Below are 115,343 nucleotides of genomic sequence, written 5' to 3'. Positions count from 1 at the left end.
ATCCTGCGAAGGCGCGGCAAACAGTTCCAGCGTTCGGCGATTGACTCGCAAAATCTTAAGCGCCGCGCTGCATGCGCCCAGCCGCGCCGGGTCGGCAGCCAGGTGTGCGTGCAGGTCGGTCACCCCCTCTGTGCGCCAGCGGTCGAACAGCTGCTTGAGCGCGCTGTAATCTTCAAGCCACAGCGAAACGGGCGCGAGATCGAACATGTGCTCGAAGTCAGCGACTTCACAATAAGAAGACGACACAGCAGGTACCTCCCTCGCCGATTATTGTCGACGCCGCAGGCGCGGCCTTGGGCGCCTTTCGGATGCGGCGCCCATGAAAAAGGGCTGGCACCTTTCGGAGCCAGCCCTTCTTCGAAGCTGTTGTGAACGCAAGGCCAAGCCGGGCAACCAGCCCGGCGGACCCCATGTATCAGCGTGCCGGACGTGCAGGACGCTTGCGAGCGTCGTGCGCAACAAAAGGCTTGCCACCGCCGCCAGCGCCTGCAGGCTTGGCAAATGCGGGCTTGCGCGGTGCGAAGTCGCCGCGAGGAGCGTAGTCGCCACGAGGCGCACCAGCGTCGCCGCGCGGAGCGAAACCACCACGGCCAGCGTCGCCAAAGCCGGGCTTGCGGCCGTAGCTGTCGCCATCACGGCGTGGGGCAGCGAAGCCGCGGTCTTCACGACCACCGCCAAAACCATTGCCTTCTGCACGTGCAGGGGCACCGCGGTGAGCGTCGCGACCAGCAAAGCCGCCGCCGAAACCACCACCGCCACCGAAGCCGCCGCGATCACCGTTGCCACCACGTGCAGGGCCACCGAAACGGCCACGCGATGCGTTGTCACGGTTGTCGTAAGAACGGCCAGGAGCACCGCGGCCACCGCCGAAATCACCACCGCGAGGTGCCTGCGGAGCGCGCTGCGAGGGCTCCATGCCCGGGATCACTTCGGCCTTGAACTGCTGGCGGCTGTACGACTCAATGTCGTAGATCTTGCGGCGGTCGCGGAACTCGGCAAACGTGACAGCCAGGCCGTCGCGGCCAGCACGGCCGGTACGGCCGATGCGGTGGGTGTAGTCCTCGGCCTTCATGGGCAGGCCAAAGTTGAACACGTGGGTGATCGTGGGCACGTCGATACCGCGGGCAGCCACATCGGTGGCCACCAGGATCTGAACCTGGCCAGCGCGCAGCGCCATCAATCGGCGGTTGCGCAGACCCTGGCTCAGGGCGCCATGCAGGGCGACGGCCGAGAAGCCTTCTTGCTGCAGGTCGTTGGCGAGGCCGTCGCACTCAACTTGCGTGCTGGCAAAGACGATAGCCTGGTTGATGGTGGTATCCCGCAGCCAGTGGTCCAGCAACTTGCGCTTGTGCTGAGCGTTGTCGGCCCAGTACAGCATCTGCTTGATGTTGGCGTGCTTTTCCTGCGGCGAATCGATGGTGACCTTTTGCACGGCAGAGCCACCGTCGTGCATCACACGCATGGCCAGTTGCTGGATGCGAGGCGCAAACGTGGCACTGAACATCATGGTCTGCTTGCGCTGGGCGGTCAGCTGGTTCAATTCGGCCAGGTCGTCCGAAAAGCCCAGGTCGAGCATGCGGTCGGCTTCATCCACAACCAGGAACTGCACCTTGTCGAGCTTGATCTGCATCGAGCGCTGCAGGTCCAGGAGGCGGCCAGGGGTAGCCACAACCAGGTCGGCATTTTGCAGCTTGGCGATCTGCAGCTGGTAAGGCATACCACCCACCACGTTGGCCACGCGCAGGCCACGGCAGTGCTTGACGAGGTCGATGGCGTCATGCGCCACCTGCTGCGCCAGTTCACGCGTGGGGCATACGATCAGGGCGCCGGGGGTGGCAGCCTTGAAGTTGCGCGAGCTGGTGGGGTCTTTGCGCTTGGCGCGCTTGGGGGCAGGCTCGCCACGCTCGGCGGCCTCAGCCACGGCGCGCTCGAAAGCGGCGCGCTCTTCAGCCTCGGCGGCCGCTTGTTGGTTGATCAGCGTGTGCAGCACAGGCAGCAGGAAAGCAGCCGTCTTGCCGGAGCCGGTCTGGCTGGACACCATCAGGTCAATGAACTTGGTGGAATCGTTTCCACCGCCCATGGCCAGGGGGATGGCCTTGAGTTGCACGCTGGTGGGCTGGGTGTAGCCAAGGTCGGCCACGGCCTGCACCAGCTCGGGTGCCAGGCCCAGCTCGATGAAGCCGTTGGGCTCAGCCGTGACTTCTTCGGCGGCAACGGCCACGATGGAATCAAGCGGGGACTGCACGGAAACGTCAGCAGCCAGGGAAATGTTTGCAGGCGCGAATTCGCCCTGCACCAAAGAGGTGTCGGTCATGATTTTTCTCTCACGAAGACGATCGCAAGCGCAGCCTGCGAGTGGCTTCGTCAATGGTTAAAAAACATCAACCATCAAACGAAACCTGCGCCGGTGGTCCGGTGCGGGTGGGCGTTCTTGCCAGTCCTGTTCTGTTCAGTGAAGACAGACGGCTGGCGGGCCCGGTGTGTGAGGGGAGATGCACAATCTGCGAGGACGGTTTCCTGCGCAGCCAGCGATTATCGCACGAATCAGGGTTTCCCCGCAAGCCCCTCCCGTTCGGATCATGGGCGCGGCGAGGTGATCCTCCGATGGCGCAGTGCCCATGTCATCGCGCGCCCTCGGGACCACACACTCAAACGGAGAGCAAGTGCGTCCGGTAATGCGCCAGCTCGTCGATGGATTCGTGCACATCGGCCAGCGCGGTGTGCTTTTGCGCCTTTTTGAAGCTGGTGTAGGCCTCGGGCTTCCAGCGCTTGGCCAGCTCCTTGAGGGTGCTCACGTCCACGTTGCGGTAGTGAAAGAAGCGCTCCAGCTTGGGCATGTACCGCACCAGAAACCGCCGGTCTTGGCCGATGCTGTTGCCGCACATCGGGGCAACGCCCTTGGGCACGTACTTCGCGAGGAAAGCGAGGATTTCCTGCTCGGCCTCTGCTTCCGTCACGGTTGATGCCTTGACCTTGTCGATCAGGCCGCTGCGGCCGTGCGTGCCCTTGTTCCAGGCGTCCATGCCATTGAGCAGCACGTCCGACTGGTGGATGACCAGGACGGGGCCCTCGACGCGCGGCTCCAGGGTCGGGCCGGTCACGACAACCGCGATCTCCAGCAGGCGATCCGTGTCGGGCTCCAGACCAGTCATCTCGCAGTCCAGCCACACCAGGTTCTGGTCGGATTTGGCAAGCATGGCGGGGGTAGGGTTGTGGGTTTCTGACATGGCGCGCATTGTCGCTGATGGCCTAAACTCGCCGCACATGTCTGCACCTCCCGTCCCCGAAAACCTATTTTCCCCATCGCTGGCGCTGACGCTGGCCTTTGCCATTGCACTCGCTGCGGGCCTTTTGCTCCGGTTTTGGCTGGCCTCGCGCCAGATCCGGCATGTGGCAACCCACCGCGGGGCCGTGCCTGAAGCGTTTGCGGAGCGCATTTCGCTCGTTGCCCATCAAAAGGCCGCTGACTACACCATCACCAAGACACGTCTTGGGCTGATTGAAATGGCTCTGGGCGCCGCCGTACTCATGGGTTGGACGCTGCTGGGGGGTCTTGATGCACTCAACCAGATCCTGCTGGATGTACTGGGCGGTGGCATGGCCCAACAACTTGCGCTGCTGGCTGCGTTTGCGGTCATCAGCGGCCTGATCGATCTGCCGCTCTCGCTGTACCAGACCTTCGTGATCGAAGAGCGCTTCGGCTTCAACCGCATGACGTGGCGCCTCTGGCTGGCAGACGCCGTCAAGGGACTGCTGGTGGGTGCAGCCATCGGCTTGCCGGTTGCCGCCCTCATCCTGTGGCTCATGGGTGCGACCGGGTCACTCTGGTGGCTTTGGGCCTGGTGCTTCTGGATGGGGTTCAACCTGGTGCTGATGGTGGTGTATCCGACCTTCATCGCGCCGCTGTTCAACAAGTTCCAGCCGCTGGAAGACGAGTCGCTACGCGCACGCGTGACGGCGCTCATGCAGCGTTGCGGCTTCTCGGCCAAAGGCCTCTTCGTGATGGACGGCAGCCGCCGCAGCGCACACGCCAACGCCTACTTCACCGGCTTTGGCGCAGCCAAACGGGTGGTCTTCTACGACACGCTGCTGCGCCAGCTTTCGCCAGGCGAGGTGGAGGCCGTGCTGGCCCACGAGTTGGGTCACTTCAAGCACCGCCACATCGTGCAGCGGGTGATGATGATGTTTGCGATCAGCTTTGCAGGGTTTGCGCTGCTGGGCTGGCTTTCGGGGCAGGTCTGGTTCTACACAGGCCTGGGCGTGAGGCCCAACATTTCGTTCGACCCTGCACTGGCATCAGCGCCCAACGATGCACTGGCGCTGCTGCTCTTCATGCTGGCCACGCCCGTGTTCACGCTGTTCATCTCGCCCTTGTTCTCGCGGCAGTCGCGCAAGCATGAATTCCAGGCCGATGCGTACGCGGCATCGCAGGCCAGCGGTGCAGACCTATCGTCTGCCCTGCTCAAGCTTTACGAAGACAACGCGTCCACACTGACACCGGACCCGATGTACGTGCAGTTCTACTATTCGCATCCGCCGGCAGCCGAACGGCTGGCGCGCATGCAGCCCTTGAAGGTTGTACACCCATGAGTTCCACGATGCTGAAGAAAAAAGACTGGTCAGCGCACGTCCGCCGTGCCCTGACAGCTACAGAAGTTGTAGCAAGTCTTGCCAAGGTAGAGGGCTGGCGTCTCACCGGTGACGGTGCCGACGTAGCCATTGAGAAGACCTACCATTTCGCCAACTACTACGAAACCATCTCGTTTGTGAACGCCGTGGCTTTCATCGCCAACGCGCAAGATCACCACCCCGACCTGTCGGTGCACTACAACCGCTGCGTGGTGCGGCTGAACACCCATGACGTGCAAGGCATCTCGTCCACTGACTTTGACTGCGCGGGCCAGTTTGATGCACTGCTGGCATGAAGCTGCCAGCACGACAGGCGCGCACTGATGGCTGAGCGCAGCGCACTCATGCCCGGTACCGTGGTGGCGAGCCACGGGCGGCACTGCATGGTCGAGACACCGGATGGCGAGCGCCGTATCTGCCACCCCCGCGGAAAGAAGAACCAGGCCGTGGTGGGCGACCGGGTGCTGTGGCAGGCAGCCCCGCCCGGCCAGGGCGACGAAGGCACCATCGAGAAGGTGCAAGAGCGCAAGAACCTTTTCTATCGGCAGGACGAGATCCGGACCAAGTCGTTCGCAGCCAATCTGGACCAGGTCCTGATCCTGATTGCAGCCGAACCCGTGTTTTCAGAGAGCCAGCTCTCGCGCGCGCTGATCGCTGCCGAGGCAGAGGGCATCACACCGATCATTGCCCTCAACAAGAGCGACCTGGTGGAGCCATTTGCCCGCGCGTGGGAGCGGCTGCTGCCCTACCGTCACATGGGCGAAGGTAAGCACTACGGCGTGCTGCCTCTGTCGCTGGCCCTGTCCAGCGATGTCGACCGCGCATTGCTGATGCAGCACCTGCAGGGCAAGACCACGCTGGTGCTCGGGCCCTCGGGCTCGGGCAAGAGCACGCTGATCAACCTGCTGGTTCCAGGGGCCACCGTGCTCACCGGCGAAATATCGCAGGCGCTGAACTCGGGCAAGCACACCACCACCAGCACGCACTGGTACTGGATGGATGCCGCGCGCACTACGGCCCTCATCGATTCGCCCGGCTTTCAGGAGTTTGGCCTGCACCACATTGCGCCCATGCAACTGGCGGCGTGCATGCCCGACATTGCAGCCCACGCTGGCCACTGCAAGTTCTACAACTGCACCCACCTGCATGAGCCAGGTTGCGGTGTGCTGGCCGCGCTGAAAGAAGGGCCGGGCGAGAACGGCATCAGCCCGACACGTCACCGGATCTACAGCGATTTGTTTGAAGAATTGAGCCACACGCGGTACTGACGCAGGAAGGCGAATGCGCCTCTGCCCAAGGGCGGGCTGGCGACGGCAAGAGTGCGTTTGTATTGGCCGCCGTTTGCGCTCCTGCGCTGCTGGTCAATCCGCGCCGGGTCAGCCCAACAGGCGCGCCAGCGTCAACAGCGCCAGCAGCAGCATCCACACCACGACAGACCGCCAGACGAGCCCCACAACGCTGCGCAGGTGGCCCACCTCTGGCTCGCGCCCCGGCGTGGCATCGCTGTCGCCCATATCGGCATCGGCTGCCAGCCCCTGGGGGGTATCTGCGCTGGCGCGGGCCTTGAGGGCTTCGCCACCCAGGCGGACGTTGATGGCACCGGCAGTGGCCGCCAGCACCACACCGTCGTTGTCGTCCGGAAAGTGCTGGGCATGAAAGCGCCACCCTTCGATGGCCTCTTCAAAACTACCCACCACGGCAAAACTCAGGGCGGTCAGCCGCGCCGGCAACCAGTCGATGACCATCCACGCCTGCGCACAGGCGCGCTGAAGCGCCTCGCTGGCCGGCTGGGCGCCCGCGCGCTGGCGCGCATGCCAGTAACGCGACACGAACTCCGCAAGCCGGTACAGCACGGCGCCCGTGGGCCCAAGGCCCAGCGCAGCCAGCACCGAAAACCATGCCAGCACACCAAACACATGCCGATGCGCGGCCAGCACCGAATACTCGATGACATGGCGCACGATCTCGCTGCGCGGCAACACGCCAACATCCACCTGCTGCCAGTGCGCCAGGCGTTCGCGCGCCACATCTTCTTCCCCGCTTTCGAGCGCGTCGCGGATGCTGGTGAAGTGATGGCTGAACTGCCGGAAGCCCAGCGTGACATACAGCACCGCAATGCTCCACAGCACCGCAAAAGGCCAGCCCAGGCCCCACATCAAAAGCCAGTGGATGGCCAGGGTGACAACCGCCGGCACCATCACGGCCAGGCACCAGGCAACCCATCCGTGATGGGGTTTGCCGGCGTCAAAATTGCGCGTGACCGACAGGGCCCAGGCCCGCAGGCCGGCATGAATCGGATTACTTCGCGCCAACGGGCGCGCCTGCTCGATCAGCAGGGCGAACAGGATGGCGAAGAAACTCATGGGGACAATGATAGCGGCGCCAGCCCGGCCTTAGGCGCACGGCGGCCCCGGTCAGGCCGCCGACATGAAACGGTAAAAGTTGCGCAGCATGCCCGCGGTGGCGCCCCAGATAAACCGGCTCTTGTCCCCGTCCTGGTAGGGCATCGAGAACCACTCGCGCCGGATACCGTCCAGATCGAAAACATGGCGCCGATGGTGCGCCGGGTCGAGCAGGAACGAGAGCGGCACCTCAAACAGATCGGCCACTTCGTACGGGTTGGGCTGCAGCACGCAATCGGGCCGCACCAAGGCAACGACCGGCGTGATGATGAAAGACGACCCGGTGACATAGGTGGGCAGGTTGCCCAGCACCTCCACGAACTCCCGCGCAAGGCCCACTTCCTCGTGCGCCTCGCGCAGCGCCGTCTCGGCGGGCGATGCGTCGTCGGCGTCCGCCCTGCCACCCGGGAACGCCACCTGACCTGAATGGGTGGACAGGTGGGCGGTGCGCTCGGTGAGCAGCACCATGGGCTGCTCGCGCTGCACGATGGCGAGCAGCACCGATGCGTGCGCGGGCTCGCGGTTCATGAACTTCTTTTCAAGCACCACTTCCGGCTCCCACAGGGGCGGCGCCGCGAAACGGCTGCGCAGCGCCTGCGCCGTCTGGGCGTGCAGCGGCACCGCCGGCAGGTGGGCATCGACCGCGACCACCGGCACCTGCCGAGGATCGAAGTCAGGAAGCGCCGTGACCGGGGCGATGACCGAGGAAACAGCGGGGATGGACATGGGTTTCACGGGCGGGGAAAGAGGGCCGCAAAAAGCAAAAAGCCGCTACAGGCAGATGCTGTAGCGGCTTGTCAGGTCGAGCCCGCGCCTTATGCGGCGGTGGCTGCAGCCTTGTTGACGCGCGAAGGCAGCTTTTCCTTGATACGTGCCGACTTGCCGCTGCGCTCGCGCAGGTAGTACAGCTTGGCACGGCGCACGTCACCGCGGCGCTTGACTTCGATGCTGGCGATCAGCGGGCTATAGGTCTGGAACGTACGCTCCACACCTTCGCCGCTGGAGATCTTGCGCACGGTGAAGCCGCTGTTCAGGCCGCGATTGCGCTTGGCAATCACAACGCCTTCGTAGGCCTGCACGCGCTTGCGGGTGCCTTCAACCACGTTCACGCTCACGATGACGGTGTCACCAGGGGCGAATTCGGGGATGGTCTTGTTCAAGCGGGCGATTTCTTCCGCTTCCAGGGTCTGGATCAGGTTCATTTGGATTCCCACGATCTTGGCCGCGCCAAAAATGGCTGCGTCGGGATTGACGTTTCAATGTCTTGGAGCTGCTTTGCAGGCAAAGCGGCGTCGCAAAACGGCCGGGCAGAGGATCGAAAAGCCTTTGATTATAGCAATTCAGCCGAGCCTAGCCAAGACTGCTTCGTCTGCAGGACCCAGAAGGCCCGCCTCGCGCGCAATCCCGATCAGGTCCGGACGATGGCGGGCCGTGATCGCGAGCCGCTGGTCGCGCCTCCAGCGTTCGATCTGCAGGTGGTGACCCGACATGAGCGGTGCCGGTACAGCCTTGCCCGCCCACTCTTCGGGTCGCGTGTAGTGCGGACAGTCGAGCAGGCCGTCGAGCGCCGGGTTAAAGCTGTCGAACTGGTGGCTGCCCTCATCATTGAGCACGCCCGGCTGCAATCGCGCCACAGCATCGATCAGCGCCATGGCCGCGATCTCACCGCCAGAAAGCACGAAGTCGCCCAGGCTCATCTGCACGTCCACATGAAGGTCGATGAACCGCTGGTCAATGCCCTCATACCGGCCACAGAGCAACACCGCGCCCGTGCTGGCCGACCAGCGCTCTACCGCCGCGTGATTGAGGGTCTGCCCAATGGGCGAAAAGAGCACCACAGGCGCCCTGGCGTCCACAGACTCGTCCCGCGCGGCCCGAATGGCAGCCAAGCACTGCGCCAGGGGCTCAGCCATCATCACCATGCCCGGGCCGCCGCCAAAAGGTCGGTCGTCCACCCTGCGGTAGTTGCCCTGGGCGTGGTCACGCGGGTTCCACAGCTGCACGTCGACCTGCCCGCTCGCGTATGCGCGGCGCGTCACGCCGCTCGCAAGAAACGGCGCAAACAACTCGGGAAAGAGCGTGATGACGTCAAAGCGCATGGTGCGCAACCGGGCCGGGCAGCGAACGCCGGTCAGTAATGGGGCTGCCAGTCGACCGTGATGCGGCGGGCCGGCAGGTCCACCTTGTCAACAAAGGCCGACACAAAAGGAATCATGCGCTCTTGCGCCTTGCCGCCCTCTTCGTAACCAAGGACCAGAACCGTCTGCGGTCCGGTGGACATCAGCTCGCGCACTTCGCCCAGCGCAATGCCTTCGCGGTTGATCACAGCCAGACCAATCAGGTCCACCCAGTAGTACTCGTCTTCGGTGGTGGACGGGAAACTGGAACGGAGCACAAAAACGCGGGCGCCGCGCAGTGACTCTGCGGCATTGCGGTCGTCAATGCCCTGGGCCCAGGCCACCACGGTATCCGAGTGGTCCTTGGCCTGGCGAATCGACAGGACCACCGTGCCGGAAAAAGTCTTGGCACCGCGTTCGGAAGGCTGCAAGTACCAGGTCTTGGCCGCAAAAAGCGCGTCTGGTGAGCTGCTGTGCGAGATCACCTTGAACCAGCCCTTGACACCCCAGGCATCGGCTATGCGCCCCACCTCCACGGCATCTGCGGGCAGCTCGGCGGGCGGGAGGGACACGGTGGTGGTCATGGCAAAAATCGGTTCCAGAAACGGGAAAGGGGCGGGTTTCGCCAGACAAGCCGACGAATCCCGCCCCTTTCAGGAAGCTTCAGGCTGCCTTCTTGGCGGCTTGCTTGATCAGGCGGTCGACGGTAGGCGACGACTGGGCGCCCACGCTCTGCCAGTAGGTCAGGCGGTCCTGGACGATGCGCAGGCCTTCTTCGGATTCCTTGGCGGTGGGGTTGTAGAACCCGATGCGCTCGATGAAGCGGCCATCGCGGCGCACGCGCTTGTCAGCAACGACGATATTGAAGAAAGGACGGCCCTTGGAGCCGCCGCGGGAGAGTCGAATGACGACCATGATTTATCCTTCGGGTGGTGAACTCCGGCAACATTTGCCTTGAGCCACAGTGTTCGCAACCATTATTCGCAACGCTTGAGACACGCGACATGGCCACCCGGCCAGCGACACGCTGCAAAGCCCGCGATTATATCCATTTCCCAATGAAGCCCACCATCCGCGCCAGCACCGACCAGGATATCCCTGCCATCACCGCCATTTACCGCCACCACGTCCTGCACGGCACCGGCACGTTCGAGATCGACCCGCCCACCGAAACCGACATGCAAGGCCGACGTGCCGATGTGCTGGCCAAAGGCCTGCCTTGGCTCGTGGCCGAAAGCGATGGCAAGGTGCTGGGCTACGCCTATGCCAACTGGTTCAAGCCGCGGCCGGCATACCGTTTTTCGGCCGAAGATTCGATCTACATCGCCGAAGAAGCGCGAGGCATGGGCCTGGGCCGCACGCTGCTGGCCGAACTGATTGCGCAGGCCGAAGCCACCGGCGTTCGCAAGCTGCTGGCAGTGATTGGTGACTCGGCCAACCTGGGCTCGGTCGGCGTGCACAAGGCCTTGGGCTTCACCCACGTGGGGGTCATGCGGTCGGTGGGCTGGAAATTCGGCGCCTGGCGCGACATCGTCCTGATGGAGAAAGTCCTGGGCGAAGGCGACACCACTGCGCCTGAATGACAATCGGCACCATGAAAAACAAAACCGTCGCCGCCTGGCTTGCTTTCGTCGGAGGCCCGCTGGGGCTGCACCGCTTTTACCTGCACGGTGCAGGCGACATGCTGGGCTGGCTGCTGCCCATACCGACAGCGCTCGGGGTGTACGGCATCCAGCGCGTTCAGCAATGGGGACAGGACGACCACTTCAGCTGGATGCTGATTCCCTTCCTGGGTTTCACCATTGCCGGCTGTGCATTGCGCGGCATCCTGTATGCCCTGATGACGCCAGAGAAGTGGAATGCACGCTACAACCCATCGGCCGCCTTGGATGCGGCGCCCGGCCGCACGAACTGGATCACCGTGGGCGCCATCGTCGTGTCGCTGATGATGGGCACAGCCGTCCTGATGGCGAGCATCGCCTTCAGCTTTCAGCGCTACTTTGAATACCAGATCGAAGAGGCACGCAAGATCTCGCAATGATCGGCTGGCCTGCCTGGGCCGTGCGAATACAAAAAAGCCGCCCCTTGCAGTCTGTGTAAATAGTCTGTCGAGGTTGCTCTAGAAAAATGCCCCTGCGCTCGCGGGGCATTTTTTTTGGGCGATGACAAGCAAAGGCCTCAGCCTTGCAGTGCCAGATGCATCCAGGCAGAACCCTTGATGTTGAAGACCCGTTTGAAGTTGTATGCGAGAACGGCCAGGCTCAACTCGCCCTTGGCCCCCGGCAGGCCTCGCATCAGCAACCGCGCATTGCCCAGGATGCGGTGCTTGATGCAGGCAAATGGGTGCTCCACCGTTTGCCGTCGCAAGGCCATCATCTCTGGGCGTGCCTTCAGACCCTGTGACGTCGTGTACAGGGCGTCCTCGAAGAGGTGGCGTGAGAGGAGCCTGCGCGCTGCTTGCGTGCACTGCGGCTTTTGCGCGCAACCCGAGCAATCTTCGATGCGTGCCGCATAGATCACCGCGCAGTCCTTGCGGGTGATCTGTTTGCGCTCAAGCAGTTGACCGGCCGGGCAGACGAAGTGGTCGTGCTCGGGCTTGTAGGTAAAGGCGCTGCGGTCGTAGTGCTGACCATCGCCCTGGTTGTTGACGGAGCGCTTGGCAGGCAGGTAGCACTGCATGCCCTGAGCCTGCAGTGCCGCGATCTGAGTACCGTTGGCATACCCGGCATCAGCTACCACCGTGCATGGCGCCTGCAGCACATTGCTTGCGGCCTCTGCCATGGGCTGCAGTTGGGTCTGGTCGTTGGCATCTGCGCAGACCTCATGAGCCACGATCAGGTGACTGCCAGCATCCACAGCCGTTTGCAGGTTGTAGCCTGGCGCGCTGTTCAAGCTGCGCATGACCTGGGCGTCAGGCTCGGTGCTGACGTGCAGACGTTTGCCACTGGCAGCCAGCGCCTTGGCTTGATCGGCGATACGCTGGCCATCGATCTGCAATCGTGCCAGAGCCTTGCGCACACGAACGCCTTGCCCGCAGGTCGATGCTTCCTGGCGGTCGGCGTCTTCGAGCAAGCTCAGGTAGCGCTCGATGTCCTGGGCATTGCGTTGGGCTTGCTCTGCCAGGCTACGCGGTCCGACGATGGCTTTACGCGAGGCCACCGCCTGTACCTTGCTGCCATCAATGGCGACCGTGGTGGAGGCGATCAGGCGCTGGCTGCGAGCGAACTGGACGAAGGCAGCGCTGGCAGCGACCAAGGCCTGCAGATTGCCCCTGCGGAATTCGGCGATGGTCTTGTGGTCCGGTGCCAGACGGCCCAGCAGCCACATGCACTCGACGTTGCGGTGGCACTCGCGCTCCAGTGCGCGAGATGAACGTACCGCATTGAGGTAACCCCACAGATAGAGCCGCAGCAGGTCGGCGGGGTCATAGGGCGGTGCCCCCAAGCGCTGGGGGATGGACTTGGCAAAGCCCAGATCGGCCAAGGCCAACGTGCCAATCCATGCGTCAATGACGCGGACAAGTGCCTCTGGCGCTTTCCAATCAATATCTGATAGCTATCAATAAAGTAGCTGAACAATCAGAGGCAACAGTTCCCGATCAGAAGATCGTGAGGCTGATCCAGTACGCCACAGCCGCCACAAAGGCACTGGCGGGGATGGTGAGAATCCACGCCCACACGATGTTGCCCGCGACGCCCCAGCGCACGGCACTGGCCCGCTGGGTGGAGCCGACGCCGACGATGGCGCCCGTGATGGTGTGCGTGGTCGACACCGGAATGCCCAAGGTGGTCGCCAGAAACAGCGTCAGCGCGCCCCCGGTTTCGGCACAGAACCCGCCCACGGGCTTGAGCTTGGTGATCTTCTGCCCCATGGTCTTGACGATGCGCCAGCCACCGAACATGGTGCCCAGGCCAATGGCCAGGTAGCAGCTCACGATCGTCCAGGTCGGCGGCGAGGCATCCGATGCAGCTGTGTAACCGGTGGCGATGAGAAGCAGCCAGATGATGCCGATGGTTTTTTGCGCATCGTTACCGCCATGCCCGAGGCTGTAGGCACCGGCTGAGACCAGTTGCAGCCGCCTGAACCACTTGTCCACCCGGCTCGGCCGCGAGCGCCTGAAGATCCAGGCCACTGCCAGCATCATGAGCGAGCCCAGCGCGAACCCGAGCAGCGGCGACACAAAGATGAACGCCACCGTCTTAAGGATGCCCGTCGACACCAGGGCACCAGCGCCCGCCTTCGCGATCACGGCACCGACGATGCCGCCGATCAGCGCATGCGACGAGCTGCTCGGGATGCCGTAGTACCAGGTGATGACGTTCCACGTGATCGCGCCGACCAGTGCGCCGAACACCACATGGGTGTCGACCACGCCCGGCTGCACGATGCCCTTGCCCACCGTGGCAGCCACACTGAGGTGGAACACAAAGATCGCCACGAAGTTGAAAAAAGCGGCAAATAGAACGGCCTGGGCCGGCTTGAGCACGCCCGTGGAGACCACGGTGGCGATCGAATTGGCGGCGTCATGAAACCCGTTCATGAAATCGAACACCAGCGCCAGCGCCACCAGCATCACCACGATCCACAGGGCCGTCTGTACGGTTTCCATGCTTGCTTCGCCCGGAGGATCAGGAGTTCTCGAGGACGATGCCCTCGATGCAGTTGGCGACGTCTTCGCACTTGTCGGTGATCGTCTCCAGCAGCTCGTAGATAGCCTTGAGCTTGATCACCTCGCGCACATCAGGCTCTTCGCGGAACAGCTTGCTCATGGCGCTGCGCATCACGCGGTCAGCGTCGGACTCGAGCTTGTCGATCTCTTCGCAGGTCTTGAGCGCAGCCTCGGCCACAGCCGGGTCGGCGATCTTTTCGAGCAGCTTGACGGCGTCGCGCACGCGTTCGCAGCATTTCACGCTGAGGTCCGTCAGGCGCGTGATTTCTTCCGTCATGTGGCGCACGTCGTACAACGCCATCGTTTCGGCCGAGTCCTGGATCAGGTCGGCCACATCGTCCATGGTGTTGATCAGCGCGTGGATCTGCTCACGATCGATAGGCGTGATGAAGGTCTTGTGGATTGCCTTGTTCACCTCATGCGTCACGCGGTCTGCGGCGCGCTCGGCGTTGTCAACGTCCTGGTTGTACTTGTCACGCAGGTGCGGATCGTTGTAGTTGGCCACCAGCTGCGAGAACGCGCGTGCCGCCTCGACGATGCGGTCGGCATGCTGATTGAACATCTCGAAAAAATTGCCCTCGCGGGGCAACAGCTTTCCAAAAAACATGCGGACTCCTGATCGACGCTGGACGAAATGGCGAGCTGCTTGGCCCCCTCGCCTGCCAAAAACCCGGGATGGGTGAGGCGGCAACCCTGCGGGGCTGACAGCACGGCAGCCCCGCCAAAGACACAGGACTGACATGGAATTGTCATGCAGCTGAAACAAACAACAGGGGGCGAGTTTAACCGTCGCGCAATCGATGTTTGCTCGCAGATCCGCCGCTTGCAAGCAAGGAGAGTCCTACAGAAGCCGGGTGCACACGCCCACAAGGATGTGCCGTGCCGCTGCCTACATTGGCTGGGCGGGTCCGGGCAGCGATCTGTTGCCCGCGTACCTCTGAGCCCCACCACACCACTACCGAGGATGGTTTCCATGACCCCCATGATTCGCGCTTTTTCCTGTGCAGCGCTGGCCGCTGCAGCCTGCAGCCTGGCGAACGCACAGACCCAGCAGGGCACCACCGCTGGCACCAGCGGCACCACCAGCAGCATGTCGGCCAATGGCCAGCGGGATTCGTTTCTGCCGTACACCCAGCAAGGCTACGTAGGCGTGAGCGCTGGCCAGTCCAAGTACGACCTGCGCTCCGGCACGGGCGGATTTCCGACCGACGACTCTGACCAGGCGCTCAAGATCTACACCGGTGGATACTTTCATCCAAACTTCGGGGTGGAACTGGGCTACCTCAACGCCGGCAGGGCCGACCGCATTGGCGGAACATCGCGTGCACAGGGACTGAACCTGAGCCTGGTGGCGCGCGCTCCGCTGACCGAGCAGTTCGACGTGTTCGGCAAGCTGGGCACCACCTACAGCCGCACCCGTACATCGGGCAATTCAGGCTTTGGCGTGGCCACCGGCAGCGACAGTGGCTTTGGCCTGAGCTACGGTGCCGGCGTGCGCTGGGCGTTCAATGAAAACTGGGCCGCCGTGCTGGAGTGGGAACGCCACAAGATGCGCTTTGCCGACGGCAAGTCGGACGTGGACCTGACCACACTGGGCGTGCAGTACCGGTACTGACCAGGGGCGTAGCGCAGCGCGAGGGCAGCGTCGAACGACAGCACCCAGCAAACTGCCAGACCATAAAAAAAGCCGCACGGCATCAATGCTGTGCGGCTTTTTGCTGGGCGCCTGCGGCGCTTGAACGGCGCGAAGTGCACCGCCCGCTGCCAAAAGGCTGGGGGGCTGAACAGCCCGCCCTGCCCCCGTATCCTCACTCGCCCAGATAGGCGGCGCGAACCTTGGGATCGTTGAGCAAGTCGTTGCCCGGACCGGTCATGGTGATCAGGCCAGACTCCATCACGTAGCCACGGTCGGCAATGGCCAGCGCCCGGCTGGCGTTCTGCTCGACGAGCAGCACCGTCACGCCCAGGGCGTACACGTCGCGCACCACTTCGAAGATCTTGTCCACCATGATGGGTGACAGGCCCATGGAAGGCTCATCAAGCAGCAGCACCTTGGGCTGGCTCATCAGCGCGCGGCCCATGGCCAGCATCTGCTGTTCGCCGCCCGACATGGTTCCTGCCAGCTGGTCCTTGCGTTCGCGCAGGCGCGGGAAGATCGTGAACATCTTTTCGATGTCGGCGAGGATACCTGCCTTGTCGCGGCGCGTGTAGGCGCCCATCTGCAGGTTCTCTGTGATGGTCATGCGGGCAAAAACGCCGCGGCCTTCCGGCACCATCACCAGGCCCTGCTTGACCAGGTCCCACGCGCCCTTGCCCTTGATGCTCTGGCCCAGGTACAGGATGTCGCCGTCGTTCAGGCCCAGCGTGCCGGTGATGGCCTTCATGGTGGTGGTCTTGCCGGCGCCATTGGAGCCGATCAGCGAAACCAGTTCACCCTCGCGCACTTCGAAATCGACGCCCTTGACGGCCTGGATACCGCCGTAGGCCACTTTCAGGCCCTTGACCTGCAGCAGTACCTTGTTGGATTTTTCGGCCATTCTCAATGTCCTCCGGTGCCCAGATAGGCCTCAATCACTTTTTCGTTCTTCTGTACGGTGGCAGGCGTGCCTTCAGCGATCTGCTTGCCGTAGTCGAGCACCGTCACACGGTCGCACAGGCCCATCACCAGCTTCACATCGTGCTCAATAAGCAAGATGGTGCGGTTGTCCTTGCGGATACGGTCGATCAGCTCGCGCAGCAGGACCTTTTCGGTGGCGTTCATGCCGGCTGCGGGCTCGTCCAGCGCAATGAGCTGCGGATCGGTAGCGAGGGCGCGGGCGATCTCCAGGCGGCGTTGGTCGCCGTAGCTGAGCGTGCGCGCCTTGTAGTCCGCAAACTTGCCGATGCCGACGTAGTCCAGCAGCTCCTGCGCGCGCTTGGCGATGGCGGCCTCTTCTTCCTTGAAACCCTTGGTGCGCAGGATAGCGCCCAGCAGTCCGGACTTGGTACGGATGTGGCGGCCCACCATCACGTTCTCGAGCGCCGTCATCTCGGCAAACAGCCGGATGTTCTGGAAGGTTCGGGCAATGCCTGCCTTGGCCACTTCGTGCACGGCCGTGGGCTCGTAGGGCTTGCCAGCCAGCTCGAACTTGCCGCTGTCGGGGGTGTACAACCCCGTGATCACGTTGAAAAAGGTCGTCTTGCCGGCGCCATTCGGCCCGATCAGGCCGTAGACCTGGCCACGCTCGATGGTGATGCCCACATCGGACAGGGCCTGCAGGCCCCCAAATCGCTTGGAAATGCCCGATACCCGCAGCACCACGTCGGCCGGATTCTGGATGTTCTCTGCCATGTTCTAACTTTCTGCGGTGTTCAGGTCTTCTGCGTGAGGCTCTTGCCGTGATCGGGCGCGGGCCACAGGCCGCGCGGCCGCATCAGCATGACCACGATCATGGCCAGCGCAATCAGCAGCTGGCGCAGGATGGCCGAGTCAAGGCGTCCGTCCGTCATGGCCTGCAGCGGGCCTGCCACATAGCGCAGCACCTCGGGCAGGGCAGACAGCAGCACCGCGCCCAGAATCACGCCAGGGATGTGGCCGATACCGCCCAGCACCACCATCGCAACAATCATCACCGACTCCATCAGGCTGAAGGACTCGGGCGAGACGAAGCCCTGGAACGCGCCGAACATGGCACCCGATACACCACCGAACGAAGCGCCCATGCCGAAGGCCAGCAGCTTGAGGTTGCGGGTGTTGATGCCCATGGCCTTCGCTGCGATTTCGTCTTCGCGGATGGCCATCCAGGCGCGACCGATGCGCGAATCCTGAAGGCGATAGCAGATGATGACCGACACCACCACCAGCACCAGGAACAGGTAGTAGTACAGCGTGACCGAGCTGATGTCGAAGCCGAACAGCGCCAGTGGCTTGCCCAGGTCCAGCCCGAAAATCGTGACCGAGTCGATCTGGCCCAGGCCCTTGGGGCCGTTGGTCAGGTTGACGGGGTGGTCCAGGTTGTTCAGGAAGATGCGGATGATTTCGCCGAAGCCCAGCGTCACGATGGCCAGGTAGTCACCGCGCAGCTTGAGCGTGGGAGCGCCGAGCAGGGCCCCGAAAAACGCCGCAAGGAGCGCCGCTAACGGTATGACCAGCCACAGCGACGTGTGCAAGCCGTTGGGGAACATGGCGGCAAAGGCCGCAAAGTTGTCCGCCAGGTGTGGCGATGCCATCAGCGCAAACAGATAGGCGCCCACGGCGTAGAAAGCCACGTAGCCCAGGTCCAGCAGACCGGCATAGCCGACCACGATGTTCAGGCCCAGGGCCAGCAGCACGTACAGCAGTGCCAAGTCGGCAATGCGCACCCAGGCGTTGCCGAACGATTGCAGGATCAGCGGCAGCACCAGCAGCGCGACGGCGCCGAGGATCCAGTTGGTTTTGGTGTTCTTCATGTGTGCAATTCCTCAGGCACGGTCTGCTACACGCTCACCCAGCAGGCCCGATGGGCGCAGCGTCAGGATGATGATGAGCACGATGAACGCAAAGATGTCGGTGTAGTGGCTGCCCAGCAGGCCGCCCGTGAGGGTGCCGATGTAGCCCGAACCGATGGCTTCAATGAGGCCCAGCAAAATGCCGCCCACTACCGCGCCAGCCAGGTTGCCGATGCCGCCGAACACGGCTGCCGTGAAGGCCTTGAGGCCGGGCAGGAATCCCATGGTGTGCTGGGCGGTACCGTAGTTGGACGCATACATGATGCCGGCAATGGCCGCCAGGACGGCGCCGATGATGAACGTTGCCGAGATCACCATGTCGGGCTTGACGCCCATGAGCGACGCCACACGGGGGTTCTCTGCGGTGGCGCGCATTGCGCGGCCCAGATTGGTGTGGTTGACCAGGTACATCAGCGAAGCCAGTGCCACCGCCGTCACACCCAGGATCAGGATCTGGGTGGGCGTGATGTAGGCGCCGCCCACCTCGAAAGGTGCGCTGGGCAGCATCGTTGGATAGGGCTTGTAGTTGGGCTTCCAGATGATCATGGCCAGCGTCTGCAGCAGGATCGACATGCCGATGGCAGTGATCAGCGGTGCAAGGCGCGGGCTGTTGCGCAGCGGGCGGTAGGCCACTTTCTCGATCACGAAGTTGAGCGCGGCCGCGACCACGCAGGCGATGATCGTGGCCAGCAGCAGGATGGTCCAGCCCGGCGCTCCGGGCATGGCTGCCTGCATCATCCCGATGCAGCTCCAGCTGGTCAGAGCACCGATCATCAGCACTTCGCCGTGGGCGAAGTTGATCAGTTGAATGATGCCGTACACCATGGTGTAGCCCAAGGCTATCAAGGCATACATGCTGCCCAGTACCAGACCGTTGATGATCTGTTGCAGCAAAATTTCCATAAGAGAAGTCCTTCGTTTGTGACGTACCCACCGCTCAGGCACCGGAATCGGTACAGCCTTGTGGGCCCGACTGCCATCTAGCAAAAAACCCGCCAGAAGTGCAGCTGTGCGGGTTTGTGGTCGGAATTGTAGCGAGTACACCCAAGTGGCCCATTGCAGGCCGGACGGGGTTTTCCCTCGGGTTTTGGGCACATCAGTGCGCAACGCAATTCATAAGCCGTCGTGATGCAAGCAGGATAATTGATGTGCAAACTTATTACCCTCACGATGCCGAATTGGCATAACGTACTTGCCGGCAGGCCGGGAGTTTCAGTCTGATGCGCTATCGGCAGCGTTGCGACCACCATCCGGCACGGGTGCCAAGGTGTCTGCGCGGGCATTGCGCGCTTGCAGCTCACGCAGTTTCTGTGCGATCTTGATTTCCATACCGCGCTCGACGGGCTGGTAGAAACCGGGCGCGGGCATGCCCTCGGGCAGGTAGTTTTCGCCGGCAGCGAAGCCCCCCTCCTCGTCGTGCGCGTAGCGGTAACCCTTGCCGTAGTCGAGCTGCTTCATGAGCTTTGTCGGTGCATTGCGCAGGTGCATGGGCACGGGGCGGGTGCCGTCCTGCTTCACCCGGGCGCGAGCGGCGTTGTAGGCCTTGTACACAGCGTTCGACTTGGGCGCCACGGCCAAGTAGACCACGCACTCGGCCAGCGCCAACTCGCCCTCGGGGCTGCCCAGGCGTTCGTAGACCTCGGTGGCATCCAGTGCCAGGCGCAGGGCGCGCGGGTCGGCCAAGCCGATGTCCTCGCTGGCCATGCGCACCAGCCGCCGGGCCATGTAGCGGGGGTCGGCCCCGCCGTCGAGCATTCGCACCAGCCAGTACAGCGCGGCGTCGGGGTCGGAGCCGCGCACTGCCTTGTGCAGCGCGCTGATGGTGTCGTAGAACTGCTCGCCGCCCTTGTCGTAGCGGCGCATCCGCTCGCCCAGCACCTTGAGGAGCCAGTCGTCGGTGATCTCGGCCAGCTTCTCCTGCGTGGCCGCCATGGCCAGTGTTTCCAGCGTGTTCAGCAGGCGCCGCGCGTCGCCGTCAGCATAGGCTACCAGCCTGTCAATTGCTACACTTTCTATAGCTTGCAAGGCATTTTCTGCCTGGGCCAGCGCCACAATCTGCTTCAAATCGGCTTCGGACAGCGGCTGCAGCACATAGACAGCCGCGCGCGACAGCAGAGCCGAATTGACCTCGAACGACGGGTTTTCGGTGGTGGCGCCGATGAAGGTGAACAAACCGGATTCGACGTGCGGCAGGAAGGCATCCTGCTGGCTCTTGTTGAAGCGGTGAACTTCATCCACGAAGACGATCGTGCGCTGCTGCATCAGGCCATCACGCGCAGCTTCGGCCCGCTCGACGGCCTCGCGGATGTCCTTGACCCCGCCCAGCACGGCGCTGATGCTGATGAACTGCGCGTCGAAGGCATCTGCCATCAGCCGCGCGATAGTCGTCTTGCCCACGCCCGGCGGGCCCCACAGGATGCAGCTGTGCGGGCGGCCCGATTCAAACGCGAGGCGCAGCGGCATGCCTGGTCCCAGCACATGCTGCTGGCCAATCACCTCGCCCAGGGTGCGAGGCCGCAGGCGCTCGGCCAGCGGCTGGTGGGCTGACGGGTGGGCCTGGTGGGCCTGATGCCCTGGCTGTCGCGGATGGGGAGCGGTGGCACCACGTGCTGCCATGGGGGTGTCCTGTCTCTCTAAATCACGCAGTTTGAAGCCAAAACGGGGGCAGGCGCACGTTTCAATTGCCCCTGCTGCTATGCTTTTTGAAGCAAATCACTGGCGAACCACATCCGCGCCTGCCGGCGGCTTGAACTGGAACGTGGTGGCGGGCAGCGCCGCATTGGCCTGCATGGCGTTGAACCGGATCAGCGAGCGCTGGCCGAAGCTGTCCAGGATGTCGAGCGCTGCCAGCCGGTCGCCCGTAAACCCCACCCGCACGCTCTTGAGCTGGCCGTCCTTGCCCTTTGGCGTGGCCTGCACCCACTGCATACCATCCTGGTCGGGCGCTGATTCGAGCGCAAATTCGGCCTTGAGCGCGCTGAGGTCTGGCGCCGAGGCGAGCAGCGCCGCGGGCGTGCTGCCCAGTGCCTGCGCCTGCGCGCGCTGGGTGACCTGGTTCAGGTCGGCGTCATACAGCCACAGCGTCTGGCCGTCGGCCACGATGGTCTGCTCGAACGGCTTCTTGTACACAAATTTGAAGCGGCCGGGCCGCTGGAACTCGAAGCTGCCGGTGGACGTCTTGCTGCGAGCGGCCTGGCCGTCCTTGGGCGGCGAGGTCACCGTCTGGGTGAAGTCTGCGCGGCCGGTCTGCGTGCCCTTCATGAAGGATTCCAGGCTTTTCATGCCGTCAGCGCTTGCTGCGCTTGCCGCGGCAGCTATCAAAATTGCAGTAGCGATCTTTTTCAACGGAAACTCCTGTGAGGGGTGCGGACCGGCCTTGCGGTCCGGTCCGTCATTCGCTGCGGTTGGGCACCAGCACTTCGCGCTGACCACTGGTGGTCAAGCCGCTGACGAGGCCCGCCTTTTCCATGTCTTCCAGCAGGCGGGCCGAGCGGTTGTAGCCAATGCGCAGCTTGCGCTGCACATAGGAGATGCTGGCCTTGCGGTCCTTGAGCACCACTTCGACGGCCTGGTCGTACATGGGGTCCTTTTCGCCTCCTTCACCGCCGCCGTCTCCAGTCAGATCGCTGTCGCCGTCCACGGTTCCGCCCTCCAGCACACCTTCTATGTAGTCCGGCTCCCCTTGCTGCTTGAGGTAACTGACGACACGGTGTACTTCTTCGTCCGACACAAAGGCGCCGTGCACGCGGATCGGCAGGCCGGTGCCGCTGGCCATGTAGAGCATGTCGCCCATGCCCAGCAGTGCCTCGGCGCCCATCTGGTCGAGGATCGTGCGGCTGTCGATCTTGGAGCCCACCGAGAACGCGATGCGGGTCGGAATGTTGGCCTTGATCAGGCCCGTGATCACGTCCACGCTGGGGCGCTGGGTGGCCAGGATCAGGTGGATGCCCGCGGCCCGCGCCTTTTGCGCCAGGCGGGCGATCAGCTCCTCGATCTTCTTGCCCACCACCATCATCAGGTCGGCCAGCTCATCGATGATGACCACGATGTGCGGCAGGCGCTGCAGCGGCTCAGGCTCTTCGGGCGTGAGGCTGAAGGGGTTGTAGATGAATTCCTCGCGCGCCTTGGCCTCGTCGATCTTGACGTTGTAGCCCGCCAGGTTGCGCACGCCCAGCTTGCTCATGAGCTTGTAGCGGCGTTCCATCTCGGCCACGCACCAGTTCAGGCCGTGCGCGGCCTGCTTCATGTCGGTGACCACGGGCGCCAGCAGGTGCGGGATGCCTTCGTAGACCGACATTTCCAGCATCTTGGGGTCGATCATCAAGAGGCGCACATCACGCGCCTCGGCCTTGTACAACAGCGACAGGATCATGGCGTTGATCCCGACCGATTTGCCCGAGCCCGTGGTACCGGCCACCAGCACGTGCGGCATCTTGGCGAGATCAGCCACCACCGGGTTGCCCACGATATCCTTGCCCAGGCCCATGGTGAGCATGCTCTTGGCCTCGTGGTACACCTGCGAGCCCAAAATTTCGGACAGCCGGATCGACTGGCGCTTGGCGTTGGGCAGTTCCAGCGCCATGTAGTTCTTGCCGGGGATGGTCTCGACCACGCGGATCGACACCAGGCTGAGCGAGCGCGCCAGGTCCTTGGCCAGACCCACGATCTGCGAGCCCTTCACGCCCGTGGCGGGCTCGATCTCGTAGCGCGTGATCACCGGGCCGGGCATGGCGGCCACGACACGCACTTCCACGCCAAAGTCCTTGAGCTTTTTCTCGATGAGGCGGCTGGTCATCTCCAGCGTTTCGGGGGCCACGGTTTCCTGGCGCAGCAGGGGGCCGTCAAGCAGGTCAACCAGCGGCAGCTTGCTGTCAGGCATTTCGGTGAACAGCGGCTTCTGGCGCTCTTTCACCACGCGGGTGCTTTGCGGCACGTCGGCCAGTACAGGCTCGATGATCTGCACAGGCTCGGGGTGGTGCTCCTCACTCTCGGTGCGCTCTTCCAGCACCACCACCTCGCGCTCGCGGGCAGCCTTGCGGCCCACGGCCACATCCTTTGCCACCTCGCGCCGCGCCAGGCGCGACTGCACCAGTGCATCGATGCGGCCGCCCAGCAGCTCGGCCACTTGCCCCCACGAAAAGCGGAACACCATCGCTGCGCCCAGCACTGCCAGCACAATGGCCAAGAGGCCCGAACCTGTGAAGCCCAGCCACTTGACGCTGGCAGGACCGGTGAGATACCCCAGAACGCCCCCGGCGTGACCGGGCAAGAACGCCTCGAAACGGTACAGGCGCGACCACTCCAGCGCCGTGCTGGCGCACATCAGGGCTACCAAACCCAGCCAGAACAGCGAACGCCTCTGCAGCGGGCTCAGCGCACCTGGCGGCATCTCGCCGCCGCGCATCCACCGCGCCAGGGACGACAGCCACGCGCAGACCGCTGCAGCCACGCACCACCACACCGAAAACCCGAATGCAAAGTAGCTGGCATCGGCCAGCCAGGCCCCGGAACGGCCCGCCCAGTTGGACACCATGCGCGCATCGCTGGCACCCGAGGTGGACCACGCAGCGTCCTGCGCGGAGTAGCTGACCAGTGCCAGCAGCCAGAAGACGAGCGCCAGAATGCCGACGATCAACGCGATTTCATGCCCGAAGCGCGCAGCGCCCGTGCGCGGCGGCGACTTGGCCGCAGCCGATGCATTCAGGGTATTGAGGGAATAGGTCATAAGCGTGCGCAGCGAGCTTACCGCAAGCCATCCGCGAGCAGATGTAACGCGCGGGCGCATCCGCCAGGCCGCAGGCGCGGGCCGCGCACCATCGCAAGGTTATCGATGGCTTCTTACAATCGGCACGATTGAAAACGGGGCTGTCGATACGGGCCACGGCCGGTTGATACTCGATGGGTGGGGAGCCTCTGCACCAATCAAGCGGTAGTGTGCGCTGCGGATCGGGATGGGCTGCGAGGCGCAAAACGCAGCCATAGCTCAGCTATGGCGAGTATTTGCAACGCCGCAGACCGCCCGAGCCCGCAGATGCACACGGCGCGCTGATTGATGCAGAGGCTCCCAAGACCCCCAGTTTTCCCAACAGCGCCCCGATGGAGGGCGCAAAACACAGGCTTCACCATGTCTACCACCCAACACGCGAAAGTTCTGATCCTCGGCTCCGGCCCTGCCGGCTACACCGCTGCCGTCTACGCCGCCCGCGCCAACCTCAACCCGGTCCTGATCACCGGCATGGCTCAGGGCGGCCAGCTGATGACCACCACCGAAGTGGACAACTGGCCCGCCGACGTGCATGGCGTGCAGGGCCCCGAGCTGATGCAGCGCTTTCTGGAGCATGCCGAGCGCTTCAAGACGCAGGTGGTGTTCGATCACATCAACAAGGTCGACTTCAGCAAGCGCCCGTTCACACTCACCGGCGACAGCGGCACCTACACCTGCGATGCACTGATCCTTGCCACCGGCGCATCGGCCAAATACCTGGGCCTGCCGTCGGAAGAGGCTTTTATGGGCCGTGGCGTGTCGGGCTGCGCGACCTGTGACGGTTTCTTCTACCGCGAGCAGGACGTGTGCGTGATCGGCGGCGGCAACACCGCGGTCGAGGAAGCGCTGTACCTGTCGAACATTGCCCGCAAGGTCACCCTGGTGCACCGCCGCGACAAGTTCAAGGCCGAGCCCATCTTGGTGGACAAGCTCAACGACAAGGTCGCGGCCGGCAAGATCGAGCTCAAGCTGTTCCACACGCTGGACGAGGTGCTGGGCGACAACACCGGCGTGACCGGCATCCGCATCAAGAGCACGCAGGACGGCAGCACGCAGGACATCGCCCTGCAAGGCTGCTTCATTGCCATCGGCCATGCGCCCAATACCGAGATCTTTCAGGGCCAGCTGGCCATGGAAAACGGCTACATCATCACGCAGGGCGGCCTCAAGGGTTTTGCCACGCAAACGAGCGTGCCCGGTGTGTTTGCAGCCGGTGACGTGCAGGACCATGTGTACCGCCAGGCCATCACCAGCGCTGGTACGGGCTGCATGGCCGCGCTGGATGCCCAGCGCTTTCTGGAACAGGAATCCTGAGGTTTCAGGACGGCGGCACACGGCCAAGCGGCAAAGCGCTGTACCTCCGTCGCTTACGCCGCGGCGCTGGCTGGACACAGCGATGTGCCGCAGGCTATAATCCGCGGCTTTGCTGATTTCTGCCCGTCTGCGATGGGCATCCTCGGATCGGCAATCGGGTTACCGCCACCCTTTCTGGCGAGGTGAGGTCGCTAGCGAGCCCTGTGCATCACGCCGGGGCGCCCGCAAATGGCCGTTAAAAAGTATCGGAGTGTCCTCATGGCACGCGTCTGCGACGTAACGGGCAAGAAGCCCATGACTGGGAACAACGTTTCCCACGCCAACAACAAAACCAAGCGCCGGTTCCTGCCGAACCTGCAATACCGCCGTTTCTGGGTCGAGACCGAAAACCGCTGGGTTCGCCTGCGCGTTTCGAGCGCTGCCCTGCGTTTGATCGACAAGAACGGTATCGACTCAGTGCTCGCAGACCTGCGCGCACGTGGTCAGGCTTAAGGAGAAGCACCATGGCAAGCAAAGGCGGACGCGACAAGATCAAGCTGGAATCCACTGCGGGTACCGGTCACTTCTACACGACGACGAAGAACAAGAAGACCATGCCCGAGAAAATGCTGATCATGAAATTTGATCCCAAGGCTCGCAAGCATGTGGAATACAAGGAAATGAAGCTGAAGTAATTCAGCCTCGCTTTCTGCAAAAGCCGCCTGGCAGCAATGCCCGGCGGCTTTTTTCATGGTCGGTCTTTAGATTGAGTTGAGGTTCCGCCGGGCTTCCCCAGATACGCAACATGCGCTTGGCGAGGGATCGGTGGCCCAGCATTACGGCAAGCCCACTCCAGGCCGAACGCAAAGCCGTCCGGCCTTTCGATGAGGGCCTTCCTGCCAACGAGCCGACAAGCCAAACCGTGCCGGGAACGGTTGGGCGGATGAGACAGCAACGACGCCGAGCTGCTCCAGAAACAAAAAAACCGCCACCGGCTTTCGCCCGGCGGCGGTTTGTCCTGCAGCGAGTCGACGGGGAACGGCCGTCAGGCCTTTGCAGCCCGCAGGCCGATCGAAAAATCGCGCAGCGCGGCAATACCGCTTTCCTCGGCGCGGCGGCACCACGCCTGCAGGTCGGCCGTGAGCTGCTCGCGCGACTGCGAGGTATTGAGCCACAGCTGGCGCAGCTCTTCGCGCATGGTCACCATCTTGTCCAGCGTGGGGTAAGCAGCACGGGCTTGCGCCAGCTGGGGCAGCGCCACGGCGGGCACCTTTTCGGTGTCGCGGTGCAGCCAGCGCTTGGCCGCCTGCAGCACCGACACGTCGGCCTGGCGCGCCTTCAGGGCCGCAATTTCTTCCTGGCACGCCTGGCGCACGCCACGGGCGTAACCAGCCATCACCTCGTAGCGATTGGCAATCAAGGCCTCCAGCGTCTTTTCGTCGGCCACGGGCTTGATGTCGCCCCGCTGCAACTTGGGCGGCACCTTCTTGACGGTGGCCCAGCCCACCTTGCGCATCAGGCTGATGTAGACCCAGCCAATGTCGAACTCGTAAGGCTTGACGGAGAACTTGGCAGCGGTGGGATAGGTATGGTGGTTGTTGTGCAGCTCCTCGCCGCCAATGATGATGCCCCAAGGCGACAGGTTGGTACTGGCGTCCTGCGCCTCGAAGTTGCGGTAGCCCCAGTAGTGGCCCACGCCATTGACGACGCCCGCTGCCCAGAAAGGAATCCACAGCATCTGCACGGCCCACACGGCAGCGCCCAGCGCGCCGAACAGTGCCAGGTTCACGATCAGCATCAGGCCAACGCCCTGCCAGCCAAAGCGCGTATACACGTTGCGCTCCATCCAGTCGTCCGGCGTGCCATGGCCGAACTTCTTGATCGTCTCGGCGTTTTTGGATTCGGCACGGTACAGCTCGGCGCCGCGCCACATCACGGTGTCCAGCCCGCGGGTTTGCGGGCTGTGCGGGTCATCCACGGTTTCGCACTTGGCGTGGTGCTTGCGGTGGATGGCCACCCATTCCTTGGTGACCATGCCGGTGCCGATCCACAGCCAGAAACGGAAGAAATGCGACGGAATGGCGTGCAGATCCAGGGCGCGGTGGGCCTGCGCGCGGTGCAGGAAGATCGTGACGGCCGCGATCGTGATGTGGGTGGTGGCCAGCGTGTACAGAACGATCTGCCACCAGGCCAGATTCCAGAGACCGTGGCCCAGCCAGTCAATCGCAGCGTTCAGCACAACCCAGTCGGGTAACAACATATTCAAAAACCTTCACGACAAAACCACCTGCACACTAGCGAGCAGTGGCTCAATTTTAGAGGCCAGGCCCCTTCCACAGTTCAACCGTAACCACAGTTTTACGCGGGCTTAAGCGCTTTGGAGTGGCTTCCCGAATCTCTGGCAAGGCGCCACGGAGGCAAGTCGCTCCAGGGCACACGGTGTAGGTCAATCCTTTTTGATCCAGGCAGCGGCAAAAAAGCCGTCGGTCTGGTGCCGGTGCGGCCACAGGCGCAGGTAGGCACTGCCCGACTCTCCGCCAGCGCACAGTGCCTGGGCATCGTGCACCTTGAGCTGCTCCAGCAGCGCACCAGCGTCCAGCAGTTCAAAATCCGGGTGCGCGGCGCCGAACGCCTCGGCAATGGCTTCGTTTTCCTGCGGCAGGATGCTGCAGGTGGCATACACCAGACGACCACCGGGCTTGAGCAGGCGGGCGGCGCTCGCGAGGATGGCGGTCTGCTTGGCCACCAGCTCCTCGACCGATGAGGCCGACTGGCGCCACTTGAGGTCGGGGTTGCGCCTGAGCGTGCCCAGGCCCGAGCAGGGCGCATCCACCAGCACGCGGTCGATCTTGCCCGCCAGACGCTTGACGCGGTCATCGCGCTCATGGGCAATGGCGGCGGGGTGCACGTTTGACAAACCGCTGCGCGCCAGGCGGGGTTTCAGGGCATCCAGCCGGTGGGCCGACACGTCAAAGGCATACAGCCGCCCGGTGCTGCGCATGCTGGCGCCAATGGCCAGCGTCTTGCCGCCCGCGCCAGCACAGAAGTCCACCACCATCTCGCCGCGCTTGGCGTCGAGCATGAGCGCCAGCAACTGCGAGCCTTCGTCCTGCACCTCGATGGCGCCGCGGGTGAAAGCGTCGAGCTTGGTCAGCGCAGGCTTGTCATCAATGCGCAGGCCCCAGGGCGAATACGGCGTGGGGGTGGCCTTGATGCCAGCTTTGGCCAGCTCTTTTTGCACATCGGCCCGCTTGTCTTTCAGCGCGTTGACGCGCAGGTCCAGGGGCGCGCTGTGGGCCAGGCTTTCCACCAAGGGCCAGAAGTCGTCGCCCAGCTGGTCCTTCAGGGGCTTGACCAGCCACTCGGGCAGGTTGTGCCGGTGGCGCTCCATCAGGTCATCGACAGTGACGGCGTCGCACTGGTCCAGCCAGTTTTTTTCCTGGTCGGTCAGGGCGCTCTTGAGGAAGTCGCGCGGGCCATGGAAACCGAGTATCGCCAGGCGGCGCTCCTTGGGGCCGGAGCCCGAGGGAGCCATGTGGTCAAACAGCAGCTTCTTGCGCAGCACGGTGTAGACCGTTTCGGCCAGCGTGGCGCGCTCGCGGGGCCCCAGGCCCCGGTTGTCACGAAAGAAACGCGACACCACCGCGTCGGCGGGGTGTTCAAACGTAAGGGTGAGCCTGACCAGTTCGGCGCAGGCATCGAGAAGAACTTTGGGATGCATCCCCCGATTGTCCCATCCCCACCGTCTGGGCCGCGCCAGCCCGCCGGCACAAGCCCGCGGCGCGGCACGCAGGACCCAACGAAAATCAGCCACCAGACGGGCCGCGCCCAACGATCTTCAGCGGGTGTACACCGGCTCGAATGCCGAGCGCTCGATATCCTTGAGCGTTGGCGATTCACCTGCCCAGAGGGCCATCGCGGGGCCGGGCAGACTGAGGCTGCGTTCAAGCGATCGGCACAGGTGGTAGCGACTTTCGTCGTCCATATCGGGTAGCTCCAGAAACACGAGATACGCACGGCGCTGTGCGTGCTCCCGCAGGTTCTTGCGCACCAGCCAGCAGCGGCGCACCGGTGCGCAGCGCGACAGCTCAGCCTGAACTTCTGCCAGCTCGAACGGGCTCAGGTCGTTGCGCGTGATCTGGCTGAAGAACGACGCCGCCGAAAGCTCTTCCCACGCGCGCTCTTCGGACTCCTGCGCACGCTCCAGCCGCTTGCGCCATTGCTTGAAGGCCGCAGCGTCGTGATCCAGCCCCAGGCGCGGGGTTTCCAGCTCGGCCAGCGCCGTGCGCGCCGCCCAGTAGCGGTCGTTGCTGCCCGTCTCCCAAAGCCGGTTCAAGAGGGCCAGCTTGGCGTCGCGGTCATCGTCACCGAGACACGTCACCAGGCCACGCAGTGCGGCCGGGTGCTCGGCACTGCGCTCCAACGCCAGCTCGTACAGGTCCTGCACCGCGGCACGCGGATCAAGGTTGCGCTTGAGGCGTGCCAGTTCCACCAGCTCGGTCGCGCTGGCCTGTGGTCTGGCGGCTTCCAGCGCCTGCACACGCTCGCGCACCCGGCCCAGCCGGGCGTGGTGCAGCTTCCATTCGGTGGCGTTGTCGCGGCACCATTGCTTGTCGAAGTACGCCACCCAGCGCCTGGCTTCGGCGCCCAGCAGCCCCAGCGCCGTACCGCGAGACCATTCGGGCAGGGTGGGCGCCGTGTCTAGCGCTTCGACGCGGTCCCGCAGGCCCGGATGCGTGTCATCCAGATTGCTCAGGCGCTTGAGCCCCTGCCGCAGGGTATCTGCGGCAAAGGCGGCATCGGGCGGTACGGCCAGCAGCTTGCGCATGCTGCGGTAGGGGCCCACGGGCAGCGGATTGCCGGCGGCCGCACTCCAGTGGCTGCCCCAGAACTCCGACTGCAGCCAGGCCCCGCGTACTTCGATCTCGATGAGCGCAGCCGCTGCCACCTCGCGCCCGAGCAGGCGTCCTGCAATGCGGTCGGCCTCGTATTCGTCCTGCCGCGCCAGGGCAAAGGTCTTGGCCGAAAAACGCGGAAAGTACCAGCGCATGAACAGCTGCGTGGCCGCGGCCACGGGGCCTTCATCGTCGGCCAGGCTGTGGTTCAGGCGCATCCACGACAGCCGCGTGCGGTAGATCCAGGCGGCAAACCGGCCGTGGTCGCCGCGCAGATGACCGTATTCGTGCGCCAGCACGGCGATGAACCGGGGGCGGTCCAGGGCCAGCAGCAAGGGCAGGCCGATGGTCAGGTGGTTGACCGAACCGCCCAGCAGGCCAAAGCGCGGCAGCTGCTGGATGCTGGCGTTGAACTCGTCATTGAGCGTGACCTTGTGGATGGGCGGGCCCTTGATCTTGCGGCGGATGCGCTCGAGCGCCTCGAACAGGTCGGGCGCTTCCAGCGCTGTCACCTCGACGCCCGATGGCTTTTCGGCACGCACCCACAGCGCACGCACGCTGATCCACAGCAGGCCCGCCGCACCCAGCAGCGCCCACAGCATGAAGAAGCGAAACCGCCCGGACAGCAACTGCGGCAGCACCCAGGCGAAAATGCCGATGGCCAGCCCCAGACAACCCAGCACCCAGGCGTAGCCCAGCGCAGCGAACGCCGCCACCCGCAACCGGTAGCTGCGGCTGTTATCGGCGCTGGCCAGCTCGCTCAAGCGCACCAGGTGCACAAAATCTGCCTGATCCACGGGCACTCCCTCTCTTCATCCGGGTTGATTCTTTTCAGCCGCCATCCTAACCATGAACGACAACGACCTTGCCCCCCTGCCTGCCAGCACCCCGCCAGGGCTGTACCGCCACTACAAGGGCATGCTCTACGAAGTGGTCGGCACAGCGCGCCACAGCGAAACGCTGGAGCCCATGACGGTGTACCGGGCCCTGTACGGCCAGCATGGTCTGTGGGTGCGCCCCGCGGCGATGTTTGCTGAAGACGTGGTGGTGGACGGCGTGCGGCGCCCCCGGTTTGAGCGCTGCGGAACGGTACAGGGCGAAGGCGCGGCGGGTAGCATCAGCACAGACCAAGGCCCGGGCAACGACCCGGCGTGAACGCGGCGGACGCCATTGCCTTGCGGTGCACTGCACCCGGGCAGGCGTCGCCGGTTGCCACGTGCCGTGGCGTGCTGGAACGCGAGCCCTGCAAGCCCTCCACAGCCGGAATTGATGTCAAAACCGGGTGTAGCGCTTGATTTAATTGCCTCTATAGCTATATTTTTTATAGCAAAAGGCTCTCCATGACAAACAGCCACCGGATTACGCAATTACCGGCCGAGCGCTGCGCCATGACGGCGCCCCGCCCCAAGAGAGCGGGCTGCCCGCATCAGAGCGTCTGCAGCAGCGCCCGCACGGCGCGGGGGTAGATGATGTGTTCCTGGGCCAGCACCCTCGCCGCCAGCACGTCGGCCGTGTCGCCGGGCAGCACCGGCACCACGGCCTGGTCGAGGATGGGACCCACGTCCAGCTCGGAGGTCACCTGATGCACCGTGACGCCCGCAAACTTGCAGCCTGCGTCAATGGCCCGCTGGTGGGTGTGCAGCCCTGTGAAAGCGGGCAGCAGCGACGGGTGGATGTTGATCAGCCGCCCGGTGTAGCGCTGCACAAAGGCCGGTGTGAGGATGCGCATGAACCCCGCCAGCACCACCAGGGCCGGCTGGTAGCTCTCAATGCGGGCCGCCAGCGCGGCATCAAACGCGTCTCGGCTGTCAAACGCCTTGTGGTCCAGCGCCTCGGTGGCAATGCCGTGGCCTCTGGCAAACACCAGCCCCTGGGCGTCTGACTTGTTGCTGATCACTGCCGCCACGCGGGCGCCGTAGCGCTGCTCCCAGTGCTCCTGCTGCGCGGTGCGCACGATGGCCGCCATGTTGGAGCCCCCGCCTGAGATCAAAATCACGATGTTCTTGTTCATTTGCCCCGGATTATCCCAGCCATGCCCTTCGACCCCGCCACCCGCCCCCTGACCGCCAACGAGGCCCGCGTGCTGGCCACGCTCATGGAGAAAGCCCGCACCGTGCCCGACAGCTACCCCATGTCGCTCAACGGCCTGCTGACCGGCTGCAACCAGAAAACGAGCCGCGAACCGGTGATGCAGCTCAGCGACGCCGAGGCCCAGGAAGCCCTGGATTCGCTGAAGCTGCTGACCCTGGCGTTTGAAAGCAGCGGCAACCGCACGACCCGCTGGGAGCACAACTTTCAGCGCGGCATCGGCGTGCCCGAGCAATCGGCCGTGCTGCTGGGCCTGCTCATGTTGCGCGGCCCCCAGACGGCGGGCGAGTTGCGCATCAATGCCGAGCGCTGGTACCGCTTTGCCGACATTTCCTCGGTGGAAGCTTTCCTCGACGAACTGCAGGAGCGCAGCGCCGAAAAAGGCGGCCCCCTGGTGGTGCAACTGCCCCGCGCACCGGGCGCACGCGAGCAGCGCTGGGCGCATCTGCTGTGCGGGCCGGTGGACACCACCGCTGCCGCGGGCGGGCAACCCGGCGCCGCCAGCCCGGGGAGCGCAGATGCCCTGCGCATGCGCGTGCAGACTCTCGAATCAGAAGTGGCCAGCCTGCGCGCCACCGTGCAGCGGCTGTGCAACGAGCTGGGCATAACCCCAGAGCCCGCCCCCATGTCACAACCCGGACAGGAATAAAACGAACGACCGTGCTACAACTGCGGGGTCATAAGGAGACGCACCGCATGGATCTCGCATTCACCCCCGAAGAGCAGGCCTTCCGCGAAGAAGTTCGCACCTGGGTTCACGCCAACCTTCCCGCAGAAATTTCGCACAAGGTGCATAACGCACTGCGCCTGACGCGAGACGACATGCAGGGCTGGGCCAAGATTTTGGGCAAAAAAGGCTGGCTGGCCTTTGGCTGGCCCGAAGAGTTTGGCGGCCCCGGCTGGACCGCCGTGCAAAAGCACCTGTTTGAAGAGGAATGCGCCCTGGCGGGCGCGCCGCGCATCATCCCGTTTGGCCCCGTGATGGTGGCGCCGGTGATCATGGCGTTTGGCAACGCCGAGCAGCAAAAGCGCTTTCTGCCCGGTATCGCCAGCGGCGAAGTCTGGTGGAGCCAGGGCTACAGCGAACCCGGATCGGGCTCGGACCTGGCCAGCGTGAAGACCCGCGCAGAGCGCGTGGGCGACAAGTACATCGTCAACGGCCAAAAGACCTGGACCACGCTGGGCCAGCATGGCGACTGGATGTTCAACCTGGTGCGCACCAGCAACGAAGGCAAGCCCCAGACGGGCATCAGCTTCCTGCTGGTGGACATGAAGTCGCCTGGCGTGACCGTGCGCCCCATCAAGCTGCTGGATGGCGAATGCGAAGTCAACGAGGTGTTCTTCGACAACGTCGAAGTACCGGTGGAAAACCTGGTGGGCGAGGAGAACAAGGGCTGGACCTACGCCAAGCACCTGCTCAGCCACGAGCGCACCAACATTGCCGACGTGAACCGCAGCAAGCGCGAGCTGGAGCGCTTGAAGCGCATCGCCAAGACAGAAGGCGTGTGGGACGACAGCCGTTTCCGCGACCAGATTGCCCTGCTGGAGGTAGACATCGTCGCGCTGGAAATGATGGTGCTGCGCGTGCTCTCGGCTGAAAAGAGCGGCAAGAACTCGCTGGATATCGCGGGCCTGCTCAAGATCAAGGGCAGCGAGATCCAGCAGCGCTACGCCGAGCTGATGATGCTGGCCGCCGGCCCCTTTGCCCTGCCCTTCATCGAAGAGGCCATGGAAGCGGGCTGGCAAGGCAACTTCCCCGGCGGTGCCACGGCCAACGCGCCGCTGGCCTCGACGTACTTCAACCTGCGCAAGACCACCATCTATGGCGGCAGCAATGAAGTTCAACGGAACATCGTGGCGCAGACTGTTTTCGGCTGACGCCGACAACAGTCCGCGCCTTGCGCGACAGGACTGCTCCCCCGTGCCCCCTCCGGGAGGGGGTTTCAGCCAGAGCTACGCCGGTTGATGAAGCGCCAAGGCGCCACCAGCCCGCATAAGGAGAGACACATGGATTTTGATTTTTCTGACGACCAGGAACAACTGCGCGACGCCGTCCGCAAGTGGGTGGACAAGGGCTACACGTTCGAGCGCCGCCGCGCTGCCGTGGCCGCCGGTGGCTTTGACCGTGCCGCCTGGAGCGAACTGGCCGAACTGGGCCTGACCGCACTGACCGTGCCTGAGCAGCACGACGGCATGGGCCAGGGCGCCATCGACGCCATGGTGGTGGCCGAGGAACTGGGCCGCGGCATCGTGCTGGAGCCGATTGCGCAATCGTTCATTGCCAGCAGCGTGCTGTCGCACTACGCGCCAGCGGCCGTGCAGTCAGTCTGGCTGCCCCGCGTGGCCAGCGGTGAGGCGCTGGTAGTGCTGGCGCATCAGGAGCGCAAAGCACGCTACCGCCTGGACGTTTGCGAAGCAAAAGCGGCTGTAGCGCAAGCGGCATATGCCGTCACCGCTACCAAAAGCGTAGTGCCCGTGGGTGATCGCGCCGACGCATTCATCGTGCCTGCACAGCTCGACGGCAAGATCGCCCTCTTCCTGGTCGAACGCACTGCCAGCGGCGTCACCACCCAAGGCTACGTCACGCAGGACGGCAGCCGCGCCGCCGAATTGCAGCTGGTCAACGCGCCGGCCACGCTCATCACCACCGACGGCTTGGCCGCGCTGGAACTGGCTGTGGACACCGGCATTGCTGCCACCTGCGCCGAAGCGGTGGGCGTGATGGACAAGGCCGTGTCGACCACGGTCGACTACATGAACCAGCGCAAGCAGTTCGGTGTGGTGATCGCCAGCTTCCAGGCGTTGCGCCACCGCGTGGCCGACATGAAGATGCAGCTGGAACTGGCCCGCTCGATGAGCTACTACGCCAGCCTCAAGCTGGGCGCACCTGCGGCAGAACGCCGCGCCGCCATGGCCCGCGCCAAGGTGCAGCTGGGCCAGTCCATGCGCTTTGTCGGCCAGCAGGCCGTACAACTGCATGGTGGTATCGGCGTGACCGATGAATACATCGTGAGCCACTATTTCAAGAAGCTCACGCAGTTGGAGATGACGTTTGGCGACACCCTGCACCACCTAGGTGAGGTGTCGGCCCGCATGCAGGACACCGCAGGCGTGTTTGCCTGATGTGAACTGACGCAATCGCGTAACACCCGCAAACGATGCTCGTGGATTCCCCGGTCCACGGGCATTTTTTCTTATCGGAGACACCCCTATGAACCATCCATTCCTGTTGCCACGCCGATCCGTTTTGCTGGCAGCCACGGCAGCCACCCTGGCCCTGGCCGGTTGTGCCACCAAAGGGCCTGGCTTGGCCGAAGCGCCGCCCATCGTCTTTGTGCACGGCAATGGCGACACAGCCGCGCTGTGGCAGACCACGCTGTGGCGCTTTGAATCCAACGGCTGGCCGCGCGAGCGCCTGCACGCCATCGACGTGCCCTACCCCCTCTCGCGCGACGACGATGCCAAGCCCCAGCCGGGCCGCACCTCGACGGCAGAACACATGGCCTACCTCAAGGCCGAGGTGGACAAGGTCCTCAAAACCACCGGCGCCAGCCAGGTCGTGCTGGTGGGCAACTCGCGCGGCGGCAACGCCATCCGCAACTACATATACAACGGCGGCGGCGACAAGACCGTGAGCCACGCCATCCTGGGCGGCACGCCTAACCACGGCGTGTGGGCGATCCCGGGCTTTCGCGAGGGCAACGAGTTTTCAGGCACCGGGCCGTTCCTCAAAGCACTGAACGCGCCCAAGAATGCGGCAGGCGATGAAGTGAGCGGCCCCGTGAAATGGATGACCATCCGCTCGGACAACAACGACAAGTTTGCCCAGCCCGACGGCCTCTGGATCGGCCAGAAAGGCACGCCCACCAATGTGACGGCCGCTGGCCCCGAACTCAAGGGAGCCCGCAATGTGGTGATCGCAGGCATTGACCACCGCGAAACGTCGTACTCGACCGTGGCGTTTGATGCCACCTACCGCTTCATCACCGGCAAGGCACCGGCCACCACGGCCATCGTGGCCGAGAAGACGGTCATGCTGGGCGGCAAGGTCACGGGCCTGGGTGTGGACCCGCTGGACCCAAAGACCGGCAACTTCAGCAACAACCTGCCCCTGCCCGGCGCACAGCTGGAGGTGTTTTCCACGAACCCGACGACCGGCGCGCGTGAAGGTGCGGCATTGCTGCGCACCACCGTTGGCAAGGATGGCCAGTGGGGCCCCCTGAACGTCCAGCCTGGCGTGCCGCTGGAGTTCGTGATTTCAGCGCCCGGCTACGCCACCACACACATTTACCGCAGCGGCTTCCCCCGCAGCAGCGACATCATCCACCTGCGCGCCGAGCGCATGGCTGATGCAGACAAGACGGCAGATTCAGTCGTCACGCTCACCCGCCCCCGCGGTTACCTGGACCCCGCCCGCGACAAGATGATGCTGGACGGCGCCCCGCCTGCCGGGGTGCCTGCTGGCGCAGGCGCCGCATCGGCCAAGATCAAGCCGGCGGGCGGCCAGCGCACGATCACGGCGGAGTTCAACGGCGAGCGCGTGGCTGGCCAGACCTGGCCTGCGCGTGAAGGGCGGGTGGTGATGCTGGAGATCAGCCAGTAGCGCAGCGGCTAAGACGTTGCCATCGGCGTACTGGAGCCCGGGGTGCACCTGCACTGCCGGGCTCTGTGCTTTCGGCGCCTGCTCACTCGCAGCCAAAAACGGAGTTCCCAGACGGCGTCGGGATGCGCATCCCTGTCACCGGCGCGGCACCATGTCCGCGCTGTACTCCGGGCGTGCAACGGGCGCTCCTGGCGATCCGGGATAATGCCGACGATCATCCGCTGGCCGCACGGCCTGCCCTACCTTGAGCCTGTTCATGAGCGCCACGACTTTCCCCACCGATCCGATCCGCCAATACCTTGAGACCGCCCGCGCCCAGATTGCCGCAGGCGAACTGAAAGAAGCAGCCCTCACGCTCAACAAGGCCCAGAAGAAGTCGCCCGGCGATGCACGCCTTTTCATGCTGGCCGGATTGATGGCCGAGAAATCCGGCAACATCAAGGGTGCTTTTGACGCCCTGCGCAAATGTGTTGCGCTGGCGCCTGCCTGGGGCCCTGGCATGCTGGAGCTGGCACTGCTGCTGGCCCGGCAAAACCAGTTTCAGGAAGCCGTGGATACGGCTGAAAAGGTAGCTGCACTTGAACCCAAAAACCTGATTGTGCTGGCTGGCGTCATCGACATTGCCCATCGCGCGGGCCACACCGAGATGGCCATGCGCCACCTGCGCCGCGGGCTCGAGCTGGTCCCTGGCGATGTGGCGCTGCGCCGCCTGCTGGCACGTGACCTGAGCGACCACGGCCAGCATGATGAGTCGCTGGCGCTGTGGAGCGAACTGGTGTCTGAAAATCCGACGGATACTCTTTCGCTGACGGGCCGCGTGCAGGCCTTTATCGCGGCCGGACGTGCCACCGAGGCAGCCAGTGATGCGCAAGCCTTGGTCCAGCTGGCTCCGGACGATGCGGTCTACCAGTACTACGCACAGCTGGCCCGGGGGGAAACGCCTGCGCAGTACCCAGCTGAACTCTCAAGGCCGCTGTTCGACAACATGGCCGAGTTCTACGACGTGCACATGGTCCGCAGCCTCAAGTACCAGTTGCCCAAGCAGGTGGCCGACAAGATCCTTGCGCGCCATCCGGACCGGAGGCTCAATGTGCTGGATCTGGGCTGCGGCACGGGGCTGCTGGGCGTATGTCTGGGGAAACTCGAAGGCTTTCTAATCGGCGTGGACCTGTCCACCAAGATGATCGAGCAGGCCATCCGGCACAACGTGTACGACCGCTTCCACACGGTGAACCTGCACGATGCCCTGAGCGAAACCCCCGGGGACCTGTACCAGGTGATCGCAGCACTGGATGTCTTCATCTATGCAGGTGACCTGACGCAGGCCATCCCCAACGCGTACAGGGTCCTCGCAGCGGATGGCATCCTTGTCTTCTCCTGCGAAACGGCCAGCGAAAGCGGTGCTGATCTGGCACTCCTTCCCAGCGGCCGGTACGCACACAAGCGCAGTCATGTGCAAGCTTTGTGCAAGGCCGCCGGCTTTGACACGGTCGAGATCCAAGACGTGGTGCTTCGCGAGGAAAACCGCCAGCCCGTTCAGGGCTTCGTGGTCACGGCGCACAAGCCGGCGGCGTAACCGGCTTGTGCACCCCGGGAGTACGGCGCCCCTACGCCAGTAGGCGCGACGACCTCGGCACGTGCGCCATCAGGAACTCCATCTGGTCCGCCAGGATGCGGCGGTTGCGCAGGATGAAGTCTTCCCACAGGCTGGGAACGTAGGGCGCGTACAGCAAGGGCATGTGGGCCTGCTCGGGAGTGCGCGGGCCCTTGCGGTGGTTACAAGGGCGGCAGGCGGTGACGACGTTCATCCAGTGGTCCTGCCCGTTGCGCGCAAAGGGCACGATGTGCTCGCGCGTGAGGTCTTCCTCATGAAAGTGCCCGCCGCAGTAGGCGCACACGTTGCGGTCACGCGCAAACAGCTTGCTGTTGGTCAGGCTGGGCTTGAGGCCGAAGGGGTTGATCCCGGGCACGCCCTTGGTGCCAATGATGCTGTTGACGGCAATGACCGACTGCTCGCCCGTGATGGCGTTGTACCCGCCGCGAAACCGGGCGATGTGGGCGCCGGATTCCCACCGCACCTCACCGGCGGCATAGTGGATGACCGCCTGTTCGAGCGAGATCCACGACTGGGGCAAGCCCTGGGCTGAGAGTTTCAAGACCTTCAAAACACGCCTCCTGGAACACAAGTACACAAGGATTCGGAACGCTGACGTCTCGCGGGAGCCCTGCGCTGGGCCACCCGTCGGTCACAATATACTCTGATTCGATGACAGACTGGCGTCCTGCGCTTATTGGGAGCGCGCGAGCTGCTATCAAAAAGATAACAAACCGATGAAGATCTTTCGCGGCTTCCACCATCCGGGCATTGCGCGGGCCTGCGCCCTGACCATCGGTAATTTCGACGGGGTGCACCGGGGTCACCAGGCCATGCTGGCGCTGCTGAACAGCGAAGCCGCACACCGGGGCGTGGAAAGCTGCGTGCTGACCTTCGAGCCCCATCCGCGCGACTACTTTGCCGGAGCGCTCAACAAACCCGAGCTGGCCCCGGCCCGCATCGGCACCTTGCGCGACAAGCTGACCGAGCTGGCCCGCTGCGGCGTGCAGCAGACGGTAGTGCTGCCTTTCGACGCACGGCTGGCCGCCCAGTCGCCCGAGGCGTTCATTCAAAAGGTGCTGCTGGAGGGCCTGGGCGCCCGCTACGTGCTGGTGGGCGACGATTTCCGCTTCGGACGCCAGCGCGCGGGCGACTACGCCATGCTGGACGCCGCCGGGCAGCGCCAGGGGTTTGACGTGGCGCGGATGAACTCGTACGTGGTGCACGGGCTGCGCGTCTCCAGCTCGGCCGTCCGGCAGGCCCTGGCCGCGGGTGACATGGAGGCCGCCGCCCGGCTGCTGGGGCGCCCGTACACGATCAGCGGGCATGTGGTGCATGGCCGCAAGCTGGGGCGCGAACTGGGGGCCACTGCGGCCGGCGCGGGCGACGGGTTTCGCACGCTCAACCTGCGCTTTGCCCACTGGAAGCCCGCCGCCAGCGGCATCTTTGCCGTGCTGGTGCATGGGCTGGGCGCAGCCCCGCTGCCGGGTGTGGCCAACCTGGGCGTGCGCCCTTCGCTCGACCCGAACGACGTGAACGGCGGACGCGTCTTGCTGGAGACCCACTGCCTGGACTGGCCCGCCGAGCTGGGCCCCGAGGGGGCGTACGGTAAAATCGTGCGTGTGGAACTGCTGCACAAACTGCACGACGAGCTGAAATACGACGGTCTGGACGCCCTCACAGCGGGTATCGCCAAGGACTGCGACAACGCGCGTGCGTACTTTGCATCGGCCCGTGCGCCACAGCACAGCACGCCGCTGCACACCGAGACCCGGCGCCAGACCACGCGCGACCGAATTTGAGGCGGCTGCGCCCCGCAGCGCCCGCCACGGCGGGCCCACCCGACCCACTGCCTCGCTCCAATCCCGTTCTTGCTCCGGGCACGCCCCGGAACGCCCCGTTTTAAGGCTCCCTCATGTCCGACGACAACGCCAGCACATCCTCTGCAGCCACCCCGGCCACGGACTACCGCAGCACGCTGAACCTGCCCGACACCACATTCCCCATGCGCGGCGATCTGCCCAAACGCGAGCCGGGCTGGGTCAAGGAATGGGAAGACCAGGGCATCTACAAACGCCTGCGCGACGCCCGCCGCGGCGCGCCCAAGTTCATCCTGCACGACGGCCCGCCCTACGCCAACGGCCAGATCCACATGGGCCACGCGGTCAACAAGATCCTGAAGGACATGATCACCAAGGCGCGCCAGCTGGAAGGCTTTGACGCGCTGTACGTGCCGGGCTGGGACTGCCACGGACTGCCGATCGAGAACGCCATCGAAAAGAAGCACGGCCGCAACCTCAGCCGCGACGACATGCAGGCCAAGAGCCGCGCGTTCGCCACCGAGCAGATCGCGCAGCAGATGGTGGACTTCAAGCGCCTGGGCGTGCTGGGCGAATGGGACAACCCCTACAAGACCATGAACCCCGCCAACGAGGCGGGCGAAATCCGCGCGTTCAAGCGCGTGATGGAGCGCGGCTTTGTGTACCGCGGCCTCAAGCCCGTGTACTGGTGTTTTGACTGCGGCTCGTCGCTGGCCGAGTTCGAGATCGAATACCAGGACAAGAAGAGCACCACGCTCGACGTGGCCTTCAAATCGCACGACCCTGCCAAGCTGGCCGCCGCCTTTGGCCTGCCCGCACTCGCCAAGGACGCGTTTGTGGTCATCTGGACCACCACCGCCTGGACCATCCCTGCCAACCAGGCGCTGAACCTGAACCCCGAGATCAGCTACGCGCTGGTGGACGCGGGCGAGCGCATCCTGCTCGTGGCAGAGCCGCTGGTGACTTCGTGCTTGGAGCGCTACGGCCTCACGGGCAGCGTGCTGGCCACTACCCCGGGCAAGAACCTGGGCGGCCTCGAATTTGAACACCCGCTGTACGACGTGGCCAGCGAAGACGGCAGCTTTGGCTACCGCCGCCTGTCGCCCGTGTACCTGGCCGACTACGCCACGGCAGACGACGGCACTGGTATCGTGCACTCCTCGCCCGCCTATGGCCTGGAGGATTTCAACTCATGCCGTGCGCATGGCATGGCGCTCGACGAGATCCTGAACCCCGTGCAGGGCAACGGCACCTACGCGCCTGACTTCCCGTTGTTCGGCGGCCAGCACATCTGGAAGGCCGTGCCGGTGATCATCGAAGCCCTGCGCAACGCGGGCCGCCTGATGACAACCAAGGACATCACACACAGCTACCCGCACTGCTGGCGCCACAAGACGCCGGTGATCTACCGTGCGGCGGCCCAGTGGTTCATCCGCATGGACGAAGGCGAAGGAGTGTTTACCAAGCCCGACATGAAGCCCGCCAAGACGCTGCGCCAGATCGCGCTCGACGCCATCGAGCACACCAGCTTCTACCCCGAGAACGGCAAGGTCCGCCTGCACGACATGATCGCCGGGCGACCCGACTGGTGCATCTCGCGCCAGCGCAGCTGGGGCGTTCCCATCCCGTTCTTCCTGCACAAGGATTCGGGCGAGCTGCATCCGCGCACCATGGAAATCATGGACCAGGCCGCAGACATCGTGGAAAAAGGCGGCATCGAGGCCTGGAGCCGCGTGACGGTGGAAGAGATCCTGGGTGCCGAGGATTCTCCGCACTACACGAAGAGCACCGACATCCTGGAAGTGTGGTTCGACTCTGGCTCCACTTTCAGCCATGTGCTGCGCGGCACGCACGCACCCCAGTTCCACGACCAGGGCCCCGAGGCCGACCTGTACCTGGAAGGCCACGACCAGCACCGCGGCTGGTTCCACAGCTCGCTGCTGCTGGCATCCGCACTGGAAGGCCGTGCGCCCTATCGCGGCCTGCTGACCCACGGCTTCACCGTGGACAGCCAGGGCCGCAAGATGAGCAAGTCGCTGGGCAACGGCATCGACCCGCAAGAGATCAACAAGAAGCTGGGCGCCGAAATCATCCGCCTGTGGGTGGCCGCGAGCGACTACTCGGGTGACATCGCGGGTGACGAAAAGATCCTGGCGCGCGTGGTGGACGCCTACCGCCGCATCCGCAACACGCTGCGCTTCTTACTGGCCAACGTGAGCGATTTTGACCCGGCCACAGACGCCGTGCCGTTCGACCAGATGCTGGAGATCGACCGCTATGCTCTCACCCGCGCCACCGAATTCCAGGCCGAGGTGCTGGCGCACTACAAGGTGTATGAATTCCACCCCGTGGTGGCCAAGCTGCAGCTGTACTGCTCGGAAGACCTGGGCGGCTTCTACCTGGATGTGCTGAAAGACCGCTTGTACACCACGGCGCCCAAGAGCCTGGCCCGCCGCAGTGCACAGACCGCGCTGTACCACATCACCCACGCCATGCTGCGCTGGATGGCGCCGTTCCTGTCGTTCACGGCCGAAGAGGCGTGGAAGGTGTTTGGCAGCTCCGAGTCCATCTTCGTGGAAACCTACGGCAACGTCGCAGGGGCTGGCGCAGGTGCCGAAGAAGGGCTGCTGGCCAAGTGGTCGCGCATCCGCGAGATCCGCGATGCCGTGAACAAGGAAATCGAAAACCTGCGCGCCGCTGGCCAGGTGGGCTCGTCGCTGCAAGCTACCGTCACCCTCACGGCGGCCCCCGAAGACCACGCACTGCTGGCCAGTCTGGGCGACGACCTGCGGTTCGTGTTCATCACATCCGCTATTGAATTGGTAGCTGGAAGTGCAATAAGTATCAGCGCCAGGGCCAGTTCTGATGCCAAATGCGAGCGTTGCTGGCATTACCGCAGCGATGTCGGCCACGATGCGGCCCACCCCACTATCTGCGGCCGCTGCACCAGCAACCTGCTGGGCGCTGGCGAAACCCGGGTGCACGCGTGATGGCCCGCGCATCGGGCTCCTCATCGTTTGGCGGGCGCAGCGGCCCCACCATGTGGCCGTGGCTTGCGTGGGCGGTGGTCCTTCTGGTGGCCGACCAGGTCACCAAGACCCTGATCCTGGACCACTACCGACTGGGCGATTCGACCTACATCACCAGCTTTTTCAATATCGTGCGTGCGCACAACACCGGCGCGGCGTTCTCGTTCCTGGCCGATGCAGGTGGCTGGCAGCGCTGGCTGTTCACGGGCATCGGCGCGGCGGCCACGGTGTTCATCGTGTGGCAGCTCAGGGCGCACCCCGGGCAAAAGCTGTTCAGCTTCTCGCTGGCCAGCATCCTCGGCGGGGCCGTGGGCAACGTGGTGGACCGGCTCATGCACGGCTACGTGGTCGACTTCTTGCAGTTCCACTATGCAGGCTGGTACTTCCCGTCGTTCAACGTGGCGGACTCGGCCATCACCGTGGGGGCGGCCTGCCTGATCTTGGACGAGCTGCTGAGGGTGCGCGGCAAGGCCTGAAGGCCCACACCTGCACACCAGACCAGACCGGACGGCCCGCTTCAAGCGGGCCGTTTGCATTGGTGCCCCGCCCACAACGCACCCAAAGGCGACAGGGGCATGCCCCCGTGCTATCGAATCAGGAGTATGCTTGTGTGTCAGTTTGATGACAGTCTGCTCCAGCGAGTCATTTGACGGCACAAGTGTTGCCGCTTACCGACAATGACGTCTCCACCGGCGCAGCAGCCATCTGTCTGCTCCCGCCTACGGACAGGCGACGACGCGGGCTGTAGGCTCGGTGGCCTTCCGGTGCTGGGCGTGGCACGGCGTGTGCATGGCACGTCACAAGAACAAGAAGCAACAGTTATTCATGAAGCATCTCCTCAATTTGCTGGCGGCCGTGGCGCTGCTGATCTGGGGCACCCACCTGGTGCGCACCGGCATCCTCCGCGTGTTCGGCGCCAATTTGCGGCAGCTGATTGCGCGCAGCGTCAGCAACCGCTTCACAGCCGTGATATCGGGCATTGGGGTGACGGCCGTGGTGCAGTCGAGCACCGCCACCGCGCTCATCGTCTCGTCCTTTGTCGGTCAGGGCCTGGTGGGCCTGCCGGCCGCACTGGCCGTGATGCTGGGCGCCGACGTCGGCACCAGCGTGATGGCGGTGGTGTTCTCGATGGACCTGTCGTGGCTGTCGCCGCTGTTCATCTTTGTGGGCGTGGTGCTGTTCATTTCGCGCAAGGACACCGCTGTCGGCCGCGTGGGCCGCGTTCTTATCGGCCTCGGGCTGATGCTGCTGGCCCTGCGGCTGATCACCGAATCGACCACGGTGCTGACCCAGTCGCCTACCGTACGCACCCTGCTGGGTGCGCTGACCAGCGACCTGCTGCTGGAGATCTTCACCGGCGCTGTGCTGGCCCTCTTGGCTTACTCCAGCCTGGCCACGGTGCTGCTCACGGCCGCGCTGGCCGGGTCGGGCGGCATCCCGCTGGATGTGGCGCTGGGTCTGGTCGTAGGGGCCAACCTGGGCAGCGGCGTGCTGGCCGTGCTCACCACACTCAAGTCCGACATCCAGACGCGGCAGGTGCCGCTGGGTAATCTGCTGTTCAAGATCATCGGGGTGCTGATCATGACGCCGCTGATCGGACTGTGGCTCAAGCACGCGCGCGCCTACGTGCCCGACACCGCCACGCAGGTGGTGCTATTCCACCTGGCGTTCAACATGGTGGTGGGCCTGGTCTGCATCGGCCTGACAGGCACCGTGGCCCGCATGGTGCAGCGGCTCATGCCTGCGCAGGACCGCCAGGGCGCCGCCGGCATGCGCCCGCGCCATCTCGATCCCTCGGCCCTGGCCACGCCGTCGCTGGCCATCTCGTGCGCGGCGCGCGAAGCGCTGCACCAGGCCGATGTGGTCGAGTCCATGCTGATCGGGCTGCACAAGGTCATCCGCACCGACGACCTGCGGCTGGCGGGCGAGTTGCGCAAGCTCGATGACGAGGTGGACGGCCTGTACTCGGCCATCAAGTACTACATGACCAAGATCTCGCGCGAGGCCCTGGACGAACGCGAGGGCCGCCGCTGGGCCGACATCATCAGCTTCACCATCAACATGGAACAGATCGGCGACATCATCGAGCGCGTGCTGATCGACATCGAGGACAAGAAGATCAAGAAGGGTCGCCAGTTCTCGGAAGCCGGCATGGAAGAAATCAACGAACTGCACGCGCGCCTGCTCGACAACCTGCGCCTGGCCATGAGCGTGTTTTTGAACGGCAGCGTGCGCGATGCGCAAAAGCTGCTGGAAGAAAAGGCCCGCTTTCGCGATCTGGAGCATGCCTACTCGGCCACCCACCTGGCGCGCCTGTCGGACAACACGGTGCAGAGCATCGAGACGAGCTCACTGCACATCGACCTGATCAGCGACCTCAAGCGCATCAACTCACTGCTGTGCTCGGTGGCCTACCCGATTCTGGAATCGGCCGGGGCGCTGGCACCCAGCCGGCTTCGGCCCATGGCTGACCAGCCCTGAGGCGGGCCCCAGCAGCCGGGCCCACTCAGGCGCCAAAGAACTCTGCAAGCACCAGACCGGCCTCCAGCGTAAACGCGCCTTGCGCAACGCGCTCGCGCACGTCGTCAGGGTGCAGCAACGCAAAGCACTCCACCTCGCCATCCTGGTTGTCGGGCTCCATGCCCGCGGGCACCACGGCATGAAACCAGTCGATGCGCTCGACCATGAAGCCCGCGCCGCCGCCTTCGCGGCTGGGGCGACTGAAGGCCACATGGCCGCCATGGGTGAGGTGGCGCAGCTCGTCCACGCGCAGGCCGGCTTCTTCCCACGTCTCGCGCGCCAGGGCCTGCTCCAGCGTGTCTGCGGCCGATACCATGCCGCCCATCAGCGTGTCCCACTGGCCCGGGTTGTTGGGCTTGGTCATCGCGCGCTTTTGCACCCAGATGCGGCCATCAGGCGCCTGGCCCACCAGGTGCACGGCGCGGGTGGTGATGCCCAGCACGCGCACTGCACCGCGCTCGACCGTGCCCACCACGTCGCCCGCCGCGTTGCACACCGCCAGCTGCTCCCCGCGCCACGGGCCGCACAGGCCCTGGTCGCGCAGGGCGGATGCCAGCGCATTGAGTGCAGGAGTGATCTCGTCAGCGGCCCCATCAAGGTGCCAGGTCGCCCCACCCGAATGCTCCTCTTTTAATAGCAATGAGTGCTTATGAAACGTGCACTGGAGGCCAATTTGGTCCAAAAATCCCTCCACAACCGACCCGACGACATGCCCGGCAGCCACCAAGGCGAGCCGCTGCGATGGCGCGGGTTGCAGGGCCTGCTGGCGCGCCGTGGCCACCCACTGCGCAAATCCAGGCCCAACGGGCTGGCTGCTCACAGCGTGAGGATGGTGCAGCCGGTGGTCTTGCGGGCTTCCAGGTCGCGGTGCGCCTGCTGCACGTCGGCCAGCGGGTAGCGCTGATCGATGTGGATCTTGACCTGGTCACTGGCGACCACCGCAAACAGATCATCGGCCATGGCCTGCGTGCTCTCGCGCGTGGCAATGTGGCTGAACAGCGTCTGGCGCGTGACGTAGATCGAGCCTTTGGCGCCCAGCGAGCCGGGCGCAAACGGTGCCACCGGGCCGGATGCGTTGCCAAAGCTGGCCATCAGGCCGAAGGGGCGCAGGCAATCGAGCGACTTGTCCCAGGTGTCTTTGCCGACCGAGTCGTACACCACCTTCACGCCCTTGCCGCCGGTGATTTCCTTGACGCGTGCGGCAAAGTCTTCAGTGCTGTAGTTGATGGCGTGGGCAGCGCCGTTGGTCAGCGCCAGCTGGCACTTGGCATCGCTGCCGGCCGTGCCGATGAGCTGCAGGCCCAGTGCCTTGGCCCACTGGCAGGCAATCAGACCCACGCCCCCAGCAGCGGCGTGAAAGAGCACGTGGTCGCCGGGTTGCAGGCCCTCCACCGGCAGCGTCTTCTTGAGCAGGTACTGCGCTGTCAGCCCCTTGAGCATCATGGCGGCACCGGTCTCGAAACTGATGGCGTCCGGCAGCTTGCACACGCACTTGGCGGGCATCACGCGCACTTCGCAGTAGGCACCGGGCGGCTGGCTGGCATAGGCTGCGCGGTCGCCCACGCGCAAGTGGGTCACGCCCTCGCCCACGGCCTCGACAATGCCGGCGCCTTCCATGCCGATGCCTGCGGGCATGGTCAGCGGATAGAGACCTGTGCGGTGGTACACATCAATGAAGTTCAGGCCCACCGCATGGTGGCGAATGCGGATCTCGCCCGGGCCGGGCTCGCCCACGGTGACGTCAGCCAGAAAAAGTTCTTCGGGTCCGCCATGCTGGCGGATCTGTACGGCAAGGCTCATGGGAAAAGACTCCTGTGCGGGTGGGTTGCCCGGCTCAAGGCAGAGCGGGCTCGGGAAACAGACGGCGGTGATCGTGCCATGAATCTGCAAGGCTTGCAGGGCCGCGCACCGTTAAAGTGCGCGCATGACGCAAAGACTCACGCCCGGCACGGCGGCGATGCTGGTGATACCGCCGCTGCTGTGGGCCGGTAACGCGGTGGTAGGCCGCCTGGTGCACGACCTGATCCCGCCCATCACCCTCAATCTCATCCGCTGGATTTTGGCCTTTGTACTGCTGCTGCCGCTGGCCCATGGGGTGCTGCGCCCTGACAGCGGGCTGTGGCCGCACTGGCGCCGCTATGCGGCACTGGGACTGCTGGGCATTGGTCTGTACAACGCGCTGCAGTACATGGCGCTGCAGACGTCCACGCCGATCAACGTGACACTGGTCGGCTCCAGCATGCCCGTGTTCATGCTGGTGGTGGGAGCCCTGTTCTTCGGTGCGCCGGTCTCACGGCGGCAGTTGCTGGGCGCGCTGCTGTCGGTGTGCGGCGTGCTGCTGGTACTGAGCCGCGGCGAATGGGCGCAGCTGCTCGCGTTCAGACTGGTGCCCGGCGACATCTTCATGTTGCTGGCCACGCTGTCGTGGGCGTTCTACAGCTGGCTGCTGTCGCGCACCACCGAGCCAGCCGGCATCCGCGGCGACTGGGCTGCCTTCCTCATGGCGCAGATGGTGTTCGGCCTGGCGTGGTCTGGCAGCTTTGCAGGCGCCGAATGGGCTGCGGGCCGAACCCACATCGAATGGGGCTGGCCGCTGGTGGCCGCGCTCGCATTCATCGCCGTGGGCCCGGCCTTGCTGGCCTACCGGTGCTGGGGCGTGGGCGTGCAGCGTGCGGGCCCGGCTGTGGCGGGATTTTTCGTCAACCTCACCCCGCTGTTCGCGGGCGTGCTGTCTGCGGCGTTCCTGGGCGAGACGCCGCGGCTTTTCCACGGCGTGGCGTTTGCGCTCATTGTGGGCGGCATCGTGGTGTCGTCACGCCGCTGATTGGCGTGCACAACCAGGCTGCAAGCCCGTTGCGCCACGCTGTACCGGCGCGGTGTCAGCCCTGCGCGGAAGCCGAAGGCATCGGCGAAGGCCCGGGTATGACAGCCGGCGCAGGCACAGGCGCAAAGGCAGCGGTCTGCAGCATCACTTCCAGCTCCGAAGCGGGCTGCGGTCGGCCCATCAGGTAGCCCTGGAACAGCTGGCATCCGTAGTCGGCCAGCGTGTCTTTTTGCACCTGCGTTTCCACGCCTTCGGCGATCACGTCCAGCTCCAGGTTGCGGGCCATGCCGATGATGGTCTGCACGATGACATCGTCGGTATGGCGCACGCCCAGGTTGCGCACGAAAGACTGGTCGATCTTGAGCTGGTCGAGCGGCAGGCGCGTGAGGTACGCAAGCGATGAATAGCCGGTGCCGAAATCATCCAGCGAAAACCGCACCCCCTTGGTTTTGAGCAGCCCCATCTTGTTGACCGTGTCGTCCACGTTGTCGAGCACCACCGACTCGGTCAGCTCCAGCTTGAGCAGGTGGGCCCGGGCCCCGGTTTCGCGCAGCACCTCCACCACGCGTGCGACGAAGTCGCGCTGGCGGAACTGCCTCGCGCTCACGTTCACCGACACCTGGACATGGCGGTAGCGCGGGTCGCTGGTCCAGGCGGCAAGCTGCTCGCATGCAGTGCGCAGCACCCAGTGGCCAATGGGGACGATCAGCTCGCTTTCTTCGGCCACGCCGATAAAGCCGCCGGGCGTCAACAAGCCACGCTCCGGATGGCGCCAGCGGATCAGGGCCTCGGCACCGACGATACGGCCGGCCAGGTTGAACTGCGGCTGGAAGTGCAGCTCGAACTGCCGACCCGTGAGGGCGGTCTGCAGGTCGGATTCGAGCCGCGCGCGGGCGCTGATGGCCACCTGCATCTCGGGGTCGAAAAAGCACATGCCATTGCGGCCCTGCGATTTGACCTGGTACATGGCAATGTCGGCCTCCTTGAGGAGATCCACCGACTGCTGCTGCGAGCCCCCCATGAGCGTGATGCCGATGCTGGGCGTGCTGTGGTGCATGTGAGTGCCCAGGGAGTACGGCAGGTTGAGCCGGCGCAGGATTTTTTCAGCCACCTTCCGGGCATGCGCGGCCGCCTCGTCGCGGTGCGACGAAACCTCGTTCAACATGACCACGAACTCGTCCCCGCCCAGGCGTGCCACAGTGTCTTCGCGGCGCACGCAGGCTTTGAGGCGATCGGCCACCTGCCGCAGCAGGGCATCGCCCACCTCGTGGCCCAGGGTGTCGTTCAGGGTCTTGAAATGGTCAAGGTCAAGGAACAGCAGCGCCCCGTACTGCCCGCTGCGCACGCTGGCGGCAACGGCATGCTGCATGCGGTCCATCAGCAGGCGCCGGTTGGGCAGGTTGGTCAGGGGGTCGTAGAAAGCCAGGCTTTCGATCTCGGCATTGGCCTGCCGCAACGCGGTGACGTCGTGGTACGTGATGACCAGCCCGCCATCGGGCGTGGAGCGCTCGGTGATCTGGATGGTGCGGCCGCTGGGCTGCACCTGCTCGTGCGAATCGCTGTGATGCATCTGCTGTTTCAGACGCTCCTGTACCCAGTGTGCGCGTGTTTCAGGGCTGGCTCCGGGCAGTTGCTGCACGGCATCGGCCTCCAGCAGCTGCCGGAAAGGCAGGCCCCGCGTCATCAGGTCGCGCAGCCACGGGAAGATTTCGTCGAACTGGTGATTCCACTGCACCACTTCGTGTCGACTGTCGAGCACTAGGAACCCGCTGACCATGGACTGCAGCGCCTGATCCAGCGTCGCCTTCGACCGGGCAATGTCCAGGCGCGCCTGCGACAGCCGCTCCAGATATTGCAGCGCCAGAACGCCCGCCAGCACGATCATGGCTACGAACACGAATGCAGTCAGCGCGATGGTGTTGCGCTGGCCGTGCCACGTCTGCAGCGCATCGTCCAGCGGGATGCTGGCGGCAATGCGCAGGTCCTGATAGAGGATGGGGCGATACACCACCAGCGCGGGTTCGCGCGTCAGGCGGGCCGGGGAATCCCACTGCAGCCTCTGGGCGGCCAGTTCATCCAGCGTGGGTGAGAGCGTCGTGGCCGCAGTGTCGTCACGGTTGGGCGCACTGAGCAGGAGCTGGCCACCGGCGCGCTCCAGCGTCACCTGCAGGCCCCGGATCTCGACCCCCTGGATCAGTACGTTGGTGATGGCCACCACGGGCACCTCGGCGATCGCCACCGCCACCGACTGGTCTGCCAGGCGCAGCTGGCGCGCCAGGTACAGCACCCGTTCAGAGCTGGCAAAGCTGACCACCGGTGCACTGATCATCAGCGTGGAAATGGGTTGCGAAGCCACTGCTTCCAGGAATCCCGCCGGCAGCCTTGAAGCCAGCCGGGCGCTCGCGGCATCTGAGGACACCAGCACCCTGCCCTGCACATCCAGCAGCGCTGCATAGCGCACCATGAGGTTCTGCAGCGCCGCACTGCGCAGGCGGGCACCCGCTGCGCGCGCATCGATCTCGCCGGGCTGCTTGTCCGACAGGCCCAGCAGGTCTTCCATGCCGGCCAGCAGTACATCCACCCCCAGCAACGAGCGATTGAGCGCGGCTTCGGCCCCCGCCACAAACCGCGCGGCCTGGGCCTCGCTGTCGGCAAGGGCCACCTGGCGGGCGTTCCATGCCAGCAGCGCCGACACCACGATCACCGCCCCCACAAACGCCGCGACGCCGGACCAGACAAAGGCCCTGATGCGAAGGGGCGAGGCCAGCCTGTTCATTTGGGCGGGGGCAGGGGGAGCCCGCGCACCGGGCCGATCGTCTGGTTCCACACCTGGGCGCACAGGGCGCCGCACCGCTCGACCCAGCGCGACAGCACGGATGACAGCAGGATCTCCTGTCGCCTGCGCTCGTCCTGCGGTGACACCGGCACCACCACCATGCTGCCCTTGCGCCCAGCCACGCAGCTGGCCGCACCGCGGTTGCAGGCCATGCCGTCCATGGTCTCGCGTTCGGACTCTTCCCAGATGGCAGACTCCAGCCGCGGAAGCTCCTTGCGCAGCAGCGCACGCAGGTCAGGAGGCAGCCCCTCCCACGCGGCCCGGTTGGCGCCAAATACCGCCAGGCCCCAGGTCACGGGCATCGCATGCACGTGCGTGGTAAGCGTGTGCAGCCCCAGGGTGTTGCCCGACATGGTGCCGGTGATCGCGCATTCGGTATTGCCTGCAGTCAGACTCGGGATGATCTGGGCGAAGCCCGTCAGCACGGGCACGCCACCCAGTGCGCCGACGAAATCCGCCTGGGTGGACGAGGACACACGCGTACGCCGCCCCGACAGCTCGGACAGCGTGCGCAGCGGCTTCTTGCAGAACACCACCTGCGCCGGGTACACATAGATGGCCAGCGCCTCCACCCCGTGCTGGTCGCGCAGCGCTTTTTCCAGGAAGGGCCGAAAAGCCGCCAGCGTGGTCTTCAAGGTGGCGATGTCAGGGTTGAGCCCCGCCAGATCGGGCGCGGTGTATTCAGGATGCTGTGCGGTGAAGGAACTCATCAGGGCTGTGCCGAAAGGCACCACGCCTAGCTGCAGCAGCCGCAGCATTTCCGGGCCGGGCACACCGGCACGGTCAAACGGAACAATCTCTGCGTCGTACCGGCCGCCGCTCAGGCGCTCCAGCTCCCGGGTCCAGAACGGCTCTTCCTGGCGGGTGTACTGGCTCAATGAAGCCAGCCCGCCGACAATGCGCAGCTTGAGGGGTGCGGGTGTGCTGGCCGCCGCCGGCGTGCCTGCAGATGGGGCCGCGGCAAATCCCGATCCAGGCAGGCAGGACAACCACAGCAACCCAGCCACAAGCCATGCTGCGTGACGGGATGGACGCGATGCAACGGTAGGAAGGTACATGGAATGGGGCCTGCTCAAAAGGGGCTGGAGCGCATCACGCACCGCAGCGCCGCCCATTGTCATCAACTGTACGGGCATCCACGCCAATTGTCGGAAAAACACCACTGACTGCACACCAACGCATCGGCAGCGGCCGGCAGCCCTTGCCGAGCCAGAAATGTCAGCCGTCCCGGTGCAGCCGCCCCCACTTTCCGCCAGGCGCGCCGCAGCCAGCCTTCAGAAAGTACCGGGGTAGGCGCCGCCGTCCGCCAGGATGTTCTGGCCCGTCATGTAGGCCGCATGCGTGCTGCACAGGAACGCGCAGATGGCACCGAACTCCTGCGCCGTGCCATAGCGCCCGGCCGGGATCTGCGCCTGCTGTGCGCGCCGCACGTCCTCGATCTCCTTGCCCGCCTTGCTGGCAGCCGCAGAGACGGTAGCCGCGAGCCGGTCGGTATCGAACTTGCCAGGAAGCAGGTTGTTGATGGTGACGCCCCTGCCCGCAATGGCGCTGCGGGACGCACCGGCCACGAAACCGGTCAGCCCGCTGCGAGCGCCGTTGGACAGGCCCAGGATGTCGATGGGCGCCTTCACGGCGCTGGAGGTGATGTTCACGATGCGCCCGAATCCCCGCGCCGCCATGCCGTCGACCGTCGCCTTGATCAGCTCGATGGGCGTCAGCATGTTGGCGTCCACGGCCTTGATCCAGGCATCGCGATCCCAGTCTCGGAAGTCCCCGGTGGGCGGGCCGCCGGCATTGGTCACCACGATGTCGAAGTCGCGCCCGGGGCCGCCCGCAGCGGCAAACACGGCATCGCGCCCGGCCGTCGTGGTGATGTCGGCTGCCACCGCAATCACCTTCGCACCCGACGCCTGGGCCTCAGCGGCCAGGCGCGCTGCCGCCTCCGTCAGCGACTGCGCATTGCGCGCGTTGATGACCACGTTGACGCCTTCGCGCACCAGCGCCAGAGCGCATCCGTAACCCAGCCCTTTGCTCGCGCCACACACCAGCGCCCATTTGCCTGCAATACCCAAATCCATGTCCATCTCCGGTTGTGTTGCTGCCGGTGGCAGCGTGCCGAAATCATAAGGGCGGGGTCGGCCATGGCGGTGGACGGCACGCAGCGGCACTGCCGCGAGCATGGTTCCATTGGGCAGCACCCCGGCTTGCTCAGCCAGCCGGGCGCCGCGCCATGCGGGTGAATACAAAAATGCCGGTGATGACCAGCGCAGTGCCTGCCGCAACCCACACGGTAAAGGGCTCGCCCAGGATCCAGATGCCCATGAGGATGGTGGACAACGGCCCCACCATGCCGGTCTGCGCTGCCATGCCCGCACCAATGCGCTCGATGGCCATCATCACCATCAGCACCGGCGCGGCCGTGCACAGCGTGGCGTTCAGCACCGACAGCCACAGGACCTCGGGCGCAACCACCGCTGCACTCAGGGGCCGCAGCACCACGAACTGCAGCAGGCACAGCAGGCAGGCGACGGTGGTGGCCAGCCCCACCAGCCGCAGCGAGCCCAGCCGCTGCACCATCTCGCCGCTGTAGACGAGGTAGATCGCGTAGCTGACCGCACTCAGGAACACCAGCAGCGTGCCCAGCGCGGCGTTCGTACCCTGCAGGTTAGCCTCGTGCCCGAACACCAGCAGTACGCCGCAGTAGCTCACCAGCATTCCCACCGCCTGCCCCCAGCGGATGCCGCGCCCGTACAGGGCCCAGCCCAGCAGCACGACCAGCGTCGGGTTGAGGTACAGGATCAGCCGCTCCAGGCTGGCGCTGATGTAGGCCAGCCCGGCAAAGTCCAGAAAGCTGGCCAGGTAGTAGCCCGTGAGCCCCAGCCCGAGCACCCCCAGCCAGTCCTTGCGCGACAGTGGTGGCTTGCCCCGGCTGGCCCACCAGGCCATGACGGCAAAGATGGGCAGCGCAAACAGCATGCGGTACATGATGAGCGTGACCGCATCCACGCCATAGCGGTAGGCCAGCTTGACGATGATGGCCTTGCCGCTGAAGGCGATCGAGCCGAACAGCGCCAGCAACAACCCGGTTGCTACACTTTTTCTAGCTATCTGGGCAGTATTTAATTGGGCTTGGGGCAATTTTGATGTTCCTGGGAGCCGTACACAGCCTGCGGATGGCTGATCCGCACAACAGCGACCGCACACCGGTCGCTGCGTCTGCCACCAGCCGGACACCAGACCCGGCTCACGGGCAGACACACCCGGAGCAGATTTCAGGGCGGAAGCAGCACACGCATGACCAAGCCCCTAGTGTGTCACCCCAGCCATCCGCCCGCCGTAGAGGCTGTGCTGGGGAGGCACCGCCATCCGCGAAGGCCAGGTAACAAGGCGGCTCATGAAACGGCAGGCCCCTCGGCGCGGCATGGCATCACTCCGGATGCTTGCGGAACACCCGATGGTGCAGCCGACGCAACGACCACCACACGCCCCCCGCCACCAGAGGGATAGCGACGGCCGCCGTTGTCTCCGGCGAAAAGGGCCACCCCAGTGGCTTGGCACCCTTGGCCAGATAGCTGACCAGGCCGACGATGTAGTACGTGATGGCTGCTACCGACAGCCCTTCCACCGTGGACTGCATCTTCAGCTGCAGGTCCTGCCGGTGGTTCATGGTGGTCAGCAGGGCCTGGCTGCTTTGCTGCTGCTCGATCTCCACCCGCGTGCGCAACAGGTTGCTCATGCGAGAAACGCGCTGCGACAGCGCATCCTGCCGCCGCGTTGCCCACTCGCAGGTGCTGCGCGCCGGCGTCAGGCGGCGGTCCATGAACTCGCGGATCGTCTGCATGCCTGCAAGGCGTGACTCGGCGATGTCCTCGATGCGCTTGTCGAGCAACTCGAAGTAGGCGCTGCTGGCCGAAAAACGTGAATGCGTGGCCGCGTACTGGCTTTCCACCTGCCCGGCCAGCCGCGTGAGGCGGTCGAGCAAGGCGGGTTCGGCATCGCGGTTGGCCGTGCGGATGGCGTTGGCCAGCTCGGCCAGTTCGCGCTCGGCAAAGGCCAGCACGCTGGCCGCCTCGCGGGCCGCGGGCAGGCCCAGCAGGGCCGCCATGCGGTAGGTTTCAATTTCCAGTAGCCGTTGCACCAGCCGGCCCAGACGGCGGGGTGCCATGCCCCCCGCGAGCAGCACCATGCGCGAAAAGCCATCGGGGTGGATGGCAAAGTCGGTGTAGACCTCGCCATGGCCATCGGCCACAGTGGATGCCACCAGAGTGTCCTCGTGCAGCACATGTTTCACCAGGGAACCCGAACCAAACGACTGGGTGGGCAGCACCCACAGGTTCAGGCTGCACAGGCACTGCCCCGGCAGTCCCGAAAGCCAGTCGTGCGGCACGGCCTCGCTCGCGCTGACCGGCTCACGCTCACCAAAGGCCTCCACCGTGGCGGGCACCATGAAGGTCCACGATACAAACTCGGTATGCATTTCCCAGCGCAAGCGATACGCCCCGAGGTCCATCCGCAGATGGGTGGTCTGGGCATCCGGCAGTGCCAGGTGGTGGTTACGCAGCAGATCGGCCACATGGGCGCGACTGGCCTCACGCCCGGCAGCATCGGCCAGCATCACGATGTGGGCGATGGCCAGGGGGGCCGTCATCGCCTCGGGCGGACGTGCGTGGATTTCGTTGTGCAGCAGAGCCCGGTGGGGATGCTGCGCGGGATGGAATGGAGTGGACATGCGGACCTCTGCCCGCGATTGTCCACTGGCAGGTACTGCACGCGGCCGAACGTGCTGCCCAAAAAACAACGGCACCCGAAGGTGCCGTTGCTGCAATGCCTGCCAGAGGGACCTGACCTGGTGTCCGTCAGTCCTCGACGAATGCCTCTTCGCGCTTGTTCTTCACCGATGGCAGCAGCACGATGATGAGCAGCAGCGCGGCGGCGGCCAGCAGGCCGGCCGACAGCGGACGCGTGACAAACACGCTCCAGTCGCCACGCGACAGCAGCAGGGCACGGCGCAGGTTTTCTTCCATCATCGGGCCCAGGATGAAGCCCAGCAGCAGCGGCGCAGGTTCGGTGCCCAGCTTGTAGAAGATGTAGCCGATCATGCCGAAGGCACCCACCATCCAGATGTCGAAGGTGTTGTTGTTGGTGGAGTACACCCCTACCGCACAGAACAGCACGATGGACGGATACAGCCAGCGGTAAGGCACGGTCAGCAGCTTGATCCAGATGCCGATGAGTGGCAGGTTCAGCACGATGAGCATGGCATTGCCGATCCACATCGAAGCGATCAGGCCCCAGAACAGTTCGGGGTTGCTGGTCATCACCTGGGGACCAGGCTGGATGTTGTGGATGGTCATCGCACCCACCATCAGCGCCATCACGGCGTTGGGCGGGATGCCCAGCGTGAGCAGCGGGATGAACGAAGTCTGCGCGCCGGCATTGTTGGCCGCCTCAGGGGCAGCCACACCGCGGATGTTGCCCTGGCCGAAAGGCACTTCGCCGGGCTGGAGCTTGGTCTTCTTCTCGACCGTGTAGGCTGCAAAAGCGGCCAGCAGTGCGCCGCCACCGGGCAGGATACCCAGGGCAGAGCCCAGAGCCGTACCGCGCAGTACCGCAGGAATCATGCGCTTGAAGTCGTCCTTGGTGGGGAACAGGCCCTCGACCTTGGCAGTGAACACTTCGCGCTCATCGTCGGGACGCGACAGGTTGGCAATGATTTCACCGTAGCCGAACACACCCATGGCAATGGTCACAAAGCCGATGCCGTCGGTCAGTTCAGGAATGTCAAAGCTGAAGCGGGCCACGCCCGAATTCACGTCGGTACCCACCAGGCCCATCAGCAGGCCCAGAACGATCATCGCCACCGCCTTGAGCAGCGAGCCCGACGCCAGCACGACGGCACCAATCAGGCCCAGCACCATGAGAGAAAAGTACTCGGCAGGGCCGAACTTGAAAGCGACTTCGGTCAGCGGTGGCGCAAACGCCGCCAGGATCAGCGTACCCACGCAACCCGCAAAGAACGAGCCCAGGCCGGCAGCGGCCAGTGCCGGGCCGGCGCGGCCCTTGCGCGCCATCTGGTAGCCGTCGATCACGGTCACCACCGACGATGACTCGCCCGGCAGGTTCACCAAAATGGCGGTGGTCGAGCCACCGTACTGCGCACCGTAATAGATACCGGCCAGCATGATCAGCGCAGCCACGGGTGGCAGCGCGTAGGTGGCAGGCAGCAGCATCGCAATGGTGGCCACTGGGCCAATGCCCGGCAGGACGCCAATCAGCGTGCCCAGCAGGCAGCCGACAAAGCAATAGATCAGGTTCTGGAACGTGAAAGCGACGCCAAAACCCAGAGCAAGGTTGTCAAATAATTCCATGGTGGTTACTCCTGCTCAACCCGTGATGAAACTGGGCCACACGGGGAACTGCAGCTTGAGCGCCCACACGAATGCCACGTAACTGCCGATGGCCAGCACGGTGGCCAGCACGAACACGCCCTTGGCGTTGAACTCGTTGCCGGCCAGGCTGGCGATGAACGTCAGCGCGTAGATGCCGACGATGAGACCCATGGCCGGGATACCCAGGCTGGGCAGGCCGCCAAGCAGGATGCCGAACGCGAAGTTGGCAGCCAGGATGAAGAACAGCGGCTTCCATGCCCACTTGCCGATCTTGTCGCCATCCTGCGTTTCCACGGTGAGCGCCTTGAAGGTGATCACGCTGCCAATGATGGCAAGCAGGATACCCAGCAGCAGCGGGAAATAACCCGGGCCCATGCGTGCACCGGTGCCTACGTTGTATGTGGTCGCGCCCCATGCAAACGCCACCCCGACACCCATGAACATGAGGCCGGAAAAGAAGTCTCTTTGACTTTTGATTTTCACGAACTGTCTCCTTCGACGGAAATCTCGACAGCGCGATTGTGGGGGCGCAGACACTTGTCGCAGATGTGGATTCCACCTACATGTGGCTACGTGTTACGAGGCTATGAAAGGTGGCGCAATGTCGCAAAAGTGACACGCACCACCCGCGCACTATTCCATGGGCGGTGTGGCCGCCACCACCTCTTCCAGCGTGGTCAGACCCTCGGCCACGCGCAGGGCGCCGGCCAGTCGCAGCGGACGCATGCCATCCTGCACGGCCTGTCTGCGCAGCATGTCGATGGACGGGGCCTGGGTGATCTTGTCCTTAAGCGCCTCGCTCACCGTCAGCAGCTCGTACAGGCCCATGCGCCCCCTGAAACCGCTCATGCGGCAATCCACGCAGCCCGCGGGCTTGTAGGGCTGGTAGGCGCCGTTGATCTTCCAGGGCTTGACGACTTCCGCCAGCGTTTCGCGCGCAGTCGCTTCGTCCTTTTGCTTGCACTGCTTGCAAAGCGTGCGTACCAGCCGCTGCGCGAGCACACCCAGCAGCGTGGCATTGAGCAGGTACGAGGGCACACCCAGTTCCATCATGCGGGTAATGGCAGACGGCGCATCGTTGGTGTGCAGCGTAGAGAAAACCAGGTGACCGGTCAGCGCAGCCTGGATCGCCATCTCCGCCGTTTCCAGGTCGCGGATCTCACCCACCATGATGATGTCCGGGTCCTGGCGCATGAGCGCCCGCAGGCCCTCGGCAAAGTTGAAATCGAGCTGCGGCTGCACCTGTGTCTGGTTGAAGCTGGGCTCGATCATCTCGATCGGGTCCTCGACCGTGCTGACGTTGACCTCCTCGGTGGCTACGCGCTTCAGGGTCGAATAGAGCGTGGTCGTTTTTCCCGACCCGGTCGGCCCGGTCACCAGAATGATGCCGTGCGGCCGCTTGACCAGCGCCTCCCAGCGCTGCGCGTCGTGCTGCGAAAAGCCCAGGGCATCGAGATCCTTCACCGCATTGTCGGGGTCAAAGATGCGCATCACCATCTTCTCGCCAAACGCCGTGGGCAGCGTGGACAGGCGCATTTCCACCTCGTCGCCGCGCTGGTTGCGGGTCTTGATGCGGCCGTCCTGCGGGCGCCGCTTTTCTACCACATCGATGCGGCCCAGCAGCTTGATGCGCGAGACCATGGCGTTGTGCACACCCATGGGCATCTGGTAGACCGGGTGCAGCACGCCATCGATTCGGAAACGGATCACGCCCTGCTCGCGGCGCGGCTCCAGGTGGATGTCGCTGGCGCGCTGGTCGAACGCGTACTGCCAGAGCCAATCCACGACCTTGACCACGCCCTGGTCATTGGCATCGAGCTGCTTGTTGGTCTTGCCCAGCTCCACCAGCTGCTCAAAGCTGCTGCCCCCCGCGTTGCCCCCTGCCTTCTGCGCGGCCCGCACCGACTTGGCCAGGGCAAAGAACTCGGCCGTGAAACGGTGGATGTCCTGCGGATTGGCCACGACGCGGCGGACCGTACGGCGCGACTGCCGCTCGACCTCGGCCACCCAGTCATCAATGAACGGCTCCGCCGTGGCCACCACGACTTCCTTGGAAGTCACCTGCACGGGCAGCACCTTGTGCCGCTCGGCATAGGTCGCGCTCATGGTGTCAGCCACACGGCCCACATCGACCTTCAGGGGGTCGATGCGCAAGTACTGCAGGCCGGCGCGGCGCGCCAGGTATACGGCCAGCGCCTCGATGTCCAGGGGCTTGCCGTCACTGGCCCGTGCCATGGCCACGTTGGCCAGGCGCACCAGCGCGTGCTGCGAGCTTTCGGCCTGCGAGCACCGCGCGACCGTGCGCTGCGCCTCCTCGCGCGAAATCACCTGGTCGTCACTGAGCCACTGGACCATGAGCCGCCAGTCCACCGGGCCGATGTGCACAAGGGCTGCGTTTCGCTCAGGCTTTGCCGTGGGGGTTGTCATCTGTCGGGTCTTTCAAGGGCTGGGCGCTGGCGGGGCTATCACGCGGCGACAGGTTTGAACACGCGCAGCCACTTGCGCGCAGGCAAACCCCAGCGGTCTTCGATGGTCTCGGCCCGCTGCACGAGTTCATCGCGCTTCGGGCGGGCGGGAGTGCGCTGGGCCAGCACTACCGTGTTGCCCTCGCGGGTGGGCTTGAAAGCCCAGAGCGCATCGCTGCCAAATGCTTGCGCCATGCTTTGGAGGCTGCGCTCGTAGCTCGAAGCACGGCCAAACAGGTTCACGGTCATGCAGCCGGTGTCGGTCAGCAGCGCACGGCAGTCGGCATAAAAATCAGTGCTGTCGAGCACGGGCGCGGCCGCTTCGTGGTCATACAGGTCTACCGCCAGGGCATCCACCGTGCCCAGCCACATCGGGTTGCGGATCTCCTGGGCGGCATCGGCCAGCACCACGCGCAGCTTGGCTCCGTCTTGCGGCAGCTTGAACCACTGGCGGCACACTGCCACCACTTGCGGGTTCAGCTCGATGGCCGTGGTGCACACGCGCAGCTTCTTGTAGCAAAACTTGGTGATCGCGGCCGATCCCAGGCCCAGCTGCATGGCGTGGCCTTTTGACACCTTGGCCGGGTCGGCAAACAGCAGCCAGGCCATCATGCGCTGCACGTATTCCAGCTCGATCTCGAAAGGCTCCGCCACCAGCATCGATCCCTGAATCCAGGGCGTGCCAAGGTGCAGATAGCGCACTTCTCCATCATCCGACACGCTGACTTCGGGCAGCTCCTGCGCGGCGGTTGTTTTCTTTCGGGTCATTCAGGGCCTGTTCACAAGGTTTCTCTCGGAAATGTCTGGCATTCAACTGGACGAAGCGTCATACCAGTCCGTAGCGCGCAAGGCATTCCTTCCAGGCGTCGAATTTACGCGCAAAGCTGACTGCCGCATTGGCCGGGCTGGTGGATGGCAGCCTGACGGACCCGATCTGGCCCGCTGCCGGACCGCGGGCGCTGGTGGCCAGGCTCTCGCGCACGGCGGCATGATGCCGCCAGCTCTCGCCGCCGTTATGGGCGACTGCGGCAAGGGCCGGACAGGTCTCCCACAGCCCGCCAAAGTCATTGATCTGCGCGTCACGGATAGCCGAGTCGAGACTGCCTTCGCGCAGACAACTTTCATATACATCCCACACGCCGAGGCGGCGCGCCAGCAGCCATTCACAGCGCGCGGCGTACGCACCCGGCTCCTGGGGCAACGGGTATTGCGGCCAGACCGCCGAGAGGATGCGCCAGAACTGGTTCTGGGGATGGCCGTAGTACTGCTGCAGCCTGAGCGATGCAGCCCCCGGGAAACTTCCGAGGACCAGTACCACCGTCTGCGTCGACACCACGGGCGGCAGCCCGGTCAGCCGCGGCGGCACGCTGTCCTGCCCCTCATGGCGCCGAACCATCACGCACCTTGCCGGTCACGGACACCCCAGGTACGGGCGGCACCCCCGGCCGTATGCCGCTTCATGCGCCCACCGCCATCGCAGACAGCGGGTGCGCCGCCGGTCCCACCAACGCCGCAAGCCTGGGCAGCGCTGTCAGGGAATTGCGCCAGGTCTGCAATGCCCAGTCATGGTCCGCCACGCCGCGCAACGCTGCCACCTGCGCGCTGATGCGTGGCAGTTCTCCGGGGGCGTTGCGCCCCTGCGGCTGCCCAGCGGCGCGCTGCGCCGCGGTGACGTACAGCCAGTGCGGCTGAATATCCGGGGCGTCAGTTTCCATCACCAGCGAATCAGCAGGCAACCGGGCTGCCAGCCGCCGCAACTGCAGGGCGCGCTCGTGCGTGACGGCGCCGCCAAAACCGAGCTTGAAGCCCAGCCCGATGAAGGCCTCGGCCTGCTGCACGCTTCCATTGAAGGCATGCGCGATGCCGCCCCGCACCGGCAGCTCCCGCAGCCCTTTGAGCAGCCGGTCGGCCGACCGGCGCACGTGCACGATAACGGGCAGGTCGAACTGCCGGGCCAGCCGCAGCTGCGCACGGTAGAACATTTCCTGTCGTTCCATGTCGAGGCCCGGCACAAACCCGTCGAGCCCGATCTCGCCCACAGCGACCAGGCGTGGATCGCCTGCGTGCTGCTGCAATGCCTGCGCCAGCAGATCGATGTCGCCCTCAGCCGCACGGCCTGTAAACAGCGGGTGGATTCCCAGGGCGTAGCTGTCCCGGTGGCGGTGGGCCAGTTGCCGCACGGCCTCCCAGTTCGCCCGCTCGACAGCGGGCAGCACGCAGTGCATAACGCCCCGCGCGGCAGCATCGCGTCGCACGTCGTCCCGGTCAGCGTCGAACTCGGAGGCGTCGAGATGGCAATGCGTATCGATCCACAAGCAGGTCATTCGGGAATGATGCCTGATGAAAGCCTGCACCGTGCATGCGCCAGCGATCCGTGCTACCGTAAAAACCTCGCGCCCTTACCGCGGCGTGGTCTAGGGCCTGTTCGCACCATGTTTGCCAGATGCGTTGCAATCAAAAAGAGCCAGGCGCTGGGCGCCAAACGAAGCTGGAGTGCGGCCCCAGCGATGCTTGGCAACGACGCGGATGGCTCTTTTGGGTTGCAACCCCGGGGGAAAGGCCATGCAAACCGCGCCACTCGTCGTTGCGTTCCTAGCCAAGGCCCCGGCTTTGGCGTCGTCACGCGCCTAGACTGGCGCGGTTTTCATGGCCTTCGCACTGGAGAACATGGTGCGAACACGCCCTCGCGAAGGTGACAGGATGCCCAGGCCCGCCCTCTATAGCCGTTCCCGCCACAGCCCCGGCCGCCAACAGCCGGGGCCGGCTGAAGACGCAGCCCCGTCGGCCGATGCGGGCGCCGGTGTCGGCCCCGAGGATGCGGGCAGACAGCGCTCCCCATCAACTACGGCCGCGACTGCTGGCTCGGTTGTCATCTCGCAACGCCAGATGCGCATGCTCTGGGCGGCCTTTCTGCTGCTGGCCGTCCTGCTGGTAGCCAGTGCATGGCAGCGCCAGCAGGCCCCCGCCCGCAAGATCACCCAGGAAGACATCGACGCCGCCGTATTGCGCACCTTGCAGACCACGGTACCGCCGTCGGCCGCGGCGCGCGCCGTGGAGACCATCGCACCCTCAGTGGTACGCGTGGTGGGTTACAACCGCAGCAAGAACGGCAAGGATGAGGTCGAACGCGGCGTGGGCACCGGCGTGGTCATTGTGGACAAGGGCATCATCCTGACCAACCTGCACGTGGTCTCGGGTGCGGACCGGATCACCATCACGTTCCATGATGGCCTGGAGACAACCGCCAGCGTCACCGGCGCGCAACCCGAGAACGACCTGGCCGTGCTGCAGGCCCACAAGGTGCCCGATGACCTGCAGGCAGCCGCCCTGCGCTCGACGCAGGACCTGCGGCCTGGCGATCATGTGGTGGCGGTGGGGTTTCCCTTCGGCATCGGGCCCTCGGTATCGGCGGGGGTTGTATCAGGCCTGCAACGCGAATTCACGTCGCCCGAAGGCAAGCGGCAGATCAGCAACCTCATCCAGTTCGATGCCGCGGCCAACCCCGGCAATTCGGGCGGGCCGCTGGTCACACTCGACGGCGAGGTGGTAGGCATCGTCACGGCCATCCTCAACCCTACGCCTGCGCGCACCTTCATCGGCATCGGCTTTGCCGTCCCCATCGAGAACGCAGCCTCGGCCGTGGGCATGTCCCCGTTCTGATCAGTGACCGACCCCTTTCAGGAAGCACACCATGGAACCCACCACGTCCGGCAGCCTCTCCGGTACCCGCAACGCCACCACCGCCACCCTGATGGAGCAGGTGCTCTACGAGGTCAAGCGCGTCGTGGTGGGGCAAGACCGCTTTCTGGAACGCGTGATGGTGGCCATGCTGGCGCAGGGCCACCTGCTGGTCGAAGGGGTGCCAGGCCTGGCCAAGACGCTGACGGTGAAAACGCTGGCCAGCACCATCCAGGGCAGCTTCAAGCGCATCCAGTTCACCCCTGACCTGGTGCCGGCCGACCTGGTGGGCACGCGCATGTACAACCAGAAGACCGGCGAATTCAGCACCACGCTGGGCCCGGTCTTTACCCACCTGCTGCTGGCCGACGAGATCAACCGTGCCCCCGCCAAGGTGCAAAGCGCCCTGCTGGAGGTGATGCAGGAGCGCCAGGTGACGATTGCCGGCGAGACGCACAAGGTGCCGGAGCCGTTCCTGGTGATGGCCACGCAAAACCCCATCGAGACCGAAGGCACCTATGCCTTGCCCGAGGCACAGGTCGATCGCTTCATGATGAAGGTACTGCTGGGCTACCCCACCGAAGAGGAAGAGTTCGTGATTGCACAGCGGGCCCTCGACCTGCCCGTGCAGGTGCTGCCAGTGGCCACCACGGCCCAGCTGGCGGCCCTGCAGGCCGAATGCCGCACGGTGTATGTCGACCCCTCGATGCTGCAGTACGCCGTCAAGCTGGTGGCCGCCACGCGGGACCCTGCCCGACACGGTCTCAAGGAGCTGGCCGGGCACATCAGCTGCGGCGCCAGCCCGCGCGCCACCATTGCACTGGCCGAAGGCGCACAGGCACTGGCCATGCTGCGCGGGCGCAACTACGTGCTGCCCGAGGACATGACCGACCTGGCCGCCGACGTGCTGCGCCACCGGGTCGCGCTGTCGTACGAGGCCCTGTCGGAAGGCCTGGATGCCGACGCGCTCATCACCCGCATCATGGCCAAGGTTCCGCCGCCTGCGCGCCCGCTGCAACACGAGCGCCAGGCCGCCTGAAGCAGGCGCCTTGTAGCTACCCCTGCATCACTGCTGCGCCAACATGACTACCGCCCTGCCACACCCTCACCCACCCGCTGCAGCCGATGCCGGCCGGATGGCGCAGGGCAAGGCGCCACGGCCGCTGCCCACTCTGCCCGGCCAGGCTGACCGACTGCTGCGCGAGCTGGAGTGGAAGGTGATCCGACGCCTGGATGGCCTGCTGCAGGGCGACTACCGCACGCTGATGCGCGGTAGCGGTCTGGACCTGGCCGACCTGCGCGAATACCAGCCGCACGACGATGTGCGCCACATCGACTGGAACGTGACCGCACGGCTGAACACCCCCCATGTGCGCGTCTTCACCGAAGACCGCGAGATGTCGGCCTGGTTCCTGCTGGATGTGAGCCCGTCAGTGAACTTCGGGCCCCAGGGCAATGCCAAGCGCGACATCCTCACCGGCTTCGTCGCGGTGCTGGCCCGCCTGCTCACGCGCCATGGCAACCGCGTGGGCGCCATGCTGTACGGCGCAGGCCCGGCATCCACCGCGCGGGGAGTCGACACCGTACTGCCCGCCCGCAGCAGCCGCGCCCATGTGCTGCACCTGGTGCATCACCTGCTGGCGCCACCCATCAGCCCCGTCGGCAACGGCGCTGGCAAAGCCAAGAGCGGTGTCGGGCGTAGCAGCAGTAGCAGCAGCCCGCCTGGCAGCGCCACCGATTTGCAATGGCTGCTCCGGTCGGCCATGGCCAACCTGCGGCGCCGCAGCACCGTGTTTGTGGTGTCGGACTTCATCAGCGCGCCCGGCTGGGAGAAACCGCTGGCCCAGCTGGCCCAGCGCCACGACGTGGTGGCCGTGCGCCTGCTCGACCCGCTGGAGCTGGCCTTGCCCGATGTCGGCATGATCACCCTGCGCGACGCCGAGACCGGCGAGCAGCTGCAGGTGGACACGCACGACGCCGCCTTTCGCCGCCGCTTTGCCCAGCTGGCGGCAGACCGCGAGGCCACGCTCCTGCAGTCGCTGGCCGCGGCCGGTGCCGACACGCTGGAGCTGTGTACCGACGATGACCTGGTGGATGCGCTGCTGCGCTTCATGGACCTGCGCCGCCGGCGCGTGCGAGCCCCGCGCGTTGCACCCGGCCGGGCTGCCTGACACCTGCGTTCCACCACCCAGGCTCCATCAGAACACCCTTTCACCACACCACGCACCGCGCCCCAGGACGCTACGAACATGGTTTTCATCTGGCCCACCCTGCTCTGGCTGCTGCTGCTGGCGCCCCTGCTGGTGCTGCTGTACTGGTGGTTGCTGCACCGTCGCAAGAAAACGGCGCTCACCTATTCCAGCCTGTCGCTGGTACGCGAGGCCATGGGCCCGGGCCAGCGCCTGCGCCGCCACATCCCGCCACTGCTCTTCCTGCTGGCCCTGGTGGCGCTGCTGCTGGCAGCCGCCCGCCCCATGGCCGTGATCACCCTGCCCGCCCAGAACCAGACCATCATGCTGGCCATGGACGTCTCGGGCAGCATGCGCGCAACCGACGTGGAGCCCGACCGCATCACCGCCGCCCAGAACGCTGCCAAGGCCTTCATCGCCGAGCTGCCGCGGCACGTTCGTGTGGGCATCGTCGCCTTCGCCGGTAGCGCCCAGCTGGCCCAGCTGCCCACGCAAAGCCATGAGGACCTCATCAAGGCCATCGACAGCTTCCAGCTCCAGCGCGGCACAGCCACGGGCAACGGCATCATGCTGTCGCTGGCCACCATCTTCCCCGACGCGGGCATCGACATTTCGGCCCTGGGCGGCCGCCAGGCCATGCGGCCCAGGCCCATCGACGAGATCGCCAAGCAGCAGGACCAGGCCAAGGCCTTCGTGCCCGTGGCGCCTGGCTCCTACACCTCCGCCGCGGTCATCATGCTGACCGACGGACAGCGCACCACCGGCGTGGACCCGCTCGAAGCCGCCAAGTGGGCCGCCGACCGCGGCGTGCGGGTGTACACCGTGGGCGTAGGCACGGTGCAGGGCGAGACGATTGGCTTCGAGGGTTGGTCGATGCGCGTGCGGCTGGACGAGGAAACCCTCAAGACCGTGGCCAACCTGACCAATGCGGAGTACTTCCACGCCGCTACGGCGGCCGACCTGAGGAAGGTCTATGAAACGCTGAGTTCCCGCCTGACGGTGGAAAAGAAGGAAACAGAAATCTCTGCACTGCTGGCCCTGCTGGGTGCGGCGCTTGCACTGGCGGCCGGTGGGCTGTCGGTATGGTGGTTTGGACGGATTTTGTAGCGATTTCGGGCGAAAGCCCAGGTTCTTCAATCCTGGATAGCTATACATTCAATAGCATTTGAACATTCAGGCGACCTCGTAACGCCAGGTAGCAGGACCGAAGGCGCCTACCCCGCGGCCCGGCGCATGCCAACGATGCGGTCGACGTGAGACGGTCTGGCTCCCGCACAGGGCGCATCTGATGGCGACATGCGCTAGTGCCTGTTCGTGGTGGTCGGCCAGACCAAGGTGCGCCCTGACAGCTGCGTGGTTCGGACAGTGGTGACAGCCGCGGCATGAGCCGCCCGTAACAGGAGCAGCCGGGCGCTGCCCCGACAGCCCACCACCCGTCCATCGCAGACCTCCAACTTTTTTGCGAAGAAGCTTCGCGCGAGTCACGGCGACCGCCCATGGCACCCGCGAATGCAGTGCACCCGCGCACGCCGGGTCCCCCACGCTCCCCGGCCACCAAGGGTTTACCGCTAGACATCAATCGATCTAATTTGTATACACTTTTTGTATGGATGGCAGTACACATCGCGGTACGCAACCCAGACCCAGCCACCTCGACAACGCGTCTTCGCGGACAGGAGCCCCCCAATGCAAACCCCCGTTCACCCCGTCGATGAACATCTGCCCGTGGGGCGCCTGTCGGCGCTGGGCCTGCAGCATGTGCTGGTGATGTATGCCGGTGCAGTGGCCGTGCCACTCATCGTCGGCCGCGCACTCAACCTCACGCCCGACCAGGTGGCCATGCTGATCTCGGCAGACCTGTTTTGCTGCGGCCTGGTCACGCTGATCCAGGCGCTGGGCGCCACGCAGTGGTTCGGCATCCGCCTGCCGGTGATGATGGGCGTGACCTTTGCCGCTGTGGCCCCCATGGTGTCGATGGCGCAGGCCACCGGCGGCACGGCTGGCGCGGGGCTGATCTTTGGTGCGGTGATTGGTGCGGGGGTGATCTCCATCCTGATTGCCCCCATCGTCAGCCGGCTGCTGCGCTTCTTTCCGCCCGTGGTCACGGGCACGATCATCACCGTCATCGGCATCAGCCTGATGCGGGTGGGCATCAACTGGATCTTTGGCAACCCCGTGGGCCCCACCGCTCCCAATGTGGTGAACCCCGAGCACCTCAAGTGGCTGGCCGAGGCACAGTCGGCAGCTGGCGCGCCCGGCAGTGCCATTCCGCCGGTGCCCAAGGGCCTGGCGATCGTGCCCACCGTGCCCAACCCGCGCTATGCCGACCTGAGCGGTATCGGCATCTCGGCGCTGGTGCTGGTTTCCATCCTGCTGATCGCGCGCTTCGCCAAGGGCTTCATTGCCAACATCTCGGTGCTGCTGGGCATCGTCATCGGGGCGGTGGTGGCCACGGCCATGGGCCTGATGAACTTTGACAAGGTCGCCAAGGCCAGCTGGTTTGACCTGGTGCTGCCTTTCGAGATCGCTACGCCCGTGTTCGACCCGATCCTGATCCTGACCATGACCCTGGTGATGATCGTGGTGATGATCGAATCCACCGGCATGTTCCTCGCGCTGGGCGACATGACCGACCGCAAGGTGGACCAGGCGGCCCTCACGCGGGGCCTGCGCACCGACGGCCTCGGCACGCTGCTGGGCGGCATCTTCAACACCTTTCCGTACACAAGCTTCTCGCAAAACGTAGGTCTGGTGGCCGTCACGGGCGTCAAGAGCCGCTTTGTGTGCGTGGCCGGCGGGGTGATCCTGATCGTGCTGGGTGTACTGCCCAAGATGGCAGCACTGGTCGAATCGCTGCCCACCATGGTGCTCGGTGGCGCGGGGCTTGTGATGTTCGGCATGGTGGCCGCCACCGGCATCCGCATCCTGGGCGGGGTGGACTTCAAGAACAACCGTTTCAACGCGATGATCGTGGCGGTATCGATCGGCGTGGGCATGATCCCGCTGATTGCCCCGAGCTTCCGCCAGTGGATGCCGCACGCCATCCACCCGCTGATCGAATCCGGTATCCTTCTGGCCTCGATCGCGGCCGTGGCCCTGAACGTTTTCTTCAATGGCGCCAGCCGCGACACCTCCGCCGCTGTGAATGCCGCACGACAGGCCGACGCCCACTAGCGTCCTGCCTGGCCGCTGCCAGAAAACCCGCCACCGCCCGTGTGGCACGACCCCCTGTCCGCCACGGCTGTCAGGGGGTTTTGGCCTTAGAGCCTGTTCAAAGTCTTTTTGGAGATCGCATTGGAGTGCAATCGGGATGAGTGGATGCCTCGGATGCGCCGCATGGGCTCATGCCCATGCAAGCAGCCGGGGCGTTCAATCACCCGATTTCACTCCAACCCTTCGGGCAAGTGCCTTGCCGGGCGGTCTGCGGCGTTGCGGCGCTTGCCAATAGCCAAGCTATTGGCTGCCCTCCGCGCCTTGCATCCCATCCCGGCAAGGCACTTGTGCGACTCCAAAAAGACTTTGAACAGGCTCTTATGCTGCATACGCATAAACCTGCATGTGCGCCGCCCACGCCTTCGAGTACGCTTGTTTTTGCCTTCCGCAGTATTTCCAGGATTTCCGCATGACCCAGAACATTTCCGCCGCCGAACAGGCCCTGCGCGACGCTGCGCGCGAATACCACCGCAACCCCAACCGGGGCAAGATTTCGGTCACGCCTACCAAGCCTTTGTCCAACCAGCGCGACCTGTCGCTGGCGTACTCGCCGGGCGTGGCCTATCCGTGCCTCGATATCGCGGCCGACCCGTCCAAGGCATTCGACTACACCTCGCGCGGTAACCTGGTGGCGGTGATCACCAACGGCACGGCCGTGCTGGGCCTGGGCGATATCGGCCCGCTGGCCAGCAAGCCGGTGATGGAGGGCAAGGGCTGCCTGTTCAAGAAATTTGCCGGTGTCGATGTGTTCGACATCGAACTGGCCGAGCGCGACCCCGACAAGCTCATCGAGATCATCGCGGCCCTCGAGCCCACGCTGGGCGGCATCAACCTCGAAGACATCAAGGCGCCCGAGTGCTTCTACATCGAGCGCGAACTCAGCAAGCGCATGAACATTCCGGTGTTCCATGATGACCAGCACGGCACGGCCATCATCAGCAGCGCGGCGCTGCTCAATGGCCTGGAGCTGGTGGACAAGCAGATCGACCAAGTCAAGATTGCCGTCTCGGGTGCGGGCGCTGCCGCCATTGCCTGCCTGAACGTGATGGTCGGCCTGGGGGTGAATATCGAGAACGTATTTGTGTGCGACTCCAAGGGCGTGATCTACGAAGGCCGCCCTGGTGGCTACGACGAATCAAAAGCCGCCTACGCGCGAAAGACCGAGGCACGCACACTGGCCGATGCGGTCAACGGCGCCGACGTGTTCCTGGGCTGCTCGGCGCCCGGCGTGCTCACGGCCGAGATGGTCAAGACCATGGCGCCGAAGCCCATCATCCTGGCGCTGGCCAACCCCGAGCCCGAGATCCGCCCCGAACTCGCCAAGGCCGTCCGCCCGGACTGCATCATTGCCACCGGCCGTTCGGACTACCCGAACCAGGTCAACAATGTGCTGTGCTTCCCGTACATCTTCCGCGGCGCGCTCGACTGCGGTGCCACCAAGATCACCGAGGCCATGAAGCTGGCCTGCGTGCGCCAGATTGCCGACCTGGCCAAGGCCGACATCAGCGAGGAAGTGGCCAGCGCCTATGCGGGCAAGGAACTCACCTTCGGCCCCGACTACCTGATCCCCACGCCGTTCGACTCGCGCCTGATCTTGAAGATTGCACCAGCCGTGGCCCAGGCCGCGTTTGAGTCGGGCGTGGCCACGCGCCCCATCACCGACATGGAGGCCTACAAGGAGACGCTGTCCCGCTTCGTGTACCAGACCGGCATGCTGATGCGCCCGGTGATCACAGCTGCCAAGGCACTGCCCGAGGCGCAAAAGCGCGTGGCCTATGCCGACGGTGAAGACGAACGCGCTTTGCGCGCTGCGCAGATGGCCATCGACGACAAGATCGCCGTGCCCATTCTGATCGGCCGCCCCGCCGTGATCGCCGCCCGCATCGAAAAGGCCGGCCTGCGCATGCGCCTGGGCAAGGACGTGGAGGTGTGCAATCCTGAAGACGACCCGCGCTTTCGCCAGTACTGGGAGCACTACCACCAGCTGATGAAGCGCGATGGCGCGACGCTGGAAGTGGCCAAGGCCGCAGTGCGCCGCTCTAACACCATCATTGCCTCGCTGATGGTCAAGCTCGGTGATGCCGACGCCATGATCTGCGGGCTGGTGGGTACGTATGAGACGCACCTGGAGCGCATCCACAGCATCATCGGCCGCCAGGCCGGTGCCAGCGACTACGCTGCGCTGAATGCACTGATGACCAACCAGGGCACGCTGTTCATTGCGGACACGTATGTGAACGAAAACCCCACGGCCCAGCAACTGGCCGACATTGCATGGATGTCGGTGCAAGAGGTGCAGCGCTTCGGCCTGCCGCCCAAGGTGGCGTTCCTGTCGCACTCGAGCTACGGTTCATCGAAGAAGCCATCGGCCCGCAAGATGCGCGAGGCGCGCGACCTGTTCGTGGCGGCCCACCCCGAGATCGAGTGCGACGGCGAACTGCACGGCGACGCCGCGCTGGAGCCCGGCATCCGCAAGAACTACCTGGCCGAAGCCGACACCACGCTGAGCGATGCAGCCAACCTGCTGATCTGCCCCAATCTGGATGCCGCCAACATCCTCTACAACGTGCTCAAGACCACCACCAGCGGCGGCGTGACGGTGGGCCCGATCCTGATGGGGGCTGCCGCTACGGCGTACATCCTGACGCCGGCTGCCACCGTGCGCCGGGTGTTCAACATGACGGCCCTGGCCGTGGCCAGCGCTGCCGCACGACCACGCTGACACGCAGCCCCGGGAGGGGCTGCTGGCAGGGCATTGCGCCCTGCCGGGTTCAGGTGGCGGTCACCTCACGGATACGTCCACAAAGGCCTCCACGGGCGGCAGGTGCTCTGCCAGCCAGCCTGAGTCGAGCTGCAAGGCCTGCTTGAGCTCGGCGGGCAGGCTGGCAATGGTGTCTGCCGCAGACATGGGTTCTTCGAGCCCGATCTCGGCCAGCAGCATGGCCACATGCACGATGCCGCCCTGCCGGCAAAACGGCGTGTGCGCCAGCGGGTCTTCCGCGGTTTCGAGCGCCAGCACCAGGCTATCGGGGAAACGCCAGCGCCGTGCCAGTTCGGCCGTGACCTGCGCTTCCGAAAACCCCAGCAGCGTGCGCTCGCGCTCCCATCGGCCGCCCGCATGGTGGGGCAGGTGTTCGATGGCCTCGATCTGCTCGGGTACCTTCTGCGCAATGATCAGCTCGCCCAGCCGCACCAGAAAGCCCGCCATCCACGACTGCTGGGCATCGGCCCCCAACGTGCGCGCCAGCCATTGCGCATAGCCGGCAATGGCCATGCTTTCCTTCCAGAACGCCTCGGCATCCACCCCTGGCGCGTCCTTGAAAACCCCCGACATGCATGCTGCCAGCGCCAGGGTGCGCACCTGGTTGAGCCCCACCATGGTGATGGCGTCATCCAGCGATGCCACCTGGCGTGGCAGACCGAAGCGGGCGCTGTTGGCCAGGCGGATCAGCTTGGCTGTGAGGGCCGGGTCCTTGGCGATCGCACTGCGCACCTTCTCGAACGGGATGTCATCGTCGCGCATGGTCGCGATCAGTTCGCGCGCCACGTCGGGCATGGTGGGCAATTGCACGTTCTCGAAAAACTCTGACACCTTGGGCATGGCGTGGTCCCCTTGTTGGTTGTGTAGTGGGCTGTCGCCATATCGTTGTACCACCGGGCAAGGCGGCTGCCCTGCGCGTTTGTCCGGATACAGCTGACCTGCACCGTAAGGGGGCTCGCCCGCCACCCGCACCATTTCGGGAAACCCTGCATGGCACGGCGCACCATTGCGGTGAACAATGTGCACGCACAGCATGCACGGCGCCACAAAGCGGGCATCGATTTTGCTGACACCTCTCTATACGTTACCGGCGGCGCTCCGCTTGCCGGTCCACCAGCGCCAACCGTCGTTCTTTTCCCTCTGTTTCCCATCCGATGCCTGACAGGAGCCCCACCATGCAAAAAAGAACCTTCCTCCAGACCGCCGCCGTGCTCGCCCTTGCCAGCGCCACGCACCTGGCCCAGGCACAACAGCCCACGCCCATCAAGTTTCAGCTGGACTGGCGCTTTGAAGGCCCCGCTGCGCTGTTCCTGCAGCCGGTAGCCAAGGGCTACTTCAAGGCCGCGGGCCTGGATGTCACCGTGGACGCGGGCAACGGCTCGGGCGGTGCGGTACAGCGCGTAGCCTCGGGAACGTACGACATGGGCTTTGCAGACCTGGCTGCAGTGATGGAGTTCCACGCCAACAACCCCGACGCGCAAAACAAGCCCGTGGCCGTGATGATGGTCTACAACAACACGCCAGCGTCGGTGATGGCCCTCAAGAAGAGCGGCATCGCCAAGCCTGCAGACCTGGCTGGCAAGAAGCTGGGCGCACCCGTATTCGACGCCGGCCGCCGCGCCTTCCCCATCTTCCAGAAGGCCAACGGCATTGGCAACGTGACCTGGACCGCCATGGACCCACCGCTGCGCGAGACCATGCTGGTGCGTGGCGATGTGGATGCCATCACCGGCTTTACCTTCACCTCGCTGCTGAACCTGGAAGCCCGCGGCGCCAAGGCCGCCGACGTGGTCGTGCTGCCCTATGCCGACTTCGGCGTGAAGCTGTACGGCAACGTGATCATTGCCAGCCCCAAGCTGATCAAGGAGAACCCGGCCGCCATCAAGGCGTTCCTCTCGGCCTTTGCCAAGGGCGCCAAGGAAGTCATTGCCAATCCGGGTGCAGCCATCGAACACGTGAAGGCGCGTGACGGCATCGTCAACGTGCCGCTCGAAACCCGCCGCCTGCAGCTGGCCATCGACACCGTCATCAACAGCCCCGACGCCCGCGCCGAAGGCTTTGGCCGCGTGGTGCCCGGGCGCCTGTCGCTGATGGCATCGCAGGTGTCCGACGCGTTCAACACCAAGACACGCGTGAACCCCGACGATGTGTGGAACCCCGGCTTCCTGCCCAGCGCGGCCGAGCTGAACGTTCTTCCCAAGAAGTAAGCCGGCGTCTTTGCCACAAGCCTATTTGCTACAAAACAAATAGCTTCCAGCGCTTATAAATCAAGCGCTGGAAGCTGTTTTTACATCAATACCGTCATGCAGGCTGCCGATTCCTATTTCGTGGATTTCAGCGACGTCTGGCTCGCCTACAACGAAGAGCTGCGCGCCCAGAACCACTTTGCCGTCGAGGCCATCGACCTGAAGGTGCGCCGCGGCGAGTTCATCGCCATCGTCGGGCCCTCGGGCTGCGGCAAGTCCACCTTCATGAAGCTGGCCACGGGGCTGAAGATGCCGTCGATGGGCAAGATCCTCATCGACGGGCAGCCCGTGACCGGGCCGCTCAAGATCTCGGGCATGGCCTTTCAGGCGCCCTCGCTGCTGCCCTGGCGCACCACGGTCGACAACGTGCTGCTGCCGCTCGAAATCGTGGAGCCCTACCGCAGCAACTTCAAGCAAAAGCGCAAGGAATACGAGGAGCGCGCCCGCAAGCTGCTGCAGAAGGTGGGCCTGGGCGGGTATGAAGACAAGTTCCCGTGGCAGCTTTCGGGCGGCATGCAGCAGCGCGCCAGCATCTGCCGCGCGCTCATTCACGAGCCCAAGATGCTGCTGCTGGACGAACCCTTCGGCGCGCTCGATGCCTTCACGCGCGAAGAGCTGTGGTGCATATTGCGCGACCTGTGGACGGAGCAGCAGTTCAACGTGATCCTGGTCACTCACGACCTGCGCGAATCCGTGTTTCTGGCCGACACCGTGTACGTGATGAGCAAGAGCCCCGGCCGCTTCGTGGTGAAGAAAGAGATCGAACTGCCGCGCCCGCGCGACCTGGAGATCACCTACACCAAGGAGTTCACCGACGTCGTGCACGAGCTGCGCGGGCACATCGGCGCCCTGCGCAAAGCCGGCGCTCCCATCCAGCAATAAGGTCAAAAACTCACCATGCACAAGAAAACCGTAGAGCGCTGGTCGCCCTGGATATTGCTGACCGCCACCATCGTGCTGTGGCAGATCATCTGCTCGGCCTTCAACGTGTCGGAGTTCATCTTCCCCAGCCCCTGGGCCATCGGCACGCAGCTGGTGGAATTCAGCGGCGTGATTGCCGGGCACGCCTGGCGTACCTTCTGGGTCACCATGGCTGGTTTTGGCATCGCCATCGTGGTGGGGGTGCTGCTGGGTTTCATCATCGGGTCATCACGGCTGGCCTACGCTGCCGTGTATCCGCTCATGACAGCCTTCAACGCCTTGCCCAAGGCGGCTTTCGTACCCATCCTGGTGGTGTGGTTCGGCATCGGCGTGGGCCCAGCCATCCTCACCGCGTTCCTGATCAGCTTCTTCCCGATCATGGTGAACATCGCCACAGGCCTGGCCACGCTGGAGCCTGAGCTGGAAGACGTGCTGCGCGTGCTGGGCGCCAAGCGCTGGGACGTGCTCACCAAGGTGGGCCTGCCCCGCTCCATGCCGTACTTCTACGGCTCGCTCAAGGTGGCCATCACGCTGGCCTTTGTGGGCACCACCGTGAGCGAGATGACGGCCGCCAACGAAGGCATTGGCTACCTGCTGATCAGCGCGGGATCGTCCATGCAGATGGGGCTGGCATTCGCTGGTCTCATGGTGGTCGGCGCCATGGCGATGGCGATGTATGAACTGTTCAGCGCCATCGAAAAGCACACCACCGCGTGGGCCCATCGGGGATCTCAGGGCGAGTGATTGCAGCGCGGGTGCCTCCGGAGCGCCCGCCTGCCTTCCAGGTCAGGACAGCGGGACTTCAAGTTCGAGGCGGGTTCCGGGCGCAGTCGGCTCGATGCGCAGCCGGCCACCCATGCGCTGGGCACGGGTCTGCATGTTCACCAGACCACGGCTTCCAGGCATGGCGTCGCCGCGGATGCCACAGCCGTCGTCACGCACGCTGACCTGAAGGCGCCCGCCGGCGGAACGCAACACCACCTCCACCTGTTGCGCCGCTGCGTGCTTGAGCACATTGGTGAGCGCTTCCTGGGCCACGCGCAGGATTTGCAGGCCCGTGGCCGGGGCGAGCTCGAAGGCATCGCCCGGTGTGTCGTCGATCCACCGCGTTTGCAACCCGGCGGCGCGCAGTTGCGCATCCCAGCGAAAGCGAAAGCTGCCCCAGGCGGCCATGAAGTCGTTTCCCTCGGGGCCCATCGCTTCCAGCACCAGCCGCATGTCGGCAATGCAGGCGCGCAGCGCATCGCTGATCTCGCCGCGCGAAATCTCTTCGCGCTCCACGCGCGACAGCATCACGAAGAGTTGGGAGCCCAGCCCATCGTGCAGGTCGCGCATGATGCGCTGGCGCTCCTCGTCGGCCGCGTGCAGGCGCTCGAGCCGGCGCATCTGCGCATGGTTATCCTCCAGCGCACGGGTACGTTCGAGGACCCGTTCTTCAAGACGCAGGTTGGCCGACTGCAGCGCATCGTGGGCTTCGCTGAGCTCGGCGTACAGGCGCGCATTGCTGAGCGCCACCGCCGCCTGCCCGGCCAGCACACGGGCAACGGTGGCCCGCTCCGGCGTGAAGCAGGCGGCGGACAACTCGTTTTCCAGATACAGCGCACCCAAAGGGCGGCCGGCCGCGACCACCGGAACGCACAGCACGGACACCTGCGCCTGGCCAGCCCAGCGATGCGCGGGAGCCCAGGCGTGGGGCGCGCACGCGTCCTCCAGCACCACGGGCTCGCGTCCCAGCAACACCGAGCGCAGCAGTGCATGCGGCAGCCCCGTGCGCTCCAGATCCGCAGGCACCGGCGCTTCGGCCCGCACACCGGCGCTCGCGCGCTGAGCCGCCAGCACCAGGCGGTCATCCCGCTGCAGCAACAGGGCGCCGTAGCGCGCGCCGGCGTTCTCCATCACCTGCTGCAGCAAGCGTTCGGCCACGGCACCCATCTCCAGCTCCGCGCCGATGGTCTGCGAGGCCTTGATCAAGGTGGCCGTGTCCAGCGGGAGAGGTGGCGGGTCGCGCCGCGGTCGTGCAAATGTGGGCAGGCTGCGCTCAAGCATCTCCACCATGCAATGGGCACCCCATTGCGAATACAGGGCGTGAGCGCGCTCCAGGCTGGTGCGCAAGCCCTCCGGATTGCCGGTGCGCGCGCAGTGCCGCGCCCAGCGGTGCGCCAGGATGGCCGCGTCCCCGGTGAACCCGTGGTCGCTGGCCATCTGGACCGCTTGGGCATACAGCGTGTCGGCTTCGCGCGCACCGGCCAGCGCGGCCCATTCGGCCTCCAGGCTGACCACCCGGTGCGCGTGGTTCGCAGGGCAGTGCGCCGACCAGGCCCGCAGCTTGCCAAGATGCCGCTTCACCAGCCGCCTGGAGCCCGCCGCCGGGCGCTCACGCAGTCGGTCGGCATGGAGCAAGGCCTCGAACCAGTGGTGGAGGGGCGTCGAGAAATTGCCGGCCATGCGATGCAGGTTGCGGCGCACGCGCTGGCCGCATTCGACGACCGCATCGCCCGTGAAGCCCGCCATCACATTGAGCATGACCGCCAGCTGGTCATGGATGAGCGCAAAGATCTCGTCGTGCGGCAGCGCCTGCCCGATGGCTCGCTGGCGCTCTAACGGCGCGATCTCGGCCTGCGGAGCCGGGCCTCGGAGCAGTCGCAGCAGGGCGTCAAAGGTGTCGCAGCAATCCCGCACCAGCGCGTTGTCACGGCGCTCCGCAAAGCCCCGCGCGTCGTGGATGGCCTCGTCCAGCGCAGTGAGGGAGCTCATGGCATTCCAGGTCACCCCCACCAGCATGCCGGCCGCGTAGCCGGCGATCTCGAAGTTGCCGCTGCGCTCTGCCAAATCAAAGCACTCGCGCAACAGCGGCAGGGTGGAGGCGACCGGTACCTTCCAGTGCATCACGTAGAAAAGGTGGTTGAAGCTCAGGCTGTGCGTGCCCAGGCGCTCCCCCAGCTGCACGGACAGCTCGCCCAGCGCGTGCCCGGTCTCGATGTCATCAAACACCCCCGAGAGCACATGCGCCGCCGCCGAGATGGGTTGCCACGACCACTGCGTGAGGCCGCGCAAGAGTGCAAATCGCGCTCCCGCCAGGCCCAGCACGGCGTACAGCGGAGACGTCAGCGTGTGCGCCACGCTGATGCTGGCAAAGATCAGCCTGTCCGTCTGCTGGTGCAGAGGGTCTGCCGTGACCGGGAGATCCGGCCAGCGTGCCTGCGGGATGCCCCGCAATACGGTCTTGAGGCGTAGCCAATGCCACAGCGCTTCCAGGTTTGCCCGCCCCGGGCGCACGACCACACCCAGTCGTGCTAGCGCCTCCACGCCGAGTGACAGCGCCTCGGTACCACGCTCCTGGGCAACCAGCCAACCGATCCGCAACTCGTCAGCCCGGGCTTGGGAAAGCCTGTCTGTGGCCAGCGGATCCGCCATGCGCAGACACTGGTCCGCAGCCGCGAAATCGCGTGCCAGCACCAGGGCCTCCGCGGCATCGAACAGGAGCGAGCGGCGCCCGGCGGAGTCGATCAACTGGTCTGACGGCAGGGCGCCGACGGCGCTGCGCAACAAGGCGACCTGCTGTGAGAACGCGGCTCCGAGGCCGGCCTTGCGGGCTGCGCGCTGGGCTGCCAGTACGAAGGCATGGAGCTGATGGGGCGTCAACAAAGTCTGGGCAAGCGCCAGATGCCGGCACATCTCGAACAGCACTGACTCATCGGCTGTGTTCAGCAAGGTCTCGCCCAACCGCAAATGCCACTGCTGACGGACGGCCTGGTCGCCGCCCTGGTACGCGGCCTGCTGAAGCCGATCGTGCAGGAACCGCCAGCGCCCCTGCCGTGTGGGCTCCACGAGCCCCTCGGCCTGTGCCCTTTCCAGCGTGAACCTCACCTGCGCCGGGCTGCGCGATGCGGCACGCGCCAGCAATGCAGCATCCAGTTCCCCGCCGTGCGCGGCAGCCAGGCCGAGCAGCCACGCGTCGTCCGGCTCCAAAGCGCGAAGTCGCGCAGCGCCAGCCTCGAGCGCGGAAGCCGGCAAGGCTGAAAGACCCGCAGCGCGGTCGTCCAGCTCCCAGCGACCATCTTCGCCTGGCGCAAGCTGCCCCTGCGCAACCATGGCGTCTAGCAGCTGCCCCAGAAAGAGCGGGTTGCCTGCACTGCGCTGAACCAGCCGTGCCAACGTCGGCGCCGGGTGGACCAGACCGCCTGGCAGCGCAGCGTGAACCCAACTGCGTATCTCGTCATCTTGCAGACCCGAAAGCTCGATCTTGATGCCGGGCAGCGAACGAAACATCGTGCCGTCCGGACCGCCCGCTGCCTCGTCGCTGCGCAGCCCCACGAGCAGCAGCACGTGCCGCAGCGAGCGATCGGCCAGCGCTGCTTGCAGCAGTAACAGCGTGGTCTCGTCACTCCAATGGGCGTCGTCCACCCACAGCACCAATGCCTGGTCCCGCGCCAGCGCCGCCAGCAGTTCCACCAGCCCTGACAGAAGCCGCTGACGGGCCTGGTCAGGCGGGAGCGCCTGCTCGGACGCTGCAACCACCGCCTGCGCCGCGAGGCCAGGCGAGAGCGCCAGCAGGGCGGCTGACTCCGGGCCGGGCATGCCTCGTGGCAGCCCAAGCCCCTGAGACACCAGATCGTCTAGCAGATCCGCCACCACGGGATAGGGTCGAGGCGCAGCCTGCTGCTCGCACTTGGCGGAAAGGACGCGTGCGCCCCGCTGGCGCGCCGCATCCATAAAGCGCCGCGCCAAGGCGGTTTTTCCAATACCGGCGGGGCCGGAAAGCTCGATCCGCTCGACGCGACCACCGCAGACCCGCTCCAGTGCCTGCTCCAAGGCTTCACACTCGGCTTCGCGGCCCAGCAACAGCCGTGGCTGGGCAAACAGGGCGCGCGGAGATCGCAGCGGTGTGGCGCGACGCGTGACGGGCTGCTCCAGCGCCTGCAGACAAGCATGGAGATCGCGTGCCACGACAGCCGCGGAGCCAGGTCGCTGGTCGGGCGACTTGGCAAGCAACGCCGCAACCAACGCCGCCAGTTCCGGCGGAATATCGGACCGCCATTGCCGCAAGTCCGCAGGGGGCACCGCAAGATGGGCGTGAAGCCATCCCAGCGCATCCTCGGCCTCCCACGGAGCACGACCGGTCAACACCCGGTACGCCAGCATTCCCAGGAGGTACAGATCCGTGCGCGGCCCCGGCCGTATCGCCGTGCGGCCGCTCAGTTCCGGCGCGCTGTAGCAGGCCTCGTGGCCCGTGCCGACCACCTGGACCGCGGCGGCAGTCTCCAGCGCTACCGCCTCGGCGGTAACAAGCTGGACATGCGGGGGACTTCCGGCCTGCACCCGAACGGTCGCCGGGCGCAGGTGAAGGTGCAGCACACCCTCCCGATGGAGTGCATCGAGCGCCAGGGCGATCGAATGCAGCAACTGCAGCGAACCGGCCAGCGGCAGCGGACCGTGCCGGTCGGCCCAGTCATCCAGAAATACGGCGCCGTCGTTGGGCACCACCCAGGTCACACCCGAAGGGCCTTCGTGGTGGTCCACCACGGCAAGCAACTGCGCATCCTGGAGTCGCTCACACACCGTGCGGCTCGCGGAGGCTGCCTGCGTATCCTGACCCGTCAGGTGCCACAGCATGACCGGCTGGCCGCGCAGTCGCGCCTTGGCCAGCAGCAGCCCGCCGCACTGTCGAAGGACCGCCAGTTCATCAAACCGGGCCGCCAGCGCAGTGGTCACCATGCCCGCCTCGCCGCCGTCGACGCCGGTTGGAAGGAGCAGGTGGCGGTCATTGCCTGGCCGATGGCCAGACCCGAAAGAACACCGCTGCAAGCCATTGCGACGGCAGCTTCAGAGCAGGCCGATCGCCTGCGCTTCGTACACCGCCTCGCCACGCGAATGCACAGCCAGCTTGCGATAGATGCGCTTGACGTGCGCCACCACGGTGTGAGGAGAAATGTCAAGCACATCGCCGATGTCGGAAAAGCTCAGCCCTTTGGCCACGAGGCGCAAGATATCGGACTCTCGCGCGGTGAGCGGGTTAGGGGCAGTGGCGTGCAACGCAAGGGTTGGCGAAGGTGCCGCAGCGACTGTCCCGGACGCGCGAAACCGCTGCAGCACCCGGCGCGCGATGCCCGGGCTGATGGGAGATCCGCCCTCGTGCACCTGAATGATGGACTCGGCCATGCAATCGGGCAGAGCATCCTTCATCAAGTACCCTGTGGCGCCGGCCGCAATGCTGTCGGTCACATGGGCATCGTCGCCAAACATGGTGACCACCAGCACATCGCAATCGGCGCGCCGTCCCATCGCGTGGCGGATCACGGCGGTACCGTTGCCATCCGGCAAGCCCAGGTCCGTGAGCACCACGTCGGGCCCGAGCGCATCGATCATGGCGCAAGCGGCCGACACGCTGGTGACGGCACCCACCAGCTCCAGCCGCGCATGGCCGAGCACCGCTTCCGAAAACCGCTGCAGGAAGGCTGGTTCATCTTCCACCACCAACACACGGATGGGCATGGGTTTACCTCCTTCGCAAGATTGTCTCATCGGCGCGATGTTAAAGACTCCCGTGTTCACGGGAGCTGTACCGCCCCAGCACAGAGATGTTGTGCCGGCGGCCGAGCACCGGTGACGGTGCAGCGGCCCCGCCTGCGGCTCAGTCGGCCGCCGCCAGGAAGGCGTTGGCAGTAAAGAATCCAAGGGCAGCGGCGCCCTGTCCCATGTCGCGCTGCAGAGCCGCCAGGCCGAATCCGGAGCCTGAGGCATTCGGCGTGAACACAGCCCAGCCGAGCTGTCCGCCATGGTTTAACAAGTGGTGCACCACGTAGCGTCCGCGACCACCTACCCGGCTCGTCAGCAACCCCACAGAAGCTGCCGGGATGTCAAACGTATTGGCCACGCCAGCGTCGAACGAGCCGTCCTTTCGCGAGCGCAGGAGCTGGACCGTGACCCGTCCATCCAGCGCGCCTACCCGTACGAGGTCCGCAGCGCCGTCCTCGTCGGCATCCACAACAAGCCACCCAATCAGGGCGCCGCTGAACGCATGGTTCTGGCGGTCCAGCACGTCAAAACTCCGGCTGTCAACACCAAGCCGGCACACCCGCGTAAAACCACCGGTAGCGTCGGCAGCCTCACCAATGCAGACGATGGCCTGCCTGCCGCTCCCATCCACGTCAGCGGCGAGCGCCAGCAATCCGCTGCCTCGCGGCTGTTCGCGTGGCGCCACCATCACCTCGGGCCCGTGGTCGCCCAGCCGCGCGGCCGCCAGGCACAGCGACGTATTGAGGGACACGCCCATCCATACGAGTTCATCATTGCCATCGCCGTCGATGTCGGCCGCCAGCAGGCAGCCCTCAGGCGGCTGCGCAAAGAGTTGCGCGGAGCGCCACAGCACCTCGATCGCCAGCGACGCTGCATCGGTGCGAGCACGCAGTGCGTCCAGGCTCAGTGCGCCGGCCAGCGGTGCGCTGCGCACCATCCATGCTCCACCCTCGCGCCTGCGGCAAGATCGCCATTGCCCGCCAGTGGCACCCGCGAGAACCCCGGCGCTGGCGTATCGCACGGCATAGCCCGCCGCCTGCGCATCAGGCCCATAGACGATGACACCTGTGTCGGCTCCGGCCTGCCACAGCTGAACGAATTGCGTGGCGCCGTCCCCCTCCAGATCCAGATCGAGCAAGGCAACCAACCCCGCCCCCTGCCCCATGTCGCCCGCACCCCAAAGCGTGCCGTACCCGGTGGCCCCCGGGCCATACTCGATCATCCCCATGCGTCCCTCGCCATTGCGGAAAAACTGCACCACGATGGGATCGATGTTCAGCGGCGTATCGGCGCGGCCCCCGAGCCGCTGGGACTCGGTACTCCGCAGCAGGGCCACGGTGGAAGCCAGCCACCAGTCATGGGTCCAATCGCGACTCGCCAGGTCCACCACGTCTTTGCGGCGCAGCACCTGCCCGCCGGTTTCGGCGGTAAACAGCGGCGAGAGGTTGGCCGCACTATGGCGATCCTGAAGGGCCGCCAGGTCGGGCGTGCATGCCAGCGCGGCATAGCGCTCGGGGAGCTGGCCGCTGGCAAAGGCGTTCCAGATTTCCCCGGCCGAAGCCTGTACGGCAGCCACCACCCGGCGCAGGTTTTCCTCATCGCCATGATCGAGCAGCTTTTTGTCGCCATAGGCGCGCCACGTTTCGCCCCGCGCGTTGCGCACGGTCAAGCCGTGGTAGCTGTCCTCGTCATGCATGGCCTTGGCACACAGGCCGGCCAGCGCGGCCCCCTCGGGCACGGCCGACTGCCGACCGATGCGGTCGAGCGCGCGGCGCGGCGTGCGCAGGTGACCCGACGAAAACAGGTCCGAAAGGAAATGGTCGGCGAACGCGTTTTGCGCATAGGCCAGCTGCAACGCCTTCTCGCGGGCGGCACCGCTGAGCTTGCGCGCAAGCAGTGCCTGGGTCAAGGCCTGCGCATGTCCCATGGCGTAGGCCCTGACCGCATCTTCTCCAAAGTGATCGAAATTGGATGCGGCCAAGGCAAGGTAGCGCCCCATGGGCCAGTAGTCGGTCAAGATGCTGCCACCGCCCGTGGCCCGGTTGTAGCGGCCGTTCAGGTCCAGGCTTTGGTAGACCTTGTACAGGTCGGTTTCGCCGCGCTCGATGGCCTGCACAAGTGCAGTGATTTCGTCCTGCATGACGACGTTGATGGCCTGGACCTGAGAAACCCCGTCAGCGTCTTCCGCCATCTGGCCGAACGCACGCAAAAATCGTTCGGGCGCATGGGGATCATCCGCAATCGCTTCACCCGGGATGCCGAAGAAGTCACCCGCCAGTGCAACTACGCGACCATAGGTCAGCTGCAGCCCATTGGGAAGCGCGAGGAGGTAGTCCGCCCCCCGCCGCACGTCGCCATCCGCCGTATGCAACAGGATCCGGTCGCCAATGAGCAGGTGCTCGAAGGACTCGAACAAAACCGATGGGCCGGTCCGCACGAAGGATGCGAAAGGGATGGTCGGGCTGGTCTGCTCAGATCGGTACATGGCGGCTCCTTGAGTGGGTGGTTAAGTCACGCGCCAGGAAGTGCCGCTACTGCGGGCACCGGCTTCGTGATCGGCTGGCACTCTAAAAATCGCGCGCTCCCCTGCCTATCCCATGAACGCGCAGCGCCCAAGTGCGCGGGCCATGGGCTGCCTGTGCAAAAGGCCGCGCCCGGCAACGTGGGGCGGTGTCTGCGTACCGCAATCATGGGATACCGCCCGCACGAGGTATCGCGGATATCGAAAACGCGCCTACAGTGCGCCCACCGCACAGTGGGCTGTGCGAAAGGACGGAACATGAACCCCCTGAATTCCACACCGGCGCCGTGGCCAACGATGCGAGGCAACCCGCAGAACACGGGTTGCTGGGACTTCAACCAGCGCGTTCATGAAGGGGCGTTGATCTGGCGTCGCGCTGAAGCCGGGGGCATCGTGAATGCCACACCGATCGTCGACACGACAGGCACGGTGCACGTCGGGTCATCCGACGGGTACCTGTACTCGATGGCTGGCGATGGGGAATGGACCTGGGTGCCGATAGCTGCAGGCGATTCCGACAAGCGCGCCGTGGTCGACTCGGCGGCGTGCCATCTGCCCACCCAGTGGATGTATGTTCCCGCAGGCAACCGATCCCTGTACGGCTCCCGCGCAGACGAGCCACTCGCCCGCTTCGAGCTGGACAAGCAACCCAGTTCGCCCAGCACCATCGACTGGCTGGAGGGCAATGTGGTCACCGACGGCAACGGCGGGCTGTACGCGGGCTGCGACAACTTCTTTTTCTACGCCCTCCGTGCCGACGCACAAGGCGCCTCAAAGCGCTGGGCCTTTGCCACCGGTTTTTTCATCTGGAGTGCCGCCGCCTTTCACCCCGACGGCACCATGGGCTGCTTTGCCGCGGCCGACATGACGGTCTACGCGTTCGATCCCCGATCCGATGCGCCGAAGATCCTGTGGACCGCGCCGCTGGACAACCTGTGCGCCAGCTCCCCCGCGATCACCCGCGACGGACGGGTGATGCTGGGCGCGTTCGATGGCCGGATCTACTGCCTCGACGCACAGCAGTTGGGCCACCGCATCGCTACCGTCGACACCCCGGCGCTGATCTATGCATCACCTGCCCTGTATGAGCAGGGCAGCGTTCAGCAGATGTTCGTGCTCTCGTCTGACGGTGTGCTGCGCGCCTTTGACATCGCCGAGCGGAACAGCGCGCCAAGGCTGCTGTGGGCCTGTTTCACGGGGATGCCCAGCTTTTCCTCGCCGGTGGTCGGGCCGGCCCCGGATGGCCAGGCTGGCTACCGGGTCTATGTAGCCACGGGCGATGGGGTGGTGCTCTCCATCGATCCGAAACACGGCGACGTCATAGGCGAATTCGACTTGTGCCGTCTGGATCCCCAGGAGGAAGGCGCCAGCGACGATCCGGCGTTCTGGACGTCCGTCCAATACCCGGCAATCAACGCTTCGCTCGCCTTGTCTGCGCAAGGTGTGGTGGCGGTCAGCTCCGGCGGCATCGTCGCGCGCATTCCCTATGGCGCCTTCGTTGCCCCTACGGCGCGGGATCCGCGTGCGGGCCTGCGCTATGTATCGCCCGCCGGTCGCATGGCAGCGAAGGCGGTGGACAGCTACCCCTCCATCCCGGTCGATGGCGGGCAGGTGCTGACGCTGGCATCCGTGTCCGCCCAGGGGTTTGAGCCGCTGCAGGCGGCCCAGCTTTCCGTCACGCTCGGCGGTCAGATCCATCCGTTCTCGCTGAGCGCCGACGGCACGCTGATCCACCTGCAGGTACCGCTTGACCGCTCGCCGTTCACTGTGTCGGTGCATTACGGGGATGCGCTGTATGGAAGCGGCATCTTCCAAATGCGGGCCATCGCATCCCCCCCCCAGGCCAGTACATTGCCCGGCAAGATCTGGGACGTCACGCGCATGTCGGTGTTCGCGCCCTTCGTGGTCCCAGCTCTGGACCAACTCGCCATCGCGACCATCACCCTCTCCTTGCGCGTATTGCATGTGGGCCAGCCGGACGACACGGGCACGTGCCCCGTCACGGTGTATGGCTGCGAACGCTATGCCGGTGGCGAGGGCGGAAGCCCGGTACGCAACCTGATGTACCTGTTCACGGGCAGCTACCGCGACGGCGTGCTGGTGCTGGAGGCGCGCGACACCTACTTCGAGCTCAGTGCCCTGCCGGTCGGGCTTGACACCTTCCGACTGACTGCCGTGCTCAACGGAACGCAGGTTCGCGGGGTTTCGCTGTCTGCCACGTACCGCAAGAGTTTCTGGACCACCATGGCGTGGCTGTCCAACCTGGTGCACAAGTGGCTGGCCAACACCACGGCGCAGGATGCCACGGCGCCCGGCGCGCGCACCGGCCCGGAAGCCAACGCCCCACTGAACTCGCTGCAAACCACCGATACGGTCTCGGTCGGGTGGCGCGTGGCGGCATTCGCGATGCGCCTGCTTCGGATGGGCATGGCGTCGCTGCTTCGCCCGTGGAAGCTGCTGGATGCCAATGGGGCCTTCGTATGGGCGGGCACCTATGGGCTCTCCGTCAAGGGATCAAAAAAAACATCGGTGACCGTGAATCCAGCGCAATGCAGCTTTCGCTGGCCCTACCTGCACGTGCACGCCGACGGGTGTGCGCAGTCATCGGACACTTGCCCTGTACCGCAAGACCAGGTGATCGGCATCGTGCTGTGGGACGCCGATACGCAGGAGCCGCTGGACCTGCCCTACACCACGCTGAACGAGGTACCGGTGAACCGGGGTACGTCCGTGACATGTACGCTCCTGTGGGACGACGTGCATTCGCAACGTGTCGGCTGGAACCGGCGCCTGATTGCACGGGTCATGGTCGGTACAGAAATAGCGCACGGCGAGTTCGCGTTTCAGATGCCCGAGGCCGTGCAGCGCTGACAGCGGCCCAAGGGCCAGCGCAGATGGGGCTGCGGTTACCATCCTCGGCCATGACGCGCTGGCGCGGCCCCATCTGCGGCGCCGCGCGGCAGCGCTCCGCACCTGTGGTGGCCCCATGTTGTTGATCCGTTTCCTGCCTTTCCGATCCGCCTGCGACTTGCTGCGCATCCAGCCCGACCCCATGGCGCGCCGCGGTGCAGCGCTGCTGCTAGTGGCTCTGCTGGCGGGCTGTGCAGGCGATGCGCCCGTCCGGTCTGCGGCTCCCGACAGGCCGACTGCGCCAGAAGTGCCCCCCGTGCGCATCGGGCTGGCATTGGGTGGCGGTGCGGCCAAGGGTTTTGCGCACATTGGCGTCATCAAGATGCTGGAGGCCAACGGCCTGGCACCCGCCGTGGTCGCCGGAACCAGCGCCGGCAGCGTGGTGGGGGCACTCTACGCCAGCGGCATGAATGCCTTTGAACTCCAGGAAAAGGCTGTGGGGCTCGACGAATCCAGGATACGTGATCTGCAGCTCTCCTCGGGCGGCCTGGTGCAAGGCCAGAAGCTGGAGGACTATGTCAACGAGCAGGTGCGACGCAAGCCTCTGGAGCAGCTCGCCAAGCCGTTCGTTGCCGTGGCCACGCGGCTGGAAGACGGCGAGCGCACGGTGTTCGCCCGGGGCAACACGGGCCAGGCAGTGCGCGCATCCAGCAGCGTTCCGGGCGTGTTCCAGCCCGTCACCATCGGCAAGTTCCATTTTGTGGATGGCGGAATCGTCAGCCCGGTGCCGGTGGATGCCGCGCGGCAGCTAGGGGCTGACATCGTGGTGGCAGTGGACATCTCGAACAAGGCCCGAGGCCAGACACCGGGCAACATGCTGGGAGCACTTAACCAGTCTATTGCCATCATGGGCCAGAAGCTCGGACAGGCCGAATTGGCGCGCGCCGACGTGATCATCCGTCCCCAGGTGCTGGACATCGGTGCCGCTGACTTCAGCCAGCGCGCCAACGCCATCCTGGAAGGCGAAAAAGCCGCCCTCGCCGCCATGCCGCAAATCCGCGAGCGCGTGGCACAGTTGCAAGCCGACCGCGCCCAGGCCGCCCGCCTGTCGCAGCAGAAGGCTGCCGAGGCGCAATACCAGGCCTGCCTTGAGAACCGCAGCCGGCTACAGAAGATGGCAGGCATGGCGAGGCTGGACGATTCCTGCGCTGTCCCGCGGTAATCCCGCGGGGACGGACGGTCCGCGAGCATTCACGGTCGGCACGCTGCTTGCTCAGGAACGCGGGGGTGCCGCAATACCATGTAAAAGCCAGCGCTCCCCGTACCGCGCCGCATGATCTGAAACCCCTGCGGGCGCCTTTTGTGCAACCCAAAACGCTATTTAAAAAATAGCAATCGAATTCGATATGCCCTGGCACGCCCGTCTGCAACTGGACTACACCCTGGAAAGCGCCCGCACCGTGGCGCGCTACGAGCACCACGGCCCGCTGCGCATCCTGCAAAGCCTGTACCCGGAGGGTGATGCGGTGTGCCACAACGTGCTGGTGCACCCACCTGGGGGCCTGGTGGGCGGCGACACGCTGGACATCACGGCAACCGTGGGCCCTGGCGCACACGGGTTGGTCACCACGCCGGGCGCCACGCGGTTCTACCGATCGACCGGCCCGCTGGCACTGCAGCGCAGCCACCTTGCCGTGGCCGAAGGTGCACGGCTGGAATGGCTGCCACTCGAAGCCCTGTGCTACAGCGCCTGCCACGCCGAAAACCACCTCACGCTGCAGCTGGCCCCGAGCGCCGAATGCATGGCCTGGGACGTGACCGCACTGGGCCTGCCGCACGCCGGTCAGCCTTTTGAGGCCGGCCGCTTCACCCAGCACCTGGAAGTGCCAGGCCTTTGGCTGGAGCGCGGGGTGATCGACGCTGCCGATGAACGCCTGCTGGGAAGCCCGCTGGGCCTGGCGGGCCACCGCTGTATGGCCAGCATGCTGCTGGCAGCTGGCACCCCGCTGAGCCGCGCACGCCGCGATGCGGCGCTGGACGCCGCCCGCGCCGTGATGGACGTCCACCCCGCAGTGAAAGAAACGGCGGGGGCCACCAGCCCCAACGACCGCATGGTGGTGGTACGGGTGCTGGCCCCGCAGGTGGAGCCCGCGATGAGGCTGCTCAAGGCTGTCCGCGTGGCGTGGCGGGAGACGCTATGGGGGATCACCGGCGAGGCGCCACGCATCTGGACAATGTAGCGCGGGCAGCGCGGCGCCCTGCATGGGCGCATCCGGGCCATGCTGCTCCGCCATGAGCGCACGCAGCAAGACGCTGCCGCGCGGTGTCTACGAACAGACGCGCAGAATGGCGGCGTGCAACATCTGCGGGGTGCACGGCTTGGGCAGCACGTCAAACCCCATGCGCTTGATGTTGTCGAGCTGCTCGGCGTACCCGGTCATCAGTAGCAGGCGCTGCGAAGGCCACACCTCGCGGATGTGCTGGGCCAGTGACACCCCGTCCATCTCGCCGGGCATGACCACGTCCGACACGATCAGGTCGGGCCGCGCGCCCTGCTCCAGCAGCTGGCGCGCCTTCACGGCACGGTCCACATGCGTGACCCGGCAGCCCAGCGATTCGAGAATCGGCACGACCGACGCGGCCACTTCTTCGTTATCTTCCACGAGCACCACTGTCTTGTTCAACGCAACCAGCGCGGGCGCCGGGCCGGCTGCTGCCACGGCAGCCTTGTCGGCCGCGCGCGGGAAGAACAACGTGACGCAGGTACCCTCGCCCACCGTGCTTGCGATCTCGGCCCGCCCGCCCATGCGCTCGCACATGCCATACACCTGGCTCAGGCCCAGGCCCGTGCCCTGCCCCACAGCCTTGGTCGTAAAGAACGGCTCGAACACCTTGCTCAGAAGCTCGGGCGCAATGCCGGTGCCTGTGTCGCGCACATCAATCATCACCATGGCGGGTGCGCTCGCACCCGTTGCGGCTGCCGGTGCATTGCACGCGTGAATAACCAGTGCGCCGCCGGATGGCATGGCATCCCGCGCGTTGATGCCCAGGTTGAGCAAGGCCAGCTCCAGCTCTGCAAGGTCCAGCTGTACCGGTGCCGTGTCGGGCTCCACGTTGACCAGCAGCTGCACCTTGCTCCCCAGCACCGGCGCAATGAGGTCGCGCAACGGCGGCAATTTTTCCTGCAGAACAATGTGTTCCGTCACCAGAGGCTGCCGGCGCGAGAATGCGAGCAGCTGCCGCGTGAGGTTGGTCGCCGACTTCACAGCGCGCGTCATCGATTCGATCTGCCTGGTTCCCACGTCGGGCGCCATGCGCCTGAGCAGGAACAGATTGTTGCTGATGACCATCAGCGCATTGTTGAAGTCGTGCGCCACGCCGCCGGTCAGCCGCCCCAAGGCTTCGAGCTTTTGCGCCTGTAGCAACGCCTCCTCTGCGCGTCTGCGGGTTTCGGTTTCCTTCTCCAGCTGCTCCATGGTCAATAGCACCATCCGCGCGTTGCGCAGTGCCACCGTGGCGGTGGCAAACAGCGCGCACACCGGCAGCGCCCCTACCAGGAAGAGCAGCGCCAGCTCGCCCAGCAGGGCCTGCTGCATGGAGGACCGGTCGCGGCCTGCAGCCACGAAAAGCGGGTAACTGCCCACCTTGCGATAAGCCAGGTAGCTGTCCTCTCCGCTGATGGACGACACGCCACGCAACCGCGCCGCTTCGCTACCTTGGTAGATGCTTTGCATGATGGGTCCCGCGTCCGACAGTCGCGTCCCGGCGTCCGGCATTTCGGGCCACTGGGTGTAGACCTCACCGCTGGCGGCAAACAGGCTCATCGTGAGCTCCGGGTCGCCGGCCACCATGTCGTGGAAGAAGCTGCCGAAGTAAGACGTGAGCACCGCCACATTCACCACTCCGCCAAAGCGGCCCTGGTCGTCGCTGAACGCCACGCTCAGGTTCAGCACGCGCTCACCCGATGTGCGGGTGACGATGGGCCGGGAGAGGAACGAGCCGGTATGGCCGTCGCGGTGGGCCCTGAAGTACTCGCCGTCGGACATGTCCACCACGGGAAACGGGAGCAAACGGCTACTGGCCAGCGTCCTGCCCTGGGCGTCAAGAATCAGGATGGACTGGATTTGCGGCTGATCCACGGTACGCGCGCGCAATGCCTCGTGCAGCGCCGCCTCGCTGGCGCGCAGCTCAGCCAGGTTGCGTCCGTTGACCAGCACCAGAACCCGCTCGTGCAGAACCTCGGACGCTGCCATCACCTTGGCGGCGTGCTCATGGGCCACACGCAAAGACCGGTCTACCCGCATCACGGCCTCGTCCTGCGCCGAGCCGTAACGGATGACCCCGAAGATGAGATAGATCGACAACGGCACCACGACGCTGAGCCATGCAAGAAGGCGCAGCCAGCGTACCGATGCATGGGCCTGCGGCGGGGAACCCGCATCCGGGGGAATGGGTTGGCGCATCGCGATGTCTCAGGGCTAGTACGCGGCGCCTGCGGCGGCAGCAATCAGAGTGGCGGAGCCTTGCGGTCGTGTGGGCAAATGCATGCACATAGGATAGTCCAGCGCTGGGCGCTCCGGCACTTGTGCCAGCACTGTTACCTGGGCCAACCGCTGCGCTTGCACGGCTGCCCCGCTGCACACCTCATCAACTCCACGCCTTATCGCAAGTGCAGGTGCAGGTGCGGTGCGTACGGATGTATCCGACGTCACCGCCACTGCCTGCAACGTTGCCAGATCACATAGCGAGGCTGCACCCGCCCCGCTCACGGCTTCGGCGGTTCAGCCCGCCGGGACCTTCACGAGCCCGTCTGCCTTGAACATCGTACGGATGCCCCGCACCGCCTGCCGGATCCGCGCCTCGTTCTCGATCAGGGCAAAGCGCACGTACTCGTCGCCCTGGTCGCCGAAGCCGATACCCGGCGATACGCACACCTTGGCTTTTTCCAGCAGTTGCCGCGCAAACTCTAGCGAGCCCAGCGGGCGATAGGGTTCAGGGATGCGCGCCCAGATGTACATGCTGGCCTTGGGGCAATCGACTGCCCAGCCCGTCTCTGTGAGGCCCTTGTAGAGCACGTCGCGGCGGCGCTGGTACTGGGTGGCGATGTCTTTCACGCACTGCTGGTCGCCTTCCAGAGCAGCAATGGCCGCCACCTGCAGCGGTGTGAATGTGCCGTAATCGTGATAGCTCTTGATGCGGGCCAGCGCAGCCACCAGGTCGGGGTTGCCCACCATGAAGCCCACGCGCCAGCCGGCCATGTTGTAGCTTTTGGAGAGGGTGAAAAACTCCACCGCCACGTCCTTGGCGCCGGGCACTTCCATGATGCTGGGAGCGCGGTAGCCGTCGTACACGATGTCGGCGTAGGCCAGGTCGTGCACCACCAGGATGTCGTGCTTTTTGGCCAAGGCAATCACCCGCTCGAAGAAACTCAGCTCCACACACTGCGCGGTGGGGTTGCTGGGAAAGCCGAAGATCATCATCTTGGGCTTGGGGTAGCTGCCGCGGATGGCTTTTTCCAGCTCGGCAAAGAAGTCCACATCGGGTGCCACGGGCACGCTGCGGATGTCGGCCCCGGCTATCACCGCCCCGTAGATGTGGATGGGGTAGCTCGGGTCAGGCACCAGCACGGTATCGCCGCGGTCCAGAGTGGCCAGCATCAGGTGGGCCAGGCCCTCCTTGGAGCCGATGGTGACGATGGCCTCCGTATCGGGGTTGATGTCTACCGCGTACCGGTCCTTGTACCAGTGGCTGATGGCACGGCGCAGGCGTGGGATTCCCTTGCTGGCACTGTAGCCGTGCGTGTCGGGCCGCTGGGCCACTTCGGTGAGCTTGGCGACGATGTGCGCAGGGGTGGCACCGTCGGGGTTGCCCATGCTCATGTCGATGATGTCTTCGCCCCGTCGGCGGGCGGCCAGCTTGAGCTCGGACGTGATGTTGAAGACGTAGGGAGGGAGGCGATCAATGCGCGCGAAACGGCGCTTGCCTTGAGTAGCAGACATGCTGTGGAGACTTTCACGTAAGCGCCCGGAACCGTCCGAGCGACGTGGCCAACAATGGGGTTGGCCCGAGTCCAATGTATCTCACAAAGCGGTGGTTTCTGTCCCCATTGCAGCGCTGTCGCGGCGCTGCCACGCTCACGCCATGGCGCGCCTGGCCTGCTGTTCGCTAGACGCAGACCAGGTAAACATACCAACGCCACCCGGGCCTGCCGCGCCGTGAATCTCATTGGGCTTTGGTGTGCGTGTTTGACCATCAACCCGATCAGGTGGCGATGGTGGCTACCTACCACGACGACCTGACCCCTGCCCGCCTATGCGGCCTGCGTACGGCCTGCATCGAGCGTGCGTATGAACTTGGCAAGGCCCGCCCGAAGGCTAGATCAAACCAGCCAGACAATGATCAGCACGCCACAGACCTGAACGACATGGCACAGGTGCTGGGCTGCTGACAGCCCTATCCCGCACACCCCTGGCGACGCAAGCTGTGACTGCAGCTCTGGGCTCGTCGAAGGGCCGAAGCGGCGCACAGCGTCGACAACGACGAAGGCCCGCACCACAGAGGCCGGGGCCTTGTTGCGCTCATCCGCAAAGCGGCGGAGCCCGCACGACTGCACCCGCCGTTGGCAACCCTGCTTATGTGCGATACCAAACAGACATGCCTTGCCACCGCACAGCACTATCCGCGCGGCCAGGGAGCACTTGCTGCGGCGCAACGCTACCGCATCCCCTTGGAAAGACCGTCTGTCACTCCTGGTCGCCCTCCCCGAAACGCGCACCCTTCAACATTGAGAAACTTGATGACCACCTATCTCGCCTGTCTGGGCACCCGCCCGGAAATCATCAAGATGGCCCCCTTGCACCGCGAACTGCAACAGCGCGGTCATCGAGTGGTGGTGCTCCACACCGGCCAGCACGAAGCGGTGGCCGAGGTGTTGTACCAATTCTTTGGTATGGGCCCCGATGTGCGCCTGCCTCCCGAGCGGCGCAGCAATCGGCTGGGCGACCTCACAGCGCTGTTGCTCGAGGGGGTAGATCGCGCGATATTCGAATCCCAGCCAGACGTGGTTCTGGTGCAGGGTGACACCACGTCTGCGCTGGTGGGTGGGTTGAGCGGGTATTACAACGACAAGCCGGTCGCGCACATTGAAGCCGGCCTGCGGACCGGAACCCGTGAGCCGTTCCCCGAGGAAAAAAACCGGGAGTTGATTGCACGGCTGGCCCATTGGCATTTCGCGCCCACCGCGAGGACGCGGGACAACCTGCTGCGCGAGGGCATTGCCGACGCGCGCATCTCCGTGGTGGGAAACACGGTCATCGATGCAGCACGCTGGACACAGCAACAACTGGTATCCGCGACCCCGTCCGTGCCGTCAGCACTGCCATCAGATGTCGAGGCCTTTCTGCAGAAGAACGCCCGCCAGCAGCTGCTGCTGGTAACGGCCCACCGCCGCGAAAACTGGGGCGATCCCATCCGCAACATTGCAACGGCCATCGGGCAACTTCTGGCCGCCCATCCTGACCTTGTCGTGGTGTGGCCTCTTCACCCCAACCCAGCGGTCAGCGATGCGGTGAAGCCCGTGATCGCGGCGCTACCAGACGGGGAGCGCGCGCGGGTTTGCTTGACAGCCCCCGTGGACTACCCAGCCTTGATCACCCTGCTGGAGCGCTGCCATTTCACCCTGACGGACTCGGGCGGTATCCAGGAGGAAGCTTCCGCACTGGCGCGACCGGTTCTCGTTGCACGCGACAGCACTGAGCGCCAGGAGCTGGTAGAGGCTGGTGGTGCCATTCTGGTGGGCACGGACATCACGCGCATCGTCACCACAGCCTCCGGGCTGCTGCGCGACGGAGCGCTCTACCGTTCGATGCAACTGGTGGTGAGCCCCTTTGGCGATGGCAACGCTGCACGCCATATTGCCGACCGGCTTTGCGCGGCAGATTGAACGATGCACACCCATCCCAGGTGCGATTGCATAGGCCAATCACCCTTGGGCCCGCCCCGCCAAAACTCTGTGCGGCAGCGAACAGACCCGTCTGGACACCTTACTTACATTCCACGCACACCCCTTTGTGGATTGGCGTACTGCGTCCTTCGGACTCCTCACGGCATGCTTCATACAGGGCCAGCAACCGTTGAAGCAAAAGGGGAAGCCATGTACTCGAATCGGAGAGGCCTGAGACACCGTGTCGGTCCGAAGCTCGCCGCTGCCCGGGACTTCCCATGGCGGACCTGTGTGACGGCAGCGACCTTCATGAGCGGTGGAGAGGCTGCGTTGGCAGCCCTGCTCCCGCTGCCTTCGGAGTCGACAAACCCACTGGCGCCCACGTGGGTGCCTGGGCCGGTGGGGCACGCTGTCCTTTCGGCAATGGCCGTGGTGCTGGCCATGATCATCGTCGTCATGATGGTTTATGCGGCACGCCATGGCTTGCTCACGCTCAACCGCCTGCTCGGGCACCAGCGCCATCCCTACCTCGATATTGACCAAGCAGACTGGCCACTGGTCACGGTCTTCATCGCAGCGCACAACGAGGAAAAAGTGATTGCCGGTTGCCTGCAGGCCCTGCTCGATACCAACTATCCGCTCGACAGGCTCAAGGTGGTGCCAGTCAACGACCGGTCCACTGACAGCACCCGCGACATCATTGACGAGTGGGTGAGACGCTATCCGGGGCGCATCGTGCCGTTTCACCGCACCAAGGGCAAGCCAGGCAAGGCTGCAGCACTCAAAGACGCCCTGCAACATGCGCAGGGCGACATCGTGATCATCTTTGACGCCGACTATGTGCCAGGCCGAGGACTGCTCAAGCAGCTGGTAGCACCGTTTTTCGACCCCGAGGTGGGAGCTGTGATGGGGCGTGTTGTGCCGGTGAACACCGGGGTGAACCTGCTCACGCGCATGCTCGATCTGGAGCGCAGCGGCGGCTACCAGGTAGACCAGCAGGCCCGGATGAACCTGCGCCTGGTGCCCCAGTACGGCGGCACCGTGGGCGGTGTGCGCTGCTCTGCCGTGGCTGCGGTGGGCGGCTGGCATGACGACACGCTGGCCGAAGATACGGACATCACCTACCGCCTTCTGCTGAACGGCTGGAAAACTGTCTACACCAACCGCTCCGAGTGTTATGAAGAGGTGCCACAGGACTGGCCGGTTCGCATCAAGCAAATCAAGCGCTGGGCCAAGGGGCACAACCAGGTGATGGTGCGCTACGGCCTGCGGTTTGCGTTCAGCCCGTATCTGAGCTGGCCCGAGCGGCTGGATGGCTTGTTGCTGCTGTTCGTCTTTGCGTTGCCACCGCTGCTGCTGGTGGGCTGGCTGCTGGCCATCGGTTTGTATTTCTTCAACGCTGGCGACATGCTGACCGGATTGATTTCGGTGTTCGCACTGATGGCCTACGGCACCCTGGGCAATTTTGCGGCGTTCTTCGAGATCGCGGTGGCTGTGCTGCTTGATGGCAAACGCCGGCGTCTGCGCTTGCTGCCTCTGAGCCTGTTGGGTTTCATCATCAGCCTGTTTGCCATCTCGTCCTCGATATGGGGGCAGTTGATGGACAAGCTACTGCGACGCGACATGGTGTGGGACAAGACGGTGCGCTACCGCCAGCCGAGCGTTGAACAATGAATACCGCCTTGTACTACCTGGCTTTCACTTTGCTCAGCGTGGCCCTGTTGGCAATCGCCTTTGGACCCACCTGGCGCGAGTGGAGGCATCCCACCGATACCGCGGCGTTGCAGGTGTTGCCGCAATACACGACCGACATCGAACATTTTTCCGACCGGTTCCGGGAGCTAGTGAAGGCGCGCCAGACCCAACAGCCCGGCCTGCCCACCGACGAATTTGACTTCGCGCCCGTTTCGCTGGAAGGCATGAACTGGGCCACCATACGTCGCCCGCTGGTTTGCCTGGGTTCGATCAAGCCCCAAGGCGCCATCGCGTGCTCGGCGCCCGTCTTCATCCATGGCGACTTTGAGGCCCAGGCGAATAGCCGCTTCGTGGGTCTGCTGGCACGGGGCAGCATCAGGCTGGGCACAGGGTGCGAGGTGGGGCAATGGGCGCACGCTGATGCATCGCTTCATCTGGGTCGGGGATGCTCCGGGATGCGACGCCTTTCGTCTGGTACCTCGGTGGAGCTGGCCGCGGATTGCTGCTTTGAGCGGATTCAGGCGCCGTACATCTCCTTCGGCGGCATGGCCCCCCCGGAGCCAGAGCGCGAGCCGACGTTACTGATCGATGCGATTTTTGAGCGGCTGGAAGGCGCGGTACGGCAAAGCGAACATGTGACGCTGATCCGCGGCAACTGCAAGCTGCCGCGCATGCACCGATACCACGGATCTCTGGTGGTCACAGGGCGCTTGCTGATTGGTGCAGGCACAGAAATCCTGGGGGACGTCAAGGCCCGGGACGGCATTGTCATGGGTGCCGGGGCCAGGGTAAAAGGGGCCCTGTGCAGTGAAAAACAGATTCAGATTCTGGACCACGCCGAGGTCGCCGGGCCGCTGGTGTCGGAGTCAGGCATCTTGCTGGGTGCTGGAGTTCAGGTCGGCACGCCGCTGGCGATCACCACGATCAGCGCGGAGACCATCATGGCCGAAGCCGGTGCCCGCGCGCATGGCACGGTCTGGGCACGCCGCCTGGGGGTGGTGTGGACTGCCTGAACAGACTCCCGCACCGCGAACACCCATCGGTGACAAGCCCATGGAGCGCCAGCGCAGCGCTTTTTTATTGATCAGGAACCATAGGGCTCTCTGTGCTACATCCATCCCCTATCGCCCACAGTCGACAAGACCGAGAGACTGCTTTTGCCGCAGCGCGGGGCCTTCTGGCACACGCCCAGCAGACGCACACACAGCAGCTGACACATCGGGCTCTGGGCCGCGTTCAAATGAGCCCGCTGCTCTTGCTGGAGATGTTGGGGTTGCCTCTGACATGGCTGGCGCTCCTCTACGTATTGCGGGAGCCCTTGTACGGCTTCTGGCGCAGCTATATGCTGAACTGGGCGCGATGGCTGCAGTTGCCGCTCCAGCCTGCCGACATATCTTCACGTCAGGATCTGATGGGCCTGAGCTGGGTGCCTGGCGCCGGTGACCTGGGTTTGTCCACCACCACCGGCGCAGCGCTGGCAGCAGTGGTTATCGTTGTGGCCTGGGGCCTGTCAATACGCATGCGCGGGCGCTGGCTACCCGGACAGTACCTGGTGCGCGTTTTGTGTGTGGTGCAGGCGTTGGCGCTGCTTTATTTTTGGTTCGCGCCCATACCGTTCCCCCACCAGCTGCTAAGCCATGGTGTGGACTTGCTGGATGCGGGCTACGTGCTCATGTTGTCGATACCGGTGCTGATGGCGCTGGGCTACTACCCTTTGCAGGTTAGCTGGCAGGCCAAGGTCGTGCACACACTGCTCATCCTGCTGTTTTTCGGGGTCATGCTGCCGCAGCAGGCGCTGGTGCATATGTTGATCCTGAAGCACCTGTCGGTGGTCTTCATGCCCGTGTTGTACCTGTGCTTTGGAGCCGTGTTCGACATGATGGTTTTTGTAGCGCTTTACGCATGGGCTGCAAGCACGGCGCCCTTGTCCGCCACCCATTGAGAGGCAGCCAGCTCCTGACAACCTGCAAGGCTGACGTCCATTCGGTACACCAAAAATCGCCGCTTCAGCGGATCGGTACGGGTGCGTACGTGGTCGAATAAACGAGGGCAATCTTTGCAAAATCAGGTCGCTGCCCTTTTCCCCGGGGACGGCGGCCTTCCTGGCAGTGCGCCATTTTTTTCTGCGCTGTTGCTCTCCAGATGACGAAAGCGGTGTTCGGGTCTTCAGTCGGAGATTGGGCACATGCAGCGTCGTTCATTGATAACCAAGGTGCCAGCGGCACTGGCAGCCGGTTGGTTCCTGGGCACCCCAGCCCGGGCGGCAATCCTTTCATCGCCGATCGACGCAGTGGCCGAGATCAAGGCCCTGCGCATTCCAACAGGGCCCTATGCCGGCGGCTATGAGCTGGCACCCAATGGGGGCCTCAACTGGTACTTTGCAAACCTGGGGCTGATTGCCATCGTCCCCTTGCTGGGCGCCGCCGATCTGCAGTCCCATGTACTGCCTTACCTCAACCTGTACCTGGCGAATGTCAACGCCGCCACCAGCACCATTGCAGACATTGAATTGCCGTATGGGCGCGCCAACACCACAGTGTTCAAAAAAGTGGCATCCGATTCGGACGATTCCTATGCCTCCACGTTTTTATCACTGGCCACACGCTATGTGGTGGCCAGCGCCAACTGGGCCTGGTGGGAGTCGAACAAGGCGGCCCTGAAAAACATGGCCTATCGCAATCTGGCGCTGACCGCCAAGTCTTCGGGTTTGACATCGGTCTTTCAGTCGCCGCGCAGCCAGACCAATTCCAGCGGATACCTCATGGACAACTGCGAGGGCTATCGGGGTCTGCGCGACTTCGCGGCCATATTGCGGTCGCGCAGCGAGCTGCACGAAGCCAACTACTACGACTTGCTGGCGTCCAACACTGCAGAGGGCGTATCGCGCTTTCTCTTCAAGGCACCCGCGCAAGCATTCTTGTCGAGTGACGCAGCGCCCGCACTGACCGCAGACTTCTACCCCGGGACCACTTGCCAGGTCTACCCGCAGGCCTTTGGGCTGAGAGAACTGGCTGGGCAATTCACGGCCGGATGGAACTACTTCAGCACACACACGCCCGGCTGGGAAACGGGAAGCCACGACCCGTTTCCCTGGGCCATTCTGGGTTACGTCGCTGCCCTGCGCGGGCAGACTGGGCTGGCCAGCGCGCAACTGGCGACGATCGACAAGCTGTTTGCAGCCAACCGCAGACTGGTGACGATCAATGAACTGGGCTTCTATCAGCGCACAAAGTCCGTGCTGGCTGGCAACCTGTCGGCATGAGCGCTAGGGATGTCCTGCATAACTCCCTGCGGTCTGTGGCAGCGCGGTCTCGGGCAGTCCGCTGCGTTGCTTTTCTTGCCAATAGCACCGCTATTGGCTGCAAAAAGACGCCTTGCGGTCTGTCCCGATCCGCACTACCACCGACGCGCGAGGGTTATGCAGGACATCCCTCGCGCAAGAGCAAGGCCCCGTGCACCCATCCGGGTGCGCTAGCAGACAGATAGGGCCAGGAAGAGCCCCCAGAATGGACGCCATCCCTTTCTGGAAGCCGCATATCGACCAATCTCTCGCCAACCGCCTACTGGCCCGGCTGCGACCCGCAGAGCGGTCGCGGCTTTTGTCGCGGGCCGAGTGGGTCGAACTGGACCGCCAACAAATACTGGGACGGGCTGGCGAGCGGCTTAGCCATGTGTACTTCCCCACGAACAGCATGGTCTCGCTGCTGTCGAATTTGAATGGCACGCGCAACTGCGGGGCGAGCCAACTCGGATTTGAGGGCATGCTGGGCGCCAGCGCCGGGTCCGGAGTGTCGGCTTCCGCTTTCGACGCCGTGGTGTCGGGTGCTGGCCAGGCCTGGCGAATCCGGTTGAATGTCTGGCGCGGCCAGTGTCTTGCGAGCCAGTCGTTGCGGGTTATCGCCGCCCGCTACCAATATGCCCAGCTGTCGCAGATGGGAACGATGGTGGCTTGTGTGCACTGCCACTCGCTCGCCCAGCGGCTGGCCCGGTTGCTGATGGCAAGCACCACCCAACTGCGAAGCCCTGATATCGAGATGACCCACGCCGGGTTGGCCCAGCTGCTGGGCGTTCGCCGTGCGGGGGTGACCGTTGCTGCGGGCCTGCTGCAAGAGCGTGGTGTGATTCAGTACGCGCGCGGACACATCCTGGTGCTGGACAGTCCGGCATTGCTGGCACAAAGTTGCGGCTGTTTTCTGCAGGACAGGCGGATCTATGAACGGGTGATGTCGGGCTCGCTCGCTTGACCATGCTCACTGAGGCACCACGGCGCCGCGGCCAAGAGAAGAGAGAAAACGTCTTGACAGAACGTTTGAGCAGAAAGCTACGGCAATTCCCAAAACAGCGACAGCTTGGCACCGTTTCGGACGTAGAAGGGATTGCTGTAGCGCTCCAACCCTGCAGTGAACCCCCATTGAGGGCCGACCCACTGGCGCAGGGTGAGCTGAGATTGCCGACTGTCAAAGTTGACCAGGGACGCGCCGCCCCCAATGGCCTGGTAGCCCTCGGCGCCCCAGCCATGGCGCGCGATGACCTGGGTCTGTTTTGCGCGGCCCCAGGTCGCAGCCACAAACTGCTGGCGCGTACGTACCTGCCCGGGGGAGCTGTTGTTGAAGCGCACCTCTGCCTGCACCACCCAGGGCGACTCGAAGTAATAGGTGGAGCCGAGGCTGATGTTGCGGTCGATGTGGCCATCCGGGGCACGGTAGTAGCCAGCTCCCAAGGTAGCGACCCATTGGCGAGACGCCAGCAATTTGCGGTTGATGAAGCCGTCCAAACGATAGCGCGGCAGGTAGGCAGCGCCGTCGCCAGCGCCCATAGACAACGCAGTGAACCAGTCTTCGTTCAAGGTCCAGGTGTCCGACAGCCCGAAGAACCGGCCAGACTCGCCAAAACGCCGCATGGTGGCGGCTTCTGCGGCCCAGAGATGGCTGCCCATCCCGTACTGGCCGCGCACGCCTGTTTCATGCCAGTTGCCATAGCCGTTGCTGAGGTGGTGTCGGCTGGCGTAGGCCTCAAGTCCACGGACGGGCGCGGGAAGTTCCGCAGCAGCAGTGCCTTGCGCGTGGGCCACGGGCAGGCATGCCGCCATACACCCGAGGGCCAACACAAGGTCGCGGGCGAGGGAGGGAGCGCGTAATGGGAGAGCGTTCATGATGCGGGGCGGGAGGAGTTTCTGGGAACGGTGCAGGCGGTGGTCTCGGGGGCCGGTGTGATGGCCCGTGCCTGCAGGATTTGTGCAGCGACTTCGTCGGTCACCGTCCAGTGCGCGCTGTGCCGGTGTGGCAGCGCGGACTGTAGCCAGCAACGCGCGGAGGGCATATCGTTTTGCTGTAACGCCACAATGGCGACCAATCCCCACGCAAAGTCGTCTTTCACCTGAGCGAGCCACTCGTTGCGATGCTCCGCCATCCACCGGCGGTAGTGCGCGCGCGCGCCACCTGGAATGAGCGGGAAGCGCACGAGCAGCGGAAAAATCTGCGCCACCGCATCGGGGTAAAAGGCATGGACGGTGTCGCGCTGGCCTGGCTGGGTCGAGACCAAAAAGCGTTTGCGCTGCTCGTCCCAGAATACGGCGGCCAATGATTTGGTGAAGCTGGGGTGGCGTGCGCTTTGTGCTGCCTTGTGGGTAAAGGTGTATTCCCAAAGCTCCAGGTTGTCCATCAACAAGCCATGCTGATACACCGGGGAAACCAGGTAAATGCCCTTGCCATGATCTACCAGCTTGGCCAGCGCTGCGCTTGTGGCGGTGCGGCTGCGCACCCACTCTGCCTGGTTGCGTTGCGTGGCAGGCATGGTGTCCATGAAGGCCAGCCACAGACCCAGCTGGGAATCATCGGCGTCGGCCGTCTTGCAGGCGGCCCACACCGGGCCGTTGCGGCAAAAGCGGTCGAACGTGGCGTCGGGCTTTTGCCGTTGCAGCAACCATGCGCCCCAGGCTTTGGCTGGCCCGGAAATGTCCAGCCCGTGGCTGTGCGCCAGCAGCAATGCCTGTAGCGCGAAGTACGGGTCTACGGTATCCCCGCCGTGCTGCACCGTGATCGCGCCCGACGCATCGATGTACCCCGCCAGGTCGAGGGTTACCGCATGGGCGCCAAAAGATGCCCCAAGGGCAACCCATGTAATGGCACTACGAAAAACCTGTTGCAGACATTGGCGGGTACGCCACAGGCTGCGTCGCGATGGCGGTGAGGATTGTGGGTTCAATGTGTGATCCATGACATGGGCTGACATGTTCGACGCCATCACGCAACGCGGTCTGTACGTTAGCGAACATAGATTTGTGGTGTTCGCCAACGCACAGACCATCCCTGCCGCCAGAAACTATGTTGGGCGCTCGCCCTGAGCTTCGTGCGAAACAGATGGCGAATCTCTTACCAAGGAAACCCTATGAAACCGCAGAAGATGTTTGGAACCGACGGGGTGCGCGCCCCCGTCGGCATGGAGCCCATGACCCCCCAGACCATCATGCGACTGGCGCATGCCTGCGGCCAGTTGCTTCACCGCACGCACAGCGGCCCCAATCCCCGGCCGGTGGTCGCGGTGGGCACCGATACGCGGGGGTCGGCACCGATGTTTGAGGCAGCGTTGCAAGCGGGCTTCTCGGCAGCGGGCGTGGACACCGTGATGTGCGGCGAGCTGCCCACACCGGGCGTGGCTTATCTGACGCGCCTGCGCGGCTACCAGGCCGGGGTGGTGGTGAGCGCATCGCACAACCCATGCGAAGACAACGGAGTGAAGTTCTTTTCCGCCACAGGCGACAAACTGCCAGACGATGTGGAGGCAGACATCGAGCGCACCATGGACCAGCCCATGGTATGCCTGCCCGCCTCCCAGTTGGGGCGCGTCTCGCAGCTGCCGCAAGCGTCTAGCCTGTACATCGAATTTTGCCGGCAGGCAGTGCCTGCCGGCGTGCACCTGCGGGGTATGAAGATCGTGATTGACGCTGCACACGGCGCATGCCACCGCATCGCTCCGGAAGTGTTCCGGCAGCTGGGCGCACAGGTGATTGCGGTGGGCGCATCACCCGACGGCCATAACATCAACGACAAGGTCGGCGCCACATCGCCCCAGCACCTCAGCGAGGCTGTGCTGGCACACCGCGCAGACGTCGGGGTGGCGCTGGATGGTGATGGAGACCGGCTGGTGATGGTGGACAGCGACGGCCGTATCTTCGCGGGCGATGAGCTGCTGTACGTTCTGGCTGTCGACGCCCAGACCAACGATGGCCTGCAGGGTGGCGTGGTGGGCACAGTGATGAGCAACCAGGGGCTGGAGCTTGCGCTGCAGCGCCGTGGGATCGGTTTTGCACGCTCTGCAGTGGGTGACCGCCATGTTCTGGAGCTCCTCAAGCAGCGCGGTTGGCGTCTGGGGGGAGAAGGCTCGGGGCACCTGATTGGGCTGGACTGGCACAGCACGGGCGATGGCGTGATGTCCGCCTTGCGCGTGGTGGCTGCAATGCAGCGCTCACAACGCAGCCTGGCCCAGCTATGTGACGACCTGCGAATGAACGCCCAGTGCCTGGTCAACGTGCCTTTCACCCCAGGCGCCGGGATGGGCGACGGGGCGTGGATACCGCAGTTCCAGCTGCGCGCAGAACAGGCGCTGGGCGACGACGGACGGATGCTGCTGCGCGCATCAGGCACAGAGCCCGTCGTGCGGGTGCTGGTCGAGTGCCGCACCGCATTGAGGGCGCAGCAAATGGCCAGCCAGTTTGCGCAGGAAGTCTGCCAGCTATTGGCATTACCTGTGGTTCCACAGACTGCCACGGCCTGAATCCGCAGCCTCGCCCCCGGTGCCGATGTGCAGGCAGCGCATTGGCATAGAAGGGGCGTCAAGCGGCGCACAAACCCATTTGTCCCATGACCCCACTCGACATCGTCATCATGGCGGCCGGCAAAGGCACGCGCATGAAAAGCCGCATTCCCAAGGTGCTCCAGCGCCTGGCCGGGCGCCCGCTGTTGCACCACGTGCTGGACCAGGCTGCGCACCTGCAGGCCCGCAGCGCCATCGTCATCACGGGGCATGGTGCTATGGAAGTAGAAGCATCTACGGCAATTGCAGCAGGCGCTACAGGCACTTTTGACATGAAATTCGTGCGCCAGGAGCCCCAGCTGGGCACCGGCCACGCCGTGCAGCAGACGGTGCCGCACCTGCAGGACGACGGCACGGCGGTGGTGCTGTCGGGCGATGTGCCCCTGACGCAGCCGGACACCCTGCGCGCGCTGGTGCAAGCCGGTGCGGCCAGCGGCGCGCTGGTCAATGCCGGTGCGGCCAGCGGCGCGCTGGCCGGTGCCGGTGCCTCCAGCGGAGCGCTGGCGCTGCTCACGGTGACGCTCCCCGACCCCACGGGCTACGGCCGCATCGTGCGCAATGCCGAAGGCGCCGTGCAGGGCATTGTCGAACACAAGGACGCCACCGACGCCCAGCGCGCCATCACCGAGGTGTACAGCGGCATCATGGCCGTGCCCGCGCGGCTGCTGAAACCGTGGCTGGCGCGCCTTACCAACAACAACGCCCAGGGCGAGTACTACCTGACCGACATCGTCGCCATGGCCGTGGCCGACGGCGTGCCCGTGGTGGCCCACCGCATCACCGATGCGCTGCAGGTGGCGGGCGTCAACAGCCCGCTGCAGCTGGCCGAGCTGGAGCGCGCCCACCAGCTGCGCACAGCGCGCAGCCTGATGGAGCAGGGCGTGCGCCTGGCCGACCCGGCCCGCTTCGATGTGCGCGACGACGCCCGCACCGGTGCGCGTGGAGAAGTGCTGTGCGGGCCGGACGTGGAGATTGACGTGAACTGCGTCTTTACCGGCCGCGTGGAGCTGGGCGAGGGCGTGCGCATTGGCGCCCACTGCTGCATTGCCAACGCGCGCATCGAGGCCGGCGCCGTCATCCACCCCTACACCCACATTGACGGCGAAAAGGCCGGTGCCACGGTGGGCGAGGGCGCACTGATCGGCCCGTTTGCCCGCCTGCGCCCCGGCGCACAGCTGGGGCGCGAAGTCCACATCGGCAACTTTGTGGAAGTGAAGAACAGCACCCTGGCCGACGGTGCCAAGGCCAACCATCTGGCCTACCTGGGCGACGCCACCGTGGGCGAGCGCGTGAACTACGGCGCGGGCAGCATCACCGCCAACTACGACGGCGCCAACAAGCACCGCACCGTGATCGAGGCCGATGTGCACGTGGGCAGCAACTGCGTGCTGGTGGCCCCGGTCACGATCGGCGCAGGCGGCACGGTGGGCGGCGGCAGCACCATCACCAAGAGCACGGCGCCCGGCGCACTCAGTGTGGCGCGCGGCAAGCAGGTGAGCATTGCCAACTGGGCAAGGCCCGCCAAACAACCCAAGCCATGAACCCGCCAGACGCCAGCGCTGGCCGTGTTCAGCGCGCTACCAGCACCTGCACCAACCTCTGCACCTGGGCGCTGCATTCCGGGCTGATGGACGTGAACTCGAGCCCGACCATCCATTCGCTCCCCTCCTGCTTGAGGGTGATGACGCGGGCATAGACATCCCTGGCGCGGTAATCGATCAAGACCAGATCAAACTCCAGCCGTACTTCGGCGTGCAGCTGCAAAGGTTCAGATGTGGTCACCAGCAGGCCGTGGTAACCGATGTCGCGCACCGTACCCGGCAGCCGCTCTGGCGTGACGACGCCATCCTGCACACGGCGGCACTCGCACGCCAGCCGGGCGTCTACCCGGTGGCTGCGCCGGAACTCCTGCCGGGGAACCTTCAGCCTGCGCGATGGCACAGCCACCAGCTCGCGCAGGCTTTCGGGCCGCGGGCGGCCCTTGAGATAGACCTGCATCGGTGCGCTGGCCGATGCCTTGCCCCAGCAACGCTGGTACGTGGCGTCGCTGATGAGGACCTGCCCTCGCAGGCTGAACGCCTGGATGCGCGATGCCAGCTCCACCTCGTCACCCAGCAACATGTATTCCGAATATGCCGGTGAACCGAACCGCCCGGCCATCACCGTGCCAGTGTGCACCCCCACGCCGAGGAACAGGGGCGGGAGCTGTTCGTTCAGGTGCTCCTGGTTCAGGTCGCGCATCACCATCTGCAGCTCGACGGCGCACAGCACGGCGCGATCCACATCGTCGGCGCCCGCTTCGGTTGCACCAAACAGCACTAAAAGCGCATCGCGCGCGAAGTGGTGGATCCTGCCACCATGCTTGGCCACCACCCCGGTCAGGCGCAAGAGACACCGGTTGATGGCCGCCACAGCTGCATCATGGGGCTGCAGTGCCAGCAGCCCCGAAAGGCCGCGCACGCCGACCGCCACCAGGGTCATCTCGGTGGGCCCCGGCGCGCCAGAGGTGGTGCCATCGCGTAGCAAGCTTTGCATTTCCGCCTGCGCGTCAGCGCCGAGACGGGTACCTGTCGCTCGCTCGATGAGCGCTTGCAAAGCCTGAAAGGTATCGGTGCTGGGTTCTGAACGCATGGAACTCGCTGGTTGCTGCCCGCCAGGCCCGGTAAACCACTACATACCTCCGGCACGATGCGACGTGTGCGGACCGGCCAAGGAGAGAAGTTCCATGCGTACCGGCCCCGCGCCGCTGGCGTGAAAGACCGGGCAATGGCCTTTCCGAAGCCGTGCCGGCGGCATACCGCCAGCGGGTTGTGCAGAGGTTCCTCAGGGCGACAACTGCCGCCCGCCTGCAGGTGGGTCGCCAGAATAGGGGCCGGTGGGGGGGGCGGTCAAGCTGGCAAAACCCGAGCAGGCAAAAGCGCAACAGACGGACGCCTTGACGCTGCCGGGCCGCATGCCCCTAATCCACCACCACGCGCAACACCGGCTGAAACTCGCCCAGGCTGCGGTCATAGTCCCACCGCGCAGCATGGCGCACCATGCCTGTGGCCGAGGCACCCGACGCCTCGGCCGTCAAGACGACAAGGCTGTTGGGGCTTCCGTGGCGTAACCGGTGCGATACCGCCGTGCCCGCCCGGCTCACCCAGACCCCCGGCATCGCCAGCATGAGGCCAGGGTCGTGCGCATGACCGGACAACAGCATGCGCGCCCCAGCCGCTTGCCAACGCTTTACAGCCTCCTCGGCTCGGCGGGGCCGATGCGCGCGATCTTCGGCATTGCGTGGAACCAGCGGGTGGTGACAGGTGACGATAGGCCACGCGCCCTGCGGAGCCTGCTCGAGCAAACCGGCTACATGCTCGATCTGCGCCGACGACAGCGAGCCTCGCTCGTGCCGCCAGGGGCGCGTGGTGTCGACACCCACCACGTAGAAATCGCCCGCCTGGCGCACCATTTCATGCTCCAGACCAAACTGCTCTGCAAAGCGCTCGTACGCGCGGCCCCAGCGCATCCACAAGGCGTACAGCGGAATGTCGTGGTTGCCCGCCAGCACCAGTGTGGAGCGCGCCTGCAGCCCGCGGATGAAGCGCGAAGCCTGCTCGAACTGCACGGCAGTGGCACGCTGGGTCAGATCCCCGGAAACCACCACCATGGCCACCGACAACCGCAGCGCCAGCCGCTGCACGGCGGCGCACACCTCGGGGTCGTGTGCGCCGAAGTGCAGGTCAGACAGGTGCATCAGGGAAGACATCTTGGAAGCGGCGGTGCAGGTGTGCAGAGTTGCTGTCAGGGGTTCGCCGCAGTGGATGGCTAGGCTGCCGTGTTGCGTCTGGCTGTGCGGCGTGGTGCAGGCTGGTGTGGCCCTGACAGCCTACACCGGCAGCAGCCCGCCAGCCACCGGGGGCACGGCCACGGGCAACTGGGCCGATGCCGCAGCCTGTGCGGGCAGGCGCTCCGCCGCGCCCTCGTCGTCGCGGACCAGCGTTTGCGGTGTGACCAGCCACAGCGGGCGCGCACCCACCCGAAAATGCAGCGGCGGTGCCATCCATTCGCGCTCGCCATCAAACGCAAGCTTGACCTGCGGCGGCTTCCAGCTGGCCGGCGATACGGTGAACTCCGTGCAGGCCATGCTGACCACGGCTTTGTCACGGTCGAGCTTGCCGGTGGCCGCGTTCCACATGGTGCGGGCCACAGCCCAGCGCCCCTGCGGCTGGAGCATGACCACGCCGAGCCTCCCACCATCGGCCACCAGGCGCGCCTGGGGCAGGCCCATGCGGTCCAGCTGCAGCGGGTTGTTGCCCACAAACAGCGTGGTGACCAGGTGCTCGTCCTGCTGCGCAGGGGCGCCCTCGTGGGCCTTGACGAGCACGCGCCAGCGGCGGCCTGAGGCAGGGCGAAACATGCTCCAGATGGCAGCGGCCACTGCCACCATGCGCGAGCGGCCAAAACGCTTGGACGCCATTTCCCGCTCGGCCAGCAGCTTGGGGTACACGCCCACGCTGGCATTGACCACGAACATGCGCTGGTTCACAAAACCCACCTGCACGGGGCGCATATGGCCGTCGCGCAATGCGGCCAGCATGTCCTGCACGGCCACCTCGGGCTCCAGTGCCAGACCGTGTTCGCGGCTGAAATAGTTGAACGTTCCCATGGGCAGCACCCCGATGGGCACGTTGGCACGCAGGGCTGCTGCCGCCACGGCATTGATCGTGCCGTCGCCCCCGGCAGCCACGACCAGGCCATGGTCGTCGCGGGCGGCCTGCGCAGCGCGCTCTGCCAGGCCCACGATGTCGGCGCGTTGGTCAGGCACATGCCACACCACGTTGTGCTCCTGCAGGGCCTGCACGCTCTCCAGCCGGTCGCGCAGCGCCTGCAGATCGGCGCCCGGACGGCGTGGCACCACCAGGTGAATGGTGCCGCCAGGTCGCAGGGTCAGGGGTCGTTCAGGGATGGTCATCTTGGCAGATCGAAGGAATCGGAAGGCATGGGTACAGAGACATCGCATCTGTCCACGCGCGGGTACAGGACGCAAGCGCATGCCCCGGCATGCCTGCTCGCTATCGTCCGTGCATGGCTGGACATGCGCAGCCGGTACCTGCGCCTTTGTGTTGTCAGCGCCAGCCGACAAGAGGCCACTCGCTCAGGTGGCGTCGCGATCCCGCCTACCGGGCGCCCTCCACACTGCGACATGCCCGTTTGGCGCACGCGATCCTGCCACTGTCAGACATTCACCCATTTCGCGCCGGGTTGTGCGGCGCCACGTTAAAACTCGGGGATCCAACGCGGCGTGCCGCTGCGTTTTCGTGACGGGGCTGTAGCAAGCACCCTACTGGCAGCCGCCCACGGGTACGAGCAGTCTGCTGCTGACACGAGCGGCGAGCTCGTTCTTGTTTCAACCCGGCCACCTGCCCACATGCGTCTCCCGCCTGCAGCCCATTGCCCGAAAGCCCGCCCATGACAGACACCGTACAAGCGTTTCCCCTGGCTACCTCGCTGGCCCAGCACCCCTTAGCGTGGTGGCTGGCCGGCATGGCCACTGGCAGCGTGCTGGCACTGGGCTGCCTTGCCGCGCTCAGGGCCCTGCGCAAGTCTGGCAAACGCTGGTGGCCGGTAGCACTGGACCCCTTGCAGGCGCGATGGGTGCTGGTCGGTGCTATGGCAGCGAGCGCCTGCGCGCTGCTGCTGGGCGGCACGGTGATGGCCGAGCTCGCCGAATCGTGGCGCGACGACAGTGCCCGAGGCTGGGGCGCTTTCGACGATGACGTGGCGGCCGGACTGCAAGCCGGCGCCAGCATGGCTGCGCTGCAGCTGTTTGCCACACTGACCCACCTGGGCGACAAGTGGACGCTCTCGGCGGTGGCTGTGGCGGTCGCTGCGGCACTGTGGCTGCGCCAGCACCGGCTGCTGGCCATCGGCTGGATGGTGGCGCTGGCAGGCAACGCGTTGCTGACCCGCGTACTCAAGAGCCTGTTCGAGCGCGTGCGCCCGGAACATCTGCACGGCGTGGCCACGGCTGACGGGTACAGCTTTCCCAGCGGGCACACCAGCGCATCGATGGTGGCATTCACCATGCTGGCCTATCTGGCCACGCGGCTGCTGGAGCCGCGCTGGCATGCCCCGGTCGTGGTGGCGGCTGCCGCTGCCATCTTCACCACCGGCTGGAGCCGCGTGGTGCTGCAGGTGCACTACGTGAGCGACGTGCTGGCAGGCTGGGTGCTGGGCGGCGTGTGGGCGCTGTGCACGGTGCTCATCATGGAGAGCATCTCGCACTGGCGCCGGGCTGCGCGGCCAGGGCACACAGCGGGTTGACGTACTCGCGCGCCAGAGGCCCGTTGCCACAGCGAGGCCTGCAGCAGCCACTGCTGCGTAGCGGGTGGCCGCACCCGCTGCAGGGCTGGCCTGCTGACGTCAGATCGCGACCAGGTTGCGAATGCCCTTGGCCTCCATCTCGCTGCCGGGGCCGCGCGCAATGACCTCGCCGCGTTCCATCACCAGGTACTCGTCGGCCAGCTCCTGGGCAAAGTCGTAGTACTGCTCGCACAGCAGGATCGCCATCTCGCCCTTATCGGCCAGCATGCGGATCACGCGGCCGATGTCTTTGATGATGCTGGGCTGGATGCCTTCGGTAGGCTCGTCCAGGATGAGCAAACGCGGGCCAGGGGCCAGGGCGCGGGCGATGGCCAACTGCTGTTGTTGCCCGCCCGACAGGTCGCCACCCCGGCGCTTGAGCATCTGCTTGAGCACAGGAAACAGCTCGTACAGGTGCGGTGGCACCGGGGTAGAACCGCTTTTGTAGGCCAGGCCCATGCGCAGGTTTTCTTCCACCGTGAGGCGACCGAAGATTTCCCGGCCTTGCGGCACAAAGCCGATGCCTGCGCGGGCGCGGTCGTAGGGTGTGGCCTTGTCGATGGGTTTGCCGTCGAACTGGATGCTGCCGCTCTTGATGGGCACGAGGCCCATGAGGCTTTTGAGCAACGTGGTCTTGCCCACGCCGTTGCGGCCGAGCAGTACGGTGACTTTGCCGGGGGTGGCGGTCAGGCTCACGTCGCGCAGGATGTGGGAGCCGCCGTAGTACTGGTTGATGTTTTGGACGGTGAGCATGGTGGTTTTGAGTGTTTTTGGCTGCTAGCGCTTGTTTTATCTGCCCTGATAGCTATCTATTTGATAGCTGTAAGGTCTTTTTGACTGCGCTTTTCAAAGCCTGTGTTGGCGATGGCTACCGCATGCCTTCGTTCAGGGCGGAGGCCGGGAGTCGCCCGGCGTGCGAGTAACTTTCTTTCGCGTCGCCGAAAGAAAGTCACCAAAGAAAGGGCGACCCCGCTGTCTGCGTCCCTGCGCTTCGCTTCGGGCAACCTGCGGTGCTCGGGTTTGGCGGGGTCTCGCTCGAACTCGCTTCGCTCAGACAATCGCGAGCCCTGATCCGCCAAACCCTGCGCTCCTCGGCGCACACAGAGGGGATGGGGAGCGGACATCCATTCGGGCCATTGCTTCGCTCGGCCCCACTTCGCGGGCGCACGCGCCTCGCGCTGGTGACCACCGCTGGCGCCAGGCAAGGCCCACGCCGGGTCGAGCGCAGCGATGACCCGTATGGCTGTTCGGCTCCCACCCCCTTCTGGCTGCGCCTGCGCCGAGGCGGTTGCGGGGTGGCAGTCGCGCAGGTGCGCGGCTGCTTCGTGAACTGACTCGCCGCGGCTGTCCGAGCGGCGCTGCGAAGCAGCAAAGCGAGTTCCGCGGCGCACCCCGCAACCGCCACGGCGCAGGTTTGCCCCTTCGCAACGCGAAGGGGTCGCAGACTGAGGGTCGCCTTTTCTTTGCTTACTTTCTTTTGGCGAAGCAAAAGAAAGTGAGTCGCTCGCCGGGCGACTCCCGGCTCTCGCCCTGAATACGAGCATGCCGTTCAAACCGATGCGCCCAAGCCTCGACAAGCTCAGCCCGACCGGTTGGGGGATGCGCCCAGGAGTCGACAGGCGCCGCCCGAACCGATAGCAGCCGTTCAAAAAATCAAAGGACACAGAGCGCCACACCACCGTCACCGCCCCAGATAAACCTCAATCACCCGCTCATCCGCCTGCACCTGATCCAGCGTCCCCTCCGCCAGCACCGACCCATCGCACAGCACCGTCACCTTCTCCGAGATAGTGCGAATGAACCCCATGTCGTGCTCCACCACCATCAGCGAATGCTTGCCCTTGAGCGTCAGGAACAATTCGGCGGTACGGGCCGTCTCCTCATCCGTCATCCCCGCCACAGGCTCATCCAGCAACAAGAGCTTCGGGTCCTGCATCAGCAGCATGCCGATCTCCAGCCACTGCTTTTGCCCATGGCTCAGATTGCCCGACTGGCGCGTCACGCTGTCGGCCAGGTGAATGGTGTGCAGCACCTCGGCCAACCGGTCCGACTGTGCCGAGTCGAGCTTGAAGAACATGCTCGACTTCACGCCCTTGTGGGTCTTCAACGCCAGTTCGAGGTTTTCGAACACGCTGAGCTGCTCGAACACCGTGGGTTTTTGAAACTTGCGACCGATACCCAGGCTCGCAATCTCGGGCTCGTTGTGGCGCAGCAGGTCGATGGTGCTGCCGAAGAAGACCGTGCCCTTTTGCGGCCGGGTCTTGCCGGTGATGATGTCCATCATCGTCGTCTTGCCCGCACCATTGGGACCAATGATGCAGCGCAGCTCGCCGGGCGCGATGTCCAGGCTCAGGCCGTTGATAGCCTTGAAGCCGTCAAAGCTCACATGCACATCTTCCAGGTACAGGATACGGCCGTGGGTCACATCGACTTCGCCGGGGGTGGCGATGCGCGAGAAACCTGCTGCGCGCCCACCCGATTCGGTTTGTCCGGCAGATACAGGCGCCAGCTTTGCCTGGATACGCCGTGCGCCTTCTTCCATCAGGTCGGGCGTCATTGCGCGGCTCCCTTGTTGTTATTCGTCTTGCCCGTGAACTTCTTGACCAGGCCCACCACCCCGTTGGGCAGAAACAGCGTGACGGCAATGAACAGCGCGCCCAGGAAATATAGCCAGAACTCGGGTGCCGTCACGGTGAGCCAGCTCTTGGCCCCGTTGACGATGAACGCCCCCACGATCGGCCCGATCAGCGTGGCGCGGCCCCCCACGGCCGCCCACACGGCGATCTCGATGGAGTTGGCGGCGCTCATTTCGCCCGGGTTGATGATGCCGACCTGGGGCACGTAGAGCGCGCCCGCCACGCCGCACATCATGGCGCTGATGGTCCAGATGGTGAGCTTGTAAGGCAGCGGCGAGTAACCCGAGAACATGACCCGGCTCTCGGCATCGCGCACGGCCTGCAGCACCCGGCCAAACTTGCTGCGCACCAGCCAGCGGGCCAGCAAGAAGAACCCCAGCAGCGCCAGCCCGGTCAGCACGAACAGGGTCATGCGCATGTTCTGCGTAGCCAGCGGCATGCCCAGGATCCGCTTGAAATCGGTAAAACCGTTGTTGCCACCAAACCCCGTTTCATTGCGGAAGAACAGCAGCATGGCTGCGTACGTCATGGCCTGCGTGATGATGGAAAAGTACACGCCCTTGATGCGCGAGCGGAAGGCAAAGTAGCCGAACACGAAGGCGATCACGCCCGGCACCGCGACGATGAGGATCAGCGTGGCGACGAAGCTGTCGGACAGCGCCCAGTGCCAAGGCAGTTCCTTCCAGTCCAGGAACACCATGAAGTCGGGTAGGTCGCTTTTGTAGTTGCCGTCGCGGCCGATCTGGCGCATGAGGTACATGCCCATCACATAGCCGCCGAGCGCAAAGAACAGGCCGTGGCCAAGGCTCAGGATGCCCGTGTAGCCCCAGATGAGGTCCATGGCCAGAGCGCAGATGGCGTAGCACATGATCTTGCCCAGCAGCGCCACGGCGTAGTCCGACAGGTGGAACAGGCTGCCTGCGGGCACCCACAGGTTGAGCACGGGCGCCACGGCGCACACCACGATGAGCGCCACGATGAAGGCAGACCAGCCACCGCGCGTGAGCAGCGGCGCGGGTGCGGGCAGTTGGATGGAGGTAGGAGATGGAGTCGTCATGATGGTTGTCGCGTGGCTACTCAATCTGCCGTGCGGCCCTTGACCGCAAAGATGCCCTGGGGCCGCTTCTGGATGAAGATGATGATGAACACCAGCACCGCGATCTTGGCCAGCACCGCGCCCGCCCAGCCCTCCAGGAACTTGTTGAGGATGCCCAGGCCCAGCGCGGCATACACGGTGCCGGCCAGCTGACCGACGCCGCCCAGCACCACCACCATGAAGGCATCGACGATGTAGCTCTGGCCCAGGTCGGGCCCCACATTGCCCACCTGGCTCAGCGCGCAACCGGCCAGGCCCGCAATGCCCGAGCCCAGCGCAAAGGCCATGGTGTCGATGCGTGCCGTGTTCACGCCCATGCACGAGGCAATGGGGCGGTTCTGCGTGACGCCGCGCACGAACAGGCCCAGGCGCGTGCGGCCAATCAGGTAGCCCATGCCCAGCAGCACTGCAATGGCAAAGCCGATGATGACCAGCCGGTTGTAGGGCAGCGTGAGGTTGGACAGCACCTGCACGCCGCCGCTCATCCACGCGGGGTTTTCCACACCCACGTTCTGCGC

94 protein-coding genes (2 of these 94 cut by a window edge) are annotated in these 115,343 nt (G+C 65.0%); 42 read left to right on the top strand and 52 right to left on the bottom strand.

Annotated elements, in window-relative coordinates:
* The 3 genes from ACTPOI_RS07360 to orn form a co-directional block, all read right to left on the bottom strand.
* Window positions 1-246, bottom strand: partial view of a sensor domain-containing diguanylate cyclase gene (locus ACTPOI_RS07360; protein ID WP_440107856.1) — the 5' portion only. It extends 1,221 nt beyond the left edge of the window; 246 of the gene's 1,467 nt are visible here — the first part of the coding sequence; it begins with the start codon at window positions 244-246; its stop codon lies beyond the left edge, outside the window.
* A gap of 169 nt (window positions 247-415) precedes the next feature.
* Entirely contained in the window at window positions 416-2,314 is a 1,899-nt protein-coding gene (locus ACTPOI_RS07355; RefSeq protein ID WP_440107854.1) for a DEAD/DEAH box helicase, read from the bottom strand.
* A 334-nt stretch (window positions 2,315-2,648) separates the two neighbouring features.
* A complete protein-coding gene (gene orn / locus ACTPOI_RS07350) occupies window positions 2,649-3,227 on the bottom strand; it encodes an oligoribonuclease (protein WP_440107852.1) in 579 nt (192 codons plus the stop codon).
* A gap of 37 nt (window positions 3,228-3,264) precedes the next feature.
* Here orn and ACTPOI_RS07345 point away from each other — a divergent pair, with 37 nt between their 5' ends.
* The 3 genes from ACTPOI_RS07345 to rsgA are packed head-to-tail and all read left to right on the top strand — an operon-like array spanning window position 3,265 to window position 5,897.
* Window positions 3,265-4,590: a M48 family metallopeptidase gene (locus ACTPOI_RS07345; protein ID WP_440107850.1), complete on the top strand. Its 1,326-nt coding sequence runs from the start codon at window positions 3,265-3,267 to the stop codon at window positions 4,588-4,590.
* Window positions 4,587-4,925, top strand: coding sequence for a 4a-hydroxytetrahydrobiopterin dehydratase (locus ACTPOI_RS07340; protein ID WP_440107848.1), 339 nt, complete (start codon window positions 4,587-4,589; stop codon window positions 4,923-4,925). Before ACTPOI_RS07345 ends, ACTPOI_RS07340 begins: the two co-directional genes overlap by 4 nt.
* A gap of 27 nt (window positions 4,926-4,952) precedes the next feature.
* Window positions 4,953-5,897 (top strand): ribosome small subunit-dependent GTPase A, encoded by a 945-nt coding sequence (gene rsgA, locus ACTPOI_RS07335; RefSeq protein WP_440107846.1) that lies wholly within the window; start codon window positions 4,953-4,955, stop codon window positions 5,895-5,897.
* Between the two features lie 108 nt (window positions 5,898-6,005).
* On the opposite strand, the gene ACTPOI_RS07330 is transcribed toward rsgA, so the two are convergent.
* From ACTPOI_RS07330 to rpsP, 6 genes are all read right to left on the bottom strand, one after another.
* A complete protein-coding gene (locus tag ACTPOI_RS07330; protein WP_440107844.1) occupies window positions 6,006-6,992 on the bottom strand; it encodes a CobD/CbiB family protein in 987 nt (328 codons plus the stop codon).
* A 51-nt stretch (window positions 6,993-7,043) separates the two neighbouring features.
* A complete protein-coding gene (locus ACTPOI_RS07325) occupies window positions 7,044-7,757 on the bottom strand; it encodes a CoA pyrophosphatase (protein WP_440107842.1) in 714 nt (237 codons plus the stop codon).
* A gap of 89 nt (window positions 7,758-7,846) precedes the next feature.
* Window positions 7,847-8,233 (bottom strand): 50S ribosomal protein L19, encoded by a 387-nt coding sequence (gene rplS / locus ACTPOI_RS07320; RefSeq protein ID WP_069106597.1) that lies wholly within the window; start codon window positions 8,231-8,233, stop codon window positions 7,847-7,849.
* Window positions 8,234-8,371: 138 nt separating this feature from the next.
* Window positions 8,372-9,130, bottom strand: a complete 759-nt coding sequence (gene trmD, locus ACTPOI_RS07315) for a tRNA (guanosine(37)-N1)-methyltransferase TrmD (RefSeq protein WP_440107840.1) — start codon at window positions 9,128-9,130, stop codon at window positions 8,372-8,374.
* A gap of 32 nt (window positions 9,131-9,162) precedes the next feature.
* Window positions 9,163-9,732: a ribosome maturation factor RimM gene (gene rimM / locus ACTPOI_RS07310; RefSeq protein ID WP_440107838.1), complete on the bottom strand. Its 570-nt coding sequence runs from the start codon at window positions 9,730-9,732 to the stop codon at window positions 9,163-9,165.
* Window positions 9,733-9,811: 79 nt separating this feature from the next.
* Entirely contained in the window at window positions 9,812-10,063 is a 252-nt protein-coding gene (gene rpsP / locus ACTPOI_RS07305) for a 30S ribosomal protein S16 (RefSeq protein ID WP_069105077.1), read from the bottom strand.
* A 143-nt stretch (window positions 10,064-10,206) separates the two neighbouring features.
* Here rpsP and ACTPOI_RS07300 point away from each other — a divergent pair, with 143 nt between their 5' ends.
* Window positions 10,207-10,731, top strand: a complete 525-nt coding sequence (locus tag ACTPOI_RS07300; RefSeq protein ID WP_440107836.1) for an N-acetyltransferase family protein — start codon at window positions 10,207-10,209, stop codon at window positions 10,729-10,731.
* 11 nt (window positions 10,732-10,742) lie between these two features.
* Window positions 10,743-11,189 carry an NINE protein gene (locus tag ACTPOI_RS07295; protein ID WP_069106596.1) on the top strand — a complete coding sequence of 149 codons (447 nt, stop codon included), beginning with the start codon at window positions 10,743-10,745 and terminating at the stop codon, window positions 11,187-11,189.
* Window positions 11,190-11,326: 137 nt separating this feature from the next.
* Here ACTPOI_RS07295 and ACTPOI_RS07290 read toward each other — a convergent pair whose 3' ends face one another.
* From ACTPOI_RS07290 to ACTPOI_RS07280, 3 genes are read right to left on the bottom strand one after another with little or no spacing between them, the layout of a single operon-like run.
* A complete protein-coding gene (locus tag ACTPOI_RS07290) occupies window positions 11,327-12,694 on the bottom strand; it encodes an IS1182 family transposase (RefSeq protein WP_440108284.1) in 1,368 nt (455 codons plus the stop codon).
* A 52-nt stretch (window positions 12,695-12,746) separates the two neighbouring features.
* Entirely contained in the window at window positions 12,747-13,757 is a 1,011-nt protein-coding gene (locus tag ACTPOI_RS07285; protein ID WP_440107834.1) for an anion permease, read from the bottom strand.
* 19 nt (window positions 13,758-13,776) lie between these two features.
* Window positions 13,777-14,424, bottom strand: coding sequence for a DUF47 domain-containing protein (locus tag ACTPOI_RS07280; RefSeq protein WP_440107832.1), 648 nt, complete (start codon window positions 14,422-14,424; stop codon window positions 13,777-13,779).
* 366 nt (window positions 14,425-14,790) lie between these two features.
* On the opposite strand from ACTPOI_RS07280, the gene ACTPOI_RS07275 reads away from it, so the two are divergent.
* On the top strand, window positions 14,791-15,432 hold the full coding sequence (locus ACTPOI_RS07275; protein WP_440107830.1) for an outer membrane beta-barrel protein: 642 nt from the start codon (window positions 14,791-14,793) through the stop codon (window positions 15,430-15,432).
* A 193-nt stretch (window positions 15,433-15,625) separates the two neighbouring features.
* On the opposite strand, the gene ACTPOI_RS07270 is transcribed toward ACTPOI_RS07275, so the two are convergent.
* From ACTPOI_RS07270 to ACTPOI_RS07240, 7 genes are all read right to left on the bottom strand, one after another.
* Window positions 15,626-16,354, bottom strand: coding sequence for an ABC transporter ATP-binding protein (locus ACTPOI_RS07270; RefSeq protein WP_069105072.1), 729 nt, complete (start codon window positions 16,352-16,354; stop codon window positions 15,626-15,628).
* Window positions 16,355-16,356: 2 nt separating this feature from the next.
* A complete protein-coding gene (locus tag ACTPOI_RS07265) occupies window positions 16,357-17,148 on the bottom strand; it encodes an ABC transporter ATP-binding protein (RefSeq protein WP_291516877.1) in 792 nt (263 codons plus the stop codon).
* A 20-nt stretch (window positions 17,149-17,168) separates the two neighbouring features.
* A complete protein-coding gene (locus ACTPOI_RS07260) occupies window positions 17,169-18,245 on the bottom strand; it encodes an ABC transporter permease subunit (RefSeq protein ID WP_440107827.1) in 1,077 nt (358 codons plus the stop codon).
* A gap of 12 nt (window positions 18,246-18,257) precedes the next feature.
* Window positions 18,258-19,187, bottom strand: a complete 930-nt coding sequence (locus ACTPOI_RS07255; RefSeq protein ID WP_069105069.1) for a branched-chain amino acid ABC transporter permease — start codon at window positions 19,185-19,187, stop codon at window positions 18,258-18,260.
* A 309-nt stretch (window positions 19,188-19,496) separates the two neighbouring features.
* Window positions 19,497-20,900 (bottom strand): replication-associated recombination protein A, encoded by a 1,404-nt coding sequence (locus ACTPOI_RS07250; protein WP_440107824.1) that lies wholly within the window; start codon window positions 20,898-20,900, stop codon window positions 19,497-19,499.
* Window positions 20,901-20,996: 96 nt separating this feature from the next.
* The gene (gene lolA, locus ACTPOI_RS07245; protein ID WP_440107821.1) at window positions 20,997-21,629 is read right to left on the bottom strand and encodes an outer membrane lipoprotein chaperone LolA; all 633 of its coding nucleotides are present in this window, start codon (window positions 21,627-21,629) and stop codon (window positions 20,997-20,999) included.
* A gap of 46 nt (window positions 21,630-21,675) precedes the next feature.
* Entirely contained in the window at window positions 21,676-24,009 is a 2,334-nt protein-coding gene (locus ACTPOI_RS07240; RefSeq protein WP_440107819.1) for a DNA translocase FtsK, read from the bottom strand.
* 399 nt (window positions 24,010-24,408) lie between these two features.
* On the opposite strand from ACTPOI_RS07240, the gene trxB reads away from it, so the two are divergent.
* The 3 genes from trxB (at window position 24,409) to rpmG (ending at window position 26,036) form a co-directional block, all read left to right on the top strand.
* On the top strand, window positions 24,409-25,362 hold the full coding sequence (trxB, locus tag ACTPOI_RS07235; RefSeq protein ID WP_300455475.1) for a thioredoxin-disulfide reductase: 954 nt from the start codon (window positions 24,409-24,411) through the stop codon (window positions 25,360-25,362).
* 258 nt (window positions 25,363-25,620) lie between these two features.
* Window positions 25,621-25,854 carry a 50S ribosomal protein L28 gene (gene rpmB, locus ACTPOI_RS07230; protein WP_010463481.1) on the top strand — a complete coding sequence of 78 codons (234 nt, stop codon included), beginning with the start codon at window positions 25,621-25,623 and terminating at the stop codon, window positions 25,852-25,854.
* A gap of 11 nt (window positions 25,855-25,865) precedes the next feature.
* Window positions 25,866-26,036, top strand: coding sequence for a 50S ribosomal protein L33 (gene rpmG, locus ACTPOI_RS07225; protein ID WP_008904999.1), 171 nt, complete (start codon window positions 25,866-25,868; stop codon window positions 26,034-26,036).
* 350 nt (window positions 26,037-26,386) lie between these two features.
* Here the strand turns inward: rpmG and ACTPOI_RS07220 are convergent, their stop codons facing one another.
* The 3 genes from ACTPOI_RS07220 to ACTPOI_RS07210 all read right to left on the bottom strand — a co-directional run bounded on the left by ACTPOI_RS07220 (window position 26,387) and on the right by ACTPOI_RS07210 (window position 31,033).
* Entirely contained in the window at window positions 26,387-27,601 is a 1,215-nt protein-coding gene (locus tag ACTPOI_RS07220; RefSeq protein ID WP_440107814.1) for a DesA family fatty acid desaturase, read from the bottom strand.
* A 186-nt stretch (window positions 27,602-27,787) separates the two neighbouring features.
* Complete coding sequence (locus ACTPOI_RS07215) at window positions 27,788-29,062, bottom strand: RsmB/NOP family class I SAM-dependent RNA methyltransferase (protein ID WP_440107812.1); 1,275 nt, start codon at window positions 29,060-29,062, stop codon at window positions 27,788-27,790.
* A gap of 117 nt (window positions 29,063-29,179) precedes the next feature.
* Window positions 29,180-31,033 (bottom strand): M48 family metalloprotease, encoded by a 1,854-nt coding sequence (locus ACTPOI_RS07210; protein ID WP_440107810.1) that lies wholly within the window; start codon window positions 31,031-31,033, stop codon window positions 29,180-29,182.
* 52 nt (window positions 31,034-31,085) lie between these two features.
* On the opposite strand from ACTPOI_RS07210, the gene ACTPOI_RS07205 reads away from it, so the two are divergent.
* Window positions 31,086-31,391, top strand: coding sequence for a DUF1653 domain-containing protein (locus tag ACTPOI_RS07205; RefSeq protein WP_440107808.1), 306 nt, complete (start codon window positions 31,086-31,088; stop codon window positions 31,389-31,391).
* A 271-nt stretch (window positions 31,392-31,662) separates the two neighbouring features.
* On the opposite strand, the gene purN is transcribed toward ACTPOI_RS07205, so the two are convergent.
* A complete protein-coding gene (gene purN, locus ACTPOI_RS07200) occupies window positions 31,663-32,247 on the bottom strand; it encodes a phosphoribosylglycinamide formyltransferase (RefSeq protein ID WP_440107806.1) in 585 nt (194 codons plus the stop codon).
* A 21-nt stretch (window positions 32,248-32,268) separates the two neighbouring features.
* On the opposite strand from purN, the gene ACTPOI_RS07195 reads away from it, so the two are divergent.
* The 5 genes from ACTPOI_RS07195 (at window position 32,269) to ACTPOI_RS07175 (ending at window position 38,503) form a co-directional block, all read left to right on the top strand.
* A complete protein-coding gene (locus tag ACTPOI_RS07195; RefSeq protein ID WP_440107804.1) occupies window positions 32,269-32,973 on the top strand; it encodes a YceH family protein in 705 nt (234 codons plus the stop codon).
* A gap of 47 nt (window positions 32,974-33,020) precedes the next feature.
* Window positions 33,021-34,202 carry an acyl-CoA dehydrogenase family protein gene (locus tag ACTPOI_RS07190; protein ID WP_440107802.1) on the top strand — a complete coding sequence of 394 codons (1,182 nt, stop codon included), beginning with the start codon at window positions 33,021-33,023 and terminating at the stop codon, window positions 34,200-34,202.
* A 129-nt stretch (window positions 34,203-34,331) separates the two neighbouring features.
* Window positions 34,332-35,447: an acyl-CoA dehydrogenase family protein gene (locus tag ACTPOI_RS07185; RefSeq protein ID WP_440107800.1), complete on the top strand. Its 1,116-nt coding sequence runs from the start codon at window positions 34,332-34,334 to the stop codon at window positions 35,445-35,447.
* An 88-nt stretch (window positions 35,448-35,535) separates the two neighbouring features.
* A complete protein-coding gene (locus ACTPOI_RS07180; protein ID WP_440107798.1) occupies window positions 35,536-36,927 on the top strand; it encodes an alpha/beta fold hydrolase in 1,392 nt (463 codons plus the stop codon).
* Between the two features lie 256 nt (window positions 36,928-37,183).
* A complete protein-coding gene (locus ACTPOI_RS07175; RefSeq protein ID WP_440107796.1) occupies window positions 37,184-38,503 on the top strand; it encodes a tetratricopeptide repeat protein in 1,320 nt (439 codons plus the stop codon).
* Window positions 38,504-38,534: 31 nt separating this feature from the next.
* Here the strand turns inward: ACTPOI_RS07175 and ACTPOI_RS07170 are convergent, their stop codons facing one another.
* Complete coding sequence (locus ACTPOI_RS07170) at window positions 38,535-39,092, bottom strand: HNH endonuclease (RefSeq protein WP_069103480.1); 558 nt, start codon at window positions 39,090-39,092, stop codon at window positions 38,535-38,537.
* A 166-nt stretch (window positions 39,093-39,258) separates the two neighbouring features.
* Here ACTPOI_RS07170 and ACTPOI_RS07165 point away from each other — a divergent pair, with 166 nt between their 5' ends.
* The 4 genes from ACTPOI_RS07165 (at window position 39,259) to ACTPOI_RS07150 (ending at window position 45,851) form a co-directional block, all read left to right on the top strand.
* A complete protein-coding gene (locus ACTPOI_RS07165; RefSeq protein WP_440107794.1) occupies window positions 39,259-40,323 on the top strand; it encodes a bifunctional riboflavin kinase/FAD synthetase in 1,065 nt (354 codons plus the stop codon).
* Window positions 40,324-40,436: 113 nt separating this feature from the next.
* Window positions 40,437-43,331, top strand: a complete 2,895-nt coding sequence (gene ileS, locus ACTPOI_RS07160) for an isoleucine--tRNA ligase (RefSeq protein ID WP_440107792.1) — start codon at window positions 40,437-40,439, stop codon at window positions 43,329-43,331.
* On the top strand, window positions 43,331-43,846 hold the full coding sequence (lspA, locus tag ACTPOI_RS07155) for a signal peptidase II (RefSeq protein WP_440107790.1): 516 nt from the start codon (window positions 43,331-43,333) through the stop codon (window positions 43,844-43,846). Before ileS ends, lspA begins: the two co-directional genes overlap by 1 nt.
* A 349-nt stretch (window positions 43,847-44,195) precedes the next feature.
* On the top strand, window positions 44,196-45,851 hold the full coding sequence (locus ACTPOI_RS07150; RefSeq protein WP_440107788.1) for a Na/Pi cotransporter family protein: 1,656 nt from the start codon (window positions 44,196-44,198) through the stop codon (window positions 45,849-45,851).
* Between the two features lie 25 nt (window positions 45,852-45,876).
* On the opposite strand, the gene ACTPOI_RS07145 is transcribed toward ACTPOI_RS07150, so the two are convergent.
* Both ACTPOI_RS07145 and ACTPOI_RS07140 read right to left on the bottom strand, forming a co-directional pair.
* Window positions 45,877-46,710: an NUDIX hydrolase gene (locus tag ACTPOI_RS07145; protein ID WP_440107786.1), complete on the bottom strand. Its 834-nt coding sequence runs from the start codon at window positions 46,708-46,710 to the stop codon at window positions 45,877-45,879.
* Window positions 46,707-47,690 (bottom strand): quinone oxidoreductase family protein, encoded by a 984-nt coding sequence (locus tag ACTPOI_RS07140; protein WP_440107784.1) that lies wholly within the window; start codon window positions 47,688-47,690, stop codon window positions 46,707-46,709. The genes ACTPOI_RS07145 and ACTPOI_RS07140 overlap by 4 nt, the downstream gene beginning before the upstream one ends.
* A gap of 124 nt (window positions 47,691-47,814) precedes the next feature.
* Between ACTPOI_RS07140 and ACTPOI_RS07135 the strand changes: the two genes are divergently transcribed.
* On the top strand, window positions 47,815-48,714 hold the full coding sequence (locus ACTPOI_RS07135; RefSeq protein WP_440107782.1) for a DMT family transporter: 900 nt from the start codon (window positions 47,815-47,817) through the stop codon (window positions 48,712-48,714).
* 55 nt (window positions 48,715-48,769) lie between these two features.
* On the opposite strand, the gene ACTPOI_RS07130 is transcribed toward ACTPOI_RS07135, so the two are convergent.
* The 11 genes from ACTPOI_RS07130 to ACTPOI_RS07080 form a co-directional block, all read right to left on the bottom strand.
* A complete protein-coding gene (locus tag ACTPOI_RS07130) occupies window positions 48,770-51,490 on the bottom strand; it encodes a bifunctional diguanylate cyclase/phosphodiesterase (protein ID WP_440107780.1) in 2,721 nt (906 codons plus the stop codon).
* On the bottom strand, window positions 51,487-52,608 hold the full coding sequence (locus ACTPOI_RS07125; RefSeq protein ID WP_440107778.1) for a TRAP transporter substrate-binding protein: 1,122 nt from the start codon (window positions 52,606-52,608) through the stop codon (window positions 51,487-51,489). The genes ACTPOI_RS07130 and ACTPOI_RS07125 overlap by 4 nt, the downstream gene beginning before the upstream one ends.
* 216 nt (window positions 52,609-52,824) lie before the next feature.
* A complete protein-coding gene (locus ACTPOI_RS07120) occupies window positions 52,825-53,628 on the bottom strand; it encodes an SDR family oxidoreductase (protein ID WP_440107776.1) in 804 nt (267 codons plus the stop codon).
* A 130-nt stretch (window positions 53,629-53,758) separates the two neighbouring features.
* A complete protein-coding gene (locus tag ACTPOI_RS07115) occupies window positions 53,759-54,688 on the bottom strand; it encodes a DMT family transporter (RefSeq protein ID WP_440107774.1) in 930 nt (309 codons plus the stop codon).
* Window positions 54,689-54,977: 289 nt separating this feature from the next.
* Entirely contained in the window at window positions 54,978-56,279 is a 1,302-nt protein-coding gene (locus ACTPOI_RS07110; RefSeq protein WP_440107772.1) for a DUF3422 family protein, read from the bottom strand.
* Window positions 56,280-56,406: 127 nt separating this feature from the next.
* On the bottom strand, window positions 56,407-57,918 hold the full coding sequence (locus ACTPOI_RS07105) for a tripartite tricarboxylate transporter permease (RefSeq protein ID WP_440107770.1): 1,512 nt from the start codon (window positions 57,916-57,918) through the stop codon (window positions 56,407-56,409).
* Between the two features lie 15 nt (window positions 57,919-57,933).
* Window positions 57,934-58,422 carry a tripartite tricarboxylate transporter TctB family protein gene (locus ACTPOI_RS07100; RefSeq protein ID WP_440107768.1) on the bottom strand — a complete coding sequence of 163 codons (489 nt, stop codon included), beginning with the start codon at window positions 58,420-58,422 and terminating at the stop codon, window positions 57,934-57,936.
* 150 nt (window positions 58,423-58,572) lie between these two features.
* A complete protein-coding gene (locus tag ACTPOI_RS07095; RefSeq protein WP_440107766.1) occupies window positions 58,573-60,366 on the bottom strand; it encodes a GspE/PulE family protein in 1,794 nt (597 codons plus the stop codon).
* A 38-nt stretch (window positions 60,367-60,404) separates the two neighbouring features.
* Window positions 60,405-61,172 carry a spermidine synthase gene (locus ACTPOI_RS07090; protein ID WP_440107764.1) on the bottom strand — a complete coding sequence of 256 codons (768 nt, stop codon included), beginning with the start codon at window positions 61,170-61,172 and terminating at the stop codon, window positions 60,405-60,407.
* A 58-nt stretch (window positions 61,173-61,230) separates the two neighbouring features.
* The gene (locus ACTPOI_RS07085; protein ID WP_440107762.1) at window positions 61,231-61,800 is read right to left on the bottom strand and encodes a DNA-deoxyinosine glycosylase; all 570 of its coding nucleotides are present in this window, start codon (window positions 61,798-61,800) and stop codon (window positions 61,231-61,233) included.
* A gap of 61 nt (window positions 61,801-61,861) precedes the next feature.
* On the bottom strand, window positions 61,862-62,728 hold the full coding sequence (locus ACTPOI_RS07080; RefSeq protein WP_440107760.1) for a TatD family hydrolase: 867 nt from the start codon (window positions 62,726-62,728) through the stop codon (window positions 61,862-61,864).
* Between the two features lie 376 nt (window positions 62,729-63,104).
* Between ACTPOI_RS07080 and ACTPOI_RS07075 the strand changes: the two genes are divergently transcribed.
* The 6 genes from ACTPOI_RS07075 (at window position 63,105) to ACTPOI_RS07050 (ending at window position 72,206) form a co-directional block, all read left to right on the top strand.
* Window positions 63,105-64,064, top strand: a complete 960-nt coding sequence (locus ACTPOI_RS07075; RefSeq protein WP_440107758.1) for a S1C family serine protease — start codon at window positions 63,105-63,107, stop codon at window positions 64,062-64,064.
* A gap of 31 nt (window positions 64,065-64,095) precedes the next feature.
* On the top strand, window positions 64,096-65,121 hold the full coding sequence (locus tag ACTPOI_RS07070; protein WP_440107756.1) for an AAA family ATPase: 1,026 nt from the start codon (window positions 64,096-64,098) through the stop codon (window positions 65,119-65,121).
* A 97-nt stretch (window positions 65,122-65,218) separates the two neighbouring features.
* Entirely contained in the window at window positions 65,219-66,253 is a 1,035-nt protein-coding gene (locus ACTPOI_RS07065) for a DUF58 domain-containing protein (RefSeq protein WP_440108283.1), read from the top strand.
* A gap of 78 nt (window positions 66,254-66,331) precedes the next feature.
* Window positions 66,332-67,378 (top strand): VWA domain-containing protein, encoded by a 1,047-nt coding sequence (locus ACTPOI_RS07060; protein ID WP_440107754.1) that lies wholly within the window; start codon window positions 66,332-66,334, stop codon window positions 67,376-67,378.
* 579 nt (window positions 67,379-67,957) lie between these two features.
* Window positions 67,958-69,445 (top strand): nucleobase:cation symporter-2 family protein, encoded by a 1,488-nt coding sequence (locus ACTPOI_RS07055; RefSeq protein WP_440107752.1) that lies wholly within the window; start codon window positions 67,958-67,960, stop codon window positions 69,443-69,445.
* Window positions 69,446-69,893: 448 nt separating this feature from the next.
* On the top strand, window positions 69,894-72,206 hold the full coding sequence (locus ACTPOI_RS07050) for an NADP-dependent malic enzyme (RefSeq protein WP_440107750.1): 2,313 nt from the start codon (window positions 69,894-69,896) through the stop codon (window positions 72,204-72,206).
* Between the two features lie 60 nt (window positions 72,207-72,266).
* On the opposite strand, the gene ACTPOI_RS07045 is transcribed toward ACTPOI_RS07050, so the two are convergent.
* Window positions 72,267-73,085, bottom strand: a complete 819-nt coding sequence (locus ACTPOI_RS07045) for an HDOD domain-containing protein (RefSeq protein ID WP_440107748.1) — start codon at window positions 73,083-73,085, stop codon at window positions 72,267-72,269.
* A 335-nt stretch (window positions 73,086-73,420) separates the two neighbouring features.
* On the opposite strand from ACTPOI_RS07045, the gene ACTPOI_RS07040 reads away from it, so the two are divergent.
* The 3 genes from ACTPOI_RS07040 (at window position 73,421) to ACTPOI_RS07030 (ending at window position 76,156) form a co-directional block, all read left to right on the top strand.
* Window positions 73,421-74,452 (top strand): ABC transporter substrate-binding protein, encoded by a 1,032-nt coding sequence (locus ACTPOI_RS07040; protein ID WP_440107746.1) that lies wholly within the window; start codon window positions 73,421-73,423, stop codon window positions 74,450-74,452.
* Between the two features lie 96 nt (window positions 74,453-74,548).
* Window positions 74,549-75,373 carry an ABC transporter ATP-binding protein gene (locus tag ACTPOI_RS07035; protein ID WP_291519940.1) on the top strand — a complete coding sequence of 275 codons (825 nt, stop codon included), beginning with the start codon at window positions 74,549-74,551 and terminating at the stop codon, window positions 75,371-75,373.
* A 15-nt stretch (window positions 75,374-75,388) separates the two neighbouring features.
* Window positions 75,389-76,156, top strand: coding sequence for an ABC transporter permease (locus tag ACTPOI_RS07030; RefSeq protein ID WP_440107744.1), 768 nt, complete (start codon window positions 75,389-75,391; stop codon window positions 76,154-76,156).
* A 42-nt stretch (window positions 76,157-76,198) separates the two neighbouring features.
* On the opposite strand, the gene ACTPOI_RS07025 is transcribed toward ACTPOI_RS07030, so the two are convergent.
* The 3 genes from ACTPOI_RS07025 to ACTPOI_RS07015 form a co-directional block, all read right to left on the bottom strand.
* Window positions 76,199-81,025 (bottom strand): AAA family ATPase, encoded by a 4,827-nt coding sequence (locus ACTPOI_RS07025; RefSeq protein ID WP_440107742.1) that lies wholly within the window; start codon window positions 81,023-81,025, stop codon window positions 76,199-76,201.
* Window positions 81,026-81,235: 210 nt separating this feature from the next.
* Window positions 81,236-81,904, bottom strand: a complete 669-nt coding sequence (locus tag ACTPOI_RS07020) for a LuxR C-terminal-related transcriptional regulator (protein WP_440107740.1) — start codon at window positions 81,902-81,904, stop codon at window positions 81,236-81,238.
* Between the two features lie 139 nt (window positions 81,905-82,043).
* The gene (locus ACTPOI_RS07015; RefSeq protein ID WP_440107738.1) at window positions 82,044-84,413 is read right to left on the bottom strand and encodes a hypothetical protein; all 2,370 of its coding nucleotides are present in this window, start codon (window positions 84,411-84,413) and stop codon (window positions 82,044-82,046) included.
* A 294-nt stretch (window positions 84,414-84,707) separates the two neighbouring features.
* Here ACTPOI_RS07015 and ACTPOI_RS07010 point away from each other — a divergent pair, with 294 nt between their 5' ends.
* The 3 genes from ACTPOI_RS07010 (at window position 84,708) to ACTPOI_RS07000 (ending at window position 89,539) form a co-directional block, all read left to right on the top strand.
* Window positions 84,708-87,320 carry an outer membrane protein assembly factor BamB family protein gene (locus tag ACTPOI_RS07010; RefSeq protein ID WP_440107736.1) on the top strand — a complete coding sequence of 871 codons (2,613 nt, stop codon included), beginning with the start codon at window positions 84,708-84,710 and terminating at the stop codon, window positions 87,318-87,320.
* A 181-nt stretch (window positions 87,321-87,501) separates the two neighbouring features.
* Window positions 87,502-88,521, top strand: a complete 1,020-nt coding sequence (locus tag ACTPOI_RS07005) for a patatin-like phospholipase family protein (RefSeq protein ID WP_440108282.1) — start codon at window positions 87,502-87,504, stop codon at window positions 88,519-88,521.
* Between the two features lie 184 nt (window positions 88,522-88,705).
* Window positions 88,706-89,539, top strand: coding sequence for an urease accessory protein UreD (locus ACTPOI_RS07000; RefSeq protein ID WP_440107734.1), 834 nt, complete (start codon window positions 88,706-88,708; stop codon window positions 89,537-89,539).
* A gap of 87 nt (window positions 89,540-89,626) precedes the next feature.
* Here the strand turns inward: ACTPOI_RS07000 and ACTPOI_RS06995 are convergent, their stop codons facing one another.
* Window positions 89,627-91,762 (bottom strand): ATP-binding protein, encoded by a 2,136-nt coding sequence (locus ACTPOI_RS06995; RefSeq protein ID WP_440107732.1) that lies wholly within the window; start codon window positions 91,760-91,762, stop codon window positions 89,627-89,629.
* Window positions 91,763-92,080: 318 nt separating this feature from the next.
* Entirely contained in the window at window positions 92,081-93,298 is a 1,218-nt protein-coding gene (gene alaC / locus ACTPOI_RS06990; protein WP_440107730.1) for an alanine transaminase, read from the bottom strand.
* A 242-nt stretch (window positions 93,299-93,540) separates the two neighbouring features.
* On the opposite strand from alaC, the gene ACTPOI_RS06985 reads away from it, so the two are divergent.
* The 7 genes from ACTPOI_RS06985 to ACTPOI_RS06955 all read left to right on the top strand — a co-directional run bounded on the left by ACTPOI_RS06985 (window position 93,541) and on the right by ACTPOI_RS06955 (window position 101,180).
* On the top strand, window positions 93,541-93,747 hold the full coding sequence (locus ACTPOI_RS06985; protein WP_440107728.1) for a hypothetical protein: 207 nt from the start codon (window positions 93,541-93,543) through the stop codon (window positions 93,745-93,747).
* A 348-nt stretch (window positions 93,748-94,095) separates the two neighbouring features.
* The gene (gene wecB, locus ACTPOI_RS06980) at window positions 94,096-95,241 is read left to right on the top strand and encodes a non-hydrolyzing UDP-N-acetylglucosamine 2-epimerase (RefSeq protein WP_440107726.1); all 1,146 of its coding nucleotides are present in this window, start codon (window positions 94,096-94,098) and stop codon (window positions 95,239-95,241) included.
* A gap of 441 nt (window positions 95,242-95,682) precedes the next feature.
* Window positions 95,683-96,915, top strand: coding sequence for a glycosyltransferase (locus ACTPOI_RS06975; RefSeq protein WP_440107724.1), 1,233 nt, complete (start codon window positions 95,683-95,685; stop codon window positions 96,913-96,915).
* Window positions 96,912-97,949 carry a polymer-forming cytoskeletal protein gene (locus ACTPOI_RS06970; RefSeq protein ID WP_440107722.1) on the top strand — a complete coding sequence of 346 codons (1,038 nt, stop codon included), beginning with the start codon at window positions 96,912-96,914 and terminating at the stop codon, window positions 97,947-97,949. The genes ACTPOI_RS06975 and ACTPOI_RS06970 overlap by 4 nt, the downstream gene beginning before the upstream one ends.
* Before the next feature lie 227 nt (window positions 97,950-98,176).
* Window positions 98,177-98,878, top strand: a complete 702-nt coding sequence (locus ACTPOI_RS06965; protein ID WP_440107720.1) for a hypothetical protein — start codon at window positions 98,177-98,179, stop codon at window positions 98,876-98,878.
* Between the two features lie 243 nt (window positions 98,879-99,121).
* Window positions 99,122-100,198: a hypothetical protein gene (locus tag ACTPOI_RS06960; RefSeq protein WP_440107718.1), complete on the top strand. Its 1,077-nt coding sequence runs from the start codon at window positions 99,122-99,124 to the stop codon at window positions 100,196-100,198.
* A 244-nt stretch (window positions 100,199-100,442) separates the two neighbouring features.
* Window positions 100,443-101,180 (top strand): Crp/Fnr family transcriptional regulator, encoded by a 738-nt coding sequence (locus tag ACTPOI_RS06955; protein WP_440107716.1) that lies wholly within the window; start codon window positions 100,443-100,445, stop codon window positions 101,178-101,180.
* Between the two features lie 77 nt (window positions 101,181-101,257).
* Here ACTPOI_RS06955 and ACTPOI_RS06950 read toward each other — a convergent pair whose 3' ends face one another.
* Together ACTPOI_RS06950 and ACTPOI_RS06945 are read right to left on the bottom strand one after the other, a co-directional pair.
* Window positions 101,258-102,025, bottom strand: a complete 768-nt coding sequence (locus tag ACTPOI_RS06950) for a YaiO family outer membrane beta-barrel protein (protein WP_440107713.1) — start codon at window positions 102,023-102,025, stop codon at window positions 101,258-101,260.
* A 59-nt stretch (window positions 102,026-102,084) separates the two neighbouring features.
* Window positions 102,085-103,140: a hypothetical protein gene (locus ACTPOI_RS06945; protein WP_440107711.1), complete on the bottom strand. Its 1,056-nt coding sequence runs from the start codon at window positions 103,138-103,140 to the stop codon at window positions 102,085-102,087.
* Window positions 103,141-103,323: 183 nt separating this feature from the next.
* On the opposite strand from ACTPOI_RS06945, the gene glmM reads away from it, so the two are divergent.
* Both glmM and glmU read left to right on the top strand, forming a co-directional pair.
* A complete protein-coding gene (glmM, locus tag ACTPOI_RS06940; protein WP_440107709.1) occupies window positions 103,324-104,709 on the top strand; it encodes a phosphoglucosamine mutase in 1,386 nt (461 codons plus the stop codon).
* Between the two features lie 86 nt (window positions 104,710-104,795).
* The gene (gene glmU / locus ACTPOI_RS06935; protein ID WP_440107706.1) at window positions 104,796-106,289 is read left to right on the top strand and encodes a bifunctional UDP-N-acetylglucosamine diphosphorylase/glucosamine-1-phosphate N-acetyltransferase GlmU; all 1,494 of its coding nucleotides are present in this window, start codon (window positions 104,796-104,798) and stop codon (window positions 106,287-106,289) included.
* Window positions 106,290-106,317: 28 nt separating this feature from the next.
* Here glmU and ACTPOI_RS06930 read toward each other — a convergent pair whose 3' ends face one another.
* From ACTPOI_RS06930 to ACTPOI_RS06920, 3 genes are all read right to left on the bottom strand, one after another.
* Window positions 106,318-107,283: an adenylate/guanylate cyclase domain-containing protein gene (locus tag ACTPOI_RS06930; protein ID WP_440107704.1), complete on the bottom strand. Its 966-nt coding sequence runs from the start codon at window positions 107,281-107,283 to the stop codon at window positions 106,318-106,320.
* 424 nt (window positions 107,284-107,707) lie between these two features.
* Window positions 107,708-108,496, bottom strand: coding sequence for a metallophosphoesterase family protein (locus ACTPOI_RS06925; RefSeq protein ID WP_440107702.1), 789 nt, complete (start codon window positions 108,494-108,496; stop codon window positions 107,708-107,710).
* Window positions 108,497-108,616: 120 nt separating this feature from the next.
* Window positions 108,617-109,702: a diacylglycerol/lipid kinase family protein gene (locus ACTPOI_RS06920; protein ID WP_440107700.1), complete on the bottom strand. Its 1,086-nt coding sequence runs from the start codon at window positions 109,700-109,702 to the stop codon at window positions 108,617-108,619.
* Window positions 109,703-110,199: 497 nt separating this feature from the next.
* Between ACTPOI_RS06920 and ACTPOI_RS06915 the strand changes: the two genes are divergently transcribed.
* Window positions 110,200-111,054: a phosphatase PAP2 family protein gene (locus tag ACTPOI_RS06915; protein WP_440107698.1), complete on the top strand. Its 855-nt coding sequence runs from the start codon at window positions 110,200-110,202 to the stop codon at window positions 111,052-111,054.
* 99 nt (window positions 111,055-111,153) lie between these two features.
* Here ACTPOI_RS06915 and urtE read toward each other — a convergent pair whose 3' ends face one another.
* The 4 genes from urtE to urtB form a co-directional block, all read right to left on the bottom strand.
* Complete coding sequence (urtE, locus tag ACTPOI_RS06910) at window positions 111,154-111,846, bottom strand: urea ABC transporter ATP-binding subunit UrtE (protein WP_110959571.1); 693 nt, start codon at window positions 111,844-111,846, stop codon at window positions 111,154-111,156.
* A gap of 928 nt (window positions 111,847-112,774) precedes the next feature.
* A complete protein-coding gene (gene urtD / locus ACTPOI_RS06905) occupies window positions 112,775-113,650 on the bottom strand; it encodes an urea ABC transporter ATP-binding protein UrtD (RefSeq protein WP_440107696.1) in 876 nt (291 codons plus the stop codon).
* A complete protein-coding gene (gene urtC, locus ACTPOI_RS06900) occupies window positions 113,647-114,786 on the bottom strand; it encodes an urea ABC transporter permease subunit UrtC (RefSeq protein WP_440107694.1) in 1,140 nt (379 codons plus the stop codon). Before urtC ends, urtD begins: the two co-directional genes overlap by 4 nt.
* A 20-nt stretch (window positions 114,787-114,806) precedes the next feature.
* Window positions 114,807-115,343: the 3' portion of an urea ABC transporter permease subunit UrtB gene (gene urtB / locus ACTPOI_RS06895; RefSeq protein WP_440107692.1), read on the bottom strand. 1,044 nt of this gene lie beyond the right edge of the window; the window shows 537 of its 1,581 coding nt (coding positions 1,045-1,581); its start codon lies beyond the right edge, outside the window; its stop codon occupies window positions 114,807-114,809.

Source organism: Acidovorax sp. BL-A-41-H1 (genome assembly GCF_051942715.1).
Note: the sequence above shows the minus strand (reverse complement) of the source record. Positions and strands in the feature narration are given on the sequence as shown.

Excerpts from the sequence above, each read along its gene's own strand:
- ACTPOI_RS07220 (WP_440107814.1), bottom strand. The coding sequence starts at position 27,601 with ATGTTGTTACCCGACTGGGTTGTGCTGAACGCTGCGATTGACTGGCTG.
- ACTPOI_RS07250 (WP_440107824.1), bottom strand. The coding sequence starts at position 20,900 with ATGGCAGCACGTGGTGCCACCGCTCCCCATCCGCGACAGCCAGGGCAT.
- urtD (WP_440107696.1), bottom strand. The coding sequence starts at position 113,650 with ATGACGCCCGACCTGATGGAAGAAGGCGCACGGCGTATCCAGGCAAAG.
- ACTPOI_RS07270 (WP_069105072.1), bottom strand. The coding sequence starts at position 16,354 with ATGGCCGAAAAATCCAACAAGGTACTGCTGCAGGTCAAGGGCCTGAAA.
- alaC (WP_440107730.1), bottom strand. The coding sequence starts at position 93,298 with ATGTCTGCTACTCAAGGCAAGCGCCGTTTCGCGCGCATTGATCGCCTC.
- ACTPOI_RS07015 (WP_440107738.1), bottom strand. The coding sequence starts at position 84,413 with ATGTACCGATCTGAGCAGACCAGCCCGACCATCCCTTTCGCATCCTTC.
- wecB (WP_440107726.1), top strand. The coding sequence starts at position 94,096 with ATGACCACCTATCTCGCCTGTCTGGGCACCCGCCCGGAAATCATCAAG.
- ACTPOI_RS07035 (WP_291519940.1), top strand. The coding sequence starts at position 74,549 with ATGCAGGCTGCCGATTCCTATTTCGTGGATTTCAGCGACGTCTGGCTC.
- ACTPOI_RS07120 (WP_440107776.1), bottom strand. The coding sequence starts at position 53,628 with ATGGATTTGGGTATTGCAGGCAAATGGGCGCTGGTGTGTGGCGCGAGC.
- ACTPOI_RS07325 (WP_440107842.1), bottom strand. The coding sequence starts at position 7,757 with ATGTCCATCCCCGCTGTTTCCTCGGTCATCGCCCCGGTCACGGCGCTT.
- ACTPOI_RS07070 (WP_440107756.1), top strand. The coding sequence starts at position 64,096 with ATGGAACCCACCACGTCCGGCAGCCTCTCCGGTACCCGCAACGCCACC.
- ACTPOI_RS07005 (WP_440108282.1), top strand. The coding sequence starts at position 87,502 with ATGGCGCGCCGCGGTGCAGCGCTGCTGCTAGTGGCTCTGCTGGCGGGC.
- rplS (WP_069106597.1), bottom strand. The coding sequence starts at position 8,233 with ATGAACCTGATCCAGACCCTGGAAGCGGAAGAAATCGCCCGCTTGAAC.
- ACTPOI_RS07190 (WP_440107802.1), top strand. The coding sequence starts at position 33,021 with ATGGATCTCGCATTCACCCCCGAAGAGCAGGCCTTCCGCGAAGAAGTT.
- ACTPOI_RS07125 (WP_440107778.1), bottom strand. The coding sequence starts at position 52,608 with ATGTACCTTCCTACCGTTGCATCGCGTCCATCCCGTCACGCAGCATGG.
- ACTPOI_RS07135 (WP_440107782.1), top strand. The coding sequence starts at position 47,815 with ATGACGCAAAGACTCACGCCCGGCACGGCGGCGATGCTGGTGATACCG.
- ACTPOI_RS07075 (WP_440107758.1), top strand. The coding sequence starts at position 63,105 with ATGCCCAGGCCCGCCCTCTATAGCCGTTCCCGCCACAGCCCCGGCCGC.
- glmU (WP_440107706.1), top strand. The coding sequence starts at position 104,796 with ATGACCCCACTCGACATCGTCATCATGGCGGCCGGCAAAGGCACGCGC.
- ACTPOI_RS07175 (WP_440107796.1), top strand. The coding sequence starts at position 37,184 with ATGAGCGCCACGACTTTCCCCACCGATCCGATCCGCCAATACCTTGAG.
- ACTPOI_RS07110 (WP_440107772.1), bottom strand. The coding sequence starts at position 56,279 with ATGTCCACTCCATTCCATCCCGCGCAGCATCCCCACCGGGCTCTGCTG.
- ACTPOI_RS07240 (WP_440107819.1), bottom strand. The coding sequence starts at position 24,009 with ATGACCTATTCCCTCAATACCCTGAATGCATCGGCTGCGGCCAAGTCG.
- ACTPOI_RS06920 (WP_440107700.1), bottom strand. The coding sequence starts at position 109,702 with ATGACCATCCCTGAACGACCCCTGACCCTGCGACCTGGCGGCACCATT.
- ACTPOI_RS07130 (WP_440107780.1), bottom strand. The coding sequence starts at position 51,490 with ATGAACAGGCTGGCCTCGCCCCTTCGCATCAGGGCCTTTGTCTGGTCC.
- ACTPOI_RS06925 (WP_440107702.1), bottom strand. The coding sequence starts at position 108,496 with ATGTCTTCCCTGATGCACCTGTCTGACCTGCACTTCGGCGCACACGAC.
- rpmG (WP_008904999.1), top strand. The coding sequence starts at position 25,866 with ATGGCAAGCAAAGGCGGACGCGACAAGATCAAGCTGGAATCCACTGCG.
- ACTPOI_RS07090 (WP_440107764.1), bottom strand. The coding sequence starts at position 61,172 with ATGACCCGAAAGAAAACAACCGCCGCGCAGGAGCTGCCCGAAGTCAGC.
- ACTPOI_RS07080 (WP_440107760.1), bottom strand. The coding sequence starts at position 62,728 with ATGACCTGCTTGTGGATCGATACGCATTGCCATCTCGACGCCTCCGAG.
- ACTPOI_RS07340 (WP_440107848.1), top strand. The coding sequence starts at position 4,587 with ATGAGTTCCACGATGCTGAAGAAAAAAGACTGGTCAGCGCACGTCCGC.
- ACTPOI_RS07140 (WP_440107784.1), bottom strand. The coding sequence starts at position 47,690 with ATGAGCCTTGCCGTACAGATCCGCCAGCATGGCGGACCCGAAGAACTT.
- ACTPOI_RS07355 (WP_440107854.1), bottom strand. The coding sequence starts at position 2,314 with ATGACCGACACCTCTTTGGTGCAGGGCGAATTCGCGCCTGCAAACATT.
- ACTPOI_RS06950 (WP_440107713.1), bottom strand. The coding sequence starts at position 102,025 with ATGGCGGCATGCCTGCCCGTGGCCCACGCGCAAGGCACTGCTGCTGCG.
- ACTPOI_RS07260 (WP_440107827.1), bottom strand. The coding sequence starts at position 18,245 with ATGAAGAACACCAAAACCAACTGGATCCTCGGCGCCGTCGCGCTGCTG.
- ACTPOI_RS07020 (WP_440107740.1), bottom strand. The coding sequence starts at position 81,904 with ATGCCCATCCGTGTGTTGGTGGTGGAAGATGAACCAGCCTTCCTGCAG.
- ACTPOI_RS07285 (WP_440107834.1), bottom strand. The coding sequence starts at position 13,757 with ATGGAAACCGTACAGACGGCCCTGTGGATCGTGGTGATGCTGGTGGCG.
- rimM (WP_440107838.1), bottom strand. The coding sequence starts at position 9,732 with ATGACCACCACCGTGTCCCTCCCGCCCGCCGAGCTGCCCGCAGATGCC.
- glmM (WP_440107709.1), top strand. The coding sequence starts at position 103,324 with ATGAAACCGCAGAAGATGTTTGGAACCGACGGGGTGCGCGCCCCCGTC.
- ACTPOI_RS07050 (WP_440107750.1), top strand. The coding sequence starts at position 69,894 with ATGACCCAGAACATTTCCGCCGCCGAACAGGCCCTGCGCGACGCTGCG.
- ACTPOI_RS06975 (WP_440107724.1), top strand. The coding sequence starts at position 95,683 with ATGATCATCGTCGTCATGATGGTTTATGCGGCACGCCATGGCTTGCTC.
- ACTPOI_RS07345 (WP_440107850.1), top strand. The coding sequence starts at position 3,265 with ATGTCTGCACCTCCCGTCCCCGAAAACCTATTTTCCCCATCGCTGGCG.
- ileS (WP_440107792.1), top strand. The coding sequence starts at position 40,437 with ATGTCCGACGACAACGCCAGCACATCCTCTGCAGCCACCCCGGCCACG.
- ACTPOI_RS06930 (WP_440107704.1), bottom strand. The coding sequence starts at position 107,283 with ATGCAAAGCTTGCTACGCGATGGCACCACCTCTGGCGCGCCGGGGCCC.
- ACTPOI_RS07065 (WP_440108283.1), top strand. The coding sequence starts at position 65,219 with ATGGCGCAGGGCAAGGCGCCACGGCCGCTGCCCACTCTGCCCGGCCAG.
- ACTPOI_RS07025 (WP_440107742.1), bottom strand. The coding sequence starts at position 81,025 with ATGCTGTGGCACCTGACGGGTCAGGATACGCAGGCAGCCTCCGCGAGC.
- ACTPOI_RS06995 (WP_440107732.1), bottom strand. The coding sequence starts at position 91,762 with ATGCGCCAACCCATTCCCCCGGATGCGGGTTCCCCGCCGCAGGCCCAT.
- ACTPOI_RS07215 (WP_440107812.1), bottom strand. The coding sequence starts at position 29,062 with ATGCATCCCAAAGTTCTTCTCGATGCCTGCGCCGAACTGGTCAGGCTC.
- lspA (WP_440107790.1), top strand. The coding sequence starts at position 43,331 with ATGGCCCGCGCATCGGGCTCCTCATCGTTTGGCGGGCGCAGCGGCCCC.
- ACTPOI_RS07255 (WP_069105069.1), bottom strand. The coding sequence starts at position 19,187 with ATGGAAATTTTGCTGCAACAGATCATCAACGGTCTGGTACTGGGCAGC.
- ACTPOI_RS07265 (WP_291516877.1), bottom strand. The coding sequence starts at position 17,148 with ATGGCAGAGAACATCCAGAATCCGGCCGACGTGGTGCTGCGGGTATCG.
- ACTPOI_RS07185 (WP_440107800.1), top strand. The coding sequence starts at position 34,332 with ATGGATTTTGATTTTTCTGACGACCAGGAACAACTGCGCGACGCCGTC.
- ACTPOI_RS07105 (WP_440107770.1), bottom strand. The coding sequence starts at position 57,918 with ATGGAATTATTTGACAACCTTGCTCTGGGTTTTGGCGTCGCTTTCACG.
- ACTPOI_RS07330 (WP_440107844.1), bottom strand. The coding sequence starts at position 6,992 with ATGAGTTTCTTCGCCATCCTGTTCGCCCTGCTGATCGAGCAGGCGCGC.
- ACTPOI_RS07095 (WP_440107766.1), bottom strand. The coding sequence starts at position 60,366 with ATGACAACCCCCACGGCAAAGCCTGAGCGAAACGCAGCCCTTGTGCAC.
- rpmB (WP_010463481.1), top strand. The coding sequence starts at position 25,621 with ATGGCACGCGTCTGCGACGTAACGGGCAAGAAGCCCATGACTGGGAAC.
- ACTPOI_RS06955 (WP_440107716.1), top strand. The coding sequence starts at position 100,443 with ATGGACGCCATCCCTTTCTGGAAGCCGCATATCGACCAATCTCTCGCC.
- ACTPOI_RS06970 (WP_440107722.1), top strand. The coding sequence starts at position 96,912 with ATGAATACCGCCTTGTACTACCTGGCTTTCACTTTGCTCAGCGTGGCC.
- orn (WP_440107852.1), bottom strand. The coding sequence starts at position 3,227 with ATGTCAGAAACCCACAACCCTACCCCCGCCATGCTTGCCAAATCCGAC.
- ACTPOI_RS06960 (WP_440107718.1), top strand. The coding sequence starts at position 99,122 with ATGCAGCGTCGTTCATTGATAACCAAGGTGCCAGCGGCACTGGCAGCC.
- ACTPOI_RS07150 (WP_440107788.1), top strand. The coding sequence starts at position 44,196 with ATGAAGCATCTCCTCAATTTGCTGGCGGCCGTGGCGCTGCTGATCTGG.
- ACTPOI_RS07000 (WP_440107734.1), top strand. The coding sequence starts at position 88,706 with ATGCCCTGGCACGCCCGTCTGCAACTGGACTACACCCTGGAAAGCGCC.
- ACTPOI_RS07295 (WP_069106596.1), top strand. The coding sequence starts at position 10,743 with ATGAAAAACAAAACCGTCGCCGCCTGGCTTGCTTTCGTCGGAGGCCCG.
- rsgA (WP_440107846.1), top strand. The coding sequence starts at position 4,953 with ATGGCTGAGCGCAGCGCACTCATGCCCGGTACCGTGGTGGCGAGCCAC.
- ACTPOI_RS07165 (WP_440107794.1), top strand. The coding sequence starts at position 39,259 with ATGAAGATCTTTCGCGGCTTCCACCATCCGGGCATTGCGCGGGCCTGC.
- rpsP (WP_069105077.1), bottom strand. The coding sequence starts at position 10,063 with ATGGTCGTCATTCGACTCTCCCGCGGCGGCTCCAAGGGCCGTCCTTTC.
- ACTPOI_RS07085 (WP_440107762.1), bottom strand. The coding sequence starts at position 61,800 with ATGGTTCGGCGCCATGAGGGGCAGGACAGCGTGCCGCCGCGGCTGACC.
- ACTPOI_RS07275 (WP_440107830.1), top strand. The coding sequence starts at position 14,791 with ATGACCCCCATGATTCGCGCTTTTTCCTGTGCAGCGCTGGCCGCTGCA.
- ACTPOI_RS07300 (WP_440107836.1), top strand. The coding sequence starts at position 10,207 with ATGAAGCCCACCATCCGCGCCAGCACCGACCAGGATATCCCTGCCATC.
- ACTPOI_RS07030 (WP_440107744.1), top strand. The coding sequence starts at position 75,389 with ATGCACAAGAAAACCGTAGAGCGCTGGTCGCCCTGGATATTGCTGACC.
- urtC (WP_440107694.1), bottom strand. The coding sequence starts at position 114,786 with ATGACGACTCCATCTCCTACCTCCATCCAACTGCCCGCACCCGCGCCG.
- ACTPOI_RS07045 (WP_440107748.1), bottom strand. The coding sequence starts at position 73,085 with ATGCCCAAGGTGTCAGAGTTTTTCGAGAACGTGCAATTGCCCACCATG.
- purN (WP_440107806.1), bottom strand. The coding sequence starts at position 32,247 with ATGAACAAGAACATCGTGATTTTGATCTCAGGCGGGGGCTCCAACATG.
- ACTPOI_RS07010 (WP_440107736.1), top strand. The coding sequence starts at position 84,708 with ATGAACCCCCTGAATTCCACACCGGCGCCGTGGCCAACGATGCGAGGC.
- ACTPOI_RS06915 (WP_440107698.1), top strand. The coding sequence starts at position 110,200 with ATGACAGACACCGTACAAGCGTTTCCCCTGGCTACCTCGCTGGCCCAG.
- ACTPOI_RS07180 (WP_440107798.1), top strand. The coding sequence starts at position 35,536 with ATGAACCATCCATTCCTGTTGCCACGCCGATCCGTTTTGCTGGCAGCC.
- urtE (WP_110959571.1), bottom strand. The coding sequence starts at position 111,846 with ATGCTCACCGTCCAAAACATCAACCAGTACTACGGCGGCTCCCACATC.
- trxB (WP_300455475.1), top strand. The coding sequence starts at position 24,409 with ATGTCTACCACCCAACACGCGAAAGTTCTGATCCTCGGCTCCGGCCCT.
- ACTPOI_RS07060 (WP_440107754.1), top strand. The coding sequence starts at position 66,332 with ATGGTTTTCATCTGGCCCACCCTGCTCTGGCTGCTGCTGCTGGCGCCC.
- ACTPOI_RS07280 (WP_440107832.1), bottom strand. The coding sequence starts at position 14,424 with ATGTTTTTTGGAAAGCTGTTGCCCCGCGAGGGCAATTTTTTCGAGATG.
- ACTPOI_RS07205 (WP_440107808.1), top strand. The coding sequence starts at position 31,086 with ATGAACGACAACGACCTTGCCCCCCTGCCTGCCAGCACCCCGCCAGGG.
- ACTPOI_RS07040 (WP_440107746.1), top strand. The coding sequence starts at position 73,421 with ATGCAAAAAAGAACCTTCCTCCAGACCGCCGCCGTGCTCGCCCTTGCC.
- ACTPOI_RS07195 (WP_440107804.1), top strand. The coding sequence starts at position 32,269 with ATGCCCTTCGACCCCGCCACCCGCCCCCTGACCGCCAACGAGGCCCGC.
- ACTPOI_RS06965 (WP_440107720.1), top strand. The coding sequence starts at position 98,177 with ATGAGCCCGCTGCTCTTGCTGGAGATGTTGGGGTTGCCTCTGACATGG.
- trmD (WP_440107840.1), bottom strand. The coding sequence starts at position 9,130 with ATGCGCTTTGACGTCATCACGCTCTTTCCCGAGTTGTTTGCGCCGTTT.
- ACTPOI_RS07055 (WP_440107752.1), top strand. The coding sequence starts at position 67,958 with ATGCAAACCCCCGTTCACCCCGTCGATGAACATCTGCCCGTGGGGCGC.